This window comes from Chryseobacterium sp. KMC2, assembly GCF_016756935.1.
Lineage (GTDB): Bacteria > Bacteroidota > Bacteroidia > Flavobacteriales > Weeksellaceae > Chryseobacterium > Chryseobacterium rhizosphaerae.
The window spans coordinates 230,687-346,029 of record NZ_JAESIT010000003.1 but is presented as its reverse complement, the minus strand read 5'-3'; the positions used below and the strand labels follow the sequence as shown (position 1 = coordinate 346,029).

Genomic DNA, 115,343 nt, shown 5'->3' with positions numbered 1-115,343 from the left:
GTCCGTCAAGATCACGGGTATTGGCAAAGAGCTCTTCTATATTACGTTTTGAAAGCTCACCATAATTCAGTCCTCTTTTATTGTATTCCAATACATCGAAGTATACTGAACCGTTGCTTTCGTAGGCAAAACCTCTTTCAATCAGCTTTTGAGTCAGTTCGATCTGTTCTACAATATGACCTGTGGCTGTAGGTTCAATATTGGGAGGAAGTAAATTAAACATCTGTAAAACTTTATGAAAATCCACTGTATATTTCTGTACGATTTCCATAGGCTCCAGCTTTTCAAGTCTGGTCTGTTTTACAAATCTGTCATTATCTACGTTTCCGTCGTCAGTAAGGTGCCCGGCGTCGGTAATATTTCTTACATATCTCACTTTATACCCTAAATGCATCAGGGTACGGTAGATAAAATCGAAAGAAAGGAAAGTTCTTACATTTCCCAGGTGTACATTACTGTAAACGGTAGGTCCACAGACATACATTCCGATGTTACCTTCTAAAATAGGTTTGAATATTTCTTTTTCTGCTGTAAGCGAGTTATATATTTTTAGTTGCATTTATTTTTTATTAAAAGATTCAATAGTTTAAGATTCAAAAATTAGTTAAAATAATATTCTGTCACAACAAATAATTGTTGTGATATAAATTTTATCTGAAACTTTTTTAAATTTTATCATAATTAAATCGCTTTTAAATGATGCTGCAGATGGTCTACATAATCATTGATAATAAATTCCAAGGTAAAAACCCGAGGTTCTGTTTTGGTGGTATCACAGGTTCTCTGTAGTGCCTCATCAGGAATATTTTCAACAATACGAACTATCTGATAATTCAAAGCCTTCCAAAGGTCGATGACCTCATCAGTAGGAATATTCTGATAGTTCTGGATTTTCACCCATTCATTTTGATCGTATACAATATTCTCGTTCTCCTTATATTGAGTGACTACAAATCTACGGATATTTGTAAAAGCACTATCACAAAGATGGCCTATAATTTCTTTTTTAGACCATTTTTCTGATGTGGCCTTATAGATCCATTCTTCTTCAGAAATTGTCTGAAATCTCTGCAGTTCGGCATCAATAATATTTTTAAGAACCTGATAATTCATTCTAGTAATCTAGTTTTGCATGGCTTCCTACATAATGTAAGAATTCCTGTCTTGTAATAGGGTTTGTTCTGAAAATACCGCTTAATTCTGCCGTGATGGTAGAGCTTGCCGTATCTTTAATTCCTCGGCAGTTTACACAAAGATGTTTGGCATCAATGATGCAGGCTACATCTTTTGTTCCTAAAGCTTCTTTCAGGGCGTCCACAATCTGCATGGTCAGTCTTTCCTGAACCTGTGGTCTTTTTGCATAATAATCAACAATTCTGTTAATTTTTGAAAGACCGATTACTTCTCCATTTGAGATATAGGCTACGTGTGCTCTTCCGATAATCGGTAAGAAGTGATGTTCACAGAAAGAGTATACGGTAATATCTTTTTCCACCAACATCTGGCGGTACTTATATTTATTGGAAAAGGTAGAAATCCCAGGTTTGTTTTCCGGAAGAAGACCTCCGAAAATCTCATTCACATACATTTTGGCAACACGCTTTGGGGAATCTTTTAAAGAGTCGTCTGTCATGTCTAATCCCAGGGTTTCCATAATTTCTCCAAACAGCTCAGTAATTTTTTCTATTTTTTCCTGTGGCGATTTATCAAAAGCATTTTCCCTTATAGGCGTATGTTCTTTTCCTGTGAAAATATCATCGTCGTTATCAGTAAAATCAACCATTTTTATTTAATTTGCAGCAAAAATACGGATAATATTAATTCATCTATTTCAAATTGGACCGAAAAATATTATCTTTTATAACTAGTCTTATTAAAATAACCTATGATTATTGTCGAAGAAGTACAAAATGAAAAACATAAAAAGGAATTTCTAGAATTCCCTGCACAACTTTATCTCCACGACAAACATTATATACGCCCTTTAAATAAACATATCGAAGAAATTTTTGATCCTCAAAAGAGCAAGTTTTTCAAATATGGAACGTGTAAAAGATTTTTATTTAAAAAGAATCATAAAACTGTAGGTAAAGTTGCTGTTTTTATCAACACCTGCTATGAACAAAAGCAACCAACAGGAGGTTTTGGTTTTTTCGACTGTATTGATGATCAGCAAACGGCTAATTTTATTTTTGACCATTGTAAAAATTGGCTTCAGGAAAAAGGAATGGAAGCAATGGATGGCCCTATCAATTTTGGCGAAAGAGATAAATTTTGGGGTCTTTTGATTGAAGGTTTTACGGAGCCTTTGTTTGGAATGAACTATAATCCCCCATATTATAAGGAGCTTTTTGAAAATTATGGTTTTCAGATTTATTTTGAACAATTTTGTTTTACAAGACCCATTTTCGCAGAGGTTTCACGGGTTTTCACTATTGCGTATGAGAGAAACAGGAGAAATCCTGCTATTTCCGCCCAGCCTATGAAAAAGAATAACCTGAAAAAATTTGCCAAAGATTTTACGGAGGTGTACAATAAAGCCTGGGCTTCCCATGGTGAAGGAAAACACATAGAGGAAGCTAAGGTTCTGAAAATGTTTAATACCATGAAACCTATTATCAATGAACATATCTCATGGTTTGTCTATGAAAATGAAAAACCGATTGCCATGTGGATCAATCTTCCGGACCTTAACCAATGGTTTAAATATCTCAATGGAAAATTCGGATTTTTTGAAAAGCTTAAATTTTTATGGCTAAAGGAATTTAAAAAGAATGAAAAAATGGTTGGTCTGGTTTTCGGCATAGTCCCTGAATGGCAGAAAAAAGGGATTGATGGATATATGATCTGGAAGGGAACACAACATTTGAGAGAGCATACAGATTTTACAACTACTGAACTGCAGTGGATTGGTGATTTTAATCCAAAGATGATCAAAATTGCAGAAGCTCTTGATACAACAGTGACCAGGAAACTGGCAACTTACCGGTATTTATTTGATAGAAATAAAGAATTTGAAAGACATCCTATCCTTTAAAATGAGGAAGTCTAGGTATGAAAAATGGAAGTTACTGAAGACCAAAGGTTCAGTTTTGTTTCATATTAAAAATAAAAACCCTGCCTTACAGACAGGGTTCCTTTCATTTTGGTACTTTTATTAGAATAGCTCACCTGCTACTTTTTTAATATTATCACTTTTCCCCATTGAGTAAAAGTGTAAAACAGGAACTCCAAAATCCAGCAGTTCTCTGCATTGGGCAATTGCCCATTCTACTCCTATCTGCTTTACAGCTTCATTATTCTTGGCATTTTCCACAGCTGTGATCAGTTCTTCCGGAAGGTCTATTTTAAATACCTGCGGGAGAATTTTCAGATGCTTCTTTGTTGCAATAGGTTTAATTCCCGGAATAATAGGAACGGTAATTCCCATTTCTCTTGCTTTCTGAACGAATTCAATATACTTTTTATTGTCAAAGAACATTTGAGTTACAATATAATCTGCTCCGGCATCTACTTTCTGCTTGAGCCACTTCAGATCATAATTCATGGAAGGTGCCTCCATATGTTTTTCGGGATAACCAGCCACTCCTATGCAGAATTTATTAAGTTCATCACAAATCTGATCTTCATCATGAAGGTACTTCCCTCTTCCCAGGTTATTAATCTGGTTCACGAGATCCATAGCACTGGCATGCCCTCCCTGGGTAGGTTCAAAATACTGATGTCCTTTCATTGCATCTCCCCTTAATGCCATAACATTATCTATTCCAAGATACATACAGTCTACCAAAAGATATTCTGTTTCTTCTTTTGTAAATCCTCCACACAATAAATGTGGCACGGTATCTACATTATATTTATGCTGAATAGCTGCACAGATTCCCAATGTTCCAGGTCGCATTCTTGTAATACGACGTTCCATCAGGCCATTTCCTTTATCGAGATAGATATATTCCTCTCTTGAAGTGGTAACATCAATGAACGGAGGTTTGAATTCCATCAGCGGATCTATGTTCGTATACAGATCTTCAATACCGATTCCTTTCTGTGGTGGAACAACTTCTAAGGAGAATAAAGTTTTTCCATTTGCGTTTTTAATGTGTTCTGTTATCTTCATGTTATATTTTAGTTGTTGGTTGATAATTGATAGCTAAGAGTTTTGATTTGTAAACAAACTATCAACTCTCACCCATGAACTATAAACTTTTTTTAATCTGCTAAGTTGGGTGACAACCACTTTCTTGCTTCCTGAATGCTACAACCTCTTCTTGCAGCATAGTCTTTAAGCTGGTCTTCTGTAATTTTTCCTAAACCGAAATATTTTGCATGCGGGCTTCCGAAATAGTATCCGGAAACAGCAGCTGTAGGAAACATGGCTAAACTTTCAGTAAGGTAAACGCCAATATTTTCTTCTACTTTTAAAAGATCCCAGATTGTTTTCTTTTCCAAATGGTCAGGGCAAGCCGGATATCCGGGTGCAGGACGAACTCCTTTGTATTTTTCGGCAATCAGATCTTCATTGCTTAAGCTTTCCTGGTTGGCATAGCCCCAATATTCTGTTCTTACTTTTTTATGTAAAAATTCGGCATAGGCTTCTGCAAAACGGTCAGCCAATGCTTTTACCATGATGGAATTATAATCATCATTGGCTTTTTCATATTCAGCAGACAATTCATCTGTTCCAAAGCCTGTAGTCACACAAAAAGCTCCCACATAGTCTGTCTTTCCCGAGCTTTGAGGAGCGATAAAATCACTTAAAGCCAGATATTCTTTTCCTTTTGATCTTTGAGCCTGCTGTCTTAAAGTTAAAAATTTAGCCTGCTCATTATTATTCTCATCAAAGATTAAGATATCGTCGGACTCATTGGAGTTGGCTTTAAAAATTCCGAAGATCGCTTTTGCCGTTAATAGTTTTTCATCTAAAATTCTTTTTAAAATAACCTGAGCATCTTTAAATAATTCTTTAGCCTGAACCCCTACTACCTCATCTTCTAAAATATTCGGATACTTCCCATGTAGGTCCCAGCTTCTGAAAAACGGCGACCAGTCTATAAAAGGAAGAAGCTCATTCAAATCCTGGTTTTCAAAAACTCTTATACCTAAGTTATTCGGTGTAAAAATTTCTTCATTCTCCCAATCAATGGTAAAATGACTTTGTCTTGCTTCTTCAATTGATACATAGTCTTTATCAACCTGTCTGTTCAGAAACTTTTCCCTGAAATCTGAATAATCATTCTTTAAATCTGAAACATATTCTTTATTCCGGTCACCCAACAATGAACTTACTACATTCACAGCTCTTGAGGCATCATTCACGTGAACAACTGCATTTTTATATTTTAAATCGATTTTCACGGCAGTATGTGCTTTTGATGTAGTAGCTCCCCCAATCAATAAAGGAAAATCCAAGTTTTGTCTTTCTAATTCAGAAGCGATATACACCATTTCATCCAAACTTGGGGTGATTAACCCACTTAGTCCGATGACATCTACTTTTTCTGCAATGGCTGTCTGAATAATCTTTTCGGCAGGTACCATCACTCCAAGATCAACGATTTCATAATTGTTACAGCCTAATACTACGCTTACAATATTTTTACCAATATCATGAACGTCTCCTTTTACTGTTGCCATTAGAATCTTTCCATTGGCAGGTCTTGAACCATCTTTTTCAGCTTCAATATAAGGTTGTAAATAAGCAACTGCTTTTTTCATTACCCTTGCTGACTTTACTACTTGCGGAAGGAACATTTTTCCACTTCCAAATAAATCTCCTACCACTCCCATTCCTGTCATCAGATTAATTTCTATGACATGAAGGGGTTTTTCAGCTGCCTGTCTTGCTTCTTCTACATCTTCTTCAATAAAACGGTCAATCCCTTTTACCAATGCATACGTAATTCTTTCCTGCAAAGGATTGTTTCTCCATTCTAAATCTTCTGTTTTTTCTTTTTTTACCGACTTATGTTTTTCGGAATAATCAAGAAGTCTTTCTGTAGCATCTTCTCTCTTATCAAGAATAACATCTTCTACAAGCTCCAGAAGTTCTTTATTGATTTCATCATACACTTCCAGCATTGCAGGGTTTACAATTCCAATGTTCATTCCTGCCTGGATGGCATGATAAAGAAATACTGAATGCATAGCTTCCCTTACGGTATCATTTCCACGGAATGAGAAAGAAACATTACTCACTCCTCCACTTACAGAAGCATAAGGAAGGTTTTGTCTCACCCATCGGGTAGCTTCTATAAAGTCGATGGCATTTTTCCTGTGCTCATCCATCCCTGTAGCTACCGGGAAAATATTCAAGTCGAAAATGATATCTTCAGCAGGAAAACCAATCTGGTTCACCAAAATATCATAAGACCGTTTTGAGATTTCAATTCGTCGTTCAAGATTATCTGCCTGCCCTACCTCATCAAATGCCATTACAATTACTGCAGCACCATATCTTTTGATCGCTTTTGCATGTTTGATAAATTCTTCTTCTCCTTCTTTTAAACTAATGGAGTTTACCACACATTTTCCCTGTGCTACCTGAAGACCGGCTTCTAAAATTTCCCATTTGGAAGAATCAACCATGATGGGGATTCTTGCGATATCCGGTTCGGAGGCAATTAAGTTCAGGAACTTGATCATGGACGCTTTTCCGTCAATCAATCCATCATCAAAATTGACATCGAGAATTTGTGCTCCGCCTTCCACCTGATGGCGGGCAATATCTAATGCTTCAGAGAATTTCTCCTCTTTAATTAGTCTTAAAAATTTTTTGGAGCCGGCAACATTTGTCCTTTCACCAACATTGATGAAATTACTTTCCGGTGTTATGATAAGAGGCTCAAGGCCTGATAATCTTAAATACTTCATCTAATTTTATTCTTCTAAAATATAATAGGCATTATTTGCATTCTGCCTTAATAAATCTCTATGCTTAGCTAAAGCAGTGATCAGTGGAAATCTCTTGTATGCTAAACCATGCTCTTTAGCAAATTTTTCTATCTCCTCTGTGATTTCGTTATAATACATATAGCTGTAGTTTGGAAATAAGTGATGGGCAACATGGAAATTAAAATTCCCCAACACATTTCTCACCAGCCAATTATTTTCTTTTAAATCATTCGTCACTTCAAACTGGTGACGAAGCCAGCTAAATGGAAGCCCATTGTTCCTGTCCAATCTTGGAAAAGCATTATCGGGCAGCGGATGTAAAGGCAATAAAACAAACAAAGCAAAAATGCTTGCTGAAATCACCTGTAAAAACCATGCTCCCAACGCTAATCCTGCTGATACTTTAAAGAACACCACCGGAACTACAATCTGATAAAAAAAGTAGAACAGCTTATACCCTATCATTTTCACTTTCTCTATTACGGGTATTCTTCCCTGAGTTTTTAATATCACTCTTTCCTTATCAAAGAAATCTCTAAAATCTCTTATAAACATCCAGTTGAATAAATACAACGGATATACTAAAAAGAAAAACTTATCCTGGTATTTCTGTACCCCTTTTGCTTTGATCCAGGGAACGATTAGCAGCAAACCACTCTGCTCAATATCCGTATCCCAGCCATCCACATTAGGATAAGCATGATGACTTGCTATATGTCTTTTTTTCCAGATGTAGGAATTAGCTCCCACAAAATCAAAAATGTGCAACACCAGAAAGTTTAGTCTTTTACTTTTATAAATGTTGTTATGGGCTGCTTCATGGATAAGATTTAAATAAATCAAGACCAGAAAAACTCCCATGACAACAAAACTTAGTACATACAACCAGGGGACCTCTGCATTGAGAACAGCAACAAAGTATAAACTTATATAGATCAACGGCAGAATAACCGCCTTCACCTGGATATAAATATCTCTGTTCCCGGGAATTTCTTCTACCCGTTGGTTCACTTTCTTCCTTAGTTCATTAAACAGTTTCGCATCGTCAGAATCTTTGAAATAACTCGGCTTTTCCATTATATTAAACTTTATGGTTTATTTAAAGTTAATATTTATAATCCAGCCTACATTATTGATTTTAATTAAAAAAATCTATCAAATCATACAAATTCTTTCAATTTTCTTGGCGGATATTTTTCTACAAGATCAGCAATCGCTTTGATATGTTCCGGAGTAGTACCACAGCACCCTCCTATAATATTGATCAATCCTTTTTCTACATATTCCTTGATTTGTCTGGCCATATCTTCCGGTGTCTCATCATATTTTCCAAAGGCATTCGGTAAACCTGCGTTCGGATAAGCTGAAACATAGAATTCTGAATTATGGGCCAACGTCTCCAGGTAAGGCGTCAGCTGATCTGCTCCTAAAGCACAGTTGAATCCAACACTTAACAGGTTCAAATGAGAAACTGAAATCAGAAAAGCTTCTGCTGTTTGCCCACTCAATGTTCTTCCTGAAGCATCTGTAATGGTTCCTGAAACCATGATTGGAATTTTAATTCCTCTTTCATCCTGCAGCTCATCGATAGCAAACAAAGCTGCTTTGGCATTCAATGTATCAAAGATGGTTTCTACCAATAGAATATCTGATCCTCCATCTAATAATGCTTCACACTGCTGTCTGTAAGCTACTCTCAATTCTTCGAAAGTAATTGCTCTGTATCCCGGATCGTTAACATCTGGGCTTAAACTTGCCGTTCTGTTTGTAGGACCTATAGATCCCGCCACAAATCTCGGTTTATCAGGATTTTTTGCTGTGTATTCATCACAGGCTTTTCTGGCAATTCTTGCAGACTCATAGTTCAGCTCATACACCAGTTCTTCCATATGATAATCTGCCATAGCGATGGTAGTTCCTGAAAACGTATTCGTTTCAATAATATCAGCCCCTGCTTCCAGGTATTTTTTGTGAACTTCTTCAATAGCATGGGGCTGAGTCAAAGAAAGCAAATCATTGTTTCCCTTAACCGGATGTTCCCAGTCTTTGAAGCGCTCTCCACGATAATCTTCTTCTTCAAACTTATAACGCTGAAGCATGGTTCCCATAGCTCCGTCAAGGATGAGGATGCGCTTTTGGAGTTGAGAGTTGAGAGCTGAGAGTTGAAAGTCTTGTATGCTATTTTTCATTTTCTATTTTTTTATAATAATTTATAAATCCGCTGATAAGCTTTTTACATAAAAGGATTTTTCTATTTACAATTTCAAAATCATCTTTAGAAATATATACTTGGTCTAAAGCCAGATAAAATTGGGTTTCCAGTTCGTAAAGAGATCCTCTGGCAATATGCAAAAAGTGTAATGTATCTTTAGATGTTCTTCTTCCACATCCTTCTGCTATATTTGATCGGATTGAAATAGCGGCTCTTCTTATTTGACTGGTTAAAGCAGATACTTCTTCTTTAGGAAAATTTGTGGTCAAAATATAAGTTAGGTTAACCAATTTTCGTCCTTCAATCCAAACCTCTAATTCTGTATAATCTCTACTCATTTTTTATCTATAAACTGTCAACCCTAAACCCTCAACTAATCTAAAGCTTGTTTTAAATCTGCAATGATATCTTCTACATTTTCCAAGCCTACAGAACAACGTACCAGACCTGCTGTAATTCCTACTTCATTTCTTTCTTCGTCAGACAGTTTGGAATGAGTTGTAGAAGCCGGGTGAGTAACGATCGTTCTTGTATCACCTAAGTTGGCGGAAAGTGAACACATTTGTATCTTGTCTAAGAAATTTCTTCCACCCTCTATTCCTCCTTTTATTTCAAAAGCAACGATATTTCCTCCCAGTTTCATTTGTTTTTTGGCAACTTCATAGCTCGGATGGGATTTCAGGAATGGATATTTAACCAATTCCACATTAGGATGGCTTTCTAAAAACTCGGCTACTTTCAATGCATTTTCACAATGTTTTTCAACACGGATTGCCAATGTCTCCAGGCTTTTTGATAATACCCATGCATTAAAAGGAGATAATGCAGGACCTGTATTTCTTGCGAAAAGATAAATTTCTCTGATCAGGTCTTCTTTTCCTACTGCAATTCCACCTAAGACTCTTCCCTGTCCGTCAATCAATTTCGTGGCTGAATGTACAACAACATCTGCACCATATTTAATTGGCTGCTGAAGATAAGGTGTTGCAAAACAATTATCTACAATAAAAATCAGATTGTGTTTTTTTGCAATTTTCCCAAAAAACTCCAGATCCAGAATTTCAATAGCAGGATTAGTAGGAGTTTCCAGGTACAGAATCTTTGTATTCGGTTGAATATATTTTTCAACATTTTCAGCATCACCGGCCTTGAAATAAGTAGTTTCAATATTCCATTTCGGGAAATACTTGGTAAACAAGGTGTGGGTAGATCCAAAAACCGACTGGCAGCTTACAATATGATCTCCTGCATTCAATAATGCCGCAAATGTGGAATAAATTGCAGCCATTCCTGTAGCAAATGCATATCCTGCTTCTGCACCTTCCATTTTTGCAATTTTATCTGTGAATTCCGTTACATTCGGATTAGAGAAACGGCTGTATAGATTTTTAGGCTTTTCTTCGGCAAAACTCGCCCTCATATCTTCGGCATCCTGAAAAATAAAGCTGGATGTAAGGTATAATGGTGTGGAATGCTCGTCAAACTGAGTTCTTTCAGTTTGGGTTCTTATTGCTGATGTTTCAAAATTCTCCATATAGTTTTAATTAATTTACCAATATAGCAGTCTAACAATTTAATAATGAGATTCTTCGCAATGCTCAGAATGGTAATTTACAAGTATTGGTAAACTGTTAAATTGTCAGATTGTTACATTAATTTTATTTTATTTCACTTACTCTTAAAATATCTCCGAAAACACCTCTGGCAGTAACCTGCGCTCCGGCTCCGGCTCCCATAATAACAATTGGATTTTCACCGTAGCTTTCTGTATAAATCTCAAAGATTGAATCAGAACCTTTTAACTGTCCTAATGCTGAACTTCCCGGTACGGACACCAATTTCACATCAAGCTGTCCTTTTTCTTCCTGAAGATTCCCATGCAGATCCCCTACGTAACGCAATACATGACCGGGTTCTTGGTTTTCTTTGATCTTCTGATATTCTTCATCCAGTTCTTCCAGTCTTGAGATAAATTCATTTTTCTCTACGGAAAGAAGATTTTCAGGAATTAGATTTTGAATATTAATATCCTGGAATTCGTTGATCAGATCCAGCTCTCTTGCCAAAATCAGTAATTTTCTTGCTACATCATTTCCAGAAAGGTCTTCACGCGGATCCGGTTCTGTGTATCCTTTTTCCATTGCCTCTCCTATAATTGTAGAAAACTTATCATTTCTTACAGAGAAGTTATTGAAGATATAACTCAGCGAACCTGAGAATACACCTTTGATTCTGGTGATATTTTCTCCTGAAAGGTGTAGTAATTTGATCGTGTCAATTAACGGAAGACCCGCTCCTACATTTGTTTCATACAAATATCGTCTGTTGTTTTTACTCAACGTATATCTTAGTTTACGATATTCTTCAATAGGAAGTGTGTTGAAGATCTTATTGGAAGAAACCAGGTCAAATCCGTTTTCTGCCAGGGCATGGTAGTTTTTCACAAAATCTTTACTTGCTGTATTATCCACAACAATCAGATTTTCCAATTGATTTTCGTTAGAGAATCTGATGAGTTCCTGTACATTTGAGGAGTGCTCTGCAGTCAAAACCTCATCATTCCAATTCGCATCAAAACCTTTTTTATTGAAAGCAATCTTCTTTGAATTGGCTACTGCAACTACTTTAAGATCTATTTTCTTACGTCTTTTAATTTCTTCTGAAGATTGAAGAACCTGCTCAATGAGTGTTTTCCCCACATTTCCGTGACCGATAATAGCCAGATGAACAGTCTTTGGTTTTTTGAATATTTCAGATTCTAAAATATTTCTGGTTTTTTCGTCCTGTGAAGAGGTTACAACGATGTTTACCCTGTTTTCTCCTGATACCTGGTTTAAAAGCAATGGGAAGACATTATTTCTGGCCAGCTCAGCAAGAACTTTATTGAAATCTTCTGCTACAAATCCAAGTACAGAAACATTATTGATACTGTAGATTTGGGAAACTTTCCCTGATTTTCTTTCTGCTTCAAATTCATCGATAAGGCAAGCTACTGCTTTTTCTGCATCATTTTCCTGAACCAAAATAGAGATTCCGTTTTCTATAGCTTGTTGGGAAATCACTCCCACACTTATACGCGCTAAAGTAAGCGCTTTAAAAATTCGTCCGTCAATTCCGATTTCTCCAAGGAAATCTTCTCCTTCAAATTTAATGATTGATCTGTTCTTCAAAAATTTTATTTCGTTAGCATTTTTCATGAGTCTATAAAATATTTTTTATGATAGTATTTAATTGTTGGTATTCCATTAGGAAGGCATCATGCCCATGTATTGATTGGATCTCGTGATAAGAAACATTCTTATTTTTCTCTGTCAGTCTTTCAAAACACATTCGGATTTCAGAAGCAGGAAAGAATAAATCTGTATCAACGGAGATCATGTGCATTCGGGCCTGGATTTTCTCCAGCATAGCTTCTTCTGTATTGATATTCATTAATAGATGATTCATCAGCCTGTACGCTTTTAAACTAAATCTATCGTTTAAAGCATTTCCGTGATAAACCAGCCAGTCTTCCGATTCTAAGCGTTGTTTATCCTTATTGTATTTATTTTGAAATCTGTCATTGAGTGATTGTGGAGTCCGATAGCACAACATGGCATGGATTCTGGCTTTTTGCAGAGGTTCATCTTTATCATTCAGTAAAAATTTCTGAACAAGGCATTGTGCATGAAGCCAGTCATGAGTTTTAAAATCACAGGCAATAGGGATAAATACTTCTGCAAGCTCGGGCTTCTTGGAAAGCATTTCCCAAGCAATCCCTCCTCCTAAGGAGCCTCCAATAATGGCATATAGGTTTTCGATATGTAAAATTTCCAGTCCTTTCAAAAAGATATTGGCAATATCTGCAGGAGTGAAATCTTCATAGTCTTCAATTAAAAAATTATCGTAGCCGTTTCCGGGAATATTAAAACATAGAACTGTGTACTTTTTTGTATCAACTACCTGACCGTCGCCAATTAATTGTTTCCACCAGCCTTTTTCTCCGGATACATTTGAGTTTCCGGTCAGCGCATGATTGATTAAAATAATAGGTGCAGTGAACAAGTCTTTCCCGAAAAGCTCATAGCTCAACGGGATATGGTATTCCTTTTTGGAATGGGTTTGATACGAAAGATTAATATAGTTTAGTTCTGTTTTCAATTCTATTATTTTTAATACAATTGAAAATGCCACAGGAAATGGCTGAAAAGAACTTCAGTAAGTTATCTGTCCAAAATAATTTTGGTAGAACGTAGCACCTTCTTTGCTTGCACAAAGGGTTGCTAAGGTTTCATAGGGTCTAATCCCTCAACCTTTCTTGATAACATTTTCAATATTTGAATGAACGAATGGTGCAAAGGTAGTTTTTTTCTTTTAATTTCAAAAAAAAATTAATTTAATATTTTAATATCCCCATAAATACAAGTGTTTCAAGCCTATATTAAGAATTATTCAGATGATAGGAATTGGAATTACTTTTCAAAAAAACTAACTTCGTATGGAAAATGATGATATATGACCTCCGAAAAAGAAAGATTACAAGATTCCAAATGGAAAAACTGGGGACCTTACGTAAGCAACCGGCAATGGGGAAATGTACGTGAAGATTACAGCTCAAATGGAAATGCCTGGAACTTTACCAATCATAACAATGCGGAGAGCTATGCTTACCGTTGGGGCGAAGAAGGTATTGCCGGTATTTCCGATGTCAAGCAGCTGTTCTGTTTTGCATTCTCATTTTGGAACAAGAAAGATAAAATTGTAAAAGAGCGATTCTTTGGACTGAGCAATCCTCAGGGAAACCATGGTGAAGACATCAAAGAAATATTTTATTATCTGGATAATACTCCTACTCATAGCTATATGAAAATGGTTTACAAATATCCGATCAATGCATTTCCTTATGATGATCTTGTCACAGAAAACGGCAGACGCAGCAAAAAGGAACCGGAATATGAAATTTTTGATACCGGAATCTTCAACAACGATGAATATTTTGATATTTTCATTGAATACTGTAAGGCTGACCATAATGATATCTTGGCAAGGGTTACGGTATGTAACCGAAGTCAGCACGCTGCCCCTATTGTAGTAGCACCAACAGCCTGGTTCAGAAACAATTGGAAATGGGGATACAATACTTATAGAGGTGAAATGCATACTTCTCATGATGGAAGTATTAGTATTGGTCATGACAGTATTTCAATTAAAAAGCTATACTCCAGAAACGGAAACGCACAAAGTGTATTTTGTGATAATGAAACCAATACTTCTAAGCTTTATGGAGCTCCCAAAACTGAAAATACTTATTTCAAAGATGGTATTAATGATTTCATTATTCACCAGGGAGACACTGTAAATCCTGAGAGGAGGGGAACAAAAGCTTCTTTTCTGATTGACGAATTTATTGAATCCGGAGAATGTAAGATTTTTGAATTCAGATTATGTCCTGATGAAACTGATGAGCCTTTTCAAAGTTTTGATGAGATCTTCAGTACCCGAAAAAATGAAGCTGAAGAATTTTACCACGAAATTCAAAATGACACCACGGATGAAGATGAAAGAAATGTCCAAAGACAGGCCTTTGCCGGACTTCTCTGGAATAAACAGTTTTATCATTACAATATTGGAAAATGGCTGAAAGGTGATCCTAATTTTGAAGCCCCCAGAAACTTTAATGAATATGTAAGAAATACAGAATGGAATCATCTTCACAATAAGGACATTATTTCCATGCCCGATAAGTGGGAGTATCCGTGGTATGCTACCTGGGATCTGGCATTTCACTGCGTACCCTTATCTATGATAGATGCAGAATTTGCCAAGGGCCAGCTTTTGCTATTGACCAAGGAATGGTATATGCATCCTAACGGACAGCTTCCTGCCTATGAATGGAATATGAGTGATGTAAATCCGCCTGTACATGCATGGTCCTGCTTCAGGGTTTTTAAAATTGATGAAAAAAATAACGGAAAACCGGATCTTTTATTTCTGGAAAAGGTATTCCAGAAGCTTCTCCTGAACTTTACCTGGTGGGTGAACAGAAAGGATAAAAACGGAAAGAATATCTTCGGAGGCGGTTTCCTCGGGCTTGATAATATCGGTGCTTTTGACCGGAATATGGATTTAAAAGACGGGCAACATCTTGAACAAGCCGACGGAACGAGCTGGATGGCTATGTACGCACTAAATATGATGCGTATTGCCATGGAGCTGGCCCAATATTACCAGGTATATGAGGATATGGCTATCAAGTTTTTTGAACATTATCTTTATATCGCAGAAGCGATGGAAAACCTTGGTGAAGGCACTAAAGGCCTGTGGAATGAGGAAGACGGTTTTTTCTATGATGTTCTTCAGCTTGGAAACGGAGACAGCGTATCTTTAAGATTAAGAAGTATTGTAGGATTAATACCTCTTTTTGCTGTAGAAATTGTAGACCATAGATTGCTGGAAAAGATGCCGAATTTCAGAAGCAGAATGGAATGGATACTAAAAAACAAACCTGAACTCACTAAACTTGTCTCTCATTGGGATGAGGAAGGCCATGGAAGAAAGCACTTAATGAGCATCCTCCGTAAAAACAGACTGACAAAAGTTTTAACGAGAATGCTGGATGAAAAAGAATTTTTGAGTTCTTATGGGATCCGTGCCATGTCTAAAGTATATGAAGAGAATCCATTTGTATTCTCTGTTCACGGAAGGGAAAATATGGTTTATTATACTCCTGCAGAAAGTGACAGCAGAATGTTTGGAGGAAACAGCAACTGGCGTGGCCCTATCTGGTTTCCTATCAATTTTCTGATTGTAGAAAGCTTACAGCGTTTCCATTACTATTATGGAAACAGTCTTAAAGTAGAGTTTCCAACAGGAAGCGGAGATAAGAAGAACCTTGATGAAGTGGCCCAGAATATCAGCAAGAGACTTTGCTCCATCTTTTTAAAGGATGAACATGGCCAACGCGCTTTTAATGGTGGAAATCCTAAGTTTAATTATGATGAACACTTTAGAGATTATATCACCTTCTTTGAATATTTCCATGGAGACAATGGCCGTGGCGTAGGAGCTTCTCATCAGACAGGATGGACAGCTACTGTAGCCAAGCTTATTAAACCCAGACTTACATTTTAAAGAAAACGCTATACTGCATAAAAAAACCGGATGAGACATCCGGTTTTTTTTATTTTTAAAGAAAATAGAATTAAATTTTATCTCCATTAACAAAAACTTCGTATCCGATTTCTACATTCGGTTCTAAGGTTTTTGATACGGAACAGTATTTCTCAAAAGATAATTCTGCCGCTTTTAATGCTTTCTTAGGATCAATTTCTCCTTCCAAAAGGAATTTTACTTTAATAGATTTAAAAGGTTTTGCATCATCCACCTGCACTCTCTCCCCTTCCACTTCTGCCTGAAAATTTTTAATATCCTGACGCTGCTTCTTTAATATAGAAACCACATCTATTCCACTGCAGCCAGCTACAGCCATCAGTACACTTTCCATTGGTGATACCCCCTTAGCTCCCGGCTGGGAAGTATTGTCCAGAAGGATAGAGTTTCCTTGGGAGTTTGTACATTCAAATAAAAAGTCGTCGTTTATTCTGTTGAGTGTTATTTTCATTGTACGGATTTATATTTCAGGTTTTTTAATATTCTTATTCAAATATAAAAAACTTTAAGGATTAAACCTTAGGCTAAGACATGATATCAACCATAGCCTGAAAAAGATTATCCGGATTTTCTGCAATCCGGTTACACATATACAAATACCATTCATCACCATATACAATATACTGTCTGCATGAGTAGCCTTCTTTATAGGTTTCATTCAGTAGATCTTCCTGTATTCCCAGTAACATTTCAAATTCATACTTAGATTTTGGAACGTCATATTGCTCAATAAGCTCTTTAACTCTATTTTGAATTTTATTATGGTGCGTAGCAATAGAACATCTTCTGTTTTTAAGGAAAAGAGTTTCAATATAATTAATGTATAGGTTGTCTAAATGTTTTCCTCTCTCTACAGCATGTCCTGGAGGAACAGCAAAAGCACCTTTTACAATTCTTATTTTCCCTTGTGTTTCATTCAATACTCGTTCAAGATCTTTTGGAGTACGGTTTAAATAAGCCTGAAGGGTAATTCCCACATTTGAAAAATCAGGTGATATTTTACAATAGGTATTAATAATATCATCAGTTCTATCAACTCCTTCTGCGCTAATCACTATTTCAATATCTTTTTTATGAGCAGATTCCGCTAATAACACTAAATTATTATAAGCAAGATCCTTATCTATTGCAAGCCCAATATGTGATAAATCCAAAGAAACGATAGAATTAATCTTCTCTTCTTTCACCTTATTAATCAAATCAAGGAAATGTTGAGTTACCAATTCTGATTCTTCCACTGAACGGGTACTTTCCCCCATAAACTCTAGTGAAGTGGGAAGTCCTTTATCATTAATTCTTTTAACAGTAGCTAAAGCTTCTTCCATCTTTTCACCCCCAATATATCTTTTAGCTGCTTTCAGTAGGAGTTTAAAGAGCTCAGGATTGTTAAGAATATATTCTTTTGCGCCTTCATTTAGTGCTGCTATTTTCAACAGCGCACCTGCTTTTTCTTTTAGTTCCATTTTATTTTTTTAATTTGTATTTAAATTATTTTTATAAAATTCCTCTCGCTTTTATCTCCAAATATTTATTGATAACATCAATATTCAAGTTTTCAGGAAGGGTATATACGGTATAAATTCCATATTTACGAAGCTCCTGAATAATTAGTTTCTTTTCAAATTCAAATTTTTCAGCGACGATCTCATCATATATTTCCTGCATATTTTCAGGATTTTTATTACTCAAAGTCTGTAGCTCTGCATTTTTAAAAAATACAACTACCAGCAAGTGATTTTTAGCAATTCCACGAAGATATTTCAGCTGACGGTTTAATCCGTCCAGCGTCTCAAAATTGGTAAAAAGTAAAATTAAGCTTCTTTGGTTGAGTGAGTATTTTACATCCTGATACAACCGGTTGAAATCACTTTCAAAAAAGTCTGTTTTAATATTGTACAGGGCTTCTGATATTTTTTTCAATTGTCCGGACTTATTATCTGCAGCAATTTTATTTTCTGCTTTTTTTGAAAAGGTCATCATTCCCGCCCGGTCTCCTTTTCTCAAAATAATATGAGACAATGCCATGGCAGCATTAATAGAATAGTCCAGCAGACTTAATCCATTGAAGGGCATTTTCATTGTTCTGCCTTTATCAATCAGTATAAAAATACGTTGCGATTTTTCATCCTGAAATTGGTTAACCATTAAACGATTGGCTTTGGACGTTGCTTTCCAGTTGATGGTTCTGATATCATCTCCAGGAACATAATCCTTGATTTGTTCAAACTCCATAGTATGTCCCAACTTTCGGACTTTCTTAATTCCCCCCAGCATAAATTCGCTCTGCAAGGCCATCAATTCATATTTTCTGAGATGGATAAAGGAAGGATAAGAAGGTAGCATTGCATCTTTCTGGAAATTAAATCTTTTGGAAACCAATCCCAACGGTGAGGAAGCATATACATTCAGACTTCCAAAATGGTATTCTCCTCTTTCTTTAGGTTCCAGCGTATACTGAAAGAAAGTATTTGTCCCGGAATGAATATGTTTTTCAATTAAAAAATCTCTTTTCTGAAACTGGAAAGGTATTTCATCAATAATTTTGGTGGTAATCTTAAAGCTGTAATTGTTTTTGATATCAATTTTTACAAAGTTTTCGTCGCCATTGGACAATTTCTCCGGTAATATTCTTTGAGCCTGTAATGCATTTTTCTGATTAAAGAGAAGTAGATAATCAACCATTACTGCAAGAAAACAAAGTAGTAATACCATGTGGGCAGCCCACATCAATGCCGGGAAGAAAAATGCCAAAACATACAGAACACCCACTCCAATGAGCGTAAAGAAGAAACGTGTATTGATGTATAAGTTTTTCATTGTTTAGGTTATAAGGGATTAGGATTTAGAGATTAAAGGCTAATTTTATAAGCTTCAATCCCTTCTTTCCCTATCTAGGAATTTCTATTCCCTCTAAAATTTGACGGATAATTTCATCTGCTGTAAGACCTTCCATTTCTCTTTCCGGAGAAACGATTACTCTGTGTCGTAAAACAGCATAACTTGCTTCTTTAATATCTTCAGGAGTTACAAAATCTCTTCCTCTCAATGCAGCAAATGCTTTTGAAGCTGTAAGAAGTGCCAGTGAAGCTCTTGGAGAAGCCCCCAGATATAAAAACTGATTTTCTCTGGTATTGATGATAATTTTAGCAATGTATTCCATCAACTGTGCTTCCACGATGATTTCTTTTACCAAATGCTGATAGCTTTTCAGCTGTCCTGCTGTAATTACATGATTTACACCTTCGGTTTTATCTTCTTTTTTACTTTCATGCTGATTCCTGATAATGGCAATTTCCTGCTCAAGATTAGGGTATCCTACATTGATTTTGAATAGGAAACGGTCCAGCTGAGCTTCAGGAAGCCTGTATGTTCCCTCATGTTCTATTGGGTTTTGGGTCGCTACCACAAGGAACGGTTCATCCATTATATAGCGGGTACCATCCATTGTAATCTGTCTTTCTTCCATCACCTCAAAAAGAGCTGCCTGCGTTTTTGCAGGCGATCTGTTGATCTCATCAATTAATATGAAATTGGAGAAAATAGGTCCTTTTTTAAATTCAAATTCGGAATTTTTCACACTGAAAACCGAAGTTCCTAAAATATCGGAAGGCATAAGATCCGGTGTAAACTGAATTCTGCTGAAACCTACATCAATCGTTTTCGCCAGTAGCTTTGCCGTAATTGTTTTGGCAACTCCGGGAACACCTTCAATCAAAACATGACCGTTTGAGAGCAGAGCAGCCAAAAGATGCTCTATCATATTCTCCTGCCCTACAATTACTTTTCCAATTTCAGATTTTACTTTATCAAGGCTTGCGCGAAGCTCAATCATATCTATTCTGGACTGAAACTGGTCTTCGCTTTGATTAAGGTTTATAGCGCTTTGATTTTCTATGTTTTCGTTATCAAGGTTTTCCATAATTTTTATCTTTGGTTTTTTGACAGGCTTCGTTCTATCTTAAATTGTCCGCAAGGATTTTACTTTATTTCAGGATCTCATCAAGGAGTTTATTGATCCTTGCCAGGTCTTCTTTCATGACACTTGCATAAGGATCCTGTGCTTTTTTTATAAGTACTATTGCCTCATCTATCATCTCTATTGTTTTTCCGGTTTTCAATTGCAGTTTTTTAGCAAATTCCGAATCTAATTGCTGGGTATCAATCAGCAGGTCCATTCTCACTTTATTTAAAAAGTACTGGGCTTTTTTGGCCATCATATCGTGAAAATCACCTTCCTGAAGATAAAGATTTCCTATGCTTTTTACAAAATCTAAGGAGGTATTTCTCAATGGTTCTATAACGGCTACCACTCTCTGCTTTCTTTTAGCATTAAAGAAAATAAACAGGGTAAGTCCACCCAGAAGAACCCACCAGGCATATTTCAAAGCAGGATTTGACAATACGAATCTCATAAAGAATCGTGATGCTTTCGTATTGCTGGGTACAAACCAAACCGTTTCTCTATCCTGAAGATAAGAAAAAACATCCTGTGTATATTTTACATTTCCGGGTTTCAGAAGATAGTAATTGGTGAGGAAAAGTGGCTCACAGTGAGCATAGATGTTTCCTTTTCCAAATTTCACTTTAATAAAATTGGCCTGATCTGTATTCTTTCTTTCTACAGTCTTACCGAGTATTTCGATCTGGGGTTTAATAAATGAAAAACCTCTTCCAGACGGAAATTTATCCAGTTTAATAAAATCGTTCTGATATTTTTTATCGGTGAGCTTCAGTACATTCTCTTCTTCAAAAGAAATATCTGAGTCATAATAACCAATACTGTCTGATATTTCTTTGGGCATACTGCGCTCCATAATCAACATTGCATCAGAACCATTGGATACCTGATCCAGAATTTTCTTCCATGACTCTTTGTCGATCTTATTTTCAATGACAACAATGTTATGGATACCTTTTTTATGCTGATTATAATACTCGTAAGGTGTCTGCTCAATTTTTTTGAGTTTATTTTTAAAGAGGTCCTTTGCTTCATTATTAAAAACAAACAGCCCAAAAGGAGATTTCTCATTAATATCGAAGTTTTTGCGCCAGTTTGTAGTTTCTTTTTTGTTAACTTCAAGCAACGCCAGAATAACCATCACAACGATGAAAATTACAGCATATATTTTGAAAGTTTTATTCATGGTTCATCTTTAATTATGGTTTAAACTCCTGATACTGGTTTTTAAATTTTCTATAGCTCTGTTCTTCAATATTGAATTCTCCATACCATACATAATCGAAGATATGGGCAAGATTTGAAAATTCATTTTTCAGATGCGGAGCTTTTAACTCCATTGTATAATCTTTATTCGTTTTTTCAGGATTCCAATTGATCAGTTTTTTATCACTTAATTTTTTAAGAATAAATAAGAACTGATAACGCACCGCAGAACGGTAATCTCCTGCATGTTCAAACTTTGCAATGCTTTCAGGAAAATTAATCTCATGGATATTTTCATGAAGCTCTTCTACATTAATATTTATTTTTTTATTCTTTCTACCAAAAATAAAGCTTCCGTCTTTTCCGAGCATATATCTGATGATAAAGTAGAGAAGAAATCCTACCAGGATAATGGCAAATAAACGGATGAGAACTGTTGTCAGTTCCGCAGATTTGGAAAGAGCTGTTTCTCCAAAAACACTCTGTAAAAGCTGTCCAACTTTTCTCATTAGCTTCTGCCAGAAAGATTCTCTTGGTTTCGTTACAGAATAGTCATATTCTTTACCTTTATATCTTGCAGGGATATTCTCTTTGAATTCCTTTGAATACACCCTATTTTCAGATACCGGATTTTTCATCAATACAGAATCTGCACGCAGCATACTGTGGTAATGACTTGTGCTCAAAGAATCTCCCAAATAATCATCCACGGGATTATTCTCCTGAGCATTAACCAATTCCAGAGATAAAAAAAACAGTATGAAAAACAGAAATTTATTCATGACTACCTATCGTGTCTATTTCTTCAAGTTCTACTTTTTGATGAAGATCTGTTCTGCTATCATAATACATCAATCCTCCATTGATATACATCAGATTGGAAAGAAAGAATGAGAGAAGCATTGAAATACCATAAAATACAAAAAAAGCGATACCTAACGCCCCGGTAAAAGGATTTTGTTCAAAGTTTGCATCCGGAGCAGTCGTAAGGATTGATCCGTAAAAAAATATCATCGGGATATAGGTAAAAAATGAAGCGACAATAGAAATAATAATAACCATCACAAACGCCGCTCCCCAATACTTCCAGTATGGAGATTTTTCACTTCCGTTCGGATAGGAAAACTGTGCCCTCATCGAGTAGCTCAAACTTTCAAAAAAACCTCTGGACGAATTAAAATAATCATACATCAGAAATGTAGTGACATTAAATATCGTGGGATACACAAGAAATATAAGAAAAAAACCAATTACAACGAATATCAGGAGATAGGAAAACCCAATCACAAACATAGCCAGCGGTGCTACAATAAAAATAATTCCAAGACAGAGCTTCGCTATTTTTCCAGCATTATTTTTAAAGTCACTCAGAATTTCATCTGTTTTTATATGTTCCGCCCCCTGTGCAATTCTCTTCATATAGAAAACAGGAAACAGATAATTGACGATGGCCAGAATCATAAAAAGTAAAAATGTGAGTAATCCCACAGCAATCAGCATTCCTCCATTTTCTGAAAAATATTGCTCAAAATAGTAGGTATCACCGCCAAGATTGGATCCGAAAAGCTGGGAAAAAAGCTCTTTATATCCGAAAACCACCACAGTTACCATGAGAATTAACAATAAACCATTAATCAAAAGATAACTTTTGAAATAGTTTTTCCCATATAACTTGAAAAAATTGAAACTGTCACTTATAAAAGTTCCAAAATCTCTTTTTTTATAAAACTGTATCATTGATTTGGTTATTAATTTTTTTATTGACAATTGATGGATATACAAAATAGTAAAACCCAATAATTGCAAGTGAACTGAAAATAATGACTATGTTTAAAGCCAAAGGCATTTTCAAAGCATGTCTTGTCACATATCCTTCAATAATTCCTGCACAAATAGTGAATGGAATGGTACTCAAAAATATTTTAAATGAATCTTTAAATCCCCTTTTAAAAGAATTAAACCTTGAAAAAGTTCCGGGAAACAAAATAGAAGCGCCCAAAATCAATCCACACATAGCTTCTACCACCATAGCAAAAATTTCAAAGACTCCATGGAGCCATATTCCCCGTGCACTCTCTTTCAGTGCTCCATACTCGTAGAAAAAATACTGAAAAGAACCCAGCATGACACTGTTGGAAAGAAGGGCAAACAAGGTTCCCACTCCTCCTGCAATACCATACATGTATAATTTGGCACCTACCTGGATGTTATTAAAGATAATTCCTATAGTACTTCCCCATGTAGACCCGCTTTGATAGATTCCTACAGCATTATTGTTTTTTATATTTTCAATAGTTTCATTTACATAGCTTTCTCCAAGAATAATATTTGCGAAATCTTTATCATAGATAGCAGAAAGCACGCCTATCGAAGTAAACAGAATAAAAAAAAGAAAAGCATACATCAGGTATCTTCTATACTGATAAACCAATAATGGAACTTCTGTCCGGAAAAAGTAAATCAACCGGTTCTCTTCTACTCTTTTTGTTTTATAAATTTTCTGAAAAATCTGAGAAGACAAGTGGTTTAAATAAACGGTTGTATTGCTTTTGGGATAGTACGTCTGTGCAAAAGACAGGTCATTGATCAAATTAATATACAATGAAGACAGGTCATCAGGATTTTTTTTAATTTTTCCTTGAATAACCTGTTCTATTCCCAACCATTTTTCTTTATTTTGTTTAATGAAATAAACTTCTCTCATAATTGTAAAGGCTAAAATAATAAAAATTATGTCTCAAATTGCGATAAATACTTCACAAAATGTAAATATTAACTTCAATACGGCCAGTGTAGGAGAAAGAATGCTTGCATTTATTATTGACCTTTTGATAAGGGTTGCTTTTGTTGTTATCGTATTTTATACTTTTTTTAATATTTTGGATTTGGGATACTTATTGAGCGGCCTCGATCAATGGTCTGTAATGGCCGTTTATATTGTGCTTACATTTCCAACTTACATTTATCCTGTTGTGTTTGAGAGTTTAACGGAAGGTCAAACTCCGGGTAAAAAACTGATGAAAATAAGAGTGGTAAAAATTGATGGTTATCAGGCCAGCTTTGGAGATTATATGATCCGGTGGATTTTCAGGCTCGTTGATGTATCTTTTGCAGGAGTAGTAGGTTTGGTTTCCATGATTATCACTAAAAACAATCAGCGCCTGGGAGATATCGCTTCCGGAACAGCAGTGATTTCTTTAAAAAACAATATTAATATCTCTCATACTATTCTCGAAAATATTCACGAGGATTACATTCCTTCTTTTCCTCAGGTTATTGCATTAAGTGATAACGATATGAGAATTATTAAAGACAATTATACCAAGGCATTGAAAATAGATGACCGTCAGATCATCACTAAGCTTTCCAATAAAATCAAAAGTATTTTAAAACTGGAAATAGATGCTACCCAAATGACGGAAAGACAATTTATTAATGTAATTATTAAAGATTACAACTACTACACCGGGAAAGATACTTAACAATACGGCAATCATTAATTTGCATCTTAAGGGAATGATCAATTTGGAAATATCCTGTAAAAATTCAGGACAGAGATTATTTTACGATTACCCATTACTTATCATCCATTACCCATACTACCCAGTGGTGCAATTTTTGTATCTTTAGTCATAAAGCCTTACATCATGAATTTTGAAAACAATAAATCCGGAAACGGCGGAGTGCTTACTTTAAACAATGAAATAAAGGAAGTAGGAAGACTTACGTATACCATTTTCCCTGAAGATCATAAACTGATTATTTCTTTCGTATTGGTTCACCCTGAATTTGAAGGAAGAGGAATGGGGAAATATCTGGTAGAAGAAGCCATCAAGTTTGCCAGAGAAAATAGCTGGCAAGTATACCCCCACTGTTCGTATGCAAGATCAGTAATGATGAGAATGAATGATGTAGATGATATTCTATTAAAGAATTAAAACATCATTCAGCAGAATATCCTCAATATCGTTTGGGTAGTGTACTTCTAAATGATGATCAGAAGCTACCCATTCCATAATTTCCTGTAGGTTTAAAACTTTAGAATTAGGAATTCCCATTTTATCTAAAGCACAGGCATTACATTCCTGCTCATATTGATTGTGAATAGGGATTACGAATAGTTTTTTATCCATAAAAAGGGCTTCAGCCGGAGTTTCAAAGCCTGCATTGCATAGAATTCCCTCGCAGCCTTCAAAATATTTCAGATACTGGCTTTCGTCTATTGGAAATACTTCAACGTTTTTTACTTTAACCTGTACCTTGCTGTATTTTGAGAACACCTTCCACTCTACAGGAATTTTTCTGAGAATTTTAATAATATTTTCATCCGCAAAACTGGGAAGATAAACCAAATAATATCCCTGTTTGTAAGGATTCAGGTTTCTGATTTTCTTTCTGATAACCGGTTTCTTGATTTGAGGGTGATAGTTTTCAAAATGAAAACCTATCTTTCTTTCACTGGGAACATAATACTTCAGGATCATTTCTCCCAGAAAATCTTTCTTTTCAGGCTTTGGGGTTTCCGCAAAACTCATTGATGCCTGATGACTCAGCTCTATCATGGGCAACTTCTTTAATTTGGAAGCCCATCCCGTTAGAGGTTCATAATCATTGATGATTAAATCATATTTAGAAAGCTCCAGCTCTTTTATTGTTTTGACTGCCTCCAGAAATTTATTCTCGGTAAACGTTTTGCGATAGGATAAACCACCTGTTTTGTTATAAAGCAGAGAAATACCTTTGTATTGGAAGTTGATGTCAAAATCAGCCTTTAATTGCGATTGATGACCACTGATAAGTGTGTCTACCGAAGCATATTTTTTAAGAATAGGAATTATTTCCTGTGCCCTGGCCACATGACCATTTCCGGTTCCTTGAAATGCATACAAAACTTTCATTTAGGTGAAATTGGTTACGATTTTTAAAAGGTCAGAGTTATCCATCTCCTGAATTTCTTCAGCTTCATCATCTTTCAGCAGATGTTTATGCTCGTCGTAGTAAAAGATACTCCATTTTTTCTGATTATATTCCAATGCAGATAAATTTTCTATCCAATCACCGGAATTCAGATAGGTACAGGATCCTTTTTTAGTAACAACTTCACGAATCTGAGGCTGATGAATATGACCACAGACCACATAGTCGTAATGATTATCTATAGCCAGTTCAGAAGCGGTAAGCTCGAAATCTCCGATATACTTTATCGCTTTTTTCACATTATTTTTGATTTTTTTTGAAAATGAATATTTTTCTTTACCCATTTTTTCTAAAAACCAATTGACAACGTTATTGATGATAATTAAAAGATCGTATCCTTTTCCTCCAAGCTTGGCAATCCATTTGGAATGTTGGACTGATGCATCGAAAACATCACCATGAAAGATCCAGGTTTTTTTTTGGTCAATTTCAAGGCAGATTTTATTGCAGACCTTAAGTTTTCCTAATTCAAAATCAGTAAACTTGCGGAACATTTCATCATGATTGCCTGTAATATAATAGACATCTGTGTCTTTGGTAGCAAATGAAAGGATTTTTCTGATCACTTTCAAATGAGGTTTAGGGAAGTAAGACTTTTTGAATTGCCAGATATCAATGATATCACCATTCAAAACTAGCGTTTCGGGTTGGATAGAATTGAGATATCTCAACAATTCCTTAGCCTTACATCCATAAGTTCCCAAATGAACATCCGATATAACTACTAATTCAACGTTTCTTTTCATAGTTTTATACAAAGAAACTAATTGAAAGTTAACTGTATATGAATGCTATATTATTTTTTATAAAGAGTTCATCAGCTCTTCGGTCATTTCCATATTATGGTAAATGTTCTGCACATCATCATCCTCTTCGAAACGGTCAAGCATCTTCATATTAGCTTTGAACTGCTCTTCGTTTACTTCTTTTGTATTGTTTGGAATTCTCTGAAGTTCTGCACTTTTAGCTTCAATTCCAAGTTCATCTAACTTGTGAGATAAAGAACCGAAATCTTCAAACGCTGTTGTAATCATTACTTCATCTTCATCTTTTTCTACATCTTCAGCTCCCCCATCGATCATTTCCATTTCGAAATCATCCCAGTCCATTTTCACTTGAGCCAGATCAAGGGTAAAGATTCCTTTTCTGTCGAAAATGAAAGCTAATTCACCATTCTTCCCAAGGTTTCCGTCAAACTTATTGAAAATAGCTCTTACATTCGCTACCGTTCTGGTTGTATTATTTGTAGTACATTCTACAAAGAAAGCAACTCCTCCTTGTCCGTAACCTTCGTAAGTGATCTCCTCGTAGTTTTCAGCATCAGCCCCACTTGCTTTTTTAATAGCTCTCTCTACATTATCTTTAGGCATATTAGCCCCTTTAGCATTCTGGATGCATCTTCTTAAGGCCGGATTAGCCTCAGGGTCTGTTCCACCTGCTTTTACAGCCAGTGCAATATCTTTACCTATTTTGGAGAATGTTTTGGCCATCTTATCCCATCTGGCCATTTTAGAAGCTTTTCTATATTCAAATGCTCTTCCCATTTTAATTTTAAATTTTCAACAAAATTAACTAAAAGTCAACAAAAAAAAAATACCTCCAATCAAATTGGAGGTATTCATTATTTAGAAAAATTAATTATTTTTTCTTTTTAGCTGGAGCTTTTTTCTTAGCTGGAGCTTTTTTAGCTTTTTTCACTACAGCTTTCTTCTCTACAACTTCTAGGTCAGACTTCTTAAGAGCGTCCCAAGCAGCACCATTTACTGCTTCAACAACTACTTTTCTGTCAACCATTCTTTCATCATCTGAAGCTTTAGCAGAAACTTTAGCATCTCTAGAACCAACACCAGTAGATTTCAACTGATTAGCGTTAACTCCTCTAGATTCAAGAGCACCCACTACAGAAGCAGCTCTTTCTCTTGAAAGTTTCAAGTTGTAAGCAGCAGCACCTTTAGCATCTGTGTGACCAGTTACTAAGAAAGTACCGTTAGAAGATTGCTTAATGATCTTAGCAGCGTCATCTAATTTACCATTAGATTCTGGTCTGATAGTAGCCTTGTTAAAGTTGAACAAGATTCCTTTAAGAGCACCAGTAGCTTCATCACTGATTACTTTTTCTGGCTTAGGACATCCGTTGTATTCTGGAAGACCTGGAACAGTAGGACAAGCATCATCTTTATCTAAGATACCGTCACCGTCTGTATCTGGCCAAGGACAACCGTTGTTTTCAGCAGGACCTGCTACAGTAGGACAAGCGTCATCTTTGTCGATTACACCGTCACCGTCTGTATCTGGCCAAGGACAACCATTGTTTTCAACTGGACCAGCAACATCTGGACATTGATCGTCTTTATCTGGAACTCCGTCACCGTCAGTATCAGGACATCCCTGGAATTCTGGTAAACCTGGAGTATCTGGACAAAGATCGTCTTTATCTAAGATACCATCCTTATCTCTATCTCTGTTTCCGAATCTAAATAAGATAGATGCAGAAGCTTGCCAGAAGTTAGCAACAGTAGATTTATCACCTGGAGTTGATACATAATCACCTTGAATACCAAGACCGAAGTTCTTAGTTACCCAGAAGTTAGCACCAGCACCTGTAGCTACAGCAAAGTGGTTAGCTTTACCATTCTCGTTTCCATCTTTTCCGTTTGTAACAGTTTCGATTGGGTTACCGTTATCATCTACGCTTACTCTTGGGAAAGAAAGTGCAGTATAATCATGTCTAAGGTAGTTAGCACCAACTCTTAAATATGGATCAAACCAAGATTCTTCGTTCCATAAAAGACCTGCAGCGTGAGCCTGGAAACCAAGACCTGTCATCAAGAAAAATTCTTTCCCCATGTTGAATCTTTTGTTTTCAACATTTCCAACAGAAGTTTGCCAGTCAATCACTAAACCTTTTCCAACGTTTCTAGCAACTGTTAACTTAGATAATGGAGGTGTAATAGAGAAATTGTTCATATTGAACATACTCTTTGTCAAATTTTTAGCAGAGAACGTATTACCGAAGCCACTTCTTGCTGCTACATGGTTTTCTGCATGAGCACCAACTCCGATTAACCACGGATTGTTGGTCGTCTGCGCGAAAACAGTAGAGGCTACAGTAAGCGCCAATGCTGAAATTCCTAATTTTAGATTTTTCATAGAATTAAATGATTAAATAATTGATAATGCAAAATAAATATAATTTTTCTTTATATACAAAGTTTTTCAAATGATTTTTAACTTTTCTTTAATATTCTGTCCAGGTTCCGTTTATTTTCTCTATCTTTTATGGACTCTCTTTTATCAAAGAGTTTTTTCCCTCTACCCAACGCAATAAGCACCTTTGCTTTCCCCCTGTCAGTGATATATAATTTTAATGGAATAATTGTATTCCCTGCATCTTTTAACTTTTTTTCAAGTTTTTGCAATTCTTTTTTGTGCAAGAGCAATTTCCGTTCCCTTTTTGTTTTGTGGTTGTAAAAAGTTCCCAATTTATACTCATCAATCATCATATTAATGATGTATAACTCCCCATCAATAAACTGACAGAAGGATTCTGTTATGGATGCTTTTGAAGAACGTAAAGATTTTATTTCTGTACCCGTCAAAACCATTCCCGCTTCATATTCTTCGAGAATTTCATATTCAAAACGGGCTCTTCTATTTAATATGCTAACTGTTTTTTCAATCTTCATCATTTTAAAATTTCGTTAATGAAATATAGAAAAAATACGATACATTTAAAAACTTGACTATTATATTATTACAAAATACCCAAATTCTTTTCGTAATTTTGCGCCAAATTTACAAAACTATATGTTAACAGTATCTAACTTATCTTTACAATTCGGGAAAAGAGTTCTTTTTGACGAGGTAAATATTATGTTTACCAAAGGAAACTGCTACGGGATCATCGGAGCAAACGGTGCAGGAAAGTCTACATTCCTTAAAATATTAACAGGAAAGCAAGATCCAACAACAGGACATGTATCTCTGGAGCCGGGAAAAAGAATGTCAGTTTTAGAGCAGGATCACTTTGCTTATGATCAGTATACTGTTCTGGAAGCTGTTTTGAGAGGAAACAAAAAATTATTTGAGATAAAGGAGGAAATGGATGCGTTATACGCAAAAGAAGATTTCTCCGATGAAGACGGAATTAAGGCCGGGGAACTGGGCGTAATTTATGACGAAATGGGTGGATGGACTGCTGAATCTGATGCACAGACCATGCTTTCCAATGTAGGTGTTAAAGATGATATGCACTGGCAAATGATGAGTGAACTTGAGAACAAAGACAAAGTAAAGGTTCTTTTGGCTCAGGCTCTTTTTGGTAACCCAGATGTATTGATTCTGGATGAACCTACGAATGACCTTGATATTGATACCATTTCATGGTTAGAAGATTTCCTTGCTGATTACGAAAATACAGTAATTGTGGTTTCTCACGACCGTCACTTCCTGGATACGGTTTGTACGCACATTGGAGATTTAGATTATGCTAAACTTAACCTTTATACAGGTAACTACTCTTTCTGGTATCAGGCATCTCAGCTAGCTACAAGACAAAGAGCTCAGGCTAATAAAAAAGCGGAAGAGAAGAAAAAGGAACTTCAGGATTTCATTGCCCGATTCAGTTCAAACGTTGCTAAAGCTAAACAAGCTACAGCAAGAAAGAAAATGATCGATAAATTAAATATTGATGATATTAAGCCATCTTCAAGAAGATATCCTGCTATCATTTTCGAAATGGAAAGAGAAGCCGGAGATCAGATTTTAGATGTAAAAGGTCTTGAAAAAACAAAAGACGGCGAATTATTATTCTCCAATATTGACTTAAACCTTAAGAAAGGTGATAAAGTAGCGGTACTTTCAAAAAACTCTTTAGCAATAACTGAATTTTTTGAAATTTTAGCTGGTAATACTGAAGCTGATAAAGGAGCTGTGGCTTGGGGAGTTACTACCACTCAGTCTCACATGCCTTTAGACAACACCAATTTCTTCCAGGAAGATCTTAGTTTAGTTGACTGGTTAAGACAATTCACAAAGAATGATGAAGAGCGTCATGAAGAGTTCGTAAGAGGATTCTTAGGAAGAATGCTTTTCTCAGGTGATGAAGCGTTGAAATCTTGTAAGGTACTTTCAGGAGGGGAAAAAATGAGATGTATGTTCAGCAGAATGATGCTTCAGAAAGCAAATATTCTTTTATTGGATGAACCTACAAACCACTTAGACCTTGAAAGTATTACCACATTAAACAACTCTTTATCCAACTTTAAGGGAAATATCATGTTGTCTTCTCATGACCACGAGATGCTTTCAACAGTCTGTAACAGAATCATTGAGTTGACTCCTAAAGGAATTATCGACAGAGAAATGACTTATGACGAGTATCTTGGTGATAAAAAAGTAAAAGAATTAAGAGAACAGATGTATTCTTAATCTGAAAAAACACTCGTGTTGATATAAAAATACCTCAAAGAATTACTTTGAGGTATTTTTTTTAACAATAAATAAAATAATTATTTCGTCAGTTTTGTCGTTGGAATGGAAACCGTTCCCGGATCTTTCCATAATCCGTCTTTTTCTGCTTTTTTCTTAATAGCCTGTGCTCTTTTTTCGCTATCAGGATGAGAGTTGAACATTTTTTCAAAACCGGTTTGTGTACTTCCCTGTGAAAGCAATGCTAGCTTCTTAAAAGCTGTATACGCTCCTACAACATCATATTTATTGGTCTTCATGAAGTCATATGAATAGGTATCGGCTTCAGATTCTTGTTTCTTACTGTGAGAAGCATCTAAAAATGCATTAGCCATTTTTCCAACCTGACTATCATTAAGAGTAGCAACTTGTGAAGATGCTGAAGACGCGGCATCCAATGCAGCTGCTTTCAGATAGGCAGATTTCATAGCATCTTTTGTATCCTGGTTTTTCACGTGACCGATTTCATGACCGATTACAGCTAATAATTCATTATCTGACATGATATCCATTAATGAAGAAAACACACGTACACTTCCGTCTGCACAAGCAAAAGCATTGATATCTTTCACTTTATACACCTTATAATTCAGATTCAGACCATCCTGAGATTTGTGCTTTCCAAATAATTTATTCAATCTTACAGTATATGGATCTTTCGGTCCTGCTACTTGATTATTTTTATCCATCCAATCTACAGATTCTTTGGATAATTTGATTGCATCTTCGTTGGTAAACGATAGAGCTTTTGCACCATTAGAAACTATTCCGGCTGCTTTTCCCAAGTTAATTTTCTGGGCATTGACAGAATACGCTGTTCCTAAAAACATTAAACATAAAGTAATTTTTTTCATAACTATTCAAAATTTGGACAGCAAATGTAGCCAATTTTTAACAACATTAATGTAAAAACTTCACTTCCCATCATTTCAGAATGCTATTTTTTTTCCTTATTTTTGTGAAATGAGTCAAAAATGGATTTATAAACCCGAACCCGATGAGGAAGTTGTGGACGGACTAAGTTCGTCACTTGGTTTTGGTACTTTTGAATCTAAGCTTCTTGTTCTAAGAGGAATTGACAATTATCAAAAGGCCAGAGAATTTTTCAAACCGAACCTTAACGATATACACAATCCTTTTTTAATGGCAGATATGCAAAAAGCTGTAGAGCGTATTGCAACCGCTATTGAGAATGGAGAAAAGATATTGGTATATGGAGACTACGATGTAGATGGAACTACAGCAGTAGCTCTGATGTATCTTTACCTCAGCAAAATTGTAGAGAAAAAATACCTGGATTATTATATTCCGGACAGAAATTCTGAAGGATATGGAATTTCTACGGAGGGAATAGACTTTGCCAAAGAGAATGGATTTTCATTGATTATTGCATTAGACTGCGGGATCAAGGCTATTGATATGATACAATATGCCAAAGATCTTGGTATTGATTTTATCATTTGTGACCATCACCTTCCCGGTGAAGAAATTCCCAATGCTGTAGCTGTTCTGGATCCTAAGAGAAATGACTGCAGGTATCCGTTCAAAGAACTTTCAGGATGTGGTGTAGGATTTAAGCTTTGCCAGGGGCTTAACACCATTTATAAACTTCCGGAAGCAGAATTATTTGAACTTACTGACCTTCTTGCTATTTCTATTGCTGCCGACATAGTATCTATGACGGGAGAAAACAGAGTACTGGCTAAAATGGGACTAAAAATTCTCAGAAAAACCAGAAATTTAGGGTTAAGATTACTCATTCCTGAAGATAAACTTTCTCATTTTGAGATTTCAAATATTGTTTTTGAAATTGCTCCTAAAATTAATGCTGCAGGGAGAATATCCCATGGTAAAGCTGCAGTAGAGCTTATGGTTTCTGATAATCTGAAGCACGCCAATCAAATTGTCAGTGATATTATGGATCTGAACGATGAAAGGCGTGAACTGGATATGAACTCTACTCTTTCTGCTTTGAATCAAATTATTGAATCTCAGCAAGAAACTAAACATACTACCATTGTTTACCATCCTGAATGGAATAAGGGAGTCATTGGTATTGTAGCTTCAAGGCTTATTGAAACCTACTATAAACCGACTTTGGTATTTACAAACGGAAACAATGGAGAAATGGTAGCTTCAGCAAGATCTGTTTCGGATTTTGATGTCCACGAAGCTCTTGATATGTGTTCTGAATATTTTCTGAAATTTGGTGGCCATCATGCGGCAGCCGGACTTTCTATGGAAAAAGATAAATTTGATGCTTTCAAGGAAAAATTTGAAAGAATTGTTTCCGAAAAGATACAGGAGCATCAAAAAGAGCCTTCCATTAGTATTGATTGTGAGATTAACATTAATGAAATCAACAGAGAGTTTATCAATTTCCACCGGAAACTGGCTCCTTTTGGACCTCATAATATGAAACCTATTTTCACCCTGACCAATCAGAAACTTGCCGGATATGTAAAGACTATGGGAAAAGATAACAATCACCTTAAGTTTTATATCAAGCAAGAGACCACAGGCCGAAATATTGAATGTGTAGGCTTCAAGTTGGGACCTTTTGCAGAAGATTTTAAGCATAAAAATTTTGACCTTGCCTTCACGTTGGAAGAAAACCACTGGAAAGGCAATGTGACCCATTACCTGAATATAAAAGATGTAAAGTTTAGAGACTAATAAGTTGCAGGGATTAGATGATCAGGGAACAGAAACCAAAATAGAATAATTTCCTGCAAAGCCTAAAAGAGTCTAAATATTATATTGATAATTCTATTACTATAACCTATTATCTGCGACCTGTTACTTTAAAAAATGAAAAAAATCGGTTTATTTTTCGGATCTTTTAATCCCATACATATCGGACATCTTATTCTGGCCAATTACATTTTGGAAAATTCTGATATGGATGAATTATGGTTTGTGGTAAGCCCCCAAAACCCTTTTAAAGACAAAAAATCTCTGCTGAACGATCATAACAGACTGGATATGGTACAGCTTGCGGTAAAAAACTACCCCAATATGAGAGCCTCTAATGTTGAGTTTTCTCTTCCCAAACCAAGCTATACCATTGATACCCTTACCTATCTTCATGAAAAGTATCCGGAGTATTCTTTCAGCCTTATTATGGGAGAGGATAATCTGGATAACCTTCACAAGTGGAAAAACTCTGATATCCTTATTAAAAACCATCATATTATTGTTTATCCAAGAGTTTTTGAAGGTGAAAAGAAAGATTCTGAGTATCTGCAACATGAAAATATTTCACTGATCAAAGCTCCGGTAATAGAACTTTCGGCGACAGAAATCCGAAATATGCTCAAAGACGGAAAAAATGTGAGACCTATGCTGCCTCCTGAAGTTTTTGAATATTTGGACGGAAGCAGTTTTTATAAGTAATTTTGCAATTCAGGAAATAGGTTTTAGGAATTAGAGCTCAGGCTTTCATCCATTACTTATCATTCATCACTCATATCTTAAGACATGGAATTTCTCGAAAAAATTTTCTCAAAATATCCTCAGGAAAAAGTAATCAGATGGTTTAAGCAGATCTGTCTGGCTGAAGCTATTTCATGGTTTTTTCTATTCACAGCAATGACTTGGATACGCATTGATCCCGAAGGTGTATTTCCAATTGTGTACATCAGTACTATCGGCAGTATTCACGGATTTTTCTTTACACTGTACCTGATATTTTTACCTGCCATAAGAAAAATATATGAATGGGATGATGAAGACAGCGTCTTCTCATTAATTGCCGCATTTTTTCCTTTTGCCACGATTTGGATAGACAAAAAGCTGGCCCGTTTCGACAGAGAATAAATTTATTTTTCATAAAATTTTACATTTTCCTGTAACAAAATCATTGTTATGGTTGTCTTATCATGTAGAAAGGCGAAGCAACAAAAAAAATAATTTAAATTTTATCAACTGACAATCAATTGTTTACAATTATTTAATATTATTTTTAAGTACTTTGTATTGCATGATACTGTTTTTATTATATATCTTTGCAATGTTAAATAATAACCCATACAAGCTATTACCAATTAAAAAATAATGATCATGAAAACTCAAATTCTAATTGCAGCCCTATTTTTCAGCGGATTCATTAGTGCCCAGCAATCTAAGGATAGCCTGAAAGTAAAGAATATTGAAGCGGTCAATATCAAGAAGCAGGTTTTCAAAAAACAGGGAGACCGTCTTGTTTACGATGTAGCATCTTCCCCAATTGCTAAAGGAACCAATACTTTCAATCTTTTGAAGCAAACTCCAATGATTTCCAGTATAGACGGAAAAACACTGAAGATCTTAGGAAAGTCTGATGCGATTATTTATATCAACAACAAAAAATCAAATATGGATTCCGAGGCATTGATTGAAATGCTGAAGTCTACTCCATCAGAAGATATTCAGAAAATTGAGGTGATTACTGTTCCGGGAAGTGAATTCCAGGTAGAATCTAAGGAAGGAGTGATCAATATTGTCATGAAAAAGAATAAAAATAATGGCTACAACGGAACCATGAAGATGAATAATGAACAAGGGTATTACAATAATCCATCAGCCGGTGCCTCTTTTAATTTCAGACAGGGCAAGTGGTCCGGAAACTCAAATTTCAGAATGGGAAGCTGGACAGAGAGACAAAAATATACCTTGTCTAACGGTGATCCTAGTTTTAGAAATGAGTCTTTCGGATACAATGATGATCCCAACAAAAACTTCGGCGGAGGATTCAATGTTGATTATGAGATCAATAAGAAACAAAGCATCGGGTTCTCTTACAATATGAGATATAATAAAAGTTTCCATTCTATTCTGGATATAACCAATTGGCAGGACGGGGCTTTAACCAACAGAACTGTAAATAATGAGGATGCGCAGACCAGAAATCATACGTTTAATTTAAATTATGAAATAAAGACAGACTCTCTGGGCAGTAAGCTTACTTCTAATGTATCTTATCTTTGGTTCAACAGAGACAAAGCTAGCTTTAATGAAAGCTTCCCATTAGACAGTGATCCTGATAACAAATATTCAGCCCTGTATCAGTCTGTACCGCAAATCATCAACAACTATGCAGCCAATATAGATTATCTGAAAAAAACATCTAAAGGCGCAACCTGGTTGATGGGAATCAGCTACAATCACACAAATACGGATAATGATACCAGACAGGAAAGACTAAAAAATGATGATTTTGTAGTAGATCCCAAACAGACCAATCATTTCATTTATAAAGAGAATATTTTAGGAATTTATTTAAACTATGAAAGAAAGCTGACTGAAAAGTTATCCGGAAAAGTGGGAGCCCGTTACGAAATGACCAGAAGTACAGGAGATATCCTTGACAAAACAGGATTTGAAAGAAATTATAATAACCTGTTGCCTTATCTGAATTTAAATTATGCTATCAATTCGGACCATAATCTAAGCTATACTTTTTCCAGCAGAATCCGAAGACCGAGATTCTGGGAACTGAACCCTTCCAGAACATATTTCACTCCTACAAATTATACCCAGAACAATCCATTTATATTGGCTTCAAAGTTCTATAACCAGGAACTGAATTATATGTATAAGAATGCCTACTATGCTAATTTGAGTTTTAATATGGTAGAAGATGCTTCTGCTTCTGATCTGCTTCCGTTGCAGGGAACGGTCACCGCTCCTAAAAAAGATGAAAATGGTAACATCATATATGACAATAATGGTAATAAGATCATGGAAACCACAAAATTCCTGAGATATATAAGAACCAATTATGGAAGCAACAGGGAGCTTAGCTTAACCCTTGGTATGAACAAATCATGGTTCAAAGACATATGGACGACCAATTATTCTGTCAACTTAGGCTATGTTACTTATAAAGGTGCAGTACTGGAAGATCCTACATCGGCACCGACTCCTGAAGAAACAGAAGTCCTTGAACCTTACATTATTGATGTTAAAAACTACAATATGTCTGCTACCCTTAATAATACGGTTCGCCTTTCTTCCAAAAAAGACTGGTTCTTAGGTGTCAATTACTTTTTCGCAAGTAAAGTGGCAATGGAAGGTGGTGTGATTGGGGCAAGACAAAGTTTCGATATCAGTCTGAAGAAAATTATTGGTGACTGGACTGTTATAGCGGAAGTCAATGACCTTTTTAACCAAAGTTTTTATAGAGTTAACGGAATACAACCTAACGGAACATATAATAATATAACCAACTTCAACTATCCAAGACTACTGAGTATCGGGGTTACCTACAATTTCGGGAATCAGAAACTGAAAAAAGCAAGGGAAATGAAATCAGCGAACGATGCTGTAAAATCAAGAACATAAGCTTTTAACACGACCATACATCACTCACTCTTAAAGAAAACAAACATGAAACGCACTCTCTTATCCATCGCACTTATATTCGGAACTTTTGCCTTTGCTCAGGAAAAGAAAACCGACACGACAAAGACAAAAAGCATTGAAGGGGTTACCATAACAAAACAGGTTTTTAAAAAGCAAAGTGACCGTTTTGTATATGATGTTGCAGCTTCTCCTGTTGCTAAGGGAAATACTACTTTTGATCTGTTGAAGCAGACTCCGCTGTTGTCTTCTACAGATGATAAGACACTGAAGATAGCCGGTAAAAACAATGCGCTCATCTACATCAACGGTAGAAAAACCAATATGGATTCTGAATCATTGGTCCAGTTTCTTAAAAACACTCCTGCCGAGAATATTCAGAAAATAGAGGTTATTACGGTTCCGGGAAGTGAGTATCAGGTAGAATCTTCAGATGGGATCATTAATATTGTTTTAAAGAAAAAGATGAGCGATGGTCTCAGCGGGAATATGAGATTTTCAAATACCCAAAGTAAATATAATGCAAGCCAGACCAGCTTTTCTGCCAATTACAGAAAGAATAAACTGGGCATCAGCGCCAACCTCAACGGTGGGGAAAATATCCAGGCTCAGACTTATACCTTAAGAAACGGAACTGTTGACACTTCCAATGAGTCTACCGGAAATATCGATGATCCAAACAAAAACATAGGTGGTTATCTCAATATTGATTACCAGCTAACGGACAACAGTAATCTTGCTCTTTCATGGAATACCTGGGCCAATAAAAGCTATAACTCCACAGTAAGCTTGTTCAACACCATAACCAATGGAGGAAAAACAAAATATACCTGGTCAAAAAACAAAGAAGATGCGAGATCATACAACAACTCTTTAAATTTAAATTACGAGTTAAAAACCGATTCTCTGGGCAGTAAATTAAATGTAAATGCTGCTTACCTGAATTATAAAAGATTTCAGTTTACGGACAACAGAACCTATGCCTCTAGTATCAACGGAGAGATAGGAGATAAAACTACACAGGTATTTCAGGATCTCCCTCAGATCATTAATAATTTCTCCGGAATGGTAGATTATATCCAGAAGTTTAAAAACGATCTTACTATTTCAGTAGGGGGAAATTATAATAAAACCAAAACAGACAACGATTCTAAAAGCGATACTTACTTTTTTGATCCCGTAGGTTCAAAATCAGCGCCTAATCATTTTATTTATGATGAAAACATATATGGTGTTTATATTACTGCAGAAAAAAAATTCTCGGATAAGTTCTCAGGAAAAATAGGAACCCGATATGAAATCACCAATAGCCTGGGAACTTCAGATAATGCACCTACAGAAGATCTTAAAAGGATAAAAAGAAATTATAACAATATACTTCCCTATCTAAGTTTTAATTATGCTATTAATGACAAAAACAACCTCTCCTATTCCTTTTCAAGCAGAATGAGAAGACCGAGCTTCTGGGAAATAAATCCGGTAAGAAATATCCTGACAGATGATAATTACACGCAAAACAACCCTTTTGTAAAGGCATCTTCAACATATAATCAGGAACTGACCTATATGTATAAAAATTCCTACTTCCTGATTCTTAGTCATTCATTTTTTAAAGATGCGATCACCCAGGTTCCATTACAGGGATATCCTGAATCACCTAATGGAAATCTTGGAGAAAACCCTGTATTAAGATATATCAGAACCAATTTTGGGGATAAACAGGAAATGTCTGCCATGGTAGGAATTCAGAAGTCATTTTTCAAACAATATTTGACGACCAACTTCAATATTGGAGTTCAGCATAATATTAACAACGGAAGTCTAGATACTGACCCTACAACCGGGGACCGATTCAAAAATAAGGAAGGAGACTATATCGTATATACCAATAAAACGAGCTCTACAAGTCTTTTGATTCAAACCAACAATACCATCCGTCTGGATAAAAAGAAAACCTGGTTTTTAGGTGTGAATTTCTTCTACGTAGATAAGCAGCAGATTGAACTTGGTATGTTAAAAAGTTTAATGAGCCTGGATCTCAGCATCAAGAAAACATGGAATGAATGGACGTTTGCAGTTAACGTAAATGATGTTTTAAGAACTAATATTGTTAAGATTGAAGACTTTCAGGCTAACGGAAATTACAACTACATTCATCAAAATCAATACCCTAGAAGCCTAACTGTAAGTCTTACCTATAACTTCGGAAATCAAAAAGTGAAAAAGGTAAGAGACATTGAAGGTGCTTCCGACTCTATAAAAAGCAGGACAAGATAAAAAATTATCTTTCTTCATATTCAACTCAATTATTTTGTATCATAACCCGTTGATTGATCAGCGGGTTTTTTATCTTTAGCATATGAGAAAAAAGGTAATTTTCATTGTGGCAAGTCTACATATATTATTTCTGCTCCTGAACTGCAAAGAAAAAAAGGTAAGTCTCGGTGGTGGTATCCATTTTGACAAAGAGGAAGATATCCATTATGGAAATGATCCTGAACAGATTATGGACCTCTATCTTCCGCATGAAAACCCTTCAAAGAAAAGAGCTGCTTTTATCATTATACATGGTGGAGGCTGGCGGAGCGGAGACAAATCTCAACTGACTTTCTTTACCCTTTCCATGATGCAGAAATTTCCTGATCATATTTTTGCCAATATCAATTACAGACCAGCTTCTACCACCCAATATGCTATTCCTAATCAAATGGAGGATATTAAAAATGCAGCCGGATTCCTAAAAAAGAAATTACACTATGCTCCTCAACTTATCCTTTTGGGAAACAGTGCCGGCGGACATTTATCCATGATGTACGCCTATCATTTTGATCCTTTAAAAAATGTAAAATCGGTTATCAACATCGTAGGGCCTACTGATCTTTCTGATGAAGGTTTTAAAACCTACGAAGAGTATTCATTTGTGGAAAAACATCTTATAGATCCTAAAATCCTTCCTGCAGGGATAGCTGTCAACATTTTTTCCAGCCCTGTACAATGGATTACCCCCAATATCCCTCCTACCCTTTCTTACTATGGAAAAACAGACCGTGTCATTCCTTTGAGCCAGAAAAGGATTTTAGATTCTGTTTTGAATAAAAATAATGTGATGAATGAATCTTATGAGTTCAATGGCGGGCATCTGGATTGGGACAAGGAACCTAACAGTATTTTTCTCATGGAGAAAATTGAGAAATTTTTAAAGCGTGTTAACTAGGAATATGGCTTACGGGAAATCCAGATGATTTAATTTTTCAGCTGTTATTTATTTTTCGGTGTTCTCCAGATAAAGCCATCCAGCAGATAATGGGTGAGCTGTGGTACTGCCAGCAACGGGATCAAAAATGGAAGAATAGTTTCTGATATTGTAAAGTTCAGGGAAAAGTGTTCTTTCCATACTAACGTTTCCCACAAAAACTCTTCAAAGAAAGCGAAAGCCAAAATTACTCCTACAAATAAAAAAATTCCTGTTACAGATTTAAAGATCAGCAATCTATTCAACTGCTCGTTATCTTTCTGTTTGATTTCACGGATATAGATCAATGCAATGTATGGGATTCCATGGGAGATAACATTTAGAAAAGTAAAAATAAGATCATCATTAAAATAAACGATCCCAAAATACCATGAAAGATAGGTTCCGGTAATAAGAGATATTTTAGGGATGTTCAGCTTTCTGTTTTTCACCACATCAAAAACAGTCTTTGAAATCCATATGATCAGTATAACAACATATAAAACAGTTATAAAGCCTGTATAATCCGGAAGTTTTTTAAAACCATCGAATTCATTACTGACAAACCAAGTGAAAGCACGTGGTGTTTTAAACCAAAACAGCATTGGATATATGGTGGCGGCATATACCGCAACCTCATCTATTCTTTTACTCCAATTATCAGGTTCAAAGCGGGCATAAATTCTCATAAAACCATACTGCTGGCGAATAAAGTGAAAAACAGCTACTAATGCTAACACCGACCAAAACGTCAGATTGCCAAACTGAAATAAAGCAATCCCCAACAACCAGCTTAGTATCGGAATCCCCCAATACAGCAGCTTCCTTTTTTGAACCTGGCCTTTTACCAGATATGTTTTGAATAAGGTGGAATAAACATGGGCAACATCCACAAAAACAATAAGGAAGAGCCAGGTATAGAAAGAATAGCTACTTTCCAGTTCCTGAATCTGCTTTTGAAAAAGAAAGATAATCAGCAGAATAAGGAATGGTGGGGATAAAATAAGCCACCAGTCTGTCTTTGCATTGTGTATCCAGGGCTGTTTCATGTGGATATTAATTTGTTTTTAATAGTCATTTACCATCTCAGTATTGTCATTTGTCCTGAAATTCTATCAGTCAAAAGTAATTTCAAATCATTTGCTCTGCAGTTCTTCTTCCTTGATAAAAAGCTTCTTCAAAAATAGATATTCCCGAAAGATCGGAATGGGCAAAGAAAACTTTAGCATCTATAGGTTCTTTCGCTGTTTGGGCAGCCTCACCAAAAATCTGATCGGGAACAGGGGCAATCATAGCATGTCCTATTTTATGAAACTGCATTTCCAGAATAAAGTCTTCTATCAGCGGATGGGCTTTCTTTAAATCTTCCAGTACAGAAGCTTTAAGCTCATCTTCTTTCATTCTGTACAGTTTCTTTCTGGCTTTTCTGCAGTCATTGGTAGAGAAGCTTTTGTAGTAGGTGATCACTTTTTCACCCATAATTTGATTAACATTCTGATGTTGATCATAAATATAACCCAGACCAGCTGATCCATAAATCACATTATCCCAGGCCAGTTCTTCATCCCCTCCAAATTCATTTCTCAATATAATCGTAGTAAGTAACCAGGGAACATAGTTAAATGATGATGCTTTTTTATGATTGAAAATTCTTTCATTTACAAATTGAGGGACTGTACATAAAACCTTTTCAGCAATGATCTTTTTAGTTTTCTTCTCCACATTATCAAAGCTCAGCACTTCAACGGTTTCACCTATTTTAATATCAAAAACTAAATTTTTCGGTAATAATTTTCCTTTGGTATAGTTGGAAAAATGCTGTACCAGCCTGGCATTTCCCTCCGGCCAGGTGAAGACCTGATCTTTATATCTTTTGCTCCAGTTATTTTTTCTGCCTGCAAAATAATGAATTCCCGCCCACGCAGAAACAAATTCAATCCCTAAGCCGTAGTCATCTTTGCATGAATAGTCCAGTAACCATACAAGTTCTTCCGACTGAAAATGATGTTCCTTCAACCAGTCTTTAAACAGCATTTTTTCCAGCCTTAACACCTCATCTTCCCTGCTTGAATCATGAACAGGAATGGCAAACCAATACTTTCCAAGAGCATCTTTCTTCAAACGGAATGCATCCATCATTTTGAAAAAACGGTCAAGTTCTTTCTGGGTATCTGCTGAAATTCCTTTTTGCGGGACAATATCATTCTGCCATGAGTTTTTGAAAAACAATCTCTCCTGCTGTGGAAAAGTCATCTGGTATTCATCAAGGACAGGCTCGCCATGCTCATCTGTGCCCAGATATATCTTACATTCCTCAAGGAAATCAATGATTTCAATATTTTCTTTGTTGGGCAAGGGTAGATAATGGGCTCCTAAAGGGAATTTGGAGAATCTATTCTGCCCGTTGGAAGAATTACCCCCTGCGTGATTTTCCATTTCTAAAACGAGATAATCGTTCTCATTATTCTGGCTGAAAAACCGGCAGGCTGAAAGTCCGGAGATTCCACCACCCACAATAAGGTATTTTGTGTGGATAACTTCGGAAAACTGTGGAAAATCTTTTGCCCATAATTTATGCCCCAAAATATGATTGGTCCCGGTAATACGAAGCAAAACCGCCTTTACCTTCTTACTACAATACTGCAGAAAAGGAAGCATTAAACTGCCCAGCAATACTGTTGTAAGAAATTCCTTCCTACTGAACCTTCCCCCACTCTTCATCGAAATAACGAACTAAAATCTGGTTATCCAGACGGTTAACTTCTACCTCTTTCACCTTCATATCCTTATTAAAGTAGGATAACTGTGAAAAATTATAGTCATAATATTTTAAATTGGGAAGCTTTCTGTAGATCCTGTTATGTACCGGTTCATAGGAAGCCATTGAAAATCCCCACTCTCCAAATGAAGGAACATAGGTATGGTAAGCAGCAGTGAAAGGGAATATCTGATTCATTGTTTTCTCTATACACCAGAAAGATTTGGGAGCAAAATACGGTGATGTTGTCTGCACTACAATTTTAGTCTCCGGTTTTGTCAGTCTTTCAAGTTCTTTATAAAACTGTAAGGAATAGAGTTTCCCCAGGCTATAATTAGATGGATCAGGAAAATCAATGATCACAACGTCAAACTTCTTTTTGCTGTCTTTTACCCATATGTAAGCATCTTTATTAATCACTTCTACCTTAGGATTGGATAAGGAGCTTTGATTGAGCCTGCGCATGGTTTCATTGGTTTTGAAGAAATGAGTCATCTCCCCATCAAGATCTACAAGACTAATTTTTTTTACTTCTTTATATTTCAGTATTTCACGGACTGCAAAGCCATCGCCTCCTCCCAGCACCAGGATGTTATCAATATTTTTCGCCATAGACATCGCAGGATGTACCAGTGCTTCATGATAGCGGTACTCATCTGTGGAAGAAAACTGTAAGTTATTATTTAAATATAACCGAAACTCGTGGTTATTTCTGGTTAAAACAATTCTCTGGTAAGGTGAGCTTTTGGTGTAGACCACATTTTCACCATATAACTTCTCTTCAGAATAGGATAAAATGGCATCTGAAAAAATGAAAAGCCCCACCAATAAAGCAAATGCTGCTATTGATTTTATCCTTAAAGAAATCGGTTTTGATAATTCTTTTTTAAGATAAAAGCATAAAAAAATAGCAATAGAAATATTAATCAGTCCAAAAAACAAAGGGGTTTTTACAATTCCCAACTTTGGAATTAAGACTAAAGGGAAAAGGATTGATGCCAGTAAAGCACCAATATAATCGAAGGCAAAAACGTTTGAAACTAAATCTTTGAATTTAACCCTGTCTTTTAAAATATTCATGAGCAGGGGAATTTCCACGCCCACTAAACATCCGGTAAAAAAGACAAAAAGATATAAAACACTTTCAAAGTGGGCTAATGTATTGAAGAGAACAAACAATACGACAGAGCTTATTCCACCAATGATTCCCACCAAAATTTCAATCTCAATGAATTTATCGATGAGATTTCCTTTTACAAATTTAGCAAGATAGGAACCTACCCCCATTGAAAACAGGTAGACTCCGATGATGAAAGAAAACTGCTTAACAGAATCTCCCAAAAGATAACTTGCCAAAGCCCCGGCAACCAATTCGTAAATCAGTCCGCAGGTAGCAATGACAAATACAGAAAACAGTAACAATAGTTCAAGAGAGATTCTCTTTTTATCCATGAATTGCGGCGCTTATAATCATTGAAATTCCGATGATAAATGCTCCGAATACAATCGCCAAAGCGATATTCTTATTTTGAGAGATCTCATGCCATGTTTTTTCAGGGGTCAGTTTTTCTATAATGAAATAACACACCAGTAAAATAGCGATTCCTAAAAATGAATAGAGAACCGAATTGAATATGGGTAATACGTTGAAGTTGTCCATAGTTTATAATTTATTTGTGATAGTATCTGTAAAATCCTCTTCCCGTAGAATGGGTTCTGGTAGTTCCGTCACGGTACGTTTCTGTTTTCTGGCAGTCACAGACCTGATTTCCCTGATAAGTAAGGTATACAAACCAACTCAGGAAAAGCCCTCCTACCAGGGAAAGGAGCCAATTTTCTCGTATATAGTTAAAAATATTTGTGATCATGCTTGATAAGGTGAGTTTGAACTATTTTTCCACTTATTAAAATTAAAATAATAATTTCCGACGCGCATGAGTATGTAAAGAATAATCATGACGATTAATATAAACGTAAAATTCCAGAATGAAACAGGAAGCCATGTGGCCTTGATCTGGATGGAAGAATTATCTGAAGATAAGCCGGCGGAAGACCTGATGGCTTCAGCATTAATTAAAGAATCCAGTTTTTGGGTTCCAAAAGATTCTCTCATCAGCTTAGCTGTTTCCGATGAATCTTTATCCAGTGTTTTTCCGTCTGTAAAAGTGGTTGACAGTCCTTTAAAATTGTCAGTAACCCCTATAGCTCCCATTCTATCACGAGAGATTGTCACCTTTGAATCCGGTGACTGGAAATTGGTTAAAACAGGGTAAGACCCTTCATTTTCTGCTGAAATCACAAAATGGTATTTCCCTGCTCCTACTCCACAAAGGTTGAATTCTTCAGACTGGCTTCCTTCAGACCAACTTTCACCATCTTCATAACCATGATACTGTTCTATATCTTTTGAAGTATATACAGCTTCATTGGTATTTTCATTGACCAGGCTCAGCTGAACATTGGCCCACGAGTTATCAACATTCGAGAAAACATTCACCTTTAGGGGGGCTGAACCACCTGAAAGTGTAAAGCTTTTACTGATGAGTTCTTTATCCCGAACATCTGAAAAATTGACCGTCTGCTCTATAACCGTCTCATTGGTTCTGGAAGTATACACATACAGCTGGAACAAGCATATTAAAAGTCCCGCTACGCAAAAGATATTGATTGCTTCCCTCATATTCACATAATAGGGCTGGACGATTCCAATACCTGAATAGTTCGGCATATGGGAAAGTCTGAAGGCTCTTTTAATGGTATGCTTTGAAATATGAGTTCCGTAAAAGTAGTTTGTTTGGCCTCCTGAATGCTCCTGGGAAATCATATGAGTTCCATTTACATATTCTTTGTAAGTGGCCAAGGTGAAATCAAGTTTATCTTCAAAAAAACCTGTTGCTGCATGAATACTGCATTGAGACGTTTCGTACCAGCGATAGTTTTTACCAAGATAAGTGGCCAGTTTAGCATTCTTACTCTTAAAGTCATTAGGATGCATGGAAGTAAGGAAGACCCAGTGGCCGTCACTTTCACTAAGGAAAGCATCGTCTCCCTTCTGATCTTTCAGGTAATATTCACGCCAAAAAATATTTGCTCCATATTTTCGGACGATAATGGCCACGACCGTATATTCTACATTTTCAATTTTTCCTTTTTGCCCAACGTCCAACACTACATTTTCTGTGGGAACATTCAGGTGTTTTGAAGATTTATTGGTCGTTAACTCAATGAGGTGAGAACAAGTTTGACAAACGTATTCTTTGACGGGAAACGTAAGGTCTAATTTATTTTCTGAATCACATGCAGGGCAGACATAATGCATTTTTATCTGTAAATTTTGTGTTTTTGAATGGTATTAGCTTTAAAATATTGAACTACCTCATCTGCAATCTGTTCTACCTTTGAAGTATTGTCCTGGGTATAGTTACAAAGAAAAACGTCAAAAGTAAGCTGTTTAAATTCAGGCCAGGTATGGATACAAAGATGAGACTCCTTGAGACATACAGCGGCTGTGAAGCTCTGATTGTCAAAAATGTGATTGGTAATTCCTACAATTTCCACATCTTTAGTGGCCAGGATACCTTCTGTAAATTCCAGAAAACCCTTGCTGTCTAATAACAAATCTTCTGACTCTGTTTCCAAAGTCAGAAGAATATGTAAACCTTTACTTGATAATGGTTTCAATTAATTTTTTTCGTAAATATATTATTTTTTTGGCAGAAATACTTCAGCAAGCATACATCTTGCACTTCCACCACCATTTACTTCAATAGTAGTAAGATCTGAATAGATAATTTCACAATATTTTTCAATGGCTGCTACCTGCTCAGGACTCAAAGACTGATAAGCTGTCTGGCTCATTACCAGGAACTTTTCTCCATCTTTATTTTGAACCTGAAGCATATTTCCTGCAAACTGCTGCATTTGTTCCTCAGAAATTTCTACAATCTCTTTTCCGGAATTTTTGATCGTTTCAATTACTTTTTCTCTTTCCAGCTCATCATCAATACAATCGAGACAGATTACCACAAACTTATCTGCCACACACATCATTACATTGGTGTGATAAATAGGAAGTCTTTCTGTACCTACTGTTTGATAAGAATGAAAAACAATCGGTGTGAAACCATATTTTGCACAGAAATCTCTGAATAGCTGTTCATCCAATCTTAGAGAAACAGATCCGTAAGCAATTTTGTTATCATGATCGAAAATCATACTTCCTGTTCCCTCCAGAAAATGTCCCTGAGTTTCAGAAAATGACCAGTCATCAATTTCAGCAACATCAAATCCTTGATCCTTGATGCTTTCAATAATATCTTCTCTTCTTTCCACCCGTCTGTTGGACGCGAACATGGGGTATAAAACCACTTTCCCGTCCTTATGGAAGCTCACCCAGTTATTAGGGAATATAGAATCCGGTGTATGAGGATCCAGGGTATCTTTTATGGAGATCACATTGATTCCTTTGTTTCTCAGTTTTCCGACAAAAGTATTGAATTCAGCCAAAGCCTTAGACTGAATATCAGCTCCTGTCTGCTCAACCTGGAAATAATTGTTTTTCGCAGTTTCTGCGTTATAACCGAATGCGATCGGCTCTATCATTAATACGGTATCTGTTGTCTGCATTTCTTTTAAGTTTGAGGGTGTTAGTGTATGAGGGTTTGTGAGTTATCAGTCATATTTTTCAATCTTTCTGTTCTGTATCGAGCGAAGAGAATGAACACCATTTTTCTGATTGCCCCATCATAATAACTAACATTCCAATAATTTGATTATACTCATTATTTAATTTTCCAAACTCTTCAGTATTGATATACTCACAAGCCAAAGCAAACTGAAGCCATGTTTGGGTCTCCCTTGCCTCCCCTTCAGAATCTGTGAGTTTAGCAATAAAGGATCTTTCATATTTTCTTTTTCCCCAAGCCTCACTAATATTGGCTGAAAACGGATCTTGATGATCTTCTGATCTGATCCGTAAGGGAATAGTGTTCTTCTTTTGGGAAAGATTTTGAGAGGTCATAAATTTGCTGTGCCATATCAAAAGACTTTTTAAAAACCTTCAAATCCTGGTGAAATTTAATCGTTGACATAATTTGATTATTTAAGATTAATAATTCACTTAAACACTCCAATGGTCCTACTCTACTACTCTCCCATTCAATTACTCTCTCACAAGAGGCATGGTAGAACATCTCAATAAACCACCCATTTTAGAGATCTCTCTGTAAGGTATTTCTTCTACGGTCATTCCCCATTCATTTCTCAAATGGTTATTCATTCTGGTAAAAGCCTTATCAGACACTACAATTTCCGGTGAAATAGAGAAAATATTCGGGAACATTTCAAACATCTCATCGTCATTAATATGGAAACAGTTTTCTTCTCCAAAAATATCGATGATTAAGCGGTAATCGCTCTCATCTACAAATCCGTTTTTATAGATGATACATTTGTCTTCTCCAATGGGGTTAAAGGTACAGTCTAAATGCAGAATTCCTTCAAATGGAACTTTATCATTTTTCTTCAATTCGAGATCAATGATTCTTTTCTTTGGAAAATATTCTTTTAAAATTTCTATGGCATATTCGTTTGTTCTTGCCGTTTTATAATTTCTGTAATCTTCGCTGAAACAAGTTCCTATAAAAAGAAAATCATTCCAGACAATTACATCACCACCTTCAATATGTGCTGTTTCCGGAAGATTGATAATTTTTCTCCAGGCTACCTTTTCAAAAACGCTCTTATATGCTTCCTGTTCATCTGCTCTGTCAGCAATCACATTGGAAATAATCATTTTATCATCAATGACAAAGGCTACATCTCGTGAAAAAACCTGATTGTAATCTTTGATAATGCTAGGGCGAAGCACCTCAACATCATATTTCTTTAATACTGCCTCAAAAGCATTCATTTCATTGATAATATCCACCTCTTTAGGATAGATATTGTGTTCGATTGAGTAATATGACTTGGCGTCATAACTTTCTTCTAATGTGGGAACTGGTCCCAAAGAATTAGGCTGGCCTAGAACTACTGACTTCAGCCTTCCCGTTTCGTTTTTAATGTTTAGTCTCATAAAGATTTATGCAATACTACAAATATAAGTAAAGGACTCTACCTGCAAAACTTTTGCATTATTTTATCCGGCAATTTTGAATTTATTTATACAATAACTCCACCTGGAATTTTCACTTCCTTCTTAATATTTCGCCCCATTTTCCGGAATAAAATCAAAATTTCTTATCATCCATGATCTACAACCTACTATATTTCATCTACATAAGGATGAAAAAAAATAGCATTATTATAGAATATTTTCATACTTTAGTGATATAATTTTCGCGAAATTATAACTAAAACTTAACTACTTAACATCAAAACAACAAAATCATGAACAAGAACAATCCAGTGCTGAAAAATGCACGAAAATTAGGGAGAGATCAACAGAAATCCGTTATGGGAGGAGCTCCTATCTCAACTGGCAGAAGATGCTGTGAGTGGGATGAAAATGGAGTATGCTATATCTGGACATGTGACAGATGTCATTGTCCATAAATAAATTAAGAACCTGCTTTTTCAAGCAGGTTTTCTTTTATCTTGTCCTGTTCTCCTCTTCGGTCTTCTGAATTTCTTTAGCCTGGTATTTTGAACTACCGAAATTATAGCTTAATGAAAGAAAGAACCGGCTGCTGTCCCACCAATGGGTAAAACGATTATCCATAATCTGTTTATGCCGGAATTCCAGGCGTTGGTCATATGAATCAAAAATATTATTATACCCAATTTTGGTATTCAGCTTATTATCCAACCAAAACTTCTGTACTGAAAGATCTACCGTGTAACGCGGTTTGATGATGTAAAGGCTGTTCCCGCTTTTGGATTCATAATTCGCAAACAGATTAATAGTATATCCTTTTGGCAGAGTGAAAACCTGGTTTAACCTGATTTCGTAATTATAAATTTTCAATGCAAAAACATCGTCAAGATAAGGTCTGAATTCATAATTATAATATCCTGCAAACTGGCTGGTTACAGTCCACCATTTCTTGATTTTCAGGGGAAAGCTGGTTTCCAGAACGGCAAATTTCCGGTAGGGAAGATTGGTTCCCAGATACTCCAGCACATTCGTTTCAGGATTATAGATTGGATAACGGGTCATTACATCTTTTTCTTTTCCCAGGGTAAAACTTGTAATCCAGTTCTTGTAGCGATAAGTAGCTTTGATCTGGCTGGTAAAAGAAGGTAGCAGATAAGGGTTTCCTATCCAGTAATTCAAAGGACTAAAATAAAACCGGAAGGGGTTAAGCTGTGAAAAAACAGGCCTGGTTATTTTCCTGCTGTAGGAGAAAGACAGCTCGTTAGATGGATTAATGGTATAACTTGCACTGAAAGCGGGTAGCCATTCCAGATAATTTCTTGAAACCAGAGAGTCTACGGTAATGGCATTGGAAATACTGTTTGTATTTTCAAATCTTATTCCTGCATTGATCTGAAGTTTTCCCAACTTTTGCCTGTACGCTAGATAGCCTGCCCATATTTTCTCTTTATAGGAAAATATATTGCTTCTTGCCGGATCAAATACAAACTGCCCTGCTGCTGATAAGGTATCATACCTGATATTATTATGGGTATCTGACTGGCTGTATTTAATTCCTACTTCCATATCTGCGTTTCCAATCTTTTGGGAAGCATCAATTTGGCCCGTATAAATGCTAATTTTATTAAAAAGATCAGATTTCCAGTAGGATAATAATGCTGATGAGCCTTTATTTCTATTGATAAAATCGTCCTGTTGTTTGTTTTTAACGGAGAGATAATTACCCAAAAAGTCAATTTTAAATCCTTTATTCTGGAAAGAATAATTGGCCGTCATCCCATAATTATCCTGCGAATAAGAAATAGGATTTTCACTTTCGGTATGGGAAACAAGTTTCGTTTCACTTTTGTCAGTTGTATATAGAGATCCTGAGCGGATACGGTCATTTTCCCGGAAGTTACCTCTTAGATTTATACTCACCCGGTTTTTATCATTCACTCTGAAATCTACTCCGGTTTGGATACTATAAACGGCTCCCCTATCTTCCTGATAGGTTTTGGTTCGCATAACATTCGTATTGGCTAGCCGCTGCAGTGCGTGATAACGGTAAGTTGAAATTCCATCATTGTATCCTGCCTGTATACTATAAGCAACCTTTCCTGTATTATATGTTAAATTCAGAGAATTCTCCCGGGTACTGAATTTGTTTATATAGAGATTTCCATTATAGCTTCCTTTCCAACCAAGGTTGGTATTCTTTTTTAGTTTAATATCAATAATCCCCTTGAATTCTGCATCATACTTTGAAGAAGGATTGGAATTCACTTCTAGAGACTCCACCATTTCTGGCGGCAAAGACCGTAAATATGCCTGTAGCTCCTGATTAGTCATCACCACAGGTTTTCCATCAATAAATATTGCCGGAGTCACTCTTCCCCCGATAAAAATCCCACCCTCCTGGTCTATGGCAACTCCAGGGGTTTTTCTAAGGACTTCAAAAAGGTTCGTTGATGTTCTAAAATCTTTATTACCGGAAACAGCCATCACCACATTTCCATCATTCAACTTGATACTACGTGAAGCAGACTGAATAATCACTTCTGAAATCGCTGTTGTTTCAGATTTGCCATCGGTAAGAGAATCTGAAACTTTTCTTTTTAAAACATCCTGAGCTTTCCCAAAAGTTGACAACAACAAAAGCAACATGAACAGCCCTAATTTAATCATCATAAATTTTAAATTTTATGAATCAAAAGTATCGGCTTGAGGTAAGAATAGGGTTTTAAAGTTTAAATTCCGCAGTACGAAATTATAAATTTGAACTCTGAAACTTAGATTCTGCGGGAGTTTGCAGTTGTTTGTACAAAAGAGGTGTTGTATTTTTAAATCTCTTAAATGTAGAAAAAAATGTAGACTTGGAATTGAATCCAACCTCGTATCCTATCTCTTCAATCTTTAAACAGGAACCGTTTTCAATTTTTTCACAGGCTTCATCAATTCTGTATTCATTGATGTATGTGGAAAAACTTTTACCTAAATTATCATTCAGCAACTGAGAAAGCTGATGGGCAGACATATTCATTCTGGAAGCGAGATCACTTAATTTCAGATTTGGATTCTTATACAGTTCTTCTGACTTCATCAATCGTTCCAGCTTTGAAACAAAACTGTCCGCCCGTTCTCCAGAGATTTTCTTATTAGAATATTTATTAGGCTCTTTCGTGATAACCTGCTGATATTTTTTGTTGAAGAAAATCAGAAAATTAGCATACAATACAAATGAGAATACCAAGCTTCCCCCTGCACAGTAGATTGCCACCCAACCTGTCGAGATCAGCTGATATGTCAAAAAGATAATTACATTACTGAGGAGTACAGGAAGAACAAATTTATTGGCAATTTTAATATTCTGCTTTGAAAATATATAATACTGGTATACGGCAAGAAATACGAATACCGACCAGACTGTATAAATAAAAGTTCCAAAATAATGATCCCAGGTAACCGGAAAAAATAAATAAAGCAGTCCAACAGCTCCTAAAATAAGGGTTAATATTCCAAACATCCGTCGGCAGCTTCTCCAATCAAAGTCTTCCTGCTGAAAAGAAGATTTAATGTAATAAAATAAAGCCGGACCTGTAAAAAATAATGCTGAGAACCCCAAATGTGGAATAATCCTCGGTATTTCCGGATAGAAATACATACCTACTGACACCCCCACTCTTAAACTTAACATCAGCAGCAGAAGCCCCAGGAAAAAATCGGGTACATATTTCAGTTTTTTGACAAACAACAGATAAATCCCCAGCAAAAGCCCATTGAAAGCTCCTACTGCACTGAAAAAAAATAACAACTGTTGTCCTAAGGTCATGATTTACTAATTTTTATTTTTTAACAGAAATACGTTATGAAGGCACCCATAGAAACAAATTTTTAGTTTGTTTTACGTCATAAAGTTTATTCATTTGGCTTGAGTCAAAACCTATATTCTGCAAAAGTAAATTTAATAAATTATTGAATTGAAATTCAAATAGATAAATATTTTTTTGGGTTTGGCTAAAGCCCATGGAATTTTTGTTTATTTCCAAACGGGCTAAAGCCCTTTCCTATTGAATAATAAGCGTTGTGGATAAAACATTATTTGGATCCTTGGGTTGGCAAAGATATACTGTAAACAACGGCTAAGGGTCATAATGAGAATAGTTGTATTCATTACTTGATCACTCACTACCCACTCCTATACTCCTAGCCCCGATAGTAACGGCTACCCCGCAACACAAGCTGGAAAGCCTGAGGATTTTGGGATGGCAGGGTATTGGCGTGAGGAGTATGAGTGGATAGTGGGAAATAGCTTCTGATCCTGAAAAACAAAAAATCCCAAAGCGTACTTTGGGATTTTGTTATGATAAAATGAAAGATTATCTGCTTGCAATATCGATATAGTTTCTTTCCTGAGCTCCTTGGTAAACCTGTCTTGGTCTTCCAATTGGATCTCCTTTCAGTCTCATCTCTTTCCATTGAGAAATCCATCCCGGAAGTCTTCCTAATGCAAACATTACTGTAAACATTTCTGTAGGAATTCCTAATGCTCTGTAGATAATACCTGAGTAGAAGTCTACGTTTGGATATAATTTTCTTTCAATGAAGTACTCGTCCTCAAGGGCTACTCTTTCTAACTGCATAGCAATGTCAAGAGCTTTGTCCTGGATACCAAGTGCCGTAAGGATATCGTCAGCTGCTTTTTTAATGATTTTCGCTCTTGGGTCGAAGTTTTTGTAAACTCTGTGTCCGAAGCCCATTAGACGGAAGTTATCATTTTTATCTTTAGCTTTAGCCACATATTTAGATACGTCACCACCATCTTTCTCGATCAGCTCAAGCATTTCGATTACTGCCTGGTTAGCACCCCCGTGAAGAGGTCCCCAAAGTGCAGATACTCCAGCAGAGATAGAAGCGAAAAGACCTGTATGTGCAGAACCTACCATTCTTACTGTAGAAGTAGAACAGTTTTGTTCGTGGTCAGCGTGAAGTATTAATAATTTATCTAATGCATTAACTACTACCGGATCGATTTCGAAATCAGCGTTTGGTAATCTGAATGCCATTTTGTAGAAGTTCTCTACATAGCTTAGGTTGTTATCACCGTGGTTTAATGGTAAACCTTGAGTTTTTCTGTAAGTCCACGCACAAAGGTGAGAGAATTTAGCAATCATCAACTCAGCAGCGTGATCCATTTCTTCTTTAGAGTTTACGTTAACAGCTTTAGGGTTAAAAGCAGTCAATGCAGACGTCATAGAAGAAAGAACTCCCATAGGGTGAGCAGAACGAGGAAAAACATCAATGATCTTTTTCATCTCATCTGCGATGAAGTTATATTTTTTAATATTGTTGTCGAAAGAAGTAAATTGATCCTGAGTAGGTAATTCTCCATGTAATAAAAGGTACATTACTTCTGTGAAGTTAGATTTCTCAGCAATCTGCTCGATTGGATAACCTCTGTAGAATAATTCTCCTTTATCTCCGTCTAAGTAAGTGATGTCGCTAATAGTAGCTCCTGTATTTTTGTAACCTAAATCCAGAGTGATTAAACCTGTCTGGTCTCTTAATTTTGAAATATCAATCCCTCTGTCTCCGATAGTACTATCCACGATAGGATATTCATATGAATTACCGTCGTAATTCAATATTACTTTGTTGTCTGACATTATTTATTTATTTTTTTTAAATATACCACTTTCCATAAAATACGGCAAACAAAAATTATCGCTTGCCGTCATTTATAAATTCAATTATCTTTTAATTTTAAAAGCCTCTAATCCTGGGAAAATTGCTGTTTCTCCTAAAGCCTCTTCGATTCTCAACAGTTGGTTATATTTTGCCATTCTGTCTGATCTTGAAGCAGACCCGGTTTTGATCTGTCCACAGTTCATAGCTACAGCTAAATCAGCGATAGTAGCATCTTCTGTTTCTCCTGATCTGTGAGACATTACTGAAGTGAATTTGTTATTCTGAGCCATTTGTACTGCAGCCATTGTTTCAGAAAGAGATCCAATCTGGTTTACTTTTACAAGAATTGAGTTGGCAATTCCTTCTTTTACTCCTCTTGATAATCTTTCTACGTTTGTTACGAATAAATCGTCACCTACCAATTGTACTCTGTCACCAATTTTATCCGTTAACATTTTCCATCCTTCCCAGTCATTTTCCTGCATACCATCTTCGATAGAAATAATAGGATATTTAGCGGCCAATTCTGCTAAGTAAGAAACCTGCTCACTGCTTGAGAACTGAGCAGCATCCGGAGTTTGGAATTTTCTGTAATCGTATACTCCATCTTTGTAAAATTCTGAAGCAGCACAGTCTAATGCTAACATTACATCATCACCTGGCTTATATCCAGCTTTTTCAATAGCCTGAAGTAAAGTATCCAAAGCATCTTCAGTTCCTTTGAAAGTAGGTGCGAAACCACCTTCATCACCTACTGCCGTAGATAAACCTCTTGAATGAAGGATAGATTTAAGGTTATGGAAAATCTCAGTTCCTTTTCTCAATGCATGAGAGAAAGAATCTGCTTTTACCGGCATTACCATAAATTCCTGGAACGCAATAGGAGCATCTGAGTGAGATCCACCATTGATTACGTTCATCATAGGAACAGGAAGTGTGTTTGCATTGACTCCTCCTACATATTTATATAAAGGCATTCCCAATTCTGCAGCAGCAGCTTTTGCTACGGCTAAGGAAACTCCTAAAATAGCGTTAGCTCCCAGGTTTCCTTTGTTTGGAGTTCCATCAAGATCAATCATGATCTGATCGATATAGTTTTGTTCAAAAACCGGCTGTCCAACTAAATTTTCGGCAATTACTTCTTTTACATTTTCAACAGCTTTCAGAACTCCTTTTCCTAGATACTCTGAACCACCGTCACGTAGCTCTACTGCTTCATGTTCTCCTGTAGATGCTCCCGAAGGTACAGCTGCACGTCCCATTGCTCCGCTTTCTGTAAACACATCCACTTCAATGGTAGGATTACCTCTGGAATCTAAAATTTGTCTTGCTTCTATGTAAGAAATTGCACTCATTTTTTATTTTTTTTAGTTTATACAAATTTAATCAAAATTTAACTTTTTGGGGGTATTAAGTGTCATCTTTTAGAATAATTTCAGAGTTAAATTTTAGTTAATTTTAATATTATGATAAGTAAGAATTCAAAAATGAAACATCCATCTCTTCATTTTGTTGTCTATATCATTTCATACAGGAAAAAAACCTTCTTTGATTTGTTTCAAAAAAGGTTTTATCATACTTAAACCTACCCTATTTAGGATAAACTTAAAAGGTATTAATGGCTATCAGTCAGACAAATTCGCTGCTATGGAAAAAAAGCCAAAAAGATTACCGTTATCCGGATCATATTTCACGGTTATTGGCAGCCAGATTGTTTTGAAGAGGTTTATTCTTAAAGTAGAATTGAGACTGAAAATACTCTTTGGAAAAATGGAGGTTTTTCCAAACTGATGTTCCAGCTGGGTAAAGAATTTAAACTCCATCTTGGGCTCATTATCTTTATTCTCAAGCAAGACTTTATTCACTCCAAAATTGATCAAACCTACCTGATTATCATAATTTGTAGCGGGCTTCAATGTATCTTTGGAAACTTTAAATGAGGCATTAGCTTCTATTTCCCAAGGTTTTCTTTGGAGTTTATTAGAAATTCCTACCGTCATTTTTGTTGCCACGTTATAAATTCCCTGTTTATTTTCTCTGTCATACTCCATGGCCGGGGAAATGGTCCAGAGCATTCTTCTTGAATAAGTTTCAGCAACTTCTTTATACAGCATTTTAAGAGGGTCTTTTCCTTCCCGGTAGCTTTTTACAATTCTCTTATAATCTTCATCATCTGTTCCTCTAAAAACGTCACGATCAAAATTGATTTGATTAATGTCATTTGTAAGCATCATAAAATTACCTTCTTTTTTGGCATCGTCCCATTTTTTGTTTAGAGCTTCCAGTTCTTTAGTATTGATATAGTCTTTTAGTGCTTCAAGTTCCCCATCTATATCTGTCTGTACTTCATTTATTTCCTTATCCTCTAAACCCTCCAGTACTTTGTCAAATCCTATTTGTTTCAAATGACTTTCATCAGGACTTAAATTCACCTTTGAAAATAAAGCCCGTAATCGTTTGTTGATTTTTATCTGGGTAAAGCATGGATCCTCATATTTTGAGCTCTTATTTAATGATTGCAATATTGAATTGATCTGTGTTTTTGCCGAATCAATTTTCTGATTGCTGATCTCTTCTTTTTTTATTCGTAAAGCATGCAGTGATTTTTTAATATCGGCCTGTATAAACACATTCTTTTCAAGGGCTGCAAAATCTTTAGAATCCAGGCTGTCTTTTTTCAAATCTTTATTATTAACAATCGCGGTTGTAAATCCAAAATAAATACTTGATATAGAATTTTGTTCATTGGCTTTTAGCTTAAAATCAAATGAAGTCTGCTTGATAAAATCACTTGGATTACCTTTTGAAAGATGGAATAAGGAATCAATGGCATATAGTGTTGTATTAAGACTGAATGATTTCTCTTTGCTTGTAATATTATTCAATGCCGTTCTAAGAAATGTTGTCAGGATTTCTTTGGTATTATCTGTCTTATAAAGGTTGGTCGCTTTATTGATCTCAGCTTTATTTACTGGCAATTTCATACTTTCATCCTGTTGTGCTTTTATATAGCAACTGAGACATAAAAACACAAATACTATAATGTTACCTATTGTTTTCATTTCTTTGTTTTTATGATATATCCTGGTGAAAAATCTGTATTTGAGAATGCAGCCTGAACAGGTTTTGTAATTTCGCCTGTGATGCTTACCTCAAATGTTCCAAACGTAAATCCTGTAACATCTACAATATATGAGGTCCCTGGTTCCAGGTCATCAAGTTCAAAAATGAAACTTTTGTAGAATACTTTTCGTAAATCATAGGGTTTATTGGTGGCGTTAGAACTGAATACATCAATTATTGCCATGTTGTTTACACCTGTACATGTTCCTTGAATGGTTAACTTTTTCATGATCTTAGTTTTTAAATTATTGTTTATTGGGTGAAGGGGCTAAAAGTCCGGCTAGCGCGCCTATTGCCCCTGATGAAATAGCTGTAAAAATGGTAATCAACTGGGTATCGAAACGGAGATTATTCATTGTAATAAGGATGAGTCCTGTTATGATACCCAGAACAGCTAATCCAAGCATAATCACTATAATTCTGTAGATCCAGTAATCTGTGTCTTTTGGATTTCTTATTTCCACATTTTTTAATGCTTCTACAGGATTGAGTTTAAATTTCTCCTGGAGATCAGTATTGTTTTTTAAAGCAATCTCCAGATCTCCAATACTGTCATTAATTAAAGTTTTCATGGCTATTTGTTTTATAGATCAAATTTCCATCTAAAAACCACGCCTGTCAATTACACAAACGGGTGATTATAAAAACAAAGCAGCACCATTAAAAAAATGATGCTGTTCAAAAAAACTAATAATTATTTACAGTGTTATCTTAAAGAGTAAGCAGGTTCCCGAATCTCCGGAGGACTGTTCAAACTCACCGCCTTGTTCATTCATCCTTCTTCTCATATTCCGAAAGCCATTCCCTTCCCGCTGCCCTTCGGAGATTCCAATCCCGTTATCTGATATTTTCATAGTAAAGACATTTTTTTCCTGGGAAAATGAAAGTTTTAGTTCATCTGCGCGGCTATGCTTATACCCATTATTAACCGCTTCTTTCAAACATAAAAAAAGATTCCGTCTCAGTTCTGTAGAGATAGGAATTTCTGATACAATATCTATGCTTTCTGACCATAGTTTTATTTGGGTCTTTTTCAGAAAATGATCAGCATATTGGATTACATAGTCTATAAAGCTACCCAACGTATCATTTTCTGAATTCAGGCTCCAAAGCATTTCCCGCATGGAGATATTCATTTCTTCAGACGTTTTCAGTAATTCATTGATATCATCCTGCACGTCATCTTTTTCTACTTTCTGTTTTAGGAATTCAGCCTGAAGCTTAAGGGCTGAAATGCCTGCTCCAAGATCATCATGCATATCATGGGAAATACGTTCCCGTTCCTGCTCTATTGATTTTTGTTTTTCAAGTTCTTTTTGGAGAAGCTGGTTTTGATGCTCGACCTCTTTGAGTTGTTTCTCCTTAAGGTATAAAAGCTGTCTCTTATTATACATTAACACAACAAAAACAATAAAACAGACAAACAACATCATTATTGAGATTGCAATAATATAAGCCAATTTGATATCATCCTGAATATGGGTCATAGAGTTGATTGTCTTTCATATTTAATTAGTGCCATATAAAACATACTATACATCATAATATTAATAATATTCTGTCCAACTTTTAAAAACTGCAGAAATTCGTTATCATTCTCTGCGAAAAAAAACATTGGGGTAACCCTGAAAATAAAAAAACAACTCCACATCAACAATGCAGTAGAGATCCAGAAAACAGGATCATTTGTAATTTTATGCTCATCAAAAAAGGATATTTTCTGATAAAACCAGAGCATCGCATTCATGATGTAAAATAAGGTAATTGTTATTCCTATTCTCTTATCAAAATCATTTTCTAAAAAATGAGTACAAAAAAATATATAGCCTAATGATAGGACTGTACTCAACAGGGCTATTTTTTTTATAATGCCTTTAAAAAGCAACGAGTAGTAAAAATAAAAGAATACAATACAAAAGATAAAATAAAGGTTATACTGCAGTCCTACCTTCACATCGGGATTACACTGGTCTCTTGTGAAGGAAAGCCACTCGTTCATAAAAGTGATGAGAAAATAAACAAAAAGATAATTCTGGGCAGAGAAAGAATATTTTCTACCCAGATAAAAAGATTTTATTAAAGGAAATAATAATAGTATCTTATATATAATTCCTATCAGCATTTTGATTAGGGTTTTAAGTCACCTGCATCATAATAAAAGTTGATAATATCACTTGATATATTCACATCCCTTGCCGCACTTGTATCATCGTAATTCGTTTTTACAGCAAATGAAATTCTTGAATCTTTATTTTTGGTGTAGTCTATTAAAGTACCGTCTTTTCTAGTAAAATCTTTAAACTGAATGTATTCAAACTGAAGATCAATAATTTTGTGTAGAGTCATTGCTTCAATATCACGTGTCATTTGAAGATACCTTTTTATATCATCAAGGGTATATATAATCATATCACAAGGATCATTTTTACTCACACTATCTACCAGCTTACTTTTGAAAGCGTCAAATTTTTTCTTTTTATCTTTAAATATACCATTCGAATCCGGCACGAAATGATCACCTGACAAAATATAGAGAGCATCTTTATCATAGTTCAAAATATTGTCATCTGACAGGGCCATTCCTAAAGATAGAGAGTCGTTTGCATCTGAAAGGAAAAAAAACTTTGCATTTTTTTTATTAGCACTATTGATCATTTTTTCAAAATCATTATAGTTTAAATTAATTTTAAGATGAGATTTCAGATTCAGGTTTTTAAAATTCTCTTTACCTTTTATTATTTCTTCATTGGAAATCCTGTCCAGAAAATCGATATGAAAATTTCCTTTTTTATTTACGGATCCATTCTTATCTGTATTTGCTCCTACCTTACCGGTATCTCCCGACTTTTTACAGGTTATTAAAAACAGCGGTAGTGTTAGTAACGGAATAATCTTTAAGAATTTAATAGTTTTCATGGTTTCTTAGTTTTTAGTTTGGTTGAGTTTATTGATGGCCTCCACTTTATTATTGACGTGAAGTTTTCTGTAGATATTTCCAACATGTTTTTTTACCGTATCCATGCTGATGAATTTTTTATCGGCAATTTCTTTGTACAGAAGCCCCTGTGAGAGGAGTTCCAGGATTTCTTTTTCGCGCTCGGTAAGTTCATCAAAGCCTTTAACCTCAGGAGCTTCTTTTTCAAAATGATGGAGAACTTTGCGGGCGATAGAGAAACTCATGGGAGCGCCTCCGTTGTGTACGTCCCGGATAGAGGAAAGAATTTTATCCATACTTTCTCCCTTTACAAGATATCCCATAGCACCTGCTTTTAAGGAATTGAAGATTTTTTCATCCTCTTCAAAGCTTGTACACATAATAAACTGGGTATTGGGCATATCTTTCCGCAATTTGAGTATGATTTCAATTCCCAACATATCCTGTAACTGAATATCCATCATCACAACATCCGGAGAAATACTGGCGAGATTATTCAGGGCATCATTGCCATCAAAGAACTGAGCAATTACTTTCATGTCCTGTTGATAATTGATTACCTTCTTCAACGCATTGTTGTAGTTCTTCTCGTCTTCTACTATGGCTATAGAAATACTCATGTCCTTTTTGTTTGAAACAAATTTCAATAGAAAACAAAGCCGAATCAATTACCCCTTTGGGTAATTTTAAAATCAGAGTTTACATTTATGGTTCAGTCTTTAGTTTTATTAAATTTAACTAATTTTTCGCTTCAAAAAATATATTATTTGAAATTATTTTGAAATAAATAAACTTAACATTGAATTAATAATAATTTCATAGTGAAAGATCAGAAGTTATTTCACAAGCTCATCCAGAATCGGATGGTCAATACTGCTGATTGAAGTGTTATTTTCAAAAATCTGTTCAAATATCTGAATCTTATTGCTTCCTTTCTTCAGCCACGCTCCGGGAATATATAAGGTTTGTTGAGGACCCACCTTACTCCAATAGCGTCCTATATTTTTTCCGTTGATAAAAACGATTCCTTTCCCCAGCTTCCGCATATCAAGAAAAGTATCTCCTGTTTCATTAAGAATAAATTCAGCTTCCTGAACCACGGGGGAATGGGACGCTATATTTTTCATTTTATCGGAAAGCTTGGGAAATGTATCAAAAGGTAAGGGAAGCATTTCCCAATTTCCGGAAACTTCAATACCGTTTATTTTTACCGGGCTGATAATTCCTTTTACATTGTGAACAATATCAGCTCCGTAATTAATCCGGCCCATATTTTCTACCAAAATCACCAGGCGGTTTCCGGCTTTGATTTCAATATCGATATCATATTTTTTATTAACTCTGTTAAGTTCTCCTTTCCAAATACCATTTACATAGATATTGGCATAATCTCTCAATCCTTTTATCTCCAGTATACCTTTCTGATCTTTGTCGAATTTTCTTCTATACAAAACGTACCCATGTCCGGTATTTAGATCTTCAAAAGTGAGCGGCTGATTATTAACAACAGGTTTCTGCTGATCCGTGATATCAAACAGACTGTTAGTCTTTGAAAACTTAATTTCAGGAATGGTAATTACTTTAATGGGATTGGGTACTTGCGGAAGAGGATCTGGATTGATTTTTTGAAATGCTTTCCTTAAAGCAATATATTTCGGGGTAGCCCAGCCCGCCTCATTGATAGGGGCATCGTAATCATAACTTGTAAGATCGGGCTGAATATCGTGGTCTTTATCATAATTGGCTCCGTTTGTAAAACCAAAATTTGTCCCGCCATGGATCATATAATAATTAAAGGAGATTCCATTTTTTATGTACAGCTCGGTCTGTTTCAGGACCTCTTCCGTGGAAACTTTTACAAATGGTTCAGCCCAATGATCCAACCAGCCCGGATAATATTCCGCAACCATATACGGTCCTTTTCCGTTATTGTATTCATTAATGCTTTTCTTTAAAACATCAATATCACTTTCCCCATTTGCAGTGGGCAAAGCTCCTTCAATAGATCCTCCTTTGAAAAGTGAGCTTCCGTCAGAAGTAAATAAAGGGGTGGAAATCCCAGCCTTCAAAAGCATATCTTTTATTTTATGGCTGTATTGGCGGTGTTGCTCCAAAGGAATATCTTTTCTTTGGGCAACATATGATCCAAATTCATTTTCTGCCTGAACCATAATCACAGGACCACCGTTATTAATCTGTAAAGGAACAATTTGTTGAGCTAGCTGGTTGATGTATTTTTCACATTCCTCTAAAAAAGCTTTATTATCAGTCCTTATTTCGAGTTCCTTATTCTTTTGCAGCCACCAGGGATATCCGCCAAACTCCCATTCTGCACAAACATAGGGGCCGGGACGAATAATAACATATAAGCCTACTTCTTTGGCTGTTTTAATGAATTTCTGTAAATCCTTCTCACCGGAAAAATTCCATTTGCCGGGGGCTTCTTCGTGGTAATTCCAAAAGACATATGTAGTAACAGTATTCAGCCCCATGGCTTTCATCATTTGAAGACGATGCTTCCAATAGGGTGACGGAACTCTCGGGTAATGCATTTCACCCGAATAAATGGTGAATGGCTTTCCATTCAATAAAAACTGCCCCCCTTTAATTTCGAAATTTCCTTTCTGAGAAAATGCTAAATTTGTGGAGAGAATGAACAGAACAATACATATATATTTGTTGAAATTCTTCATAGTATAGGGCATGATTTTTGTAAAATTAAATTACAAAAAAATCAATTTGAATATCAAAAAAATAATCATGAAAAAAAGCATTTTGGTACTGGGTGCAGTACTTACATTAACAGCAATAAGCTGCAAGAAAAGTGAAAGCGGAAACAAAAGCGTTATCAAAGCAGACAGTTCGGAAACCTTAGTGACTGATACTAATGGAAAAGTTGATTCAGTAACACAAAGTTCATCGACCATAGAGGTCAATGGTCAAAAAACTGAAAAAACCGATTTTGTTTATAAAGCAACAGACGGAACATTGGTAAAAGTAGTTTTCAAAAATGATCCTAAGGAAAATACAGTAGCTATTACCAGCAATAAGAAAACATTCACGTTACCTAAAACGGAAACCAAAGATGGTGAAACCATTTATAAAAAAGATGATATGACAGCCAGGGTAAAAGGAGACAGCCTCCACCTTGAGCAAGGCAATAATATTATTGAACTGAAAAGAACAAAGATTTAAGTTGGAATCCGGTTTCGGATTTGGGGCTATCTATTATCCCAATAGACTACCAATAAAAAAACCATCCGGAGTCCGGATGGTTTTCAATTTATATCTGAATGAATATTATTCCTCAGTTTTTTCTTCAGTAGTATCAGCTTTTGCTTCTTCTACTTTTTCTTCTACTACTGGAGCATCAGCAACTACTGCTTCAACTTTTTTAGATGTAGTAGCTCTTCTGCTTCTTCTTGTAGCTTTTTTCTCTTCAGCATTAGGGTTGTAAAGCTCGTTGAAATCTACCAATTCGATAAGAGCCATATCAGCAGCATCACCTGGTCTGAAACCTGTCTTAATGATTCTTGTATAACCACCGTTTCTTTCAGCGATTTTAGGAGCTACAGTTCTGAATAATTCAGCAACCGCAAATTTATTTTGAAGGTAAGAGAATACTACTCTTCTGTTATGTGTAGTATCTTCTTTTGCTTTTGTTAATAGAGGCTCAACATATACTCTTAAAGCCTTAGCTTTAGCTACAGTAGTGTTGATTCTTTTATGCTCAATTAGAGAACAAGCCATATTAGAAAGTAAAGCACTTCTGTGAGAAGCTGTTCTTCCTAAGTGATTGAATTTTTTACCGTGTCTCATTATTAATTATTTATCAGCGTCTAACTTATATTTTGCAACGTCGAAACCGAAGTTAAGACCTTTTGAATGCACTAATTCTTCTAGTTCTGTCAAAGATTTTTTACCAAAATTTCTGAATTTCATCAAATCAGACTTACTGTAAGAAACAAGTTCTCCAAGAGTTTCTACTTCAGCTGCTTTCAGACAGTTAAGGGCTCTTACAGAAAGATCCATATCTGCTAATTTAGACTTAAGAAGTTGTCTTGTATGAAGAGTTTCTTCATCGTATTGGATAGATGCTTTTACAGCTTCAGTTTCAAGAGTGATTCTCTCATCAGAGAATAACATGAAGTGATAAATTAATATCTTAGAAGCTTCTGTTAAAGCATTTTGAGGACTGATGGAACCATCAGTTTCTATATCTAATACAAGTTTTTCGTAGTCTGTTTTTTGCTCTACACGATAATTTTCAATGCTGTATTGTACTTTCTTGATTGGCGTGAAAATAGAGTCAATAGCAATAGTACCAATAGGTGCATTGTTTGACTTATTTTGTTCTGAAGGAACATACCCTCTACCTTTTTCAATATTGAAAGTAATTTCGAAAGTTACATCACTGTTTAGGTTGCAGATCATTAAATCTGGGTTTAGAACCTCAAATCCGTTGATAGACTTTCCTAAATCACCAGCAGTAATAACCGTTTGACCTGAAACTTTAGCAACAACCTGCTCGTTAGCCTGGCCTTCTGCTGTAGCTTTTAATCTCACCTGCTTAAGGTTAAGAATAATTTCGGTAACATCTTCGATTACTCCTGGAATAGTTGAAAATTCGTGCTCTACACCTTCTATTTTGATAGATGAAATAGCGTATCCTTCCAGAGAAGAAAGTAACACTCTTCTCAAAGCATTACCTATTGTAAGCCCGAAACCTGGTTCTAAAGGTCTGAATTCAAATTGACCTTTAAATTCATCAGAGTTAAGTAAAATTACTTTATCGGGTTTTATGAATTGTAAAATTGCCATATTATTGGGTTGAGCAAAAATTTGATTAAAAAATTATTTAGAGTAAAGTTCGACGATAAGGTTCTCCTTGATGTCTTCCGGAATTTGGATTCTTTCAGGAGCAGAAATGAAGGTACCTTCTTTCTTCTCATCGTTGAATTGTAACCACTCATAATTTGCTTTAGAAGCTAATGCATTTGTTACCACGTCAAGAGATTTAGATTTCTCTCTTACAGCGATTACATCACCAGCTTTTACCAAATACGAAGGGATGTTAAGAATTTCTCCATTCACAGTAATGTGTCTGTGAGAAACTAGTTGTCTAGCACCAGATCTAGTTTTAGCAAAACCTAATCTGTATACTACGTTATCCAATCTTGATTCACAAAGTTGTAAAAGAACTTCACCTGTTACTCCTTTGCTTCTGTGTGCTTTTTCAAATAGGTTAGCAAACTGTCTTTCTAAAATACCGTAAGTATATTTAGCTTTTTGTTTTTCAGCTAACTGAACTGCATATTCTGATTTTTTAGCACCTCTTCTTTTGTTAGGACCGTGTTGTCCTGGCGGTTGGTTTTTTCTCTTTTCGAAGTTCTTATCATCTCCGTAGATTGCAGCTCCAAACTTTCTAGCAATCTTAGTTTTAGGTCCAATATATCTTGCCATAATGGGTAAATTCTAAAAATTAAACTCTTCTTCTTTTAGGTGGTCTACATCCATTGTGTGGCATTGGCGTCACATCAACGATTTCGCTAACTTCAATTCCTGAATTGTGAATCGTTCTGATAGCAGATTCTCTACCTGCACCAGGACCTTTCACATACACCTTTACTCTTCTTAATCCAGCTTCGTGAGCAACATTAGAGCAATTTTCAGCTGCCATTTGAGCAGCAAAAGGAGTGTTCTTTTTAGAACCTCTGAATCCCATTTTACCGGCAGACGCCCAAGAGATAACCTCTCCACTTTTATTTGTTAAAGAAATGATGATGTTATTGAAAGAAGCTTGAATATGTGCTTCACCAATAGCTTCAACTTTTACTTTTCTTTTTTTAACTACTTTACTTTGTTTTGCCATAATTCCTAACGATTATTTACTTGCCTTTTTCTTGTTAGCAACTGTTTTTCTCTTTCCTTTACGGGTTCTAGAGTTGTTTTTCGTTCTCTGGCCTCTTAAAGGTAATCCTAGTCTGTGACGTATTCCTCGTTGGCATCCTATGTCCATCAATCTCTTGATGTTCAATTGCACTTCAGATCTTAATTCTCCTTCTACTTTTACGTTGTCAGAGATATATGTTCTGATTGCAGCCAATTCATCGTCATTCCATTCGTTGACTTTCTTGTCTTCGCTGATACCGGCAGCTTTAAGGATTTCAGAAGAAGTACTTCTTCCTACTCCATAGATGTAAGTTAAACCGATAACACCTCTTTTGTTTTTTGGTAAATCAATACCTGCAATTCTCGCCATAATTTAATGTTAGCCTTGTCTTTGTTTAAATTTTGGGTTCTTCTTGTTGATTACAAATAGGACACCTTTTCTGCGTACAATTTTGCAATCAGCGCTTCTTTTTTTAATTGATGCTCTTACTTTCATTTTGATAGTATTTATTTTTTAACAAATGCCAAATGGAATGTTTATTCCATTTGGCTATTTTGTTTAATATCTAAATGTAATTCTCCCTTTCGTTAAATCATAGGGAGACATTTCTAGTTTTACCTTATCACCAGGTAAAAGTTTAATATAGTGCATTCGCATTTTACCAGAAATATGAGCAATAAGTATATGCCCATTTTCAAGTTCTACACGGAACTGAGCGTTCGAAAGTGCTTCCGTTATAACGCCGTCTTGTTCAATATGTTTTTGTTTTGCCATAAATTAATATCCAGTCGTTCTAGACAGTTTAGACTGCATTAAACCATCATAGTGATGGTTCAGCAGATATGTATTAATCTGTTGAACAGTATCTAAAATTACTCCCACCATAATCAATAATGACGTTCCCCCGAAAAATAGGGCAAACGCATCTGTCTGAACAAAGCTTCCATGCACAATTGCTGGAAGGACTGCAAAGATAGATAAAAAAATTGCACCTGGCAAGGTAATTTTTGATAAAATATCATCTAAATAATCAGCTGTCTCTTTACCGGGTCTTACTTTCGGTACTAAACCTCCATTTCTCTTCAAATCATCGGCCATCTGGTTCACCGGAATTGTAATTGCAGTATAGAAAAACGAGAAGATAATAATTAATAGCGCAAACAATACATTGTACTGCCAGCTAAAAACATTCTTGAAACCTGCAAGAAAAGTGTTAGACTCATCGAATTTTGTTAATAGTCCTGGTACGAACATCAATGCCTGAGCAAAGATAATCGGCATTACACCAGCAGCATTTACTTTCAATGGAATCCATTGTCTTGCTCCCTGCATAAGATTTCTGTTTACACCTCCTCTTGCTTGAGCTCTGCTTACATACTGAATTGGTATTTTTCTAACAGCTACGGATAGTATTACTGCTAAAAGAACCACCACCATCCAGAATAATACTTCAATAAGGATCATAATAGATCCCATTCCTCCTTTTCCGTTCTGCACGGCCATCTCCTGAACGAATGCTTCAGGTAATCTTGAAAGGATCCCCACCATAATAAGGATAGAGATACCGTTTCCGATACCTTTGTCGGTGATTTTCTCACCTAACCACATTGCGAATACTGAACCACCTACCAAGATTACAATACTTGGTAACCAGAACATAATAGAATTTGGCTCTACATAATATGCAGATTGGAATTGAGCATACGGTAAGAATAATTGAGTAATAGAAGTTAAGTAAGAAGGTGCCTGTACCAGACAAACTCCGATTGTTAACCATCTTGTAATTTGGTTCAATGTATTTCTACCTGACTCTCCATCTTTCTGAAGCTTCTGAAGATAAGGAATAGCCATTCCCATCAACTGAACAATAATAGAAGCAGAAATATAAGGCATGATTCCTAACGCCATTACGGAAGCGTGGCTGAAAGCTCCCCCCGTAAACGACGAAAGCAAGCCAAGGAGACCTGCTCCTTGCTTGTTACCGCCTTGATTTTTATAATGCTCTAAGAGATCTCCCACCTCTGCAAGGTTAATTGCAGGAAGTGAAATATAAGATGCGAATCTATACACAAGGATAATACCTAACGTAAAGAGAATTTTATCTCTTAATTCCTTTAGGCTCCAAATATTTTTAAGTGTTTGTATAAATTCTTTCATTAGTAAGTATTATAAGGTAATTGCTTTTCCACCTGCCTTAGCAATAAGCTCTTCAGCAGATTTAGTGAACTTGTCAGCAGAGATTGAAACCGCAGATTTCAATTCTCCTCTACCCATAATTTTCACTAATTCGTTTTTAGAAACTACTCCATTTGCTACTAAAACTTCTTTCGTGATATCTCCAGTGATGGATTTGTTCTCGATTAAAGTCTGGATAGTATCAAGGTTAACTCCTCTAAACTCTTTTCTGTTTACGTTTTTGAATCCGAATTTAGGTAATCTTCTTTGTAAAGGCATCTGACCTCCTTCAAAACCGATTTTCTGAGAATAACCAGCTCTTGCTTTCTGTCCTTTATGTCCTTTTGTAGCAGTACCTCCTTTTCCACTACCTTGACCTCTACCAATTCTTTTTGAATTGAAAGTAGATCCTGCAGCAGGTTTTATGTTATTTAAATTCATTTTAATTTCTTTTTTAAAAATTATTTTTGAACTTCAAGTAAATGACTAACTGCAGCTATCATTCCTAAGATAGAAGGAGTAGCTTCATGTTCTACAACTTGGTGAAGTTTCTTTAATCCTAATGCTTCAAGCGTTCTCTTTTGGGTTTTTGTTCTACCAATAGCGCTTCTTACTTGCTTTACTTTAATTGTTGCCATTGTTCTAATATTAACCGTTAAACACTTTACTTAGAGAAACTCCTCTCATTCTAGCGATCTCCTCAGGTCTTCTGATATCTAATAACGCTTTAAAAGTAGCTTTCACTACGTTGTGAGGGTTAGAAGATCCTTTAGATTTTGAAAGGATATCGTGAATACCAGCAGATTCCAATACCGCTCTTACCGCACCACCGGCGATAAGTCCTGTACCGTGAGAAGCAGGTCTTAAGAAGATATCTGCACCACCGTATCTAGCAGTAGTTTGGTGAGGAATAGTGTGGTTCATTACAGGAACTTTAACAAGGTTTTTCTTAGCATCTTCCACTGCCTTAGCAATTGCAGAAGCAACCTCTTTAGATTTTCCTAAACCAAAACCGATAACACCTTCTTCGTTTCCTACTACAACAATAGCAGAAAATCCGAAAGCTCTACCCCCTTTAGTTACTTTTGTTACTCTGTTAACAGCTACGAGACGATCTTTTAATTCTAATCCTCCCGGTTTTACTCTTTCTATATTATCTAGTCCTAACATATTTTCCGAAATTTAATGATTAGAATTTAAGTCCACCTTCTCTCGCACCATCAGCTAGAGCTTTCACTCTTCCATGGTATACGAAACCGTTTCTGTCAAATACAATACTTTCGATTCCTGCAGCAACCGCTTTAGCAGCGATAGCTTTACCTACAGCAGCAGAAATTTCAGTCTTAGTACCTTTAGCGTCTACACCTTTCTCTCTAGAAGAAGCTGATGCTAAAGTTTTACCATTTTTATCGTCGATTAACTGAGCGTAAATTTCCTTATTACTTTTATATACAGATAATCTTGGCAATTCAGAAGAACCAGAGATTTTCCCTCTTACTCTTCTTTTGATTCTTATTCTTTTTTCTAATTTACTTAATGCCATAATACTTATAATTTATTAAGCAGATTTACCAGCTTTACGTCTAACAATTTCTCCTACGAATCTTACACCTTTTCCTTTGTATGGCTCAGGCTTTCTGAAAGAACGGATCTTTGCAGTCACCATTCCTAGAAGTTGCTTGTCGTGAGACGCTAAAGTAATAATTGGGTTTTTACCTTTTTCAGTCAATGTATCAACTTTTACTTCACTTGGAAGTTCTAATACGATACCGTGAGAGAATCCTAAAGCTAACTCAAGTTTTTGACCTGTGTGAGAAGCTCTATATCCTACCCCTACTAGTTCTAGTTTCTTTTCGAAACCTTCTGATACCCCAACGATCATGTTGGCGATCAACGCTCTGTATAAACCGTGAAGCGCTTTGTGTTGCTTAGAATCAGATGGTCTGTTTACATTAAGTTCACCATCTTTTTGTTCTAAAGTAATTCCTGCTGTAAGCTCTTGAGAAAGTTCTCCTTTCGCTCCTTTTACAGTTACTACACCGTTATTTTCAGTGATTGTAACTCCAGCTGGAATTGTTATAATTGCTTTACCAATTCTTGACATTTTCCTCTGATTAAAAATTAATAAACATAGCAGATTACTTCACCGCCTACTTTCTCTTCTCTAGCTTTCTTGTCAGTCATTACTCCTTTAGAAGTAGAGATGATAGAAATACCCAAACCGTTTAGTACTCTTGGAAGTTCAGTAGAACCTTTGTACTGTCTCAAACCTGGTCTAGAAGCTCTTTGAATAGACTTGATAGCAGGTTTGTTAGTTTGCTTATCGTACTTTAAAGCGATTTTGATCACTCCTTGAACAGCGTTATCTTCAAACTTGTAGTTTAAGATATACCCTTGATCAAATAGGATCTTAGTAATCTCCTTTTTGATTTTCGATGCAGGAATTTCCACCACTTTGTGGCCTGCGCTTTGTGCGTTCCTTACTCTTGTTAGGAAATCTGAAATTGGATCTGTTACCATTTTTCTTTTATAAATTATTGGTTAAAGACAATCAGTATTGAAAAGACTTGAAGAGGAAAATATCAGACTTCAGAAAACTTCGGTCTGATATTTATATTCTTTAGTATCTAGACAACTTAATTGTCCCGATTTTAATTAGTAATTATTACCAACTAGCTTTTCTTACACCTGGGATAAGACCGTTGTTTGCCATTTCTCTGAAAGTTACTCTGGAAATACCAAACGTTCTCATGTATCCTCTTGGTCTACCTGTTAGTTTACATCTGTTGTGTAATCTTACAGGAGAAGCATTTTTAGGTAATTTTTGAAGTCCTTCGTAATCACCTGCTTCTTTTAAAGCTTTTCTTTTGTCAGCGTATTTAGCAACAAGTGCTTCTCTTTTGCGCTCACGCGCTTTCATTGATTCTTTAGCCATTTCTTAGTTCTTTTTAAATGGTAAACCGAAGTGAGTTAATAATGCTTTAGCTTCTTTATCTGTCTTCGCAGTAGTAACGAAAGTGATGTCCATCCCTTGGATTTTTTTCACTTTGTCAATTACGATTTCAGGGAAGATAATTTGCTCAGTAATACCTAAGTTGTAGTTACCTCTACCATCGAAACCATCTGCCTTGATACCAGAGAAATCTCTAATACGTGGTAAAGCAGAAGAAGTAAGTCTGTCTAAGAACTCATACATTCTGTGAGCTCTCAAAGTTACTCTAGCACCTACAGGCATTCCTTTTCTTAGTTTGAATGCAGCTTCGTCTTTCTTAGAGATCGTACCTACTGCTTTCTGACCTGTGATGTTTGTAAGTTCTTCTACAGCATAATCAATGATTTTCTTATCTGCAGTAGCATCTCCTAAACCTTGTGATACAACGATTTTCTCTAATCTAGGTACTTGCATGATTGACTTGTACCCAAATTCTTCCATCATTGCAGGAACAATTTGCTCTTTGTATGCTTTTTTGGGTCTTGCTATAAATTCCATGTGTTAATTCAAATTATAAAGTTTCCCCCGTTTTTTTGTTAATTCTTACTTTCTTATCTCCTTCGATTTTGTAACCGATTTTGATAGCTTTTCCGTCTTTACCAACTAAAGCTACGTTAGAGATATGAATAGAAGCTTCCTTCTCAGTAATTCCTCCTTGAGGATTAGAAGCTGAAGGCTTAACGTGTTTCTTAACGATATTAAGTCCTGCAACGATTACTCTAGGGTCTCTTCCTTCTTTCTTGATCACTTCAATAACTTCACCAGTTTTACCTTTGATATCTTTCTTACCAGTAGTAATGATTACGTTATCTCCTCTTTTTATTTTTAACTTTGACATTTTCTTTTAAAAATTTTAAAAATTAAAGTACTTCAGGAGCTAATGAAATGATTTTCATATATTCTTTGTCTCTCAACTCACGAGCAACTGGTCCGAAAACACGTGTTCCTCTCATTTCTCCTGCTGCGTTTAGTAATACACAAGCATTGTCGTCGAATTTGATGTATGAACCATCTTTTCTTCTTACTGCTTTTTTAGTTCTTACTACTACAGCTTTAGATACCTGACCTTTCTTAGCGTTTCCTGATGGTGTAGAATCCTTGATAGTAACAACGATTTTATCACCAACTGAAGCATATCTTCTTCTGGTTCCTCCCAGAACTCTGATAACCAATACTTCTTTAGCACCTGTGTTATCAGCAACTTTTAATCTTGATTCTGTTTGTAACATTATTACTTAGCTTTTTCAATGATTCTTACTAATCTCCATCTCTTGCTCTTGCTCAAAGGTCTAGTTTCCTGGATCAGAACTGTATCACCTTCTGTGCATTCGTTGTTCTCGTCGTGTGCAGTATATTTTTTCGTTTTCAAAACGAATTTACCGTACATCGGGTGCTTTACTCTTGTAGTTTCACTAACAACAATAGTTTTTTCCATTTTATTACTGGAAACCACTCCGATTCTTTCTTTTCTTAAATTTCTATCCATTGTAAAATGAAATTATTGTTTGTTAGTTAACTCAGTGTTTAGTCTTGCGATTGTTCTTCTCAAATCTTTGATTTGAATCGGGTTTTCAATTGGGCTGATTGCATGAGCCAATTTCAATTTAGAATATTGAGCTTTTGCTTCAGTTAATTGAGCTTGAATATCACCCGCGCTTAAATTTTTAATATCAGCATTTTTCATTGTATTCAAAGATTATAGAGGTTTAACAAAATCGTTAGCAACGATGAATTTAGTAACTACTGGTAATTTCTGTGCCGCAAGTCTAAGAGCTTCTTTCGCAACTTCGTAAGGAACACCTCCTACTTCGAACATGATTTTACCTGGTTTTACTACAGCCACCCAATATTCAACAGCACCCTTACCTTTACCCATCCTTACTTCGGCTGGTTTCTTAGTAATTGGCTTATCTGGGAAGATTTTGATCCATAGCTGACCTTCTCTCTTCATATATCTAGTTGCAGCAATACGTGCAGCTTCAATTTGTCTAGCTGTGATCCAAGCTCCTTCCGTAGCTTTAATCCCGAAAGTTCCGTAAGCAAGTTGATTACCTCTTTGAGCAATCCCCTTCATCTTCATTTTATGAACTCTACGGAATTTGGTTCTTTTTGGTTGTAACATAATTTCTAAATTTTAGATTTTAGATTTTAGATTTTAGATTTTTTTTATTTTAAAAAAGTAACGGTAATTTAAAATTCAAAATGTCTAATCTAAAATTTTTAATTATTATTGTTATTATTGTTATTATTTTTTCTAGGTCTTCTGTTGTCTCTGTCTCCTCCTCTGTTTCTATCTCCTGACTGACCACCTTTCTTCTGTTGTCCTACTAACGGGGAAAGTTCTCTTTTACCATAAACTTCACCTTTCATAATCCAAACTTTTACACCTAGTCTACCATAAGTAGTGTGAGCTTCAGCCCAGTGATAATCGATATCAGCTCTGAAAGTAGACAATGGAATTCTTCCGTCTTTGAAAGATTCGCTTCTTGCCATTTCAGCACCGTTCAATCTTCCAGAGATTTGAACTTTGATACCTTCAGCACCCATTCTCATAGTACTAGCCATTGCCATTTTAACAGCTCTTCTGTAAGAGATTCTGTTTTCAATTTGCTTAGAAATACTATCAGCAACTAAAACTGCATCTAGTTCAGGTCTTTTGATTTCAAAGATGTTGATTTGAATATCCTTACCTGTAAGTTTCTTCAATTCTTCTTTTAATTTATCAACTTCCTGACCTCCTTTACCGATGATAAGTCCCGGTCTAGCAGTAGTAATTGTAACTGTAACTAATTTTAATGTTCTTTCAATATAAATTTTTGAAATACCACCTTTAGATAATCTAGCTTCAAGGTATCTTCTGATTTTGTAGTCTTCAGCGATTCTGTCTCCATAATCGTTTCCACCAAACCAGTTAGAATCCCATCCTCTGATGATACCTAATCTATTACCAATTGGATTTGTCTTCTGTCCCATACCTTGATTAATTTTCTTTATTACCTAAGATTAATGTAACGTGGTTAGATCTTTTTCTGATTCTGTACCCTCTTCCTTGTGGAGCTGGTCTTAGTCTCTTCAATTGTCTTGCACTATCCACGAAGATTTCTTTAACGATAAGGTTTGCTTCTTCAATATCAGCACCTTCGTTTTTAGTCTGCCAGTTTGCCATAGCAGAAAGAAGTAATTTCTCTAATTTGCTAGAGGCTTCTTTTTTAGAATATTTTAGGATATAAAGAGCTTTATCTACCTGCTCTCCTCTAATGATATCAGCAACTAATCTCATTTTTCTTGGAGATGATGGGCAGTCATTTAATGAAGCTTTTACAACGTCTTTGTTAGCTTCTTTTCTTGCGATTGCGCTATCTTGTTTTCTTGATCCCATGATTATCTGCTTCCTTTGTTTTTGTTACCACCATGACCTCTGAAAGATCTTGTTGGAGAAAATTCGCCTAACTTGTGACCTACCATGTTTTCTGTAACATATACAGGGATAAAAGATTTCCCATTGTGTACAGCGATAGTTTGTCCTACGAAGTCCGGAGAGATCATCGATGCTCTAGACCAAGTTTTGATAACTGTCTTCTTACCAGACTCTATATTTGCCTGAACCTTCTTATCTAAAGTATGATGAATGAACGGTCCTTTCTTAAGTGATCTTGCCATAATTATTTTCTTTTAGATACGATGTAACGGTTAGACACTTTGTTTTTCTTTCTAGTTTTGTAACCTTTAGCCGGCATACCGTTTCTAGATCTTGGGTGACCTCCAGAAGAACGTCCTTCACCACCTCCCATTGGGTGATCTACAGGGTTCATTACTACCGGTCTTGTTCTTGGTCTTCTACCTAACCATCTGCTTCTACCAGCCTTACCTGATACAGTTAATTGGTGATCAGAGTTGGAAACTGAACCAATCATTGCCATACATTCAGTAAGGATCATTCTAGATTCTCCTGAAGGCAATTTAATGATAGCATATTTTCCGTCTCTTGAAGTTAATTGAGCTGAAGAACCAGCACTTCTTGCTAAAATAGCACCTTGACCAGGCTTCATTTCAACACAAGAAATTACAGTACCCAATGGAATATTTTTCAATTTCATTGCGTTACCTACGTTTGGTTCAACGCTTTCTCCTGACACTACTTTCTGATCTACTTTGATACCGTTTGGAGCGATGATATATCTCTTCTCTCCGTCAGCATACTCTAATAAAGCGATAAATGCAGTTCTGTTTGGATCGTATTCTACAGATTTTACAGTTGCTTCAACGTTTGCTTTGTTTCTTTTGAAGTCAATAATTCTGTATTTCTTTTTGTGTCCACCTCCGGTGTAACGCATGGTCATTTTACCTGTTTGGTTACGTCCACCTGACTTTTTAATACCAACTGTTAGAGACTTCTCTGGTTTGTTGGTAGTAATTTCCTCAAAATTGTTTACAACTCTGAATCTCTGTCCCGGGGTGATAGGTTTTAATTTTCTAACAGACATTACTATTATTTATAATTAATAATTAATTTACAGCAAAAATATCGATAACCTCACCTTCAACAAGCTTGATTACCGCTTTTTTCAATTTGTTTGTCTTTCCTACTTGAAGACCTTTTTTAGTGTATTTCGAAGAAACCTTCGGAGCATAAATCATTGTGTTAACGTCTGCTACTTTTACACCGTAAGCCGCTTCTACAGCTTTTTTAATCTGGATTTTATTCGCCTTAGGATTAACTAAGAAAGAATAAGAACCTCTTAAATCCGTAAGGTAATTAGCCTTTTCTGAGATAACTGGTTTAATAATAATAGACATGACTTATTTCTTTAGATTTTCCTGGAATTTTTCAACTGCACCTTCGAAGAATACAACTTCACCTGCATTTACTAAATCGTAAGAACTCACTTCATTGAAGTTCATTACTTTAGCTTTAGGTAAGTTTCTTGAAGATAAATACACATTCTTGTTAGCTTCAGGAAGGATGAATAAAGCTTTCTTGTCGTTTAATGCCAAAGCATTTAATACTGTGATGAAATCTTTAGTTCTAGGAGCGCTTAAGCTCATATCTTCCAAAACTCTGATGCTGTTGTCTCTCATTTTCTGAGATAAAACAGATTTCTTAGCTAATCTCTTAAGAGCCTTGTTCAATTTGAATCTGTAGTCTCTTGGTTTTGGTCCGAATACTCTACCTCCACCTCTGAAAGTTGGAGATTTGATATCCCCGTATCTAGCAGATCCTGATCCTTTTTGCTTCTTAAGCTTTTTAGTAGAAGCAGTAATTTCGCTTCTTTCTTTCGATTTATGAGTCCCTTGTCTTTGTGCAGCAAGGTACTGTTTAACTTCTAAGTAAACCGCGTGCTGATTTGGCTCAATTCCGAATACTGTTTCGTCTAGAGTTACTTTTCTTCCGGTCTCTTTTCCTGATGTATTTAATACTACTAGTTCCATTTTCTGATAATTACATAAGAATTTTTAGCTCCCGGAACAGCACCTTTTACTACTAAAAGATTTTGTTCTTGATCAACTTTTAACACTTGAAGGTTTTGAACAGTTACCTGCTCACCTCCCATTCTTCCAGCCATTCTCATCCCCTTGAATACTCTTGAAGGATCTGAACCTGCACCGATAGAACCTGGAGCTCTAAGTCTGTTGTGCTGTCCATGAGTTGCCTGCATTACACCTCCAAATCCGTGTCTTTTAACAACACCTTGGAAACCTTTACCTTTTGAAGTACCTGTTACGTCAACATATTCACCTTCAATGAATAAATCAACTTTTACTTCTTCTCCTACTTTTACTTCATCAACGAATTCTCTGTAGAATTCAACTAATTTAGCTTTAGGAGCAGAACCAGCCTTTTTAAAATGACCAGCTAACGCTTTACCAACGTTCTTCTCACTCTTGTCATCGAAACCTAATTGAACAGCTTTATAACCGTCTTTTTCTAAGGTTCTGACCTGTAAAACCGAGCATGGACCAGCTTGGATAACTGTACAAGGAATGTTTTTTCCTTCTTCGTTAAACAAAGATGTCATACCGATTTTCTTACCAATAATACCTGACATTGTTTATATTATAATAAAATTTATCTTTCTCTTTATCACCATTTTTAGGAGGTCTAAAGTAATTTCTACTTCTGATATAGGCATACTACGCCCCTAAAATGAGTGTGCAAATGTATGAATAATTTTATTACTGACAAATTTTTTAAGTAAAATATTTTGATTTTTAATCAATTAGAACTTTTTGAGAAAATCCAGAACAAATTTTCTCCTCAATTATTTTGATTTTAAAAAAGAAATTAGAAAGAAGATCTGTTTATACGATCACATTCACACCTGCTTCTTCCAATCCTGCCTCATCTTCACCGGAAATACCTGTATCAGTAATCAGATAGTCTATTTTATCTAATGATGCAATCTTACCAAAGCCTTTTTTGTTGAGTTTTGAAGAATCTGCAAGAATCACCGTCTGATCGGCACAGTCAATCATCACCTGATTAAGATGGGCTTCTGCGGCATTAGAAGTACTGATTCCAAATTCAAGGTCAATACCATCTACTCCCAGAAAAAGTTTATTACAGGAGAACTGCTTAAGAATTCCTTCGGAAATAGATCCTACTATAGAAGTGGAACTCTTACGGACTTCTCCTCCCAGCTGAATGATATTAATATTAGGATTATTACAAAGCTCAATAGCTACCCTCAAAGAAGAGGTCAATACGGTAAGCGGTCCAAAGTTCACCAGCATCCGGGCAAGATAATGCATTGTTGTTCCGGAAGCTAATATGATACAGTCGTTCTCCTGAATCAGCGCTAATGCCGCTTTTGCAATCGCCTGTTTTGCTTCTACATTAATATTCTCCTTCTCCCCTACATTTTTCTCATAAGCATATCTTACCTGCTTACTTGCCCCTCCATGATTACGGAAAAGCAGCCCTAAACTTTCAAGATGGTTCAGATCCTTTCGGATCGTAACCGAAGAAACATTCAGTTTTTCACATAAATCTTGCACAAGAACATGGCCTTTTTCATCCAGCTCTTTTAATATTTCATCATGCCTTGGGATTAGCTTCTCCATTTTATTCGTTTCATCAAAATTAGCGTTTTTTTTTCGTACTCTAAAATTTCATTTATTTTCTTTTTGCTTTCATTTTTAATTTATATATTTGAAAACGAAACATAAACGAAACATTTATGAAACGAAACGAAGAACTCAGTAAATTAACCAATGTAAAGGAATGGGACTTTATAGTCATAGGAGGAGGAGCCAGTGGTTTAGGTTCGGCACTAGACGCAGTAAGCAGAGGTTTTAAAACCTTATTGCTTGAATCTCACGATTTTGCAAAAGCAACATCCAGCAGAAGTACAAAATTAGTACACGGTGGAGTAAGATATCTTGCCCAGGGAGACGTAGGATTGGTAAAAGAAGCATTAAAAGAAAGAGGTCTGCTTGCTAAAAACGCAGCTCATATCGTAAAAAATCAATCTTTTATTATTCCTAATTATACTTGGTGGGGAGGAATCTATTATAAAATAGGTTTATCCATTTATGATTTCCTTGCAGGAAAGCTGAGCTTGGGAAAAACGAGATACATCAGCAAATCAAAGACTGTAGAAAAACTTCCAACTATTGAACAAAATCACTTGATGAGTGGTGTTGTTTACCAGGACGGACAGTTTGACGATGCCAGACTTGCTGTGAATTTAACTCAGACCATTATCGAGAAAGGAGGAACCGCAGTCAATTATGTAAAGGTGATCAATCTTCTGAAAGATGGTGCTGATAAAGTAATTGGTGTTGTTGCAGAAGATCAGCTGTCCAAGCAGCAATATCAGATTCATGCCAAGGTAGTCATTAATGCAACAGGTGTATTTACCAATGACATCCTTAATATGAATAACCCTAAGCATGGTAAACTTGTTGTTCCAAGCCAGGGAATCCATTTGGTGCTTGATAAATCATTCCTGAAAAGTGATGATGCGATCATGATTCCAAAAACATCAGATGGAAGGGTTCTATTTGTTGTTCCTTGGCACGACAGAGCTTTGGTAGGAACTACGGATACTCTTCTAAAGGATGAAAGTTTTGAACCCCGTGCTCTTGAAGAAGAGATCAACTTTGTATTAAATACAGCAAGACAGTATTTAGCTAAGAAACCTACCCGTGAAGATGTAAAATCTGTATTCGCAGGATTACGCCCTCTGGCCGCGCCCAAAGATGGAAGCAAAAGTACAAAAGAGGTTTCCAGAAGTCATAAAGTTATTGCTTCTGAAACAGGGTTAATTTCCATTATCGGTGGAAAATGGACAACTTATCGTAAAATGGCAGAAGATACTGTAGATGAAGCGATGAAAGTTCATAGATTAGGAAATACCGCCTCCAAAACAGAGCATCTATCCATTCATGGTAATGTAAAACCGGAACAGGTAGACAGAAGCAATCATCTGTATGTTTACGGTTCTGATATTCCTGCTATAAAAGCCTTACAGGAAAGCAACCCGCGTTATTCCCAGAAACTTCATCCTGATCATCCTTTTACCATTGCAGAAATTGTATGGGCGATAAGAAATGAGATGGCAGAAACCATTGAGGATATCTTATCAAGAAGAGTCCGTTTATTATTCTTAGATGCCAGAGCAGCTATAGACAGTGCTCAAACTGTTGCAAAAATAATTGCTGAAGAAAAAGGATATTCTGAAGAATGGACGCAGCAACACGAAAATGAATTTATTGATTTAGCAAGAGGATATTTATTAACGCCTTATTCACCTAAAGTCCAACCTTAATCTAGTACACTTTTATGAATGAAAAATTAATTCTCGCTTTAGACCAGGGGACAACTTCCTCCAGAGCGATCTTATTCAACCACAGTGGAGAAATTAAATATGTAGCACAGAAAGATTTCAGACAAATATTCCCGACACCGGGTTGGGTAGAGCATGATCCGAATGAAATCTGGTCATCACAAATCTCCGTAGCAGCAGAAACTATAGCGAAAGCAGGGATCTCCGGACTGGAAGTTGCCGCTATCGGTATTACCAATCAACGGGAAACAACCATTGTATGGGACAAAGAAACCGGTGAGCCTATTTACAATGCCATTGTATGGCAAGACCGAAGAACGTCTAAATATTGTGATGAGCTAAAAGAGCAGGGTCACGCTGAAGTTATTAAAGAAAAAACCGGCCTTGTATTAGACGCTTACTTTTCTGCAACAAAACTAAAATGGATCCTTGATAATGTAGAGGGTGCCAGAGCTAAAGCAGAAGCAGGAGAACTATGTTTTGGAACAGTAGACACATGGCTGGTATGGAAGCTTACCCGTGGTAAAATGTTTATCACTGACGTATCCAATGCCAGCAGAACAATGCTACTGAATATCCATACATTAGAATGGGATAATGATTTGTTAGAATTATTCAATATTCCCAGAGCTGTTCTTCCCGAAGTAAAGCAGAGCAGTGAAATATATGGAGAAACTGCAACTACTTTATTTTCCACTAAAATTCCTATTGCAGGTATTGCAGGTGACCAGCAGGCAGCTCTATTCGGGCAAATGTGCATCACTCCGGGAATGGTAAAAAACACATACGGAACCGGCTGCTTTTTATTAATGAATACAGGAAAAGAAGCTGTTTCTTCTAAAAACAACCTGCTTACCACCGTAGCCTGGAAAATCAATGGAGAAGTAAACTATGCACTGGAAGGAAGTGTATTTGTAGGAGGTGCAGCAATCCAATGGCTGAGAGACGGTCTTAAAATTATTCGTTCATCTGAAGAAGTGAATGAGCTGGCAGCATCTGTTCCTGACAATGGTGGTGTATATTTCGTTCCTGCCCTTACCGGATTAGGAGCACCACACTGGGATCAGTATGCACGTGGAACTATTGCAGGTATCACCCGTGGAACAACTGACGGACATATTGCCAGAGCAACATTGGAAGGTATTGCATTTCAGGTTTATGATATTGTAAAATCTATGGAAGCAGATTCCGGAAGGGCCAGTCTCGAACTAAGAGTAGATGGAGGAGCTTCGGCAAGTGACCTTTTGATGCAGATACAGTCTGATCTGTTTGGTTTTAAAATCACAAGACCTCAGACACTTGAAACCACTGCATTAGGAGCAGCTTATCTGGCAGGCCTTGCGGTAGGATACTGGAAAGATATTGATGAAATACAGTCTCAATGGATCGTAGACAAAGATTTCCATCCTCAGCTGGATACAGAAAACGTTGATAAAATGATCCATCTGTGGAAGAAGGCCGTATCGCGTTCGCAAAACTGGATAGAAGATTAACCCGTTGACCTTAAAAATACACATATGACACCATTTATCGCAGAATTAATAGGAACAATGCTTCTTATACTCTTAGGCAACGGCGTTGTCGCCAATGTTGTCTTAAAGGGAACCAAAGGAAATAATTCCGGCTGGATTGTAATTACAACAGCATGGGCATTAGCCGTCTTCATCGGCGTCACTGTAGCCGGACCTGTAAGCGGTGCCCACCTAAACCCGGCAGTCACCATTGGTCTTGCTACCGCAGGAAAATTTTCCTGGGATTTAGTTCCAACTTATATAGCCGCCCAAATGATAGGAGGAATGCTTGGTGCCTTTCTGGTTTGGCTATTCCATAAGGATCATTTTGCTATAACAGAAGATGAACCAGGCATGCTTGCCTGTTTCAGTACAGGACCAGCCATCAGAAAGACTTCTTCTAATCTTATCAGTGAGATTATAGGAACGTTTGTACTGGTATTTGTCATCTTCCACTTTTCGGATCCCAGTATTTCGATCGATATTGACCCTACAGCAAAAGTAGGATTAGGTTCTGTAGGAGCTCTTCCTGTTACGTTCCTTGTCTGGGCAATAGGTTTGTCTCTGGGCGGAACTACAGGCTATGCAATTAATCCGGCAAGGGATCTGGCTCCAAGAATTATGCATGCTATTTTACCTGTAAAAGGGAGCAGTGATTGGGGATATGCATGGATACCGGTAGCGGGACCTGTGATAGGAGCTGTGCTTGCCGCTGTTTTATATGGACTCTTAACTTAAAAAATACAGATGATGAGAATTTTAAAAGGAATCTTCCTGCTCATGCTAGGCAGCGGAAGGTTATTTTCTCAGGAAACTACTGAGACTAAGGAAAACAGACTTGATTTCACGGCCAACATTCAGAATAACCATTTATGGAGAGGTTTAATCATTACTGATAAGCCTGTTGTAATGGGAAATCTATCCTATGCCCTGGATGCGGAAAAAAAATGGAAAATAGGAATCTGGGGAGCATCCGCTTTAGCAGATGATAAAGACAATACCCATTATAAAGAAATCAATTATTATGTTCAATATTCTGACGGACGTTTTTATATCGGACTTTGGGATCTTTATAACTCCAGAAACATTAATACTGCCGTAGCTGCAGATGACATCTTCAGCTATTCACAAAGAAGAACGGCACATATTATTGACTTAAGAACCAACTATACGTTCGGGCCTTCATTCCCTATTAATATTGAAGCAGATATTATGCTTTATGGAGGCGCCAATGCAGGAGAGGTTGTTCTTGAGCCGGACGGAAGTTATAAAAAGAATAAATACTCTACTTATGTTCAGGCAAGTTACCCCGTAATAAAGGGTCAGAAAGTGAATCTGGATGCATTTGTAGGCGCCGGCTTTGCTCTTAATGATAAAACGTTCCTGTATGGAAATGGCAAAAACAGTTTTGACATCGTTAATATAGGTGTAAAAGCAGGTAAGGTTGTTAAGATTACTGACCATTACAGTCTTCCTGTTTATATGATGGCCATGTGGAATCCCTCTAATAAGTTTGCAAGAATTCAGCTTGCTGCGACTGTTTTTTAAAACGGATATCTACCACAATACTATAAAATCACTCCTTTGGGGTGATTTTTTTGTTATAGATTACAATGACCATTCCGTCAAATCTTTGATTTGCCGCCCCTCCAGTGGCGGGGAATGGTTATACGAATGTTATGTCTGGGATTAATAACAGTCTTATATCCAATCACCGGGATTTCACGGTTTATCTTTTAAGTAAAAATTTTTACTTTTGAAGAAAAAAGAACTATGAAAAAATTTTTTAGTATCATGATTTTGTGTATCAGTATTTTGTCTTTTGCACAGGTAAAAGTTCCTTTTACGGGACATAGAAGTTTTGATATTATGGAGGGCTACAGTGGTACCGGTACTCCTCATTATTATTTGGATGTGAAAAAAAACGGTGATGTCTTTTTTGGATATGTTCAGGTAAATCAGGCTAACGGAAAAGAAACTACAGAAGAAATAAATGCAGGCAAATACGGAGCAAACAAAGTAATGAAAGTACATTTCAAAAAATTCGGTGAGACTTTCTTTGTGAAATTTGATAAAAATAAAATCTTTATGACCGATGAAAAGGGAAATATTCAGAATCTTGAAGGCTGTTGCTCTTCCAGTGAGAGTATGGATAAAGAAACCTGTACCTGTGAAAGTGGGCTGTATGAATAATAAGATAATATAGCGCCACTCCTTTGGAGTGGCTTTTTGTTTAATGGAAAGAAAAAGGCCACCCGTTAAAAATTCTTTGAATTTTTGCCACCTCTCCGGTGGAGGGGAAATGGTTATAAGAATTGTTGGGATTTGTTGAGAGTTTGAGATCATGTAATTTGTCAGGAATAAGGAATCACCGGGATTTTACGGTGTATGGTTTCTATAAATATCTTTACTTTTGAAGAATCAATTATGCACACCACGGTATGAAAATCCTAAATATTTTATGGGTTTTATTTTTTATTGTTTCCTGCAGTAAAAAGGAAAACCATCCTTACACGTTCTATTATTGGAAAACCAATTTGAAACTGAATCATGAGGAGAAGAAAGTATTGGCACAGGCTTCTGTTCCTTATTTATATACCCGCTTTTTTGATGTTGATAAAATAGGAGGAAAGTTTCAGCCTGTGGCTGTCATCACCAAAGACCAGAGTTTTCAGACCGATAAGCAGGTGGTACCTACTGTTTTTATCACGAACCAGACTTTACTGAACATTTCTTCAGAGGAGATAAAATTCCTGGCAGAAAGCATTCATCATTTAATATTGAAAAAAACAGAAGAGTATCATTTAAAAATTAACAATGAAATTCAGATCGACTGCGACTGGACAGCCGGTACACGTGATGATTATTTTAAATTTCTAAAGGAACTGAAAAGGGTTTCCGGAAAAAATATCACCTGTACTCTACGTCTTCATCAGGTTAAAGATAAAAAGCAGACCGGAATTCCGCCGGTAGAAAAGGTATATCTGATGTGCTACTCCACTTCTTCACCATTAGAAAAATCTGATAAAAACTCCATTCTGGATGTGGCTACATTAAAAAGTTATCTTTCCAGAATTGAAGAGTACCCCATCAAAACTATTGAAGTAGCACTCCCTATCTACTCATGGGGAATTGTTACCAACCATCTGGAAAAGCATAAGCTGATTAATGCACTATCTACAAAGGATCTGCAAAATGAGCATTTTAAAAAGCTCTCTGAAAATGAGGCTGAAGTTTTGAAAGACGGTTTTTACTTTGGAAGCTACCTGAATAAAGGTTTTAAAATAAAGGTAGAGGAAATTTCAGGTGAGCAGCTTGAAGATGTCATCCGCTTTCTTGAGAAAAAAATACCTCATTTTAATATTATTTATTATCAATTAGATAGTAAATTTGTGTTAGATCGAAAATTTTAAATCATCATCACAGATGAAGGCAGAGTATTAGTACCTGCATGGATTTATATTATTAATCATTATAAAAAATTAAAAACACCACTCTACATATGAAAAAGTATATTCTTTCACTTGCAGTGGCCTCTCTTTTCTATACGAAATCTGATGCCTGCGCCTGGTCGGATCCTGACTACGAATACTTCAATCTTTTTACCCAGAGTATCATTAAAGATAAATCTTACCTTCCTTTTCTGCACAATTATTCCAGCAGATTCTACACGGGTTATAAAACCTCATTGATTCCTGATGACAATCTGGAAACATGGAAGAAGTATTTCGGCAACCAGCTTAATCATGCTGAAGCTTATGATCTGATTTATAAGATCAGTATGAACGACCTCAATAATCTTAAAAACGGAAATCCGTCCAACCCTCTTCTCCAAAAGCTGGGTTCAGGATTTTACCAAAAGTACCGCGAGGGAATAGATTATTTAATTGAGGCTAAATATCTGGAACCTTATATGAGCATCAATTATATTGAAAGTGAAAATTCATTTTACTATGAGAGAAATGCTAACACTAAGAATGCGACGGCTCTTGATTATGACAAAACCATTGCTGCTTTAACTTCTTTATACAATGCTGCCAGAAATCCGGAGATTAAACAGCGCTATGGATACCAGCTGGTACGTCTCAATCATTATACGAGAAATTATGATGCTTCACTGCAGGCATTCAAAACCTATATAGAACCAATCAAGCTAAAAGGTGCCGTTTATTTTATGGCACTGGATCAAATGGCAGGTGCTCAAAGGGGACTGGAGATGAACAGTGATGCCAACTGGAACTTCTTCCAGGTATTCATGAACACTAAAGACCGTAAAGAATCTTCTTTTGTATCTATGAAACTTTCGGATACGGCTTCTTTCAGCAATATTATGAAAAGGGCTAATACCAATGAGGAAAAAAACATGGCTTATTTCCTTTTAGGCTATGAGGATTTCAACAATCCTATTCCGGTTATGGAAAAAATGTATGATATTAATCCTGACTCTGAAATTCTGAAAGTAATGGCCGTAAGAAGTATCAATGAGCTGGAAAGAAGTTATCTTCCCACTTATTATTACACCGATGCTGCTTCCGGGAGAGTTTCTGTACAAAGAGGAAAAACGGATACCAAAGCTTCAAATGATAATGTAGCGGACAACACTACCACAGTGGTAAAAGAGGAAAAGCTTTCTTTCTGGCAAAAGATTGTAAGGTTCTTTAAAAACCTTTTCGGAGGTTCTAAGTCTGAAAAAACCGGTGATGAAGCTAAAGCTGATCAAAGTGATGATGAGCTCTTCAGTAATCCGGACAGGATACCTTTCTATACCCGAACAGGTTATTATTATGATCAGAAAACACAGGACTTCCTTGATGCTCTGGAAAAATTCACTGATAAAACAAGGGAGAAATCTAAGGATGAATACTGGCAGATTGCCAATGCTTACCTTAAGTTTTTGAAAAAAGACTATAAAGCAAGTTCTGAAATTCTTAATGACATCAAAACCACCAATCCTGAGTACCAGGAGGAGATCAAGAGAATGAAAGTGCTGAATGATATTGTATCTCAGCCTAAAATAGATGCAGCATACGAGGATCATTTAATGAAAGATTATCCTGAATACTTTGTGGAAAAACCGGTGAAAAAAGATACTGCCACCACAGATAATTTCGATTATTATGGGGAAGCACCATCTACTGCAGACTTCCTTAAAGATGTCTTGGCAAACCGCTATTTTCTTCAGGGTGAGGATGGAAAATCATTCCTGATGAATAATAAACTTTCTGACCTTCAGTACAACCCGAACTCAAATCTGGTAAAAAGTGTGGAGGACTTCTACAGAAAGTCAAATAAAACACAGTTTGAGCAGCAGGTTATTGCCAAAAACATGGACAGTGTAGGTAATATTGATGCATTTTTCAATACCATTTATGGAGACAGAGCCATGAGGCTTGCCGATTTTGAAAAGGCTAAATCCCATTATGAAAAAGCGCAGAAATTTGCCGGAATCCCAAGAGTCAATTACGACTGGTCAGAAAAAAGCGGTCAAACCATCACTGCAAAACAATATACACCTACTGAGTATAACGGTTTTGATAATATTTCAAATCTTGTGTTTGGTCATAATGTTTGGGAAAGCTTCCAGAGTTCTGATGCTGAAAGTATGAAAGCTGAAAACTACACTGATTTCCCTTTCATCAAAAGCAGTATGAATAAACTTGAACTTGCTGATGTTTTGATCCAGCTTAAAAAGATTGGAAATGGTGCTGATGAAAAAGCTGCTAAAGCCAACCAGCTTATCGGAAATTTACTGTACAACACCTCTATTTTAGGATATTACAGAGAGCTGTTCGTCATGGATGTCGACAATAGTAATGGTGGAAAGTATAACTTCTGGAATACCGACAGAAAGAACCCTTATAAATATTATTACAAAAACTTCCTGGACACATCCTATATTGAGCCTGACAATTTTGACCTGGCGATTAATTATTATCAAAAAGCCCTGAAGCTTTCCAATAATAAGGAGGAAAAAGCAAGAGTTCTTTTCCAGATGGCTAGTGCTGAACAAGGGAAATACTATCAATATGAAGCAAAAAACCAGATGGATTATGATTATTCTGACCCTAAGTGGTCCGAAAAATCTGATGCTCACCAAAAGGAACTGGACAATCTGAGAAATCAGAAATACAGAACCTATTTTGCACAATTGAAAACACAGTACTCAGATACTGAAACTTCAAAAGCACTGATGGGAAGCTGTTCTTATTTCAGTTACTTTATGAGATAACATCACTGCATAAAAAAACCTCTGAATCATCAGAGGTTTTTTATTTTAGATCTTATGTTATTTCTTAATAAACTTGGTTTTGATATTTTTTCCATTTTCATTTATGGTCATGAAGTAGATTCCTTTTACGAAGCTGCTTACATTTACTTGACCTTCACCAATTATGCCTTTTGAAATCAATTGCCCCGGAGCATTGAAAATTTCATAGGATGATTTTGGAGATACATTTTTCACATTCAAAACATTGTCCACAGGATTCGGATAAACCTGAACCGATTTTATTTTTCCTGTTTCCGAAACGGCCAATGTACCTGCTGTCATTTTTTTCACTGCATAGAATACATTTCCGATTGCTGAAACTCTTACATGAATCGTCTTTCCAGCTAAAGAGGCAGGAATGAAAACATTTGCTGTTCCACTGTTAGGTACTGATGCTGCCAGATCATTCCATGTTGCACCGTTATCATCAGTATAATCAATTTTTACATCAGCCACATTATAAGGCGCGGCTGTAGTTCCGGAAACCGTCCATTTAATTTCTGAACTGGTATCAGGAGTAAGAGATGCCGTATCCACCTTGAAGGCTTCTGCAGAGCCTACTACAACGGTTTGTGTAGTATGAGCGCTTTGTCCCTGCCCCGGTTTATTATCTCTCACGGTTACACGGAAATGAGTTGTTCTTGCTACCGTACTTGCTGCTTCAAAATCATCAGCATTCTTCACCTCTCCATTTAATACGGTAGAAAGCTTAGGGAAATATCTGGTAGGACTTAATGTTGGTGGCCATGATCTGAAATTGGCCCCTGAGGTAGTTCGTCCAATGTAAAACTTATTAACGCCGTTATATAAATAACTTGGATCTACCTGCTCCCAGGAATAAGTTAATGCATCCCCATCCGGATCTGTTGCCTCTGCGGTGAGTGCAAATGCAGTACTCATCGGGATGGTATATGTTACCGGCATTTCTGTAACTACCGGCGGGCGGTTGATAATGGTGGTTATGGTACCACAGTTCACTCTGGCACCAGTCAGAAAATTATCCTGTACCTGATCAATACTTACGGAATGAAAAAACAGATCGGAGTGCTTCTGCACATCCGTTGAAGCTCCTGTAATTCCTGCGTACCCCATGATTGTTGACCCTGATCCAGGTTCTACCTCTACACCAGTTCCTTCTCTGTTACTATACGTATGGTTGTTTCCCAGCTGGTGCCCTATTTCATGGGCTACAAAATCAATATCAAAACTATCTCCGCTAGGAGGCAGCTGAGTTGTGCTGTTAAAATCCCAGATTCCGTTCGGATACCAGTTTACACCCGGCGATGTAATACCGGATCCTTTGTAGCTGTTATTGGCATTACCCCCTACATTTAAACTGTTACTGCATACACAGCCTATACAACCTGCATTTCCTCCTCCTCCAGAGGCTCCAAACAAGTGGCCTATATCAAAATCGGCATCTGTAACTCCGTATACTCCTCCATGTAAAGTATCCATCAGCTCTATATTCCATGATGACGGCGGCGAGGTAAGATCCGTAACGGTACTGTAAGGATCAGTATTTGGATCAGTAAATAGGGTTTGTGTATTATTAATGAGGTTTACATGTACATTAAACTCCTGCTCAAAAACTCCGTTCACCCTTGTTAATGTAGCATTGATTTGCGTCATGGCTCCGGAAAGCCCTCCAAAAAACTGAGTGTACTCTCCTGTGGTAGAGAGTGCCAGTCTTAGTGTTCTGAATTTCTGATTTCCACTTCTCCTGGCAAATGCTGTTTTATCAGAGTAAGTCTGCATCTCTTTCATTTGGTCTACAGCCTCTTTTTTTTCAGTGGTATTACAAACAAATGCATGCCCGTTCCTGTTGGTTTTTCCGTGGACAGAATAAAAAGATTTATCTGCAGTAGCGGGCTCAATAAACTCATACTTTCCATCATTTCCAATGATCATGGACTGGAAATCATTGGGGCCAACACTGAATCTGATATATTTGGAAGGATCATCAATACCCACCCCTACATAAGATCCGAGTTCATACTGTTTTGCCAATGCTTCATCCATAACTGGAAAACTACTGACCGCAAATCTTTCCGTCTTTCCGGATAATGTAGGAATATTCACACTAATAGCAGAACCTTCCCCGATTTTTGAGGTCCTCAGTAGCTGAGTTCTGATCTGATCAATATCGAGTCTATAATAAATCGAATTATCACTTTTCTTTACAATTTTTTCTTTAGGTACATTCTGACTCCATTGGGCGCTTACTATTGTTGATAAAAACACAAATGGTAAACATGATAATTTTAAATTCATATAAATATGTTTGTATAAAAATGATGTCTTCACCAAAAAGTTCCTTCAAGAAATTTTATAATGAAGACTAATTATTCTTTCTTCTGTTCCTGCTTCTTGAGCCATTCTTCATGTTTATTTTTGAAGAACTCATGTTTGTAATTCTGATTTCTCTTTGCTGCATCAATAGAATGCGAGGTATGGATATCCGCATCCTTTTTGGCAAACTGAGCCAGATTTTCGTAATAATGGTGGAGCTGATCCAGTTCCGTTTCTGTAAGATCTTCAATATCTACAATTCTGTTACTGGCCTTTTCATGGGCCGCAATCAGCTCGTTCAGCTTTATCTGTATAGCTTTAGAATCTTTATTCTGGGCTTTTTGAATAAGGAAAACCATTAAAAAGGTAATGATCGTAGTTCCTGTATTGATCACAAGCTGCCAAGTTTCCGAATAATCGAAAAAAGGACCTGTTACCGCCCAGATAATGACCAGAAGCATAGCTCCGATAAATGCAACAGGACTTCCTGTAAATTTTACTGCCTCGTTTGAAAATTTCTCAAAAAAATTATGATTGTTGTGACTCATGATAGAAGTTATTTTACATAATAAATGTATAAAATTACCATGAACCGGGATGAATAAAGTTGAGTTTTCAGTTGGGAAGTGGTATGTTTTATTTTATTTTCTTAGCCCTATGCCACCAGATCAGAAATCCTGTCACAGGTAGAGAACATCCGATAAGAGACACTATAAAATAGAGAATGATACTGGGTAGTCCCATGATTTCTCCAGTATGCAAAGGTTTGGCAAGTGCTGTAAACTGTTTATTGAGAGGCTTTGCAGAGAACAATTCTCTGGTTTTAAAAACTCCTGTTTTATCAAATGTCACTTCATCCGGAAGCATCATTCCCAGCAGGTTCTGCCTGTTTATTTTAATGATCACATATCGGGGGTTATCTTTATTAGGTAACTCTACACTTGTAACAGCAGTATAAGGAAGGTACTGGTCCGAAAGCTGTATAATTTTATCGATAGAAGCAGACGTTGAATTTTTAAGATTTTTCTTTTCATCCTGCTTCTTGAGCATATCTTCCATAAGCCCACTGAACGGATCATCGCCATTCTCATTATTATTTGAAATATGATCAATTGAAGATCCACCAAGACTCACAATAAGGCTATTTTTCACCCAGGGATAGGTTATATACAGTCCTGTAACAGCAATAAAGAAAAGCATCAGGAAGCTGTAGAATCCAAGGGTATTATGGAGGTCATAATTCAGTCGCTGAAACTTTGCTTTCAACATGACAGTCAGACCTTGTTTTAGAAACTTCAGCTTTTTGGGCAGCCAGAGGATAAATCCTGAAATCAGCAACCCACAAAATATAAGTACCGCAGCTCCTACCACCTGACGTCCGGCGTTTCCCATCATAAGGTTTCTGTGAATATCAAGTACAACTTCAAAAAAGTGGCTCGCTCCGATATCTGCCGGCCCCAGAATTTCACCTGTATACTGATTATAATAAGTGCTTTTATCCAATTGATTTTCCCGATATCCAATAACATAGCTTCTTCCTTTATCATCCGGAATCAGAAGGGAGGTCAGCTCTTTTTTCTGTTCTAACAATTCTGACCGGATCAGATCCGGGTTTTTAACTTTTCCGGAAGCTGAGCTGATATATACTTTATCTCTGTTTGTAAATTCTATAACCTGGTTTTTGAATGCATACAGGCAACCGGTAAGACACATTACAAAAACAATGATCGCTGATAAAAGTCCCAACCAAAGATGAATAAGCCACATCAGATATTTAGTAACCGATTCATTCTTCCTTTTTTTCCGGTAAAGGCTTTTAAATAATAACTTCATTTGGGCATATAACAAAAACATTAAGATGGTTGGGGTCACCTTAATGTTTTTTAAATTAAAATTGATATGAATGATTGATAATTTTAAAGGGCGGCCTACAAATTAATTTCGCTGAATAATCTGCTATGTATATTGTATAAGCCTTACAAGAAAGTTCTGTGATACGGGTAGAACTTACTTTCCTTCTCCGGATGGGAATCCGGATCAAATTATTTTCTTCCTTTAAACTGAACCTCTTTTACGATCTCTTCGAATTTCGTATAATGTTCAGGAGTAAGTGTATTTTTAATGGCTGCTTTTCTCTGTGCATCAAACTTTTCCCAGTATTCTTTAGCCAGGTCATTGTTACCGTGATACACATCGTGAGCATCGTTGAATGCTTTTTCAAATGCATCATTCGCTGCATTGACTACTTTAAATTCGTCTTCGGAAAGCTGGGCTTCTGTTTTTATTCTTTCTAAAAGAGCATTGTCATATCTTGGTCTTTTTCTGGAATTTTCATCAACGAATTTGTTGAATTTTTCCATTTGTGGGCCATCCAATACTTTGGCCATTTCAAGAGACTGTTGTGCTCTCAGTTCTTCATTTTTTATTCCCAAAGCCACACGGTCCATATTTCCTCCCTGTGCTTTTGCGGCCTGAAAATTCTGCTCCTGAAGATCCTGATATTTTTTAGTGATCTCATCAAAGCTTTTCGTCTGATCGGGTGTAAGCTGTATTTCAGTTTTGAACTGGTTATAATCTATTCCTTTCTTTTTGTCTCCGGAACATGAAACAACCAATAATGTTGTTACTGCTACTACAATAGTTTTGATATAAGTACTATTCATTATATTTTATTTTATGGTTTGTCAATGATTAGAAGAAGTAATTAGCTCCAAACTGGTATCTGATTCCGTCAATTCTGAACCCAAAGTTACTAGCCGGATCAGAGGCATCATTACGTATGTTTTTATCCAGAATATTGTATACTCCAAAAGTGAAACGTACATTTTTATTCAATCGGTATACAGTTCCTAAATCCCATAAAAAGTATGAAGGTATAGGATATTCCTGAGTCTTACCTCTGTTTACCCCAGGCTGGCTTTCACTTCTATAATTCCCTCTTGACCAAAATTCAAAGCTGTCATTTGCTTTCCATGAAAGGTTCAGATTAGCCATATGTTTAGGGATTCTTGCGTACGGTTTATTGTAAAGTGCAGGAATTTCATCAGATTTAATCTTAGTATCTGTGTATGTATAGTTCGTTTTTAATACGATACTTTTTGTTACATTTATACCCAGGTTAGCTTCGATTCCCATGCTGTTGGCCTTTCCTAAATTCTCCCTTGTTGAAATAAAATCATACACATGATTGTATATGTTTTCAAACTGTTTACACTCTTCAGTGTTATTACATTTTCTTACTTCTACCAGTTTGTTTTTAAAGTCTGTATTAAAACCTGTCACGCTTAAATTAATCACTTTCTTATTATCTTCAAACATAACCGTCACTTCCTGATTAAAGCTTTTTTCCGGCTTAAGATCTTTATTTCCGATAATCACACCATCTGAAGTTCCTCCTCCGGTTACCTGTCCCCATCCTGGGTTTACGGCTCTCAGTCCCGGAGCTTTATATCCCCAAGAAGTCCCTCCTTTTACAGTAAAGTTCTGAGTAACGTTCCATACCAAATATCCTCTTGGTGTAAAATTGGAACCATAATTCTGATCATTATCCAAACGTGCACCTGTCACTAAGTGAAGTTTATCAAACAAGCTCCAGTTTCCTTCTGCAAAGGCAGACCAGTTCCAACGGGTCAGCTCGTTGATGATTTCGCCTTCAGACTTAATTTTATTTCCTAAATCATTCAGCTTTTCATATCTATATTCGCCACCAAAACTGATGACATGCTTTTTAATATTGAAATTATTAAGGCTATAGGCAAGGAAAGTCTGATACCTCATATCCCTGTTTGGGTTATTGGTATTATCATATTGCAGATAAGAATTCGTATGAAAGTTGGAATAATCACCTTTATGACTTAAGGAAAGAACATTTCTTTCGTAATTATTACGTGAGCTTTTTGCATTGGGAGCTAAAGAATATCCCGGGGTTTGATTTCGTTCCTGACGGTTAAAGTCGTAGTTTAACTTGAACACATTTTTCTGATCAGGGGTAAGGCTCAATTCTGTTCCAAAAGCTTTAATCACCCTTTCTGTAAATCCACCAACAAATTTGTCTTCATTTCTGTCGGAATAGCTTCCCGTAATTTTCATTTGAAGAAGGTCCTTTACTATAGAACCTGCAGCGTAGCCGTCAATCTGGTATGTATTTCCAGATTCTTTATGAACCTGTTGAATAAGGCTGGTTCCTACAGATCCTTTCCATCTGTCTGTAAGTTTCTTAGTAATGATATTGATAACCCCTCCCATAGCATCAGACCCATATAATGAAGACATCGGTCCTTTTACCACTTCTATTCTTTCGATGGTTTCCAATGGAGGCATCCACCCCTGTTCAATCCCAGGTCCATCAGAATTGGGTCTTGTTTCTCTGGTATTAATTCTTTTACCATCTATTAATACCAGAGTCTGGCCGGATTCCGCTCCTCTTATTGAAAAATCGCTGGTACTTCCTCCACCTGTAATAAATACTCCGGGGATATCCTGTAAAGCATCTGTAATATCTCTGTAAGCTCTCTTTTTAATATCAGCCTGGCTTATTACAGAAATAGTTGCCGGAGCATCTTTAACTTTCTGTGCATATCCTGCTCCTGTTATTACGACTTCATCAATATTGCTACTTTTTAAAGTATCCTTTATTTTCTGGGCATTTACAAAAGTTGCTCCTAAAACGAGTAGAGAAAAAGACACGATTTTTTTCATCAATAATTTTTTTTGCAAATTTATTGTTTTTATTGATTCTAAATAAAATGAATCACACTGACATATGTCACCTGCAAAAGACTAATCAATACCGGATCAACAACCAACGTAACAGTCTGCTTACAATATGCCAACAGATACATATCATCATTAGTAGTATCATGTCAAAGCCGGCATATGGTTATAAAAAGTAAAACCTGAAAAAAGATAAATTTTTCTGTTCAAAAATGGAGGTCGTAGTATGGAGAGGTTGATAGCAAAAAAAATCCGTTCCTAAAAAGGAACGGATTGTATAATCATTGCAAAGTATGCAGTTATCACACTTTAATTTCAACGTCTACACCTGAAGGAAGTTCTAATTTCATTAGAGCATCAACAGTTTTAGAAGAAGAAGAGTAGATATCCATCAGTCTCTTGTGAGCTGAAAGTTGGAACTGCTCTCTTGCTTTCTTGTTTACGTGCGGAGATCTCAACACAGTGAAGATTCTCTTATTCGTTGGCAATGGAATTGGACCGTTTACAACAGCACCAGTAGCCTTTACCGTTTTTACGATTTTCTCAGCAGACTTGTCTACCAAGTTGTAATCGTAAGATTTTAGTTTTATTCTGATTCTTTGTGACATTTCTTTAATTTAAAAATTAACCTTTTGCTTTAGCAATGATTTCTTCAGCAACGTTTTGTGGAGTTGCTTGGTACTTCTCTAATTCCATAGAAGAAGTAGCTCTTCCTGATGAAAGTGTTCTTAGAGTCGTTACATATCCAAACATTTCAGAAAGTGGAACTGAACCTTTGATTACAACAGCACCGTTCTTTTCTTCCTGACCACTGATCGTACCTCTTCTTTTGTTAAGGTCACCAATGATGTTACCCATATATTCTTCTGGAGTTACAACTTCCAATTTCATAATAGGCTCCATGATTACTGGCTTAGCAGCACGTCCCGCTTCTTTAAATCCTAATTTAGCAGCTAATTCGAAAGAAAGTGCATCAGAATCCACCGCGTGGAAAGATCCATCTTTAAGAGTAACTTTAATACCTTCAACTTCGAAACCAGCCAAAGGACCGTTCTTCATTGCAGCTTTAAATCCTTTTTCAATTGCAGGAACAAATTCTCTAGGAACGTTACCACCTTTGATCTCATTGATGAATTCTAAACCAATTTTACCTTCGTCAGCTGGACCTAGTTCAAATACAATATCAGCAAATTTACCTTTACCACCAGATTGTTTTTTGTAAACCTCTCTGTGTTGAGCAACTTTTGTTAAGTTTTCTTTGTATTCTACCTGAGGTTGACCTTGGTTTACTTCAACTTTGAATTCTCTTCTCATACGGTCAACAATGATATCTAAGTGAAGCTCACCCATACCAGAGATAATCGTTTGTCCAGAAGCTTCATCAGTTCTCACTGTAAACGTTGGATCTTCTTCAGCCAATTTAGCTAGAGCATTACCCATTTTATCCTGGTCAGCTTTAGTTTTAGGCTCAACAGCGATACCAATTACCGGATCAGGGAAAACCATCGATTCAAGAACGATTGGGTTTTTCTCGTCACACATTGTATCACCAGTTTTGATAGATTTGAATCCTACCGCAGCACCAATATCACCAGCTTCAATATATTCTACCGGGTTTTGTTTGTTAGCGTGCATCTGATAGATTCTAGAGATTCTTTCTTTATCTCCTGAACGAGTGTTCAAGATATAAGAACCTGCATCTAATCTTCCAGAGTATGCTCTGAAGAATGCTAATCTTCCCACGAATGGGTCAGTAGCAATCTTAAATGCTAAAGCCGAGAAAGGCTCGTTTACGTCTGGTTTTCTTGTAATTTCAGCGTCAGTTCTAGGGTCAGTACCTTTGATATCATCTTTATCCAATGGAGAAGGCAAGTATTTACATACTGCATCCAACATAAACTGTACTCCTTTATTTTTGAATGAAGAACCACAAGTCATTGGGATAATAGATAAATCAATAGTAGCTTTTCTTAGAGCTTCGTTGATTTCCTCTTCAGAGATTGAATCCGGATCTTCGAAGAATTTCTCCATCAAAGTATCATCGTAGTCAGCAACAGCTTCTACTAATTTCTCTCTATATTCAAGAACTTCATCTTTCATATCTTCAGGAATTGGCACTACTTCGAAAGTAGCTCCTTGTCCTGCTTCATCCCAGATGATCGCTCTGTTTTTAATTAAGTCTACAACACCTTTGAAATCTTCTTCAGCACCGATTGGTAAAACGATTGGAACTGCATTAGATCCTAACATTTCTTTAACTTGTTTTACAACGTTAAGGAAGTCAGCACCTTGTCTGTCCATTTTGTTTACGAATCCCATTCTTGCAACTTTGTAGTTGTCAGCAAGTCTCCAGTTTGTTTCAGACTGAGGCTCTACTCCATCTACTGCAGAGAATAAGAATACTAATCCATCCAATACTCTTAAAGATCTGTTTACTTCTACTGTGAAGTCAACGTGTCCCGGTGTATCGATGATGTTGAAGTGGTAAGGTTTAGTATCTGCAAGAGGTTTTCCTTGATCAGTTGGAAAGTTCCAAGAACAAGTAGTAGCAGCAGAAGTAATAGTAATACCTCTTTCAGCTTCCTGCTCCATCCAGTCCATTGTAGAAGCACCATCGTGAACCTCTCCAATTTTGTGGTTTACCCCTGTATAGAATAGAATCCTTTCTGTAGTGGTAGTTTTACCGGCATCAATATGCGCAGCAATACCAATATTTCTCGTAAATTTAAGATCTCTTCCCATTTCAGATTAGAATTTAAAGTGTGAAAACGCTTTGTTAGCTTCCGCCATTTTGTGAGTATCACTCTTTTTCTTGTAAGCAGCACCTTCTTCTCTTGAAGCAGCTACAACTTCGTTAGCTAATTTCAAAGCCATAGACTTATCATTTCTAGCTTTAGAATATTTGATTAACCATTTCATTGCCATAGAAATTTTTCTGTCAGCTCTGATTGGCATAGGGATTTGGAAGTTAGCTCCACCTACTCTTCTAGAACGTACTTCTACGTGAGGCATTACATTTGTAAGTGCATCTTTCCAGATTTCAAGTGCAGTTTTTTCGTTATCTCCTTTTTTAGTTTCTACGATCTCTAATGCATCATAGAAAATTTTGAATGCGATTGACTTCTTACCGTCAAGCATTAAGTTGTTTACGAATCTAGTTACCAATTGATCATTAAATTTCGGATCTGGTAACAACGGTCTTTTTTTCGCTTTTGTCTTTCTCATTGTTTCTGTACCTTATTTAATGATTATTTTTTCTTCCCTTTTGCAGGAGCAGCAGCTGCTTGTCCTGGTTTAGGTCTCTTAGCTCCGTACTTAGATCTTCTCTGAGTTCTTCCATTTACACCAGCTGTGTCTAATGCACCTCTTACGATGTGGTAACGTACTCCCGGTAGGTCTTTCACCCTTCCGCCTCTAACCAATACTATCGAGTGCTCTTGAAGATTATGTCCTTCGCCCGGGATATAGGCATTCACTTCTTTACCGTTAGAAAGTCTTACCCTTGCTACTTTTCTAAGTGCAGAGTTAGGTTTCTTCGGTGTAGTAGTATATACTCTCGTACATACACCACGTCTTTGTGGACAAGAATCAAGGGCAGCCGATTTGCTCTTCTTGGCAAGCGTGGCTCTTCCTTTTCTTACTAATTGTTGAATAGTAGGCATTTAATTGCTTTTTATTTTAGGGTGCAAAAATACTAATATTTTTTTAATTGACAAGTAGTTATATATTTTTATTTATTTATAAAAACTTTTTTTTTGTTTTCCATACCCCACGGCAACCCTATTGGTTTTCATGTTATTGGCTTATTTTTGGGCCTTAAAGATTCTCTTAAAAAAATAAAATTTTATTTAAAAGGATCCTGTATTGCTTTTCTTTTTAAAGGGTCATTGCTGGGACCTGCCATTTCAATCTTGAGGGTAAAGCTAAAAAAAACAATCTGCCGGATCGGTTAACAAATTATTATCTATTCATTAAGATAATTACAGCAATAGCTTGCTTTAATTATTCAATGATTGTAACCTTAACATTCTTATTCCAGTTAAAGTTTCTAATATTTTGCTGTAGAGAATTATGTATTTCAGGGTTAATGGAATATATGAACAAATGTTTTTCACCCAGTACGACATTCTTTCCTCCGACTTCCAGATAGGCAACCTTTTTCCAGTTCTTTGGGGTATGCCCATCCAGCCATTCTTCATAAGCGATAGCCAGCTGATACTGATTTTCAACAGCACTTCGTGTCAAAAAGTTTTCAAATTGATCATCAGGCCTTTTATCTTTCGTTCTGAAAGGGAGCATTTCTTTAGATCCTAATCCCATGAAGTCAAGTAAATGGATATCCGTAAAGTAGCAGATGGCACCAATATCATTAGCCACCACCTTAGAGGAATTATAATATTTTTTTAAGAATCTTGCAGACTGAATCTGTTGTTCATATATGTTAGCACTTCCATTAGTTATCAACATATGAGCATGCCCAAACTTATATACCAGCAATAATACATTCGCCAGTATACTTATTCCTATGATTCTTTCTTTTCTAAAAAACGGTAATGGCTGGGCGAAAAAAGATGTAAGCTTTGGAATAAGAACCATTGCAAAAGCCACTAAAAGATAAGCTTCATACCTGAATTGCCCTTTTATTTCCCCAAATAAACTATGCAGGATAAAAGTAGAATTCCAGGCGACGATGAGAAAGTTGTTCGCAATAATTTTTTGAAAGCTCAATTTTTTCTGATAGTCCTTATATAATAAGACCATACTGATCATTAAGGGAAACAATCCGATTTTATAGAAACTGGTATTTAAAATTACTTTTTTCAGTACGAGATCAATGATCTGCATGGGTATACTGCCTGAGAAATCTATCAATGATCCTTTGGCAATAACTGAATTGGGGAAAAAATACCCACTTTTAGGATAATTGATGTAGCCGAAGAGAAAAATAGGAACGAAACCACAGACCAGTACAAGTGCTGAGTCCTTCCATTTCCTGATCAGCATAAAGACAAATGCAAGGGAGACAAAATAAAACATGCTTTCAAATCTGATCAGACCTAATGACAGGAGCGTAAAATAGAAACCATATTGAGAGATCCTGTCTTTACCCTCACGGTCTGACCATTTTTTAAAGCAGTACATATTGATGGCAATCATCAATGTCTGTAAAATATGCTCCATCCCGGTTACAATCTGCACATGCAGCACTGCAAAGAAAAGACTAAACAAACAGGCCCAAACTATAGATCTGTTCTGATTGAAAAACAGGGAGTAGTATTTGTTAAGGATAACAATAAGCAATCCTGCTGAAACCAGATTAAAAATCAACGGAATTAAAGCATGATCTCCAAAGAGAAAAATCAATGCACTTAAAATAAGGGTAAAAACCGGTGATGAAGAGGAAGAGGAAAAAGCATACCTGGTCATTCCCCAGATACCATGAACTGCAAAGTTTTTAGCAATCGCCATGTGAATATAGGCATCATCCAGCAAATAGGTAAAATAATGCTCGGTCGTAGAAAGCATGATCAGGATATAGATAAAACATATCCCAAAAAATATGGCTGCTGTGATCAAAAAACTTTTCATCTTCTGCAATATTAATACTTCCAAACTATTTTAAAAAATTTTCTTATAGTTATCATCTATTAATATTGGGGGCAGTTCGGCACAATATTTCGTAAATTTGATATGCACAAAAGATAACGTATGAAATGGTCATTATTGATATCTCCCAACAGACACCACAGGGAGAAAGATAATTCCATACGGTCTTATAAAAATTAAATATAAATATATACATATGAAAAACGCTAGTATTATCGGTCTTAAAGAAGCCGACTGTAAAAAGATTTCAGAAAAATTAAATGCACTTTTAGCCAACTATTCTATATTCTATCAGAACACCAGAGGGGCTCACTGGAATATTAAAGGAGATCAGTTTTTCACCCTTCATCCTAAGTTTGAAGAACTATACAATAGTCTGGTTTTAAAAATTGATGAGATTGCAGAAAGAATTCTGACTTTGGGAGCTACCCCAGCTCACAATTACTCCGACTATTTGAAAGTAGCTACCATTAAAGAGACAAAAGAAGTGACAGATGGTACAAAAAGTGTTGAATTGATTTTAAGTTCTTTCAAGGTGGTTATTGATCTTCAGAGAGAGTTATTAGATATTACAGATGAAGCAGGTGATGAAGGTACAAACTCTCAAATGAGCGACTATATCACGGAGCAGGAAAAAGAAGTTTGGATGTACAATTCTTACCTTGGAAAATAGCTCAATAGCAAGCATTGAAATATTTCAAAAAAATCGCCTTACATTTAGGCGATTTTATTTTTTATTTCTATATTTGCGTTAAAATTACACATATTATGAACGACGTAAGACTCAACTCAATTCTCGATAATGATTTTTATAAAATAACCATGCAAAATGCAGTGGTAAAACTTTTCCCTGGTTCTATTGTAAAATACGAATTTATCAATAGGGGGAAACATCACTTTCCGCCAGGTTTTGATACTGCTTTAAGAGAAGCGGTCAATAAAATGGCAGAACTTAAACTTACCAAAGATGAGAAGAAATTCATGGCAAGGACCTGTCCTTATATTGATCTTCCCTACCTGGATTTTTTAGAAGGGTATCATTATGATCCGTCTGAAGTAAAAATTCATCAGGAAGGAGGTGATCTTTCTGTAATAGTGGAAGGACTTTGGTACAGAACAATTCTTTGGGAAGTTCCTTTGCTGGCACTGATCAGTGAACTTCACTACGAAATGAATCACATGGAAAGGGACTCCAATGAAGTAGTGATGAACAAAACCCTGGAGAAGGCAGATTCATTGGGAAAACTTGGGGTAACCTTTGCCGAGTTCGGAACCAGAAGAAGACATTCTTATAAAGTACAGAATCTGGTAATGGAAGCTTTGACCCAGAAAAAAGATTCTACTTTTATCGGAAGCTCCAATGTTCATTTCGCGATGAAGTATGGAGTCAAACCAATTGGGACCCATGCTCACGAATGGTTTATGTTCCACGCGGCTGAATATGGTTTCAAAATGGCCAATGAGCTTGCTTTGGAACACTGGGTGGATGTTTACAGAGGCGATCTGGGAGTTGCCCTTTCAGATACCTATACCACAGATGTTTTCTTCCAGCAGTTTGATAAAAAATTCGCCAAGCTTTTTGATGGAGTACGTCATGATAGCGGCGATGCTTTAGAATTTGCAGACAAAACCATTGCTCATTACCAGAATAACGGTATCAATCCCATGTTTAAATATATTATCTTCTCTGATGCCCTGAATCTTGAAAAAGTAGAGGAGATTACCAGCTACTGCAGAGGAAAAATAGGAATCTCTTTTGGAATAGGAACCAATCTTACCAATGATGTAGGAGTAAAACCAATGAATATCGTTATGAAACTTATCGGCGTTCAGGCACCTAATAAAGAATGGATCCCTACGGTAAAACTTTCTGATGAGCATGGAAAATATACGGGTGATCCTAAAATGATAGAGCTTGCCAAGGAGTTTTTAAGAATAAAAGATTAGAATTTAGATTTCAGATATTCACATTATAATTAAAACATCTATGAAATTAAAAGTTTTTATCACCCTTAGTATTTTGCTGACCACTTTATCCTTCGCTCAGGAGAAGAAAAAAGAAAAAGTAAAATTCAATCAGGAGCTGGCAACCTCTCTTGGTGCAGACCAATACGGGATGAAGGCCTACACAATTGTCATGCTTACTACCGGAAGCACAAAAATAGATGATAAAGCCAAAATGGGAGCATTGATGAAAGGTCATATGGCTAATATCGGGAAGCTGGCTGATGAAGGGAAAATTATTGCGGCAGGTCCATTTCTGGAAAAAAATAAAGAAAACTACCGAGGAATGTTCATCTTTAATACGAAATCTAAAGAAGAAGCAGAGCAATGGGTAAAAACAGACCCTGCAGTTCAGGCCGGAGTCTTTAGTTATGAAATTTTCCCGTGGTATGGATCGGCGGCATTGCCTTTGTATCTGAAACATCACGAAGAAATTTCGAAGGAAAATCCTTAAAAATGGGATTTTATAGTAAATTTTCAGAACAGGATCTGATCGAATCTTATAAGAATCAGATAGACTACCAGGGTAAACCGGATAAGGAGATCATAGACGAAATTATAAGTAGGGGTACTCTGGAAGATTTTCAGAATAAAATTAAAGCTCAGAATTTATTTTTAAATGAGCAAAATAGATTGATAAGAGAGATTCATGGGTATTATATGAATAAATTATCAAAACAGGAATGTTTATCATTATTAAGCTCTGATTTGCTATCCGATAAATCCATTGGAATTCTTGTAGATAGAAAATACAATCAGATCCACCAGAAAGTTGAGAATTTAAAAGTTGATTCAGATACATTAATATACAGCTTTATCGGGACTATCATAGCCTCTGTTTTGAGTACCGTTATTATCCTGGCCATTTTATACAAATTTATTTTCCTGTCAGTTTTCTCTTTTAGTTTACTCATACCTGCTTACATTATGAATTATTGGATCATAAGATTATTCACAGGAAAAACACGTGATAATTTGGCTGTATTTATTGCTTCATTTATAGCAACAGTCCTTAACTGTGTATATTTTGTTCTTTTTGTTAATTAAGAAAAAGTAATAATTTACTTCATAAAAACATTTACAATGTCAACGGGAATAACACTAATAATTATAATATCTCAAACTCAGTTATAGATAGCCATCAAGAGTATACAACATTATTAAAAGAAAAGGCTTGGAGAATAGAAAAATAAACGTTTAATCACTTAAAACAAAAACAAATGGGTCTATTATCAAACATTCTCTGGGCTTTTCAAAAGAAAGTCTACGACAGCAGTGAGGATTTCAATAAGGAAATCACAGACTACCAAACTCTGATTTTAAAAGAAAAAGCGTCTTGGGAGCCATATAAAACTGTAATAAACGCACCTGAAATATATGTTTTCTATGAAGCGTGGATCAAAGGAAAAGAAGATATTGCCCCCAACGAAACATTGATGGGTGATGAAAATGATATATTCAGCGAAGATAATAGTGACTATGGCATGTTTCAGGTAGAGTTTTGCGCGAAGCTGAAAGCAGGCAACGGTACCAACTTCACAGCTCTGGATTTACTGTATCAATTACAAAATCAAGTCAGTAATAAAGAACTTGGCGACCATATCTTTTTTGAAGGGCTTACTCCACAAAGCAATGAAAAAAGAGAAAATTATAAACCATCATACTATATGTATTGTGGAAGCTGAGTAAAACAATAAATTAAGAATACTCCTTCAATCATAATTCATTCTCATTGTCAAACAAAATAAAAACAAATCACTATATCGTCATATAGTGATTTGTTTTTTTACTATATTAGATGTTCATTTTCAATACCATACAAATTAAAAACCTATAAAAATTAATTCCATGAAAAAAATGAACGTATCAAAACTTTCAAGAACAGAATTGAAAGATCTATTCGGTGGGTATTTATATCCGGCAGAATGTCCGGGAGGATGCCATGGTGAAGGGATGATCAGATGTCCTGACGGTACCACCACCATGACTAATTTTATATGCATGGGAGGAACCTGCCAACCGGCAGCAATGTGCAAGCCCTTGGTTCTTGAACCTTTTCCAGATCCGATTATAATTACTCCATAATCTAATGAACAACAAATAAAGTGAGTCTTTCCGGCTCACTTTTTTATTATTAAAAAGATCATTCTACTCGTTTTCAAAACAATACACACATGGATCATAGGTTTTTATTATCTTTAAATAAACAAAAAACCGCCATGAAAACCATTGAAGAAGTTCTACAAAAACTGGATACTATCATCATCTGGTGCAAGGAAAATCAAAGTCCGGCAGGATATTTCGGCTGTACTTACCGTATAATGACCGCACAGGTTTTGAAAGGAATTCAACAGAAAAAATTTGAAGATAATCCGAGAATGGTAACATTGGACATTGCTTTTGCACAAAGATATCTTGAAGCTTGGGATAGCTACCGCAAAGGTAACCGGTGCAGCAACTCATGGTATACTGCTTTTGAAGCTTCAAAAAATAAAAACCTTCTGATATTACAGCACATTTTTCTGGGAATGAATGCCCATATCAACCTTGATCTTGGAATTTCAGCAGCTGCGATTATGCCTTACCGGAAAATAAATCCCTTAAAGAAAGATTTTGAGAATATTAACAGCGTTATTGCTTCTATTAACCAAAAGGTTCAGGATTCTCTGGGCAAGATATGCTACCCTGTAGACCTGATTGATCAGCTTTCTAACGGAAAAGACAATGCCATACTGGATTTTGCCATTTCCAAAGCCAGAGAAACTTCATGGACAACTGCCGTGATTGCCTCCAACACTCCAAATTTTCTGCGAGAACCTGTCATTAGCATTATTGATTATGCCGCAGCAAAAGTAGCTTCACAGATATTGAATCCGAAGCTCACTAATTCCGGACTTATCAAGGAGCTTAAAAAATGTGAAAGGAATGATGTGGTAAGGAATATTGAAATATTAGAGTCTACAAAAAGTATTTAATCCGGATAAAAAAACCGGGATCTTCCTCAAGAATCCCGGTTAACATAATGAACAAAATAAAAGAAACTATATTGCTTCCTTATATTTTTTACGATAAGCATAATAGAATATAATCGGCAGTATGGTAAATGAAAGAAGCATACAGATGATCAACCCTCCTACAATCATAATCGCTAATGGTTTCTGGATTTCCGAACCCATTCCATTGGACATTGCTGCCGGTAAAAGTCCCATAGACCCCATTAAGGCAATCATCACTACCGGGCGGATTCTACTTTGCACCCCCTGAGCAATCGCATTTTTAAGAGGCATCCTGTTTTGTAAGTTCTCCTTCATGACTCCAATCAGAACGATACCGTCAATAGTTGCTACTCCAAAAAGGATAATAAAACCAATCCCTGCGGAGATTCCGAAAATGGTTCCTGTAAACCAGAGAGACAAAAACCCTCCGATAAACGCAAACGCCAATGTAATGGAAGAAATCAATGTATCTTTTACATTCCCAAAATTGAAATACAGCAGCATCAGAATAAGAACTAAAGAAATAGGCACTACCATGGCCAGCTGTTTTGCCGCCCTTTCTTTACTTTCAAACTCTCCGGCCCAGGTCATTTTATGACTCTTGGGAAGTTGTACTTCTTTTTCAACTTTGGCTTTGGCTTCTTTGATTGTACTTCCCAAATCACGACCTTCAATATTGAATCCTACTCCAATATACCTGCTGTTTCCTTCACGGTAAATAAAAGACGGACCAGTATGATAATCAATCGTTGCAATTTCTTTCAGCGGTACTTTTTTATTATCCTGAGTAGGAATCAGGATATCCCCCATTTTTTCAGGGGTATCACGATATTGTTTTTCAAATCTCAGCATAACATCAAACATTCTTTCCTCTTCATAAAATTTGGTAGCTGCCTGCCCTCCAATAGTCATTTCAATAACGGCTTGTGCATCTGCTGTAGAAACACCGTATTTTGCCATTTTTGAATCATGAAGCTGTATTCTAAGCTCAGGAAGTCCTATATTTTTAAAAACATTCACATCTGAAATTCCGGGAACCGTTCTGATGGAATTGGCTACTTGATTGGCATAGTTTTCAAGTTCAAACAGATCATTTCCGAAAATTTTAATCACCAATGGGGCTTTCACTCCTGCCACATATTCTTCCACATTATCCTGAATCGGCTGGCTGAATCCAAAATTAATACCCGGATATTTTTCAAGAGAGCCTCTCATTTCTTCCAGAAGTTCTTCTTTGGATATTTTTTTCTTCCATTCATTTTCCGGCTTCAGCTGAATATTAAATTCTATATTAAAAAATCCGGTAGGATCTGTTCCGTCATTCGGGCGGCCCGTCTGAGTCATGACGAATTTCACTTCATCATACTTCATTAAAATCCCTTTCATCTCTTTCGTCAGACGTACAGATTCGTCAAGGTTTACACTATTGGGCAACGTTGCACGTACGTAGATTGCTCCTTCATTCAGTTTGGGTAAAAATTCAGATCCGTAATTGGAGAATCTCCAGCCACAAATCGCCAATAAAGTAATAAACCCGATGATAAATCCTTTTTTATGACGGTTACTGAACTCATAGATTCTATAGATATTTACCCTGAAAAATCTTGAAATAAAATTCTCTTTTTCTTCTATATTTTTAGTCAGCAAAAGTTTACACATTGCCGGCACATAGGTCAAACTCAAGATTAACGATCCCAACAAGGCATATCCCAATGTAAATGCTAAAGGAGAGAACATTTTTCCTTCCACTTTCTGGAAAGAGAAAATGGGCAGCAATGCCACAATAAGAATCAGCAATGCAAAGAAAATATAGCTTGCCACACTTCCGGCACTTCTTTTTATGATCCCGAGTTTTGAGATTTTATTGAACCTTCGGAGTCCTATTTTCTTGGCCTTGAGTTCGAGAGCTACAAATACATGTTCTACAATAACCAGCGTTCCCTCCAGCAATAATCCGAAATCCAATGCTCCCATAGAAATCAGGTTAGCAGGAAGCCCCTGAATTCTCAACATAATAATAGCAAAAAGGAAAGCCAAAGGAATCACCGAAGCCACAATGAACGTCGTTCTCCAGTTATACAGAAATATAAATACTATAATAGAGACCAGGATCACCCCTTCAATCAGGTTTTTGGAAACGGTATGAACGGTTGTATTCACCAGTTCTGTACGGTCAATAATAGGGACAATCTGAATATCACCCGGAAGTTCTCCTCCGTTCAGCTGCTCTATCCTATCCTTCAGTTTCGCAATAACCTCACTTGGATTTTCACCACGAAGCATGATCACAATTCCTTCTACTACATCATTTTCTTTGTTATACCCTACCTGTCCCAGTCTTGGTTTTGCCGAGATCTTTACTTCTGCCACATGTTTTACCAAAATAGGCGTAGAACCTTTTACTTCAATCTGAATATTCTCAATATCCTCCTTTTTCTCTAAAAGACCAATCCCCCGTACTACATAAGCCTGATCTCCCTTTGCCACTACATCTCCTCCTACATTGATGTTACTCTTCGAAACCGCTTCATACACATCCAGGGGGGAAAGGTCATAATTGTGTAATTCTGTAGGATTAATTTTTATTTCATATGTTTTTTCTTCACCACCAAAACTAACCACATCAGCTACTCCGGGAACTGCCAGCAATTCTCTTTCGATGACCCAATCCTGAATCGCTGTAACTTCTTTGATCGGCAGCTTACTCTTGATAATGTACCGATAAATTTCACCGGTAGCCCCGGAAGGAGGCTCAATACTATATTCTGCGCCATTGGGGAGTTCCACATTCCCCAGTTTATTGGAAGCATACTGCTGGGCATAAAAGTCATCTACATGATCATCGAAAATTACCGTAACCACCGATAATCCGAACAATGAAATAGACCGTACCGATGTTTTATTCGGGATAGCATTCATTTCTTTCGAAATTGGCAGGGTAACAAATTTTTCTATTTCCTCGGCACTTCTTCCCGGCCATTGGGTAATCACCCTTACTCTGGTATTGGTAACATCCGGAAATGCTTCAATGGGAGTATGCATATAGGAATAGATTCCTCCGGCCAACAAAAGGAAAGTTCCCAAAAGAACAATCAATGAGTTTTTTAAAGAGAAGGAAACTATATTCTGTACAAATTTTCGCATTACTTGATGGCGTTATTTAATTGGTTTTTCAGGTTTTCATAGATCAGCAGCCCATTGGAAGCGATAATATTCTCTCCGGGCTTTAAATTTCCTTCTACATAAATATGTTGGCTGTTGGAAGTGATTTCCGTTACCGGCCTGATCTCCAGTTCACAGTCTTTTTTGTACACCACTACATAACTCTGATTATTATCAAAGATCATAGCCTTAGCAGGAATTGCCAGTGCAGTTCTGTTTTGTGAATTAACCGGCAGAACAATATCCGCAGACATTCCAGGTCTTAGTTTCATACCATTATTATCCATAATGATCTTCGCCTTGAGAACTCTTTCATTCTCGTTAAAAACCTGTGAAATATTGTTGATTTTCCCGGAAAAACTGTCATCAGGATATGCCAGAGTTTTTACCACTACCGGCTGATCTACATACACATGTCTCATATTGGTCGCATAGACATTGGCCATTACCCAGACTTTATCCAGATTGGAAACCGTAAATAGCTGATCACCTCCTGCTGTAACCGGCATTCCTTTGGAAATATTTTTGGAAACCACATACCCGTCTGCAGGAGCTTTAATCTGAATGGTGCTCCCTCCTGCTGAATACAGCTGCATATTTTTTTGGGTCTTGGAAATATTAGACTGCAATATGGCTACTTCGGATCTTGCTTCCTGCAAATCTTTCTGAGAAGCAATATCATCTTTATACATTGCTTCTACAGAAGACAGCTTTCTTTTGGCCACTGCCAGCTGAGCCTGTAAAGTCTGGGTATCATCCTGCATTTCATTGACAGCAGTACTTTTTACACTTGCTAAAACCTGCCCCTTTTTCACATAATCACCTAAAGAGAAGTAAGTTTCTGTAACCACTCCATCTACAAGACTCACAAAAGGAACTGTTTTGTCTGAATTACTTTCCACTTCTCCGGTAAGTGTAATACTTTCTTCAATAGGACGCATTTCTGCCTGAACAAGTTTAATATCCTTTTTAAGTTCTTTACTAATGCAATAGCCTTTGTGAGCTTCGCTATCCTGTTTCTGATCTTTACAGCCTGTAAGGGAAACCAAAGCAGAAAGATAAATCACTGCAATGTATCTGGTAATATTCATTTTCATATCTAAGTATTATAAATCTTGTCCTACAACATATTGCAGGTTTTCGTAGTATTGATTAAGCTCTTTTTTAGTATCCAGGATGATCATTTTATTGCCAATATAGGTATCCAGAAAATCCATATATTCCAACATGCTGATATTTCTCAATCTGAAATTTTTCTCGTGGCTCACCAACAGACCATCCAAAGTAGCCTCATACGTGTCATCTATTTCTTCAGAAACCTGCTGTGTCCGGATATAATTTCTAAAAACAGAAACAATCTCATTTTCAGACTTCAGCATATTCTTTCGGGTTTCAATCTTCATTTTCTGAACTTCCAGCTGGGCCTCCTGAATATTCCCTTTATTTCGGTCGAAAATGGGAAGATCAAAGGATAATCCCAATCCTATAAAATCCTTCATAATATTTCCACCGCGGTCATAGCCTATCGAAACGGCAATATCCGGAGTCTTCATAGCATTTTGTATTTCCAGATTTTTATCTGCATGTTTCTCTTTATTTCTGGAAATCAGAATGTCCGGACGGTTTTCTTTTGCTTTTTCTATCCATTGTACCATTTCTACTTCGGAAAGCTGTTTTTCCGGCATGGTAAAAGAATCAGAAATCACAAGATAAGACTGAGAGGGAATCATCAGTAAAGCTTTCAGTTCCACCTGCTGGTCTTCAATTTCCTGCTTCAATGAAATCAGTTTTTTCTTGAATTCAATTTCCTGTGCTTTTAAGCGGACGTACTCTGCTTTACTGATATTTCCAAGGTTCAATTGGTTGTTGTAAGATTTTGTTAGTTTCTCTATAGAAGAGATCTGCCCCTGATAGATTTTCTGCTGTTCCTGGTTATAGAGAATTTCAGTGATCGTATTTCTCAGTGTTTTTTTAAGTTCACGAAATACTTCCTGCAGCTCATACTTTTCTCCTTCTACTTCAATCTTTTGTAATTCTATATTTTTTCTCCTCTTACCAGCTGTCTGAATTACCTGCTCTATTTCAGCAGAAATCTGAGTATTCTTCCCCCAATTTCCAATAAGTGCAGGCTGTTCTTCAATATCATAGGTTCTCCATAGATTGACTTCACTGATGCTTAATGTAGGATTAGGCCAGTATTTTGCCTGAAGAACACGGGCTTCTGCCTGGGAAATCTCCAGTTTCTGGGCAATAAGATCAAGATTTTTAGCAAGAAAAATTGTTTCAGCTTCCTTTCTGCCGATCTTTATGGTATCGGAAATCTGCGCAGAAAAGAAACTAAAACAATGAATATAAAATAGTGTAAAAATAATCTTTTTCAAAGGTCTCATATTTAAGACCACAAAGCTATCCCTCTAGTATTAGACCCAATTTCGAATCAAATTAAAATTCAATTAGCCTAACATTAGAGTTTGATTAGAACAGGTAGAGATACTTTTTTAAGGCTCCCCAGATCAGGGAGATTATGCCTATTTTTTTTAACGTGAATAATGCTATTTCATCGAGGAAAGAGGATTCACAAACATCTCTGAGAATCCATACATCTAGAAAATCTGCGCGAGATTAAATGGCAGGGAACACAAGCAGAACGTTCGTCCCCCTATCTACTTTAGAATCTATTTTCATTACAATATTATGATGATCAAAAATACTTTTGGATAGTGATAATCCAATACCACTTCCTTTAATACGGTCTACATTTTTACCTCTGTAAAATGTTTCAGTAATTTTGGTAAGATCATCTGCCGGAATTCCTTTCCCCTGATCATTGATTTCAATATTCAGGCAGTTATCTTTCTCCAACAAGGCAATAACCACAGGTTTATCATGAGAATATTTGATCGCATTCTCTACAATATTATATAAGGCCAGATAAAGCAAGGTCTCATTTCCCGGAATTTCCAATAAAGCCGGTTTTATCACCTGAAGCTGTATTTTAATAGAAGAGTGTTTTTCTTTGGCTTTCGGTTCAAGCTTCTCATAAATCTTCCAGATCAGCTCATCTACCCTCATCTGTTTATGGGAAGTTTCAAGCTTTGTCATTCCGGACATCAGTAAAAGATTGTTGAGAATATTTTCAATCTCATATACATTATCTAAAGATTCTCTGACCACGGCTTTGTATTCTTCCGGAGTTCTGTCTTTCTGGGCAAATACCTCCAGGTTTCCAGAGATCGCGGCCAAAGGGGTTTTAAATTCATGAGAAACATAATTGATAAAGTTCTGCTGAAGCAACATGCTTTCAGAAATCCTTCCGAATAATTTATTATAAGATTTAATAAGGTCTTCAATTTCATCATTGGTATTGGTAGAGGTAATTGCTGTGGAAATATTATTGTAATCCACATTATTAATGCGCTCTACCACATTGGAAATCGGCTTGTACACCACTTTTGAAAGATAGCGGCTAAGGAAATAAATAGCCAGCAAACCAAGCACAAGAACAGCAAGCATAATAACCGAAAGCCTGATCATCTGCGACTGGAATGAATCGTTGGGTGATTTTACAAAAACAACGAAGTCCCCCTGATTATCCGGATAAAAAATCCCATAGTAAAAACTGTTATCCGACATAAACTGCACCCCTTTATTATTTCTCGCAGTCTGAATATGCTGCAGTTTAATATTAGGATCATGCAGATTCTGTCCGAATGTAACTTCATTATTTTGGTTGTAAACAGCCACCCGGTTATTCTGGATAAGATGATTATACTCTTGCTTGATTTGGGCATGTCTGTCTTTCGGAAGTTCATCTTTTTCAAGATAATAGATTGCAGAAATAAGAGCTGTATTTCTCAGCTTTTCAAAATAAAAGATCTTGGTACTGTCATAATAAGCAAAGAATATCACCACAAATGTGACAATAGAAACAATGCCGAATGAAAGGCTTGAAATAAGGGTAAACCTGTTTCTGAGCGTCATCTTCAGTCTTTAATTAAATATCCTGTTCCCTTTACCGTATGAATAATTTTCTGACCGGTTTCATCAATTTTATTGCGTACATAGGAAATATATACATCTACTACATTTGTTGTATTGTCAAAATCTATACCCCATACATTGTGAAGAATCTGGGTTCTGCTGAGTACTTTATTTTTATTTTCCATCAGGAAAGTAAAAAGTTTATATTCGGTAGGAGAAAATTCAATTTCCTTATCACCCTGGGTTACTTTATGAAGATCTGTATCTATCACAATATTACCGCAAGACAGGAGCTGATTTTCTTTTTGGTAACTCAGTTTATTTCGCCTGGTCAATGCTTTAATTCTTGAAATAAGCTCTTCAAAATGGAAAGGTTTAGATAAGTAATCATCTGCTCCGAGATCCAGCATTTTTATTTTATCATCCGGACTGTTTAAGGCACTTAGAATAATAATCGGGGTGTAATTTCCTTTAAACCTTATCAATTGGGTAAGCTGCATTCCGTCTAATCCGGGAAGCATAATATCCATTAAAATAATATCAAAATTATACGTGGTAAGAAGCTCCCGGGCTTTTTCACCGGAATCAGCAAGGGTCATACTGTACCCTGCTTCGGTAAGTCCTTTTATAAGAAAATTACTGATTCTCTGATCATCTTCTACCAACAAAATATTCATATAGTCCCGAAATTTCCTATAAATATAAGTATTCTTTAGGAAAAAGGCTGAAGATTGAAAGAGCAGCACTTCCGGGAATTCATCATCCGGTAGCAACTTCCAGCCTTTTTTCATAATTTTGAAAAATGGAGATGATCTATTTAATTATTGGGTTTATTGTAGGCGGATTATTAGGAGCCGTAGTTTTATATTTTGCTTTGAAATCGTCAATGGTTTCAAGGAGTTCTTATGATGAATTAAATAATTTACATATTAAAAGTAATTCCG

The 115,343-nt window shown here is 36.2% G+C and carries 120 protein-coding genes and 1 riboswitch (2 of these 121 running past the window's edge); of the genes, 28 read left to right on the top strand and 92 right to left on the bottom strand.

The genetic code is table 11. The annotated features are described in order from the left end of the window. The 3 genes from cysS to folE all read right to left on the bottom strand — a co-directional run. Nucleotides 1-559, bottom strand: partial view of a cysteine--tRNA ligase gene (gene cysS, locus JML65_RS05695; protein ID WP_202270158.1) — the 5' portion only. 908 nt of this gene lie to the left of the window's left edge; the window shows 559 of its 1,467 coding nt (coding positions 1-559); it begins with the start codon at nucleotides 557-559; its stop codon lies beyond the left edge, outside the window. A 122-nt stretch (nucleotides 560-681) separates the two neighbouring features. Continuing rightward, nucleotides 682-1,113 (bottom strand): DinB family protein, encoded by a 432-nt coding sequence (locus JML65_RS05690; RefSeq protein ID WP_084086616.1) that lies wholly within the window; start codon nucleotides 1,111-1,113, stop codon nucleotides 682-684. A 1-nt stretch (nucleotide 1,114) separates the two neighbouring features. Then, on the bottom strand, nucleotides 1,115-1,783 hold the full coding sequence (gene folE / locus JML65_RS05685; RefSeq protein ID WP_047491620.1) for a GTP cyclohydrolase I FolE: 669 nt from the start codon (nucleotides 1,781-1,783) through the stop codon (nucleotides 1,115-1,117). A gap of 102 nt (nucleotides 1,784-1,885) precedes the next feature. Here folE and JML65_RS05680 point away from each other — a divergent pair, with 102 nt between their 5' ends. After that, nucleotides 1,886-3,037, top strand: coding sequence for a hypothetical protein (locus JML65_RS05680; protein ID WP_202270157.1), 1,152 nt, complete (start codon nucleotides 1,886-1,888; stop codon nucleotides 3,035-3,037). 120 nt (nucleotides 3,038-3,157) lie between these two features. Here the strand turns inward: JML65_RS05680 and metF are convergent, their stop codons facing one another. The 8 genes from metF to JML65_RS05640 form a co-directional block, all read right to left on the bottom strand. Continuing rightward, nucleotides 3,158-4,117 (bottom strand): methylenetetrahydrofolate reductase [NAD(P)H], encoded by a 960-nt coding sequence (gene metF, locus JML65_RS05675; RefSeq protein WP_047491613.1) that lies wholly within the window; start codon nucleotides 4,115-4,117, stop codon nucleotides 3,158-3,160. 92 nt (nucleotides 4,118-4,209) lie between these two features. Next, nucleotides 4,210-6,870, bottom strand: a complete 2,661-nt coding sequence (metH, locus tag JML65_RS05670) for a methionine synthase (protein WP_084086613.1) — start codon at nucleotides 6,868-6,870, stop codon at nucleotides 4,210-4,212. Nucleotides 6,871-6,876: 6 nt separating this feature from the next. Next, nucleotides 6,877-7,968, bottom strand: coding sequence for a fatty acid desaturase family protein (locus tag JML65_RS05665; protein ID WP_202270156.1), 1,092 nt, complete (start codon nucleotides 7,966-7,968; stop codon nucleotides 6,877-6,879). A gap of 83 nt (nucleotides 7,969-8,051) precedes the next feature. Continuing rightward, nucleotides 8,052-9,080 (bottom strand): homocysteine S-methyltransferase family protein, encoded by a 1,029-nt coding sequence (locus tag JML65_RS05660; protein WP_115920714.1) that lies wholly within the window; start codon nucleotides 9,078-9,080, stop codon nucleotides 8,052-8,054. Beyond that, nucleotides 9,070-9,441 carry a four helix bundle protein gene (locus JML65_RS05655; RefSeq protein WP_202270155.1) on the bottom strand — a complete coding sequence of 124 codons (372 nt, stop codon included), beginning with the start codon at nucleotides 9,439-9,441 and terminating at the stop codon, nucleotides 9,070-9,072. The genes JML65_RS05660 and JML65_RS05655 overlap by 11 nt, the downstream gene beginning before the upstream one ends. A gap of 35 nt (nucleotides 9,442-9,476) precedes the next feature. Beyond that, entirely contained in the window at nucleotides 9,477-10,637 is a 1,161-nt protein-coding gene (locus tag JML65_RS05650; protein WP_047491601.1) for an O-succinylhomoserine sulfhydrylase, read from the bottom strand. 124 nt (nucleotides 10,638-10,761) lie between these two features. Continuing rightward, nucleotides 10,762-12,300, bottom strand: a complete 1,539-nt coding sequence (locus JML65_RS05645; RefSeq protein WP_115920718.1) for an ACT domain-containing protein — start codon at nucleotides 12,298-12,300, stop codon at nucleotides 10,762-10,764. 4 nt (nucleotides 12,301-12,304) lie between these two features. After that, complete coding sequence (locus JML65_RS05640; protein WP_202270154.1) at nucleotides 12,305-13,243, bottom strand: alpha/beta fold hydrolase; 939 nt, start codon at nucleotides 13,241-13,243, stop codon at nucleotides 12,305-12,307. A gap of 59 nt (nucleotides 13,244-13,302) precedes the next feature. Next, nucleotides 13,303-13,410, bottom strand: a riboswitch (SAM riboswitch). A 187-nt stretch (nucleotides 13,411-13,597) separates the two neighbouring features. Between JML65_RS05640 and JML65_RS05635 the strand changes: the two genes are divergently transcribed. After that, a complete protein-coding gene (locus JML65_RS05635) occupies nucleotides 13,598-16,213 on the top strand; it encodes an MGH1-like glycoside hydrolase domain-containing protein (protein ID WP_202270153.1) in 2,616 nt (871 codons plus the stop codon). 70 nt (nucleotides 16,214-16,283) lie between these two features. Here JML65_RS05635 and JML65_RS05630 read toward each other — a convergent pair whose 3' ends face one another. From JML65_RS05630 to JML65_RS05595, 8 genes are all read right to left on the bottom strand, one after another. Next, nucleotides 16,284-16,703 carry an OsmC family protein gene (locus tag JML65_RS05630; RefSeq protein WP_047491591.1) on the bottom strand — a complete coding sequence of 140 codons (420 nt, stop codon included), beginning with the start codon at nucleotides 16,701-16,703 and terminating at the stop codon, nucleotides 16,284-16,286. A 73-nt stretch (nucleotides 16,704-16,776) separates the two neighbouring features. Continuing rightward, complete coding sequence (locus JML65_RS05625; protein WP_202270152.1) at nucleotides 16,777-17,715, bottom strand: proline dehydrogenase family protein; 939 nt, start codon at nucleotides 17,713-17,715, stop codon at nucleotides 16,777-16,779. 31 nt (nucleotides 17,716-17,746) lie between these two features. Further along, a complete protein-coding gene (locus tag JML65_RS05620; protein WP_202270151.1) occupies nucleotides 17,747-19,069 on the bottom strand; it encodes a DUF58 domain-containing protein in 1,323 nt (440 codons plus the stop codon). Between the two features lie 70 nt (nucleotides 19,070-19,139). Beyond that, complete coding sequence (locus JML65_RS05615) at nucleotides 19,140-20,171, bottom strand: AAA family ATPase (RefSeq protein WP_202270150.1); 1,032 nt, start codon at nucleotides 20,169-20,171, stop codon at nucleotides 19,140-19,142. Nucleotides 20,172-20,235: 64 nt separating this feature from the next. Then, nucleotides 20,236-21,396 (bottom strand): hypothetical protein, encoded by a 1,161-nt coding sequence (locus JML65_RS05610; RefSeq protein WP_084086600.1) that lies wholly within the window; start codon nucleotides 21,394-21,396, stop codon nucleotides 20,236-20,238. A gap of 13 nt (nucleotides 21,397-21,409) precedes the next feature. Beyond that, entirely contained in the window at nucleotides 21,410-22,198 is a 789-nt protein-coding gene (locus JML65_RS05605) for a DUF4129 domain-containing protein (RefSeq protein ID WP_202270149.1), read from the bottom strand. Beyond that, on the bottom strand, nucleotides 22,191-23,153 hold the full coding sequence (locus tag JML65_RS05600; RefSeq protein ID WP_084086598.1) for a DUF4013 domain-containing protein: 963 nt from the start codon (nucleotides 23,151-23,153) through the stop codon (nucleotides 22,191-22,193). The genes JML65_RS05605 and JML65_RS05600 overlap by 8 nt, the downstream gene beginning before the upstream one ends. Beyond that, on the bottom strand, nucleotides 23,137-24,120 hold the full coding sequence (locus JML65_RS05595; protein WP_047491566.1) for a stage II sporulation protein M: 984 nt from the start codon (nucleotides 24,118-24,120) through the stop codon (nucleotides 23,137-23,139). Before JML65_RS05595 ends, JML65_RS05600 begins: the two co-directional genes overlap by 17 nt. Nucleotides 24,121-24,148: 28 nt before the next feature. On the opposite strand from JML65_RS05595, the gene JML65_RS05590 reads away from it, so the two are divergent. Both JML65_RS05590 and JML65_RS05585 read left to right on the top strand, forming a co-directional pair. Next, complete coding sequence (locus tag JML65_RS05590; RefSeq protein ID WP_202270148.1) at nucleotides 24,149-24,898, top strand: RDD family protein; 750 nt, start codon at nucleotides 24,149-24,151, stop codon at nucleotides 24,896-24,898. A 165-nt stretch (nucleotides 24,899-25,063) separates the two neighbouring features. After that, the gene (locus JML65_RS05585; RefSeq protein WP_084086596.1) at nucleotides 25,064-25,354 is read left to right on the top strand and encodes a GNAT family N-acetyltransferase; all 291 of its coding nucleotides are present in this window, start codon (nucleotides 25,064-25,066) and stop codon (nucleotides 25,352-25,354) included. Here the strand turns inward: JML65_RS05585 and JML65_RS05580 are convergent. The 5 genes from JML65_RS05580 to smpB form a co-directional block, all read right to left on the bottom strand. Continuing rightward, nucleotides 25,343-26,314, bottom strand: a complete 972-nt coding sequence (locus tag JML65_RS05580) for a glycosyltransferase family protein (RefSeq protein WP_202270147.1) — start codon at nucleotides 26,312-26,314, stop codon at nucleotides 25,343-25,345. The two genes, JML65_RS05585 and JML65_RS05580, sit on opposite strands and share 12 nt — an antisense overlap. Beyond that, a complete protein-coding gene (locus tag JML65_RS05575) occupies nucleotides 26,315-27,139 on the bottom strand; it encodes a UDP-2,3-diacylglucosamine diphosphatase (RefSeq protein WP_047491555.1) in 825 nt (274 codons plus the stop codon). Between the two features lie 57 nt (nucleotides 27,140-27,196). Next, nucleotides 27,197-27,937: a YebC/PmpR family DNA-binding transcriptional regulator gene (locus JML65_RS05570; RefSeq protein WP_047491550.1), complete on the bottom strand. Its 741-nt coding sequence runs from the start codon at nucleotides 27,935-27,937 to the stop codon at nucleotides 27,197-27,199. A gap of 94 nt (nucleotides 27,938-28,031) precedes the next feature. Continuing rightward, complete coding sequence (locus tag JML65_RS05565) at nucleotides 28,032-29,543, bottom strand: OmpA family protein (RefSeq protein ID WP_202270146.1); 1,512 nt, start codon at nucleotides 29,541-29,543, stop codon at nucleotides 28,032-28,034. 77 nt (nucleotides 29,544-29,620) lie between these two features. Beyond that, complete coding sequence (gene smpB, locus JML65_RS05560) at nucleotides 29,621-30,079, bottom strand: SsrA-binding protein SmpB (RefSeq protein WP_047491663.1); 459 nt, start codon at nucleotides 30,077-30,079, stop codon at nucleotides 29,621-29,623. A 121-nt stretch (nucleotides 30,080-30,200) separates the two neighbouring features. Here smpB and JML65_RS05555 point away from each other — a divergent pair, with 121 nt between their 5' ends. Further along, nucleotides 30,201-31,823 carry an ABC-F family ATP-binding cassette domain-containing protein gene (locus JML65_RS05555; protein WP_047491545.1) on the top strand — a complete coding sequence of 541 codons (1,623 nt, stop codon included), beginning with the start codon at nucleotides 30,201-30,203 and terminating at the stop codon, nucleotides 31,821-31,823. 80 nt (nucleotides 31,824-31,903) lie between these two features. Here JML65_RS05555 and JML65_RS05550 read toward each other — a convergent pair whose 3' ends face one another. Then, a complete protein-coding gene (locus JML65_RS05550; protein ID WP_047491542.1) occupies nucleotides 31,904-32,716 on the bottom strand; it encodes a M48 family metalloprotease in 813 nt (270 codons plus the stop codon). 109 nt (nucleotides 32,717-32,825) lie between these two features. On the opposite strand from JML65_RS05550, the gene recJ reads away from it, so the two are divergent. The 6 genes from recJ (at nucleotide 32,826) to JML65_RS05520 (ending at nucleotide 41,418) form a co-directional block, all read left to right on the top strand. Further along, entirely contained in the window at nucleotides 32,826-34,538 is a 1,713-nt protein-coding gene (gene recJ / locus JML65_RS05545) for a single-stranded-DNA-specific exonuclease RecJ (RefSeq protein WP_047491540.1), read from the top strand. Nucleotides 34,539-34,673: 135 nt separating this feature from the next. Further along, nucleotides 34,674-35,258 (top strand): nicotinate (nicotinamide) nucleotide adenylyltransferase, encoded by a 585-nt coding sequence (nadD, locus tag JML65_RS05540; protein WP_047491538.1) that lies wholly within the window; start codon nucleotides 34,674-34,676, stop codon nucleotides 35,256-35,258. Nucleotides 35,259-35,342: 84 nt separating this feature from the next. After that, the gene (locus tag JML65_RS05535) at nucleotides 35,343-35,681 is read left to right on the top strand and encodes a DUF3817 domain-containing protein (protein ID WP_202270145.1); all 339 of its coding nucleotides are present in this window, start codon (nucleotides 35,343-35,345) and stop codon (nucleotides 35,679-35,681) included. 243 nt (nucleotides 35,682-35,924) lie between these two features. Then, complete coding sequence (locus tag JML65_RS05530) at nucleotides 35,925-38,186, top strand: outer membrane beta-barrel family protein (RefSeq protein ID WP_202270144.1); 2,262 nt, start codon at nucleotides 35,925-35,927, stop codon at nucleotides 38,184-38,186. 45 nt (nucleotides 38,187-38,231) lie between these two features. After that, nucleotides 38,232-40,481 carry an outer membrane beta-barrel family protein gene (locus tag JML65_RS05525; protein WP_084086592.1) on the top strand — a complete coding sequence of 750 codons (2,250 nt, stop codon included), beginning with the start codon at nucleotides 38,232-38,234 and terminating at the stop codon, nucleotides 40,479-40,481. 82 nt (nucleotides 40,482-40,563) lie between these two features. Further along, nucleotides 40,564-41,418, top strand: a complete 855-nt coding sequence (locus JML65_RS05520) for an alpha/beta hydrolase (RefSeq protein WP_202270143.1) — start codon at nucleotides 40,564-40,566, stop codon at nucleotides 41,416-41,418. Between the two features lie 44 nt (nucleotides 41,419-41,462). Here the strand turns inward: JML65_RS05520 and JML65_RS05515 are convergent, their stop codons facing one another. The 11 genes from JML65_RS05515 to JML65_RS05470 form a co-directional block, all read right to left on the bottom strand. Further along, complete coding sequence (locus JML65_RS05515) at nucleotides 41,463-42,485, bottom strand: hypothetical protein (protein ID WP_202270142.1); 1,023 nt, start codon at nucleotides 42,483-42,485, stop codon at nucleotides 41,463-41,465. Between the two features lie 82 nt (nucleotides 42,486-42,567). Then, nucleotides 42,568-44,157 carry an NAD(P)/FAD-dependent oxidoreductase gene (locus tag JML65_RS05510; protein ID WP_202270141.1) on the bottom strand — a complete coding sequence of 530 codons (1,590 nt, stop codon included), beginning with the start codon at nucleotides 44,155-44,157 and terminating at the stop codon, nucleotides 42,568-42,570. Continuing rightward, on the bottom strand, nucleotides 44,132-45,646 hold the full coding sequence (locus tag JML65_RS05505) for a polyamine aminopropyltransferase (RefSeq protein WP_047491521.1): 1,515 nt from the start codon (nucleotides 45,644-45,646) through the stop codon (nucleotides 44,132-44,134). The genes JML65_RS05510 and JML65_RS05505 overlap by 26 nt, the downstream gene beginning before the upstream one ends. Continuing rightward, nucleotides 45,639-45,854, bottom strand: a complete 216-nt coding sequence (locus JML65_RS05500) for a DUF350 domain-containing protein (protein ID WP_047491518.1) — start codon at nucleotides 45,852-45,854, stop codon at nucleotides 45,639-45,641. Before JML65_RS05500 ends, JML65_RS05505 begins: the two co-directional genes overlap by 8 nt. 10 nt (nucleotides 45,855-45,864) lie before the next feature. After that, nucleotides 45,865-46,062 carry a hypothetical protein gene (locus tag JML65_RS05495; protein WP_047491515.1) on the bottom strand — a complete coding sequence of 66 codons (198 nt, stop codon included), beginning with the start codon at nucleotides 46,060-46,062 and terminating at the stop codon, nucleotides 45,865-45,867. After that, nucleotides 46,059-47,513 carry a DUF4178 domain-containing protein gene (locus JML65_RS05490; protein ID WP_202270140.1) on the bottom strand — a complete coding sequence of 485 codons (1,455 nt, stop codon included), beginning with the start codon at nucleotides 47,511-47,513 and terminating at the stop codon, nucleotides 46,059-46,061. Before JML65_RS05490 ends, JML65_RS05495 begins: the two co-directional genes overlap by 4 nt. Nucleotides 47,514-47,515: 2 nt before the next feature. Continuing rightward, nucleotides 47,516-47,875 carry an S-adenosylmethionine decarboxylase family protein gene (locus JML65_RS05485; protein ID WP_047491509.1) on the bottom strand — a complete coding sequence of 120 codons (360 nt, stop codon included), beginning with the start codon at nucleotides 47,873-47,875 and terminating at the stop codon, nucleotides 47,516-47,518. A gap of 21 nt (nucleotides 47,876-47,896) precedes the next feature. Further along, nucleotides 47,897-48,820, bottom strand: coding sequence for a citrulline utilization hydrolase CtlX (ctlX, locus tag JML65_RS05480; RefSeq protein WP_047491507.1), 924 nt, complete (start codon nucleotides 48,818-48,820; stop codon nucleotides 47,897-47,899). Nucleotides 48,821-48,878: 58 nt separating this feature from the next. Beyond that, on the bottom strand, nucleotides 48,879-49,214 hold the full coding sequence (locus tag JML65_RS05475) for a four helix bundle protein (RefSeq protein WP_317194030.1): 336 nt from the start codon (nucleotides 49,212-49,214) through the stop codon (nucleotides 48,879-48,881). Continuing rightward, nucleotides 49,123-49,386 carry a four helix bundle protein gene (locus JML65_RS24060; protein WP_317194029.1) on the bottom strand — a complete coding sequence of 88 codons (264 nt, stop codon included), beginning with the start codon at nucleotides 49,384-49,386 and terminating at the stop codon, nucleotides 49,123-49,125. The genes JML65_RS05475 and JML65_RS24060 overlap by 92 nt, the downstream gene beginning before the upstream one ends. Then, complete coding sequence (locus JML65_RS05470) at nucleotides 49,356-50,270, bottom strand: dimethylarginine dimethylaminohydrolase family protein (RefSeq protein WP_047491500.1); 915 nt, start codon at nucleotides 50,268-50,270, stop codon at nucleotides 49,356-49,358. The genes JML65_RS24060 and JML65_RS05470 overlap by 31 nt, the downstream gene beginning before the upstream one ends. Nucleotides 50,271-50,584: 314 nt before the next feature. Between JML65_RS05470 and JML65_RS05465 the strand changes: the two genes are divergently transcribed. Continuing rightward, nucleotides 50,585-50,749, top strand: coding sequence for a hypothetical protein (locus JML65_RS05465; RefSeq protein WP_156126082.1), 165 nt, complete (start codon nucleotides 50,585-50,587; stop codon nucleotides 50,747-50,749). 37 nt (nucleotides 50,750-50,786) lie between these two features. On the opposite strand, the gene JML65_RS05460 is transcribed toward JML65_RS05465, so the two are convergent. The 12 genes from JML65_RS05460 to JML65_RS05405 all read right to left on the bottom strand — a co-directional run bounded on the left by JML65_RS05460 (nucleotide 50,787) and on the right by JML65_RS05405 (nucleotide 64,709). Beyond that, nucleotides 50,787-52,961, bottom strand: coding sequence for an outer membrane beta-barrel family protein (locus JML65_RS05460; protein ID WP_202270139.1), 2,175 nt, complete (start codon nucleotides 52,959-52,961; stop codon nucleotides 50,787-50,789). Between the two features lie 79 nt (nucleotides 52,962-53,040). Next, nucleotides 53,041-54,102, bottom strand: a complete 1,062-nt coding sequence (locus JML65_RS05455; RefSeq protein WP_202270138.1) for a helix-turn-helix domain-containing protein — start codon at nucleotides 54,100-54,102, stop codon at nucleotides 53,041-53,043. A 547-nt stretch (nucleotides 54,103-54,649) separates the two neighbouring features. After that, the gene (locus tag JML65_RS05450) at nucleotides 54,650-55,936 is read right to left on the bottom strand and encodes a citrate synthase (RefSeq protein ID WP_047491490.1); all 1,287 of its coding nucleotides are present in this window, start codon (nucleotides 55,934-55,936) and stop codon (nucleotides 54,650-54,652) included. Between the two features lie 84 nt (nucleotides 55,937-56,020). Continuing rightward, complete coding sequence (gene eno, locus JML65_RS05445; RefSeq protein WP_047491487.1) at nucleotides 56,021-57,313, bottom strand: phosphopyruvate hydratase; 1,293 nt, start codon at nucleotides 57,311-57,313, stop codon at nucleotides 56,021-56,023. A 270-nt stretch (nucleotides 57,314-57,583) separates the two neighbouring features. Continuing rightward, nucleotides 57,584-59,020: a hypothetical protein gene (locus JML65_RS05440; RefSeq protein ID WP_237390790.1), complete on the bottom strand. Its 1,437-nt coding sequence runs from the start codon at nucleotides 59,018-59,020 to the stop codon at nucleotides 57,584-57,586. Beyond that, a complete protein-coding gene (locus JML65_RS05435) occupies nucleotides 59,017-59,310 on the bottom strand; it encodes a hypothetical protein (RefSeq protein ID WP_202270136.1) in 294 nt (97 codons plus the stop codon). The genes JML65_RS05440 and JML65_RS05435 overlap by 4 nt, the downstream gene beginning before the upstream one ends. A 16-nt stretch (nucleotides 59,311-59,326) precedes the next feature. After that, on the bottom strand, nucleotides 59,327-59,653 hold the full coding sequence (locus JML65_RS05430; protein ID WP_047491476.1) for a hypothetical protein: 327 nt from the start codon (nucleotides 59,651-59,653) through the stop codon (nucleotides 59,327-59,329). Between the two features lie 126 nt (nucleotides 59,654-59,779). Next, nucleotides 59,780-60,568, bottom strand: coding sequence for a sensor histidine kinase (locus JML65_RS05425; protein WP_202270135.1), 789 nt, complete (start codon nucleotides 60,566-60,568; stop codon nucleotides 59,780-59,782). Beyond that, nucleotides 60,565-60,930, bottom strand: a complete 366-nt coding sequence (locus tag JML65_RS05420; protein WP_202270134.1) for a hypothetical protein — start codon at nucleotides 60,928-60,930, stop codon at nucleotides 60,565-60,567. The genes JML65_RS05425 and JML65_RS05420 overlap by 4 nt, the downstream gene beginning before the upstream one ends. Before the next feature lie 278 nt (nucleotides 60,931-61,208). Continuing rightward, nucleotides 61,209-61,997 carry a hypothetical protein gene (locus tag JML65_RS05415; protein WP_202270133.1) on the bottom strand — a complete coding sequence of 263 codons (789 nt, stop codon included), beginning with the start codon at nucleotides 61,995-61,997 and terminating at the stop codon, nucleotides 61,209-61,211. A gap of 6 nt (nucleotides 61,998-62,003) precedes the next feature. Next, complete coding sequence (locus JML65_RS05410; RefSeq protein ID WP_047491464.1) at nucleotides 62,004-62,636, bottom strand: response regulator; 633 nt, start codon at nucleotides 62,634-62,636, stop codon at nucleotides 62,004-62,006. A 216-nt stretch (nucleotides 62,637-62,852) separates the two neighbouring features. Continuing rightward, nucleotides 62,853-64,709, bottom strand: a complete 1,857-nt coding sequence (locus JML65_RS05405; RefSeq protein WP_237390789.1) for a glycoside hydrolase family 35 protein — start codon at nucleotides 64,707-64,709, stop codon at nucleotides 62,853-62,855. Between the two features lie 67 nt (nucleotides 64,710-64,776). Between JML65_RS05405 and JML65_RS05400 the strand changes: the two genes are divergently transcribed. Next, the gene (locus tag JML65_RS05400) at nucleotides 64,777-65,211 is read left to right on the top strand and encodes a hypothetical protein (protein WP_084086626.1); all 435 of its coding nucleotides are present in this window, start codon (nucleotides 64,777-64,779) and stop codon (nucleotides 65,209-65,211) included. 105 nt (nucleotides 65,212-65,316) lie between these two features. Here the strand turns inward: JML65_RS05400 and rplQ are convergent, their stop codons facing one another. The 29 genes from rplQ to JML65_RS05255 form a co-directional block, all read right to left on the bottom strand. After that, nucleotides 65,317-65,835, bottom strand: a complete 519-nt coding sequence (gene rplQ / locus JML65_RS05395) for a 50S ribosomal protein L17 (RefSeq protein WP_047491461.1) — start codon at nucleotides 65,833-65,835, stop codon at nucleotides 65,317-65,319. Nucleotides 65,836-65,841: 6 nt separating this feature from the next. After that, nucleotides 65,842-66,837: a DNA-directed RNA polymerase subunit alpha gene (locus JML65_RS05390; protein ID WP_047491458.1), complete on the bottom strand. Its 996-nt coding sequence runs from the start codon at nucleotides 66,835-66,837 to the stop codon at nucleotides 65,842-65,844. A 33-nt stretch (nucleotides 66,838-66,870) separates the two neighbouring features. Beyond that, a complete protein-coding gene (rpsD, locus tag JML65_RS05385; protein WP_047491456.1) occupies nucleotides 66,871-67,479 on the bottom strand; it encodes a 30S ribosomal protein S4 in 609 nt (202 codons plus the stop codon). Nucleotides 67,480-67,498: 19 nt separating this feature from the next. Continuing rightward, entirely contained in the window at nucleotides 67,499-67,888 is a 390-nt protein-coding gene (gene rpsK / locus JML65_RS05380) for a 30S ribosomal protein S11 (protein ID WP_047491454.1), read from the bottom strand. A gap of 12 nt (nucleotides 67,889-67,900) precedes the next feature. Then, complete coding sequence (gene rpsM / locus JML65_RS05375) at nucleotides 67,901-68,278, bottom strand: 30S ribosomal protein S13 (protein WP_047491452.1); 378 nt, start codon at nucleotides 68,276-68,278, stop codon at nucleotides 67,901-67,903. 9 nt (nucleotides 68,279-68,287) lie between these two features. Beyond that, nucleotides 68,288-68,404, bottom strand: a complete 117-nt coding sequence (rpmJ, locus tag JML65_RS05370) for a 50S ribosomal protein L36 (RefSeq protein ID WP_007839480.1) — start codon at nucleotides 68,402-68,404, stop codon at nucleotides 68,288-68,290. Between the two features lie 63 nt (nucleotides 68,405-68,467). Further along, a complete protein-coding gene (gene infA, locus JML65_RS05365) occupies nucleotides 68,468-68,683 on the bottom strand; it encodes a translation initiation factor IF-1 (RefSeq protein ID WP_034684855.1) in 216 nt (71 codons plus the stop codon). A gap of 3 nt (nucleotides 68,684-68,686) precedes the next feature. Further along, the gene (gene secY / locus JML65_RS05360) at nucleotides 68,687-70,066 is read right to left on the bottom strand and encodes a preprotein translocase subunit SecY (protein ID WP_047491450.1); all 1,380 of its coding nucleotides are present in this window, start codon (nucleotides 70,064-70,066) and stop codon (nucleotides 68,687-68,689) included. Between the two features lie 9 nt (nucleotides 70,067-70,075). Then, on the bottom strand, nucleotides 70,076-70,525 hold the full coding sequence (gene rplO, locus JML65_RS05355; RefSeq protein ID WP_047491447.1) for a 50S ribosomal protein L15: 450 nt from the start codon (nucleotides 70,523-70,525) through the stop codon (nucleotides 70,076-70,078). A gap of 20 nt (nucleotides 70,526-70,545) precedes the next feature. Continuing rightward, complete coding sequence (gene rpmD, locus JML65_RS05350; RefSeq protein ID WP_029297759.1) at nucleotides 70,546-70,722, bottom strand: 50S ribosomal protein L30; 177 nt, start codon at nucleotides 70,720-70,722, stop codon at nucleotides 70,546-70,548. 10 nt (nucleotides 70,723-70,732) lie between these two features. Next, complete coding sequence (gene rpsE / locus JML65_RS05345; RefSeq protein WP_042721505.1) at nucleotides 70,733-71,254, bottom strand: 30S ribosomal protein S5; 522 nt, start codon at nucleotides 71,252-71,254, stop codon at nucleotides 70,733-70,735. A gap of 19 nt (nucleotides 71,255-71,273) precedes the next feature. Then, on the bottom strand, nucleotides 71,274-71,627 hold the full coding sequence (rplR, locus tag JML65_RS05340) for a 50S ribosomal protein L18 (RefSeq protein WP_047491441.1): 354 nt from the start codon (nucleotides 71,625-71,627) through the stop codon (nucleotides 71,274-71,276). 15 nt (nucleotides 71,628-71,642) lie between these two features. Then, nucleotides 71,643-72,188 (bottom strand): 50S ribosomal protein L6, encoded by a 546-nt coding sequence (rplF, locus tag JML65_RS05335; RefSeq protein ID WP_047491438.1) that lies wholly within the window; start codon nucleotides 72,186-72,188, stop codon nucleotides 71,643-71,645. A 17-nt stretch (nucleotides 72,189-72,205) separates the two neighbouring features. Next, nucleotides 72,206-72,604 (bottom strand): 30S ribosomal protein S8, encoded by a 399-nt coding sequence (rpsH, locus tag JML65_RS05330; RefSeq protein WP_034694686.1) that lies wholly within the window; start codon nucleotides 72,602-72,604, stop codon nucleotides 72,206-72,208. A gap of 145 nt (nucleotides 72,605-72,749) precedes the next feature. Then, nucleotides 72,750-73,019: a 30S ribosomal protein S14 gene (rpsN, locus tag JML65_RS05325; RefSeq protein WP_047376574.1), complete on the bottom strand. Its 270-nt coding sequence runs from the start codon at nucleotides 73,017-73,019 to the stop codon at nucleotides 72,750-72,752. Between the two features lie 3 nt (nucleotides 73,020-73,022). Continuing rightward, nucleotides 73,023-73,574 (bottom strand): 50S ribosomal protein L5, encoded by a 552-nt coding sequence (rplE, locus tag JML65_RS05320; RefSeq protein ID WP_047491435.1) that lies wholly within the window; start codon nucleotides 73,572-73,574, stop codon nucleotides 73,023-73,025. Between the two features lie 13 nt (nucleotides 73,575-73,587). Further along, entirely contained in the window at nucleotides 73,588-73,914 is a 327-nt protein-coding gene (gene rplX, locus JML65_RS05315; RefSeq protein WP_047427597.1) for a 50S ribosomal protein L24, read from the bottom strand. A gap of 22 nt (nucleotides 73,915-73,936) precedes the next feature. Next, the gene (gene rplN / locus JML65_RS05310; protein ID WP_002983226.1) at nucleotides 73,937-74,305 is read right to left on the bottom strand and encodes a 50S ribosomal protein L14; all 369 of its coding nucleotides are present in this window, start codon (nucleotides 74,303-74,305) and stop codon (nucleotides 73,937-73,939) included. 2 nt (nucleotides 74,306-74,307) lie between these two features. Beyond that, nucleotides 74,308-74,562 (bottom strand): 30S ribosomal protein S17, encoded by a 255-nt coding sequence (gene rpsQ / locus JML65_RS05305; RefSeq protein ID WP_027371715.1) that lies wholly within the window; start codon nucleotides 74,560-74,562, stop codon nucleotides 74,308-74,310. A gap of 12 nt (nucleotides 74,563-74,574) precedes the next feature. Continuing rightward, entirely contained in the window at nucleotides 74,575-74,760 is a 186-nt protein-coding gene (gene rpmC, locus JML65_RS05300) for a 50S ribosomal protein L29 (protein WP_027371716.1), read from the bottom strand. A gap of 12 nt (nucleotides 74,761-74,772) precedes the next feature. Beyond that, nucleotides 74,773-75,198, bottom strand: coding sequence for a 50S ribosomal protein L16 (gene rplP, locus JML65_RS05295; protein WP_047491432.1), 426 nt, complete (start codon nucleotides 75,196-75,198; stop codon nucleotides 74,773-74,775). A 98-nt stretch (nucleotides 75,199-75,296) separates the two neighbouring features. Further along, nucleotides 75,297-76,049 carry a 30S ribosomal protein S3 gene (gene rpsC, locus JML65_RS05290; protein WP_047491426.1) on the bottom strand — a complete coding sequence of 251 codons (753 nt, stop codon included), beginning with the start codon at nucleotides 76,047-76,049 and terminating at the stop codon, nucleotides 75,297-75,299. 7 nt (nucleotides 76,050-76,056) lie between these two features. After that, on the bottom strand, nucleotides 76,057-76,455 hold the full coding sequence (gene rplV, locus JML65_RS05285) for a 50S ribosomal protein L22 (protein WP_202270131.1): 399 nt from the start codon (nucleotides 76,453-76,455) through the stop codon (nucleotides 76,057-76,059). A gap of 2 nt (nucleotides 76,456-76,457) precedes the next feature. Next, complete coding sequence (rpsS, locus tag JML65_RS05280; RefSeq protein WP_002983209.1) at nucleotides 76,458-76,736, bottom strand: 30S ribosomal protein S19; 279 nt, start codon at nucleotides 76,734-76,736, stop codon at nucleotides 76,458-76,460. A gap of 2 nt (nucleotides 76,737-76,738) precedes the next feature. After that, entirely contained in the window at nucleotides 76,739-77,560 is an 822-nt protein-coding gene (gene rplB / locus JML65_RS05275) for a 50S ribosomal protein L2 (RefSeq protein WP_047491418.1), read from the bottom strand. A gap of 22 nt (nucleotides 77,561-77,582) precedes the next feature. Next, complete coding sequence (gene rplW / locus JML65_RS05270) at nucleotides 77,583-77,873, bottom strand: 50S ribosomal protein L23 (RefSeq protein WP_047491415.1); 291 nt, start codon at nucleotides 77,871-77,873, stop codon at nucleotides 77,583-77,585. A 3-nt stretch (nucleotides 77,874-77,876) separates the two neighbouring features. After that, the gene (gene rplD / locus JML65_RS05265) at nucleotides 77,877-78,506 is read right to left on the bottom strand and encodes a 50S ribosomal protein L4 (protein ID WP_047491412.1); all 630 of its coding nucleotides are present in this window, start codon (nucleotides 78,504-78,506) and stop codon (nucleotides 77,877-77,879) included. Further along, nucleotides 78,497-79,123 (bottom strand): 50S ribosomal protein L3, encoded by a 627-nt coding sequence (gene rplC / locus JML65_RS05260; RefSeq protein ID WP_047491409.1) that lies wholly within the window; start codon nucleotides 79,121-79,123, stop codon nucleotides 78,497-78,499. The genes rplD and rplC overlap by 10 nt, the downstream gene beginning before the upstream one ends. A 253-nt stretch (nucleotides 79,124-79,376) precedes the next feature. After that, nucleotides 79,377-80,138, bottom strand: coding sequence for a DeoR/GlpR family DNA-binding transcription regulator (locus JML65_RS05255; RefSeq protein WP_047491406.1), 762 nt, complete (start codon nucleotides 80,136-80,138; stop codon nucleotides 79,377-79,379). A gap of 116 nt (nucleotides 80,139-80,254) precedes the next feature. Here JML65_RS05255 and JML65_RS05250 point away from each other — a divergent pair, with 116 nt between their 5' ends. The 7 genes from JML65_RS05250 to JML65_RS05220 all read left to right on the top strand — a co-directional run bounded on the left by JML65_RS05250 (nucleotide 80,255) and on the right by JML65_RS05220 (nucleotide 89,605). Next, nucleotides 80,255-81,847, top strand: coding sequence for a glycerol-3-phosphate dehydrogenase/oxidase (locus tag JML65_RS05250; RefSeq protein ID WP_202270130.1), 1,593 nt, complete (start codon nucleotides 80,255-80,257; stop codon nucleotides 81,845-81,847). A 14-nt stretch (nucleotides 81,848-81,861) separates the two neighbouring features. Further along, the gene (glpK, locus tag JML65_RS05245) at nucleotides 81,862-83,358 is read left to right on the top strand and encodes a glycerol kinase GlpK (RefSeq protein ID WP_202270129.1); all 1,497 of its coding nucleotides are present in this window, start codon (nucleotides 81,862-81,864) and stop codon (nucleotides 83,356-83,358) included. Between the two features lie 24 nt (nucleotides 83,359-83,382). Next, complete coding sequence (locus tag JML65_RS05240; protein ID WP_084086578.1) at nucleotides 83,383-84,114, top strand: MIP/aquaporin family protein; 732 nt, start codon at nucleotides 83,383-83,385, stop codon at nucleotides 84,112-84,114. 42 nt (nucleotides 84,115-84,156) lie between these two features. Next, nucleotides 84,157-84,924: a hypothetical protein gene (locus JML65_RS05235; RefSeq protein ID WP_143330526.1), complete on the top strand. Its 768-nt coding sequence runs from the start codon at nucleotides 84,157-84,159 to the stop codon at nucleotides 84,922-84,924. Nucleotides 84,925-85,149: 225 nt separating this feature from the next. Beyond that, entirely contained in the window at nucleotides 85,150-85,569 is a 420-nt protein-coding gene (locus JML65_RS05230) for a hypothetical protein (RefSeq protein WP_202270128.1), read from the top strand. A 248-nt stretch (nucleotides 85,570-85,817) separates the two neighbouring features. Beyond that, complete coding sequence (locus JML65_RS05225; protein WP_202270127.1) at nucleotides 85,818-86,789, top strand: hypothetical protein; 972 nt, start codon at nucleotides 85,818-85,820, stop codon at nucleotides 86,787-86,789. A gap of 89 nt (nucleotides 86,790-86,878) precedes the next feature. Beyond that, a complete protein-coding gene (locus JML65_RS05220; protein WP_202270126.1) occupies nucleotides 86,879-89,605 on the top strand; it encodes a hypothetical protein in 2,727 nt (908 codons plus the stop codon). A 57-nt stretch (nucleotides 89,606-89,662) separates the two neighbouring features. Here the strand turns inward: JML65_RS05220 and JML65_RS05215 are convergent, their stop codons facing one another. The 10 genes from JML65_RS05215 to JML65_RS05170 form a co-directional block, all read right to left on the bottom strand. Continuing rightward, nucleotides 89,663-91,918: a zinc-dependent metalloprotease gene (locus JML65_RS05215; protein ID WP_202270125.1), complete on the bottom strand. Its 2,256-nt coding sequence runs from the start codon at nucleotides 91,916-91,918 to the stop codon at nucleotides 89,663-89,665. A gap of 71 nt (nucleotides 91,919-91,989) precedes the next feature. Further along, a complete protein-coding gene (locus tag JML65_RS05210; protein WP_047491383.1) occupies nucleotides 91,990-92,484 on the bottom strand; it encodes a low affinity iron permease family protein in 495 nt (164 codons plus the stop codon). Between the two features lie 88 nt (nucleotides 92,485-92,572). Beyond that, entirely contained in the window at nucleotides 92,573-93,769 is a 1,197-nt protein-coding gene (locus tag JML65_RS05205) for a PepSY-associated TM helix domain-containing protein (RefSeq protein WP_202270124.1), read from the bottom strand. A gap of 209 nt (nucleotides 93,770-93,978) precedes the next feature. Further along, the gene (locus JML65_RS05200; RefSeq protein ID WP_202270123.1) at nucleotides 93,979-94,599 is read right to left on the bottom strand and encodes a hypothetical protein; all 621 of its coding nucleotides are present in this window, start codon (nucleotides 94,597-94,599) and stop codon (nucleotides 93,979-93,981) included. A gap of 28 nt (nucleotides 94,600-94,627) precedes the next feature. Next, nucleotides 94,628-96,634 carry a TonB-dependent receptor domain-containing protein gene (locus JML65_RS05195; protein WP_202270122.1) on the bottom strand — a complete coding sequence of 669 codons (2,007 nt, stop codon included), beginning with the start codon at nucleotides 96,632-96,634 and terminating at the stop codon, nucleotides 94,628-94,630. Nucleotides 96,635-96,951: 317 nt separating this feature from the next. Continuing rightward, the gene (rpsJ, locus tag JML65_RS05190) at nucleotides 96,952-97,257 is read right to left on the bottom strand and encodes a 30S ribosomal protein S10 (RefSeq protein WP_002661363.1); all 306 of its coding nucleotides are present in this window, start codon (nucleotides 97,255-97,257) and stop codon (nucleotides 96,952-96,954) included. 16 nt (nucleotides 97,258-97,273) lie between these two features. Beyond that, on the bottom strand, nucleotides 97,274-99,391 hold the full coding sequence (gene fusA, locus JML65_RS05185) for an elongation factor G (protein ID WP_084086571.1): 2,118 nt from the start codon (nucleotides 99,389-99,391) through the stop codon (nucleotides 97,274-97,276). A gap of 6 nt (nucleotides 99,392-99,397) precedes the next feature. Then, nucleotides 99,398-99,874: a 30S ribosomal protein S7 gene (gene rpsG / locus JML65_RS05180; RefSeq protein WP_047491372.1), complete on the bottom strand. Its 477-nt coding sequence runs from the start codon at nucleotides 99,872-99,874 to the stop codon at nucleotides 99,398-99,400. A 23-nt stretch (nucleotides 99,875-99,897) separates the two neighbouring features. Then, nucleotides 99,898-100,311, bottom strand: coding sequence for a 30S ribosomal protein S12 (rpsL, locus tag JML65_RS05175; protein WP_002983146.1), 414 nt, complete (start codon nucleotides 100,309-100,311; stop codon nucleotides 99,898-99,900). A gap of 340 nt (nucleotides 100,312-100,651) precedes the next feature. Then, nucleotides 100,652-102,238: a hypothetical protein gene (locus tag JML65_RS05170; protein WP_202270121.1), complete on the bottom strand. Its 1,587-nt coding sequence runs from the start codon at nucleotides 102,236-102,238 to the stop codon at nucleotides 100,652-100,654. A 214-nt stretch (nucleotides 102,239-102,452) separates the two neighbouring features. Between JML65_RS05170 and JML65_RS05165 the strand changes: the two genes are divergently transcribed. The 7 genes from JML65_RS05165 (at nucleotide 102,453) to JML65_RS05135 (ending at nucleotide 107,235) form a co-directional block, all read left to right on the top strand. Continuing rightward, nucleotides 102,453-102,929 (top strand): Dps family protein, encoded by a 477-nt coding sequence (locus JML65_RS05165; protein ID WP_084086568.1) that lies wholly within the window; start codon nucleotides 102,453-102,455, stop codon nucleotides 102,927-102,929. 95 nt (nucleotides 102,930-103,024) lie between these two features. Next, nucleotides 103,025-104,203 carry a nicotinate phosphoribosyltransferase gene (pncB, locus tag JML65_RS05160; protein ID WP_047491363.1) on the top strand — a complete coding sequence of 393 codons (1,179 nt, stop codon included), beginning with the start codon at nucleotides 103,025-103,027 and terminating at the stop codon, nucleotides 104,201-104,203. A 40-nt stretch (nucleotides 104,204-104,243) separates the two neighbouring features. Further along, on the top strand, nucleotides 104,244-104,714 hold the full coding sequence (locus JML65_RS05155; protein ID WP_202270120.1) for a YciI family protein: 471 nt from the start codon (nucleotides 104,244-104,246) through the stop codon (nucleotides 104,712-104,714). A 2-nt stretch (nucleotides 104,715-104,716) separates the two neighbouring features. Continuing rightward, nucleotides 104,717-105,307 (top strand): hypothetical protein, encoded by a 591-nt coding sequence (locus JML65_RS05150; protein WP_202270119.1) that lies wholly within the window; start codon nucleotides 104,717-104,719, stop codon nucleotides 105,305-105,307. A gap of 173 nt (nucleotides 105,308-105,480) precedes the next feature. Next, nucleotides 105,481-105,945 carry a hypothetical protein gene (locus tag JML65_RS05145; protein ID WP_202270118.1) on the top strand — a complete coding sequence of 155 codons (465 nt, stop codon included), beginning with the start codon at nucleotides 105,481-105,483 and terminating at the stop codon, nucleotides 105,943-105,945. 163 nt (nucleotides 105,946-106,108) lie between these two features. Then, nucleotides 106,109-106,345, top strand: coding sequence for a TIGR04149 family rSAM-modified RiPP (locus JML65_RS05140; protein WP_047491352.1), 237 nt, complete (start codon nucleotides 106,109-106,111; stop codon nucleotides 106,343-106,345). Between the two features lie 134 nt (nucleotides 106,346-106,479). Further along, a complete protein-coding gene (locus JML65_RS05135; protein WP_202270117.1) occupies nucleotides 106,480-107,235 on the top strand; it encodes a DUF5995 family protein in 756 nt (251 codons plus the stop codon). Nucleotides 107,236-107,301: 66 nt separating this feature from the next. Here JML65_RS05135 and JML65_RS05130 read toward each other — a convergent pair whose 3' ends face one another. From JML65_RS05130 to JML65_RS05110, 5 genes are all read right to left on the bottom strand, one after another. Further along, nucleotides 107,302-110,400: an efflux RND transporter permease subunit gene (locus tag JML65_RS05130; RefSeq protein ID WP_202270116.1), complete on the bottom strand. Its 3,099-nt coding sequence runs from the start codon at nucleotides 110,398-110,400 to the stop codon at nucleotides 107,302-107,304. Further along, nucleotides 110,400-111,515: an efflux RND transporter periplasmic adaptor subunit gene (locus tag JML65_RS05125; RefSeq protein WP_202270115.1), complete on the bottom strand. Its 1,116-nt coding sequence runs from the start codon at nucleotides 111,513-111,515 to the stop codon at nucleotides 110,400-110,402. The genes JML65_RS05130 and JML65_RS05125 overlap by 1 nt, the downstream gene beginning before the upstream one ends. Nucleotides 111,516-111,524: 9 nt before the next feature. Further along, on the bottom strand, nucleotides 111,525-112,808 hold the full coding sequence (locus JML65_RS05120; protein WP_202270114.1) for a TolC family protein: 1,284 nt from the start codon (nucleotides 112,806-112,808) through the stop codon (nucleotides 111,525-111,527). A gap of 232 nt (nucleotides 112,809-113,040) precedes the next feature. Beyond that, nucleotides 113,041-114,399 (bottom strand): sensor histidine kinase, encoded by a 1,359-nt coding sequence (locus JML65_RS05115; RefSeq protein ID WP_202270113.1) that lies wholly within the window; start codon nucleotides 114,397-114,399, stop codon nucleotides 113,041-113,043. 2 nt (nucleotides 114,400-114,401) lie between these two features. Then, nucleotides 114,402-115,076 carry a response regulator transcription factor gene (locus JML65_RS05110; RefSeq protein WP_047491635.1) on the bottom strand — a complete coding sequence of 225 codons (675 nt, stop codon included), beginning with the start codon at nucleotides 115,074-115,076 and terminating at the stop codon, nucleotides 114,402-114,404. A 125-nt stretch (nucleotides 115,077-115,201) separates the two neighbouring features. Here JML65_RS05110 and rmuC point away from each other — a divergent pair, with 125 nt between their 5' ends. Next, on the top strand, nucleotides 115,202-115,343 hold the start of the coding sequence (rmuC, locus tag JML65_RS05105; RefSeq protein WP_084086561.1) for a DNA recombination protein RmuC. 1,361 nt of this gene lie beyond the right edge of the window; 142 of the gene's 1,503 nt are visible here — the first part of the coding sequence; its start codon is at nucleotides 115,202-115,204; its stop codon lies off the right edge, out of view.

Excerpts from the sequence above, each read along its gene's own strand:
- JML65_RS05690 (WP_084086616.1), bottom strand. The coding sequence starts at position 1,113 with ATGAATTATCAGGTTCTTAAAAATATTATTGATGCCGAACTGCAGAGA.
- folE (WP_047491620.1), bottom strand. The coding sequence starts at position 1,783 with ATGGTTGATTTTACTGATAACGACGATGATATTTTCACAGGAAAAGAA.
- JML65_RS05680 (WP_202270157.1), top strand. The coding sequence starts at position 1,886 with ATGATTATTGTCGAAGAAGTACAAAATGAAAAACATAAAAAGGAATTT.
- metF (WP_047491613.1), bottom strand. The coding sequence starts at position 4,117 with ATGAAGATAACAGAACACATTAAAAACGCAAATGGAAAAACTTTATTC.
- metH (WP_084086613.1), bottom strand. The coding sequence starts at position 6,870 with ATGAAGTATTTAAGATTATCAGGCCTTGAGCCTCTTATCATAACACCG.
- JML65_RS05665 (WP_202270156.1), bottom strand. The coding sequence starts at position 7,968 with ATGGAAAAGCCGAGTTATTTCAAAGATTCTGACGATGCGAAACTGTTT.
- JML65_RS05660 (WP_115920714.1), bottom strand. The coding sequence starts at position 9,080 with ATGAAAAATAGCATACAAGACTTTCAACTCTCAGCTCTCAACTCTCAA.
- JML65_RS05655 (WP_202270155.1), bottom strand. The coding sequence starts at position 9,441 with ATGAGTAGAGATTATACAGAATTAGAGGTTTGGATTGAAGGACGAAAA.
- JML65_RS05650 (WP_047491601.1), bottom strand. The coding sequence starts at position 10,637 with ATGGAGAATTTTGAAACATCAGCAATAAGAACCCAAACTGAAAGAACT.
- JML65_RS05645 (WP_115920718.1), bottom strand. The coding sequence starts at position 12,300 with ATGAAAAATGCTAACGAAATAAAATTTTTGAAGAACAGATCAATCATT.
- JML65_RS05635 (WP_202270153.1), top strand. The coding sequence starts at position 13,598 with ATGACCTCCGAAAAAGAAAGATTACAAGATTCCAAATGGAAAAACTGG.
- JML65_RS05630 (WP_047491591.1), bottom strand. The coding sequence starts at position 16,703 with ATGAAAATAACACTCAACAGAATAAACGACGACTTTTTATTTGAATGT.
- JML65_RS05625 (WP_202270152.1), bottom strand. The coding sequence starts at position 17,715 with ATGGAACTAAAAGAAAAAGCAGGTGCGCTGTTGAAAATAGCAGCACTA.
- JML65_RS05620 (WP_202270151.1), bottom strand. The coding sequence starts at position 19,069 with ATGAAAAACTTATACATCAATACACGTTTCTTCTTTACGCTCATTGGA.
- JML65_RS05615 (WP_202270150.1), bottom strand. The coding sequence starts at position 20,171 with ATGGAAAACCTTGATAACGAAAACATAGAAAATCAAAGCGCTATAAAC.
- JML65_RS05610 (WP_084086600.1), bottom strand. The coding sequence starts at position 21,396 with ATGAATAAAACTTTCAAAATATATGCTGTAATTTTCATCGTTGTGATG.
- JML65_RS05605 (WP_202270149.1), bottom strand. The coding sequence starts at position 22,198 with ATGAATAAATTTCTGTTTTTCATACTGTTTTTTTTATCTCTGGAATTG.
- JML65_RS05600 (WP_084086598.1), bottom strand. The coding sequence starts at position 23,153 with ATGATACAGTTTTATAAAAAAAGAGATTTTGGAACTTTTATAAGTGAC.
- JML65_RS05595 (WP_047491566.1), bottom strand. The coding sequence starts at position 24,120 with ATGAGAGAAGTTTATTTCATTAAACAAAATAAAGAAAAATGGTTGGGA.
- JML65_RS05590 (WP_202270148.1), top strand. The coding sequence starts at position 24,149 with ATGTCTCAAATTGCGATAAATACTTCACAAAATGTAAATATTAACTTC.
- JML65_RS05585 (WP_084086596.1), top strand. The coding sequence starts at position 25,064 with ATGAATTTTGAAAACAATAAATCCGGAAACGGCGGAGTGCTTACTTTA.
- JML65_RS05580 (WP_202270147.1), bottom strand. The coding sequence starts at position 26,314 with ATGAAAGTTTTGTATGCATTTCAAGGAACCGGAAATGGTCATGTGGCC.
- JML65_RS05575 (WP_047491555.1), bottom strand. The coding sequence starts at position 27,139 with ATGAAAAGAAACGTTGAATTAGTAGTTATATCGGATGTTCATTTGGGA.
- JML65_RS05570 (WP_047491550.1), bottom strand. The coding sequence starts at position 27,937 with ATGGGAAGAGCATTTGAATATAGAAAAGCTTCTAAAATGGCCAGATGG.
- JML65_RS05565 (WP_202270146.1), bottom strand. The coding sequence starts at position 29,543 with ATGAAAAATCTAAAATTAGGAATTTCAGCATTGGCGCTTACTGTAGCC.
- smpB (WP_047491663.1), bottom strand. The coding sequence starts at position 30,079 with ATGAAGATTGAAAAAACAGTTAGCATATTAAATAGAAGAGCCCGTTTT.
- JML65_RS05555 (WP_047491545.1), top strand. The coding sequence starts at position 30,201 with ATGTTAACAGTATCTAACTTATCTTTACAATTCGGGAAAAGAGTTCTT.
- JML65_RS05550 (WP_047491542.1), bottom strand. The coding sequence starts at position 32,716 with ATGAAAAAAATTACTTTATGTTTAATGTTTTTAGGAACAGCGTATTCT.
- recJ (WP_047491540.1), top strand. The coding sequence starts at position 32,826 with ATGAGTCAAAAATGGATTTATAAACCCGAACCCGATGAGGAAGTTGTG.
- nadD (WP_047491538.1), top strand. The coding sequence starts at position 34,674 with ATGAAAAAAATCGGTTTATTTTTCGGATCTTTTAATCCCATACATATC.
- JML65_RS05535 (WP_202270145.1), top strand. The coding sequence starts at position 35,343 with ATGGAATTTCTCGAAAAAATTTTCTCAAAATATCCTCAGGAAAAAGTA.
- JML65_RS05530 (WP_202270144.1), top strand. The coding sequence starts at position 35,925 with ATGAAAACTCAAATTCTAATTGCAGCCCTATTTTTCAGCGGATTCATT.
- JML65_RS05525 (WP_084086592.1), top strand. The coding sequence starts at position 38,232 with ATGAAACGCACTCTCTTATCCATCGCACTTATATTCGGAACTTTTGCC.
- JML65_RS05520 (WP_202270143.1), top strand. The coding sequence starts at position 40,564 with ATGAGAAAAAAGGTAATTTTCATTGTGGCAAGTCTACATATATTATTT.
- JML65_RS05515 (WP_202270142.1), bottom strand. The coding sequence starts at position 42,485 with ATGAAACAGCCCTGGATACACAATGCAAAGACAGACTGGTGGCTTATT.
- JML65_RS05510 (WP_202270141.1), bottom strand. The coding sequence starts at position 44,157 with ATGAAGAGTGGGGGAAGGTTCAGTAGGAAGGAATTTCTTACAACAGTA.
- JML65_RS05505 (WP_047491521.1), bottom strand. The coding sequence starts at position 45,646 with ATGGATAAAAAGAGAATCTCTCTTGAACTATTGTTACTGTTTTCTGTA.
- JML65_RS05500 (WP_047491518.1), bottom strand. The coding sequence starts at position 45,854 with ATGGACAACTTCAACGTATTACCCATATTCAATTCGGTTCTCTATTCA.
- JML65_RS05495 (WP_047491515.1), bottom strand. The coding sequence starts at position 46,062 with ATGATCACAAATATTTTTAACTATATACGAGAAAATTGGCTCCTTTCC.
- JML65_RS05490 (WP_202270140.1), bottom strand. The coding sequence starts at position 47,513 with ATGCATTATGTCTGCCCTGCATGTGATTCAGAAAATAAATTAGACCTT.
- ctlX (WP_047491507.1), bottom strand. The coding sequence starts at position 48,820 with ATGCAGACAACAGATACCGTATTAATGATAGAGCCGATCGCATTCGGT.
- JML65_RS05475 (WP_317194030.1), bottom strand. The coding sequence starts at position 49,214 with ATGACCTCTCAAAATCTTTCCCAAAAGAAGAACACTATTCCCTTACGG.
- JML65_RS24060 (WP_317194029.1), bottom strand. The coding sequence starts at position 49,386 with ATGTTCTACCATGCCTCTTGTGAGAGAGTAATTGAATGGGAGAGTAGT.
- JML65_RS05470 (WP_047491500.1), bottom strand. The coding sequence starts at position 50,270 with ATGAGACTAAACATTAAAAACGAAACGGGAAGGCTGAAGTCAGTAGTT.
- JML65_RS05465 (WP_156126082.1), top strand. The coding sequence starts at position 50,585 with ATGAACAAGAACAATCCAGTGCTGAAAAATGCACGAAAATTAGGGAGA.
- JML65_RS05460 (WP_202270139.1), bottom strand. The coding sequence starts at position 52,961 with ATGATGATTAAATTAGGGCTGTTCATGTTGCTTTTGTTGTTGTCAACT.
- JML65_RS05455 (WP_202270138.1), bottom strand. The coding sequence starts at position 54,102 with ATGACCTTAGGACAACAGTTGTTATTTTTTTTCAGTGCAGTAGGAGCT.
- JML65_RS05450 (WP_047491490.1), bottom strand. The coding sequence starts at position 55,936 with ATGTCAGACAACAAAGTAATATTGAATTACGACGGTAATTCATATGAA.
- eno (WP_047491487.1), bottom strand. The coding sequence starts at position 57,313 with ATGAGTGCAATTTCTTACATAGAAGCAAGACAAATTTTAGATTCCAGA.
- JML65_RS05440 (WP_237390790.1), bottom strand. The coding sequence starts at position 59,020 with ATGAAAACAATAGGTAACATTATAGTATTTGTGTTTTTATGTCTCAGT.
- JML65_RS05435 (WP_202270136.1), bottom strand. The coding sequence starts at position 59,310 with ATGAAAAAGTTAACCATTCAAGGAACATGTACAGGTGTAAACAACATG.
- JML65_RS05430 (WP_047491476.1), bottom strand. The coding sequence starts at position 59,653 with ATGAAAACTTTAATTAATGACAGTATTGGAGATCTGGAGATTGCTTTA.
- JML65_RS05425 (WP_202270135.1), bottom strand. The coding sequence starts at position 60,568 with ATGACCCATATTCAGGATGATATCAAATTGGCTTATATTATTGCAATC.
- JML65_RS05415 (WP_202270133.1), bottom strand. The coding sequence starts at position 61,997 with ATGAAAACTATTAAATTCTTAAAGATTATTCCGTTACTAACACTACCG.
- JML65_RS05410 (WP_047491464.1), bottom strand. The coding sequence starts at position 62,636 with ATGAGTATTTCTATAGCCATAGTAGAAGACGAGAAGAACTACAACAAT.
- JML65_RS05405 (WP_237390789.1), bottom strand. The coding sequence starts at position 64,709 with ATGAAGAATTTCAACAAATATATATGTATTGTTCTGTTCATTCTCTCC.
- JML65_RS05400 (WP_084086626.1), top strand. The coding sequence starts at position 64,777 with ATGAAAAAAAGCATTTTGGTACTGGGTGCAGTACTTACATTAACAGCA.
- rplQ (WP_047491461.1), bottom strand. The coding sequence starts at position 65,835 with ATGAGACACGGTAAAAAATTCAATCACTTAGGAAGAACAGCTTCTCAC.
- JML65_RS05390 (WP_047491458.1), bottom strand. The coding sequence starts at position 66,837 with ATGGCAATTTTACAATTCATAAAACCCGATAAAGTAATTTTACTTAAC.
- rpsD (WP_047491456.1), bottom strand. The coding sequence starts at position 67,479 with ATGGCAAGATATATTGGACCTAAAACTAAGATTGCTAGAAAGTTTGGA.
- rpsK (WP_047491454.1), bottom strand. The coding sequence starts at position 67,888 with ATGGCAAAACAAAGTAAAGTAGTTAAAAAAAGAAAAGTAAAAGTTGAA.
- rpsM (WP_047491452.1), bottom strand. The coding sequence starts at position 68,278 with ATGGCGAGAATTGCAGGTATTGATTTACCAAAAAACAAAAGAGGTGTT.
- rpmJ (WP_007839480.1), bottom strand. The coding sequence starts at position 68,404 with ATGAAAGTAAGAGCATCAATTAAAAAAAGAAGCGCTGATTGCAAAATT.
- infA (WP_034684855.1), bottom strand. The coding sequence starts at position 68,683 with ATGGCAAAACAAAAACATATTGAACAAGACGGCGTTATAACGGAAGCA.
- secY (WP_047491450.1), bottom strand. The coding sequence starts at position 70,066 with ATGAAAGAATTTATACAAACACTTAAAAATATTTGGAGCCTAAAGGAA.
- rplO (WP_047491447.1), bottom strand. The coding sequence starts at position 70,525 with ATGAATTTAAATAACATAAAACCTGCTGCAGGATCTACTTTCAATTCA.
- rpmD (WP_029297759.1), bottom strand. The coding sequence starts at position 70,722 with ATGGCAACAATTAAAGTAAAGCAAGTAAGAAGCGCTATTGGTAGAACA.
- rpsE (WP_042721505.1), bottom strand. The coding sequence starts at position 71,254 with ATGTTAGGACTAGATAATATAGAAAGAGTAAAACCGGGAGGATTAGAA.
- rplR (WP_047491441.1), bottom strand. The coding sequence starts at position 71,627 with ATGGCATTAAGTAAATTAGAAAAAAGAATAAGAATCAAAAGAAGAGTA.
- rplF (WP_047491438.1), bottom strand. The coding sequence starts at position 72,188 with ATGTCAAGAATTGGTAAAGCAATTATAACAATTCCAGCTGGAGTTACA.
- rpsH (WP_034694686.1), bottom strand. The coding sequence starts at position 72,604 with ATGGTAACAGATCCAATTTCAGATTTCCTAACAAGAGTAAGGAACGCA.
- rpsN (WP_047376574.1), bottom strand. The coding sequence starts at position 73,019 with ATGGCTAAAGAATCAATGAAAGCGCGTGAGCGCAAAAGAGAAGCACTT.
- rplE (WP_047491435.1), bottom strand. The coding sequence starts at position 73,574 with ATGGAATTTATAGCAAGACCCAAAAAAGCATACAAAGAGCAAATTGTT.
- rplX (WP_047427597.1), bottom strand. The coding sequence starts at position 73,914 with ATGTCAAAGTTAAAAATAAAAAGAGGAGATAACGTAATCATTACTACT.
- rplN (WP_002983226.1), bottom strand. The coding sequence starts at position 74,305 with ATGTTACAAACAGAATCAAGATTAAAAGTTGCTGATAACACAGGTGCT.
- rpsQ (WP_027371715.1), bottom strand. The coding sequence starts at position 74,562 with ATGGATAGAAATTTAAGAAAAGAAAGAATCGGAGTGGTTTCCAGTAAT.
- rpmC (WP_027371716.1), bottom strand. The coding sequence starts at position 74,760 with ATGAAAAATGCTGATATTAAAAATTTAAGCGCGGGTGATATTCAAGCT.
- rplP (WP_047491432.1), bottom strand. The coding sequence starts at position 75,198 with ATGTTACAACCAAAAAGAACCAAATTCCGTAGAGTTCATAAAATGAAG.
- rpsC (WP_047491426.1), bottom strand. The coding sequence starts at position 76,049 with ATGGGACAGAAGACAAATCCAATTGGTAATAGATTAGGTATCATCAGA.
- rplV (WP_202270131.1), bottom strand. The coding sequence starts at position 76,455 with ATGGGATCAAGAAAACAAGATAGCGCAATCGCAAGAAAAGAAGCTAAC.
- rpsS (WP_002983209.1), bottom strand. The coding sequence starts at position 76,736 with ATGGCAAGATCACTTAAGAAAGGACCGTTCATTCATCATACTTTAGAT.
- rplB (WP_047491418.1), bottom strand. The coding sequence starts at position 77,560 with ATGTCTGTTAGAAAATTAAAACCTATCACCCCGGGACAGAGATTCAGA.
- rplW (WP_047491415.1), bottom strand. The coding sequence starts at position 77,873 with ATGTCTATTATTATTAAACCAGTTATCTCAGAAAAGGCTAATTACCTT.
- rplD (WP_047491412.1), bottom strand. The coding sequence starts at position 78,506 with ATGGAACTAGTAGTATTAAATACATCAGGAAAAGAGACCGGAAGAAAA.
- rplC (WP_047491409.1), bottom strand. The coding sequence starts at position 79,123 with ATGTCAGGTATTATTGGTAAGAAAATCGGTATGACATCTTTGTTTAAC.
- JML65_RS05255 (WP_047491406.1), bottom strand. The coding sequence starts at position 80,138 with ATGGAGAAGCTAATCCCAAGGCATGATGAAATATTAAAAGAGCTGGAT.
- JML65_RS05250 (WP_202270130.1), top strand. The coding sequence starts at position 80,255 with ATGAAACGAAACGAAGAACTCAGTAAATTAACCAATGTAAAGGAATGG.
- glpK (WP_202270129.1), top strand. The coding sequence starts at position 81,862 with ATGAATGAAAAATTAATTCTCGCTTTAGACCAGGGGACAACTTCCTCC.
- JML65_RS05240 (WP_084086578.1), top strand. The coding sequence starts at position 83,383 with ATGACACCATTTATCGCAGAATTAATAGGAACAATGCTTCTTATACTC.
- JML65_RS05235 (WP_143330526.1), top strand. The coding sequence starts at position 84,157 with ATGCTAGGCAGCGGAAGGTTATTTTCTCAGGAAACTACTGAGACTAAG.
- JML65_RS05230 (WP_202270128.1), top strand. The coding sequence starts at position 85,150 with ATGAAAAAATTTTTTAGTATCATGATTTTGTGTATCAGTATTTTGTCT.
- JML65_RS05225 (WP_202270127.1), top strand. The coding sequence starts at position 85,818 with ATGAAAATCCTAAATATTTTATGGGTTTTATTTTTTATTGTTTCCTGC.
- JML65_RS05220 (WP_202270126.1), top strand. The coding sequence starts at position 86,879 with ATGAAAAAGTATATTCTTTCACTTGCAGTGGCCTCTCTTTTCTATACG.
- JML65_RS05215 (WP_202270125.1), bottom strand. The coding sequence starts at position 91,918 with ATGAATTTAAAATTATCATGTTTACCATTTGTGTTTTTATCAACAATA.
- JML65_RS05210 (WP_047491383.1), bottom strand. The coding sequence starts at position 92,484 with ATGAGTCACAACAATCATAATTTTTTTGAGAAATTTTCAAACGAGGCA.
- JML65_RS05205 (WP_202270124.1), bottom strand. The coding sequence starts at position 93,769 with ATGAAGTTATTATTTAAAAGCCTTTACCGGAAAAAAAGGAAGAATGAA.
- JML65_RS05200 (WP_202270123.1), bottom strand. The coding sequence starts at position 94,599 with ATGAATAGTACTTATATCAAAACTATTGTAGTAGCAGTAACAACATTA.
- JML65_RS05195 (WP_202270122.1), bottom strand. The coding sequence starts at position 96,634 with ATGAAAAAAATCGTGTCTTTTTCTCTACTCGTTTTAGGAGCAACTTTT.
- rpsJ (WP_002661363.1), bottom strand. The coding sequence starts at position 97,257 with ATGTCACAAAGAATCAGAATAAAACTAAAATCTTACGATTACAACTTG.
- fusA (WP_084086571.1), bottom strand. The coding sequence starts at position 99,391 with ATGGGAAGAGATCTTAAATTTACGAGAAATATTGGTATTGCTGCGCAT.
- rpsG (WP_047491372.1), bottom strand. The coding sequence starts at position 99,874 with ATGAGAAAGACAAAAGCGAAAAAAAGACCGTTGTTACCAGATCCGAAA.
- rpsL (WP_002983146.1), bottom strand. The coding sequence starts at position 100,311 with ATGCCTACTATTCAACAATTAGTAAGAAAAGGAAGAGCCACGCTTGCC.
- JML65_RS05170 (WP_202270121.1), bottom strand. The coding sequence starts at position 102,238 with ATGAAAAGTTTTTTGATCACAGCAGCCATATTTTTTGGGATATGTTTT.
- JML65_RS05165 (WP_084086568.1), top strand. The coding sequence starts at position 102,453 with ATGAAAAACGCTAGTATTATCGGTCTTAAAGAAGCCGACTGTAAAAAG.
- pncB (WP_047491363.1), top strand. The coding sequence starts at position 103,025 with ATGAACGACGTAAGACTCAACTCAATTCTCGATAATGATTTTTATAAA.
- JML65_RS05155 (WP_202270120.1), top strand. The coding sequence starts at position 104,244 with ATGAAATTAAAAGTTTTTATCACCCTTAGTATTTTGCTGACCACTTTA.
- JML65_RS05150 (WP_202270119.1), top strand. The coding sequence starts at position 104,717 with ATGGGATTTTATAGTAAATTTTCAGAACAGGATCTGATCGAATCTTAT.
- JML65_RS05145 (WP_202270118.1), top strand. The coding sequence starts at position 105,481 with ATGGGTCTATTATCAAACATTCTCTGGGCTTTTCAAAAGAAAGTCTAC.
- JML65_RS05140 (WP_047491352.1), top strand. The coding sequence starts at position 106,109 with ATGAAAAAAATGAACGTATCAAAACTTTCAAGAACAGAATTGAAAGAT.
- JML65_RS05135 (WP_202270117.1), top strand. The coding sequence starts at position 106,480 with ATGAAAACCATTGAAGAAGTTCTACAAAAACTGGATACTATCATCATC.
- JML65_RS05130 (WP_202270116.1), bottom strand. The coding sequence starts at position 110,400 with ATGCGAAAATTTGTACAGAATATAGTTTCCTTCTCTTTAAAAAACTCA.
- JML65_RS05125 (WP_202270115.1), bottom strand. The coding sequence starts at position 111,515 with ATGAAAATGAATATTACCAGATACATTGCAGTGATTTATCTTTCTGCT.
- JML65_RS05120 (WP_202270114.1), bottom strand. The coding sequence starts at position 112,808 with ATGAGACCTTTGAAAAAGATTATTTTTACACTATTTTATATTCATTGT.
- JML65_RS05115 (WP_202270113.1), bottom strand. The coding sequence starts at position 114,399 with ATGACGCTCAGAAACAGGTTTACCCTTATTTCAAGCCTTTCATTCGGC.
- JML65_RS05110 (WP_047491635.1), bottom strand. The coding sequence starts at position 115,076 with ATGAATATTTTGTTGGTAGAAGATGATCAGAGAATCAGTAATTTTCTT.